The 115343-nt window shown below is 72.4% G+C and carries 98 protein-coding genes and 4 pseudogenes (2 of these 102 only partly in view); 64 read left to right on the top strand and 38 right to left on the bottom strand.

Going from position 1 to position 115343, the window contains the following annotated elements; genetic code table 11:
• Positions 1-198, bottom strand: the 5' end (the start) of a protein-coding gene (locus tag ACQP2F_RS25880; protein WP_433291614.1) for a LacI family DNA-binding transcriptional regulator. 840 nt of this gene lie to the left of the window's left edge; only the first 198 of its 1038 coding nucleotides appear in the window; its start codon is at positions 196-198; its stop codon lies beyond the left edge, outside the window.
• A 183-nt stretch (positions 199-381) separates the two neighbouring features.
• On the opposite strand from ACQP2F_RS25880, the gene ACQP2F_RS25875 reads away from it, so the two are divergent.
• Complete coding sequence (locus ACQP2F_RS25875; RefSeq protein WP_433291612.1) at positions 382-705, top strand: nuclear transport factor 2 family protein; 324 nt, start codon at positions 382-384, stop codon at positions 703-705.
• Between the two features lie 56 nt (positions 706-761).
• Here ACQP2F_RS25875 and ACQP2F_RS25870 read toward each other — a convergent pair whose 3' ends face one another.
• Positions 762-1331, bottom strand: a complete 570-nt coding sequence (locus ACQP2F_RS25870) for a Uma2 family endonuclease (protein WP_433291610.1) — start codon at positions 1329-1331, stop codon at positions 762-764.
• A gap of 142 nt (positions 1332-1473) precedes the next feature.
• Between ACQP2F_RS25870 and ACQP2F_RS25865 the strand changes: the two genes are divergently transcribed.
• A complete protein-coding gene (locus ACQP2F_RS25865) occupies positions 1474-2157 on the top strand; it encodes an SGNH/GDSL hydrolase family protein (RefSeq protein WP_433291608.1) in 684 nt (227 codons plus the stop codon).
• Positions 2158-2174: 17 nt separating this feature from the next.
• On the opposite strand, the gene ACQP2F_RS25860 is transcribed toward ACQP2F_RS25865, so the two are convergent.
• Positions 2175-3503, bottom strand: coding sequence for an aminotransferase class I/II-fold pyridoxal phosphate-dependent enzyme (locus tag ACQP2F_RS25860; protein ID WP_433291606.1), 1329 nt, complete (start codon positions 3501-3503; stop codon positions 2175-2177).
• Between the two features lie 58 nt (positions 3504-3561).
• On the opposite strand from ACQP2F_RS25860, the gene ACQP2F_RS25855 reads away from it, so the two are divergent.
• The 9 genes from ACQP2F_RS25855 to ACQP2F_RS25815 all read left to right on the top strand — a co-directional run bounded on the left by ACQP2F_RS25855 (position 3562) and on the right by ACQP2F_RS25815 (position 14297).
• A complete protein-coding gene (locus ACQP2F_RS25855) occupies positions 3562-5049 on the top strand; it encodes a CoA-acylating methylmalonate-semialdehyde dehydrogenase (protein WP_433291604.1) in 1488 nt (495 codons plus the stop codon).
• Between the two features lie 8 nt (positions 5050-5057).
• Positions 5058-6395: an aspartate aminotransferase family protein gene (locus tag ACQP2F_RS25850; RefSeq protein ID WP_433291602.1), complete on the top strand. Its 1338-nt coding sequence runs from the start codon at positions 5058-5060 to the stop codon at positions 6393-6395.
• A 157-nt stretch (positions 6396-6552) separates the two neighbouring features.
• Positions 6553-7977, top strand: coding sequence for a gamma-aminobutyraldehyde dehydrogenase (locus tag ACQP2F_RS25845; RefSeq protein WP_433291600.1), 1425 nt, complete (start codon positions 6553-6555; stop codon positions 7975-7977).
• 45 nt (positions 7978-8022) lie between these two features.
• Complete coding sequence (locus ACQP2F_RS25840) at positions 8023-9144, top strand: ABC transporter ATP-binding protein (RefSeq protein WP_433291598.1); 1122 nt, start codon at positions 8023-8025, stop codon at positions 9142-9144.
• 41 nt (positions 9145-9185) lie between these two features.
• The gene (locus tag ACQP2F_RS25835) at positions 9186-10385 is read left to right on the top strand and encodes a polyamine ABC transporter substrate-binding protein (RefSeq protein ID WP_433291596.1); all 1200 of its coding nucleotides are present in this window, start codon (positions 9186-9188) and stop codon (positions 10383-10385) included.
• A gap of 1 nt (position 10386) precedes the next feature.
• Complete coding sequence (locus tag ACQP2F_RS25830) at positions 10387-11250, top strand: ABC transporter permease (RefSeq protein WP_433291594.1); 864 nt, start codon at positions 10387-10389, stop codon at positions 11248-11250.
• Complete coding sequence (locus ACQP2F_RS25825; protein ID WP_433291591.1) at positions 11247-12095, top strand: ABC transporter permease; 849 nt, start codon at positions 11247-11249, stop codon at positions 12093-12095. Before ACQP2F_RS25830 ends, ACQP2F_RS25825 begins: the two co-directional genes overlap by 4 nt.
• A 6-nt stretch (positions 12096-12101) precedes the next feature.
• Complete coding sequence (locus tag ACQP2F_RS25820) at positions 12102-13490, top strand: NAD(P)/FAD-dependent oxidoreductase (RefSeq protein WP_433291588.1); 1389 nt, start codon at positions 12102-12104, stop codon at positions 13488-13490.
• A 165-nt stretch (positions 13491-13655) separates the two neighbouring features.
• A complete protein-coding gene (locus tag ACQP2F_RS25815; RefSeq protein WP_433291585.1) occupies positions 13656-14297 on the top strand; it encodes a TetR/AcrR family transcriptional regulator in 642 nt (213 codons plus the stop codon).
• A gap of 34 nt (positions 14298-14331) precedes the next feature.
• On the opposite strand, the gene ACQP2F_RS25810 is transcribed toward ACQP2F_RS25815, so the two are convergent.
• Positions 14332-15756: an aldehyde dehydrogenase family protein gene (locus tag ACQP2F_RS25810; RefSeq protein WP_433291583.1), complete on the bottom strand. Its 1425-nt coding sequence runs from the start codon at positions 15754-15756 to the stop codon at positions 14332-14334.
• 106 nt (positions 15757-15862) lie between these two features.
• On the opposite strand from ACQP2F_RS25810, the gene gabT reads away from it, so the two are divergent.
• Positions 15863-17152, top strand: coding sequence for a 4-aminobutyrate--2-oxoglutarate transaminase (gene gabT / locus ACQP2F_RS25805; protein WP_433291580.1), 1290 nt, complete (start codon positions 15863-15865; stop codon positions 17150-17152).
• A 14-nt stretch (positions 17153-17166) separates the two neighbouring features.
• Positions 17167-18549, top strand: coding sequence for an aspartate aminotransferase family protein (locus ACQP2F_RS25800; RefSeq protein WP_433291577.1), 1383 nt, complete (start codon positions 17167-17169; stop codon positions 18547-18549).
• A 27-nt stretch (positions 18550-18576) separates the two neighbouring features.
• Here the strand turns inward: ACQP2F_RS25800 and ACQP2F_RS25795 are convergent, their stop codons facing one another.
• Positions 18577-18960 (bottom strand): DUF1801 domain-containing protein, encoded by a 384-nt coding sequence (locus ACQP2F_RS25795; RefSeq protein ID WP_433291574.1) that lies wholly within the window; start codon positions 18958-18960, stop codon positions 18577-18579.
• A 149-nt stretch (positions 18961-19109) separates the two neighbouring features.
• Here ACQP2F_RS25795 and ACQP2F_RS25790 point away from each other — a divergent pair, with 149 nt between their 5' ends.
• A complete protein-coding gene (locus ACQP2F_RS25790) occupies positions 19110-21755 on the top strand; it encodes a glycoside hydrolase family 3 protein (RefSeq protein WP_433291572.1) in 2646 nt (881 codons plus the stop codon).
• A gap of 151 nt (positions 21756-21906) precedes the next feature.
• Here the strand turns inward: ACQP2F_RS25790 and ACQP2F_RS25785 are convergent, their stop codons facing one another.
• From ACQP2F_RS25785 to ACQP2F_RS25775, 3 genes are all read right to left on the bottom strand, one after another.
• Positions 21907-22995, bottom strand: coding sequence for a hypothetical protein (locus ACQP2F_RS25785; RefSeq protein ID WP_433291569.1), 1089 nt, complete (start codon positions 22993-22995; stop codon positions 21907-21909).
• A gap of 192 nt (positions 22996-23187) precedes the next feature.
• Positions 23188-24477, bottom strand: coding sequence for an NAD(P)/FAD-dependent oxidoreductase (locus ACQP2F_RS25780; protein ID WP_433291567.1), 1290 nt, complete (start codon positions 24475-24477; stop codon positions 23188-23190).
• The gene (locus ACQP2F_RS25775; RefSeq protein WP_433291565.1) at positions 24474-24932 is read right to left on the bottom strand and encodes an Lrp/AsnC family transcriptional regulator; all 459 of its coding nucleotides are present in this window, start codon (positions 24930-24932) and stop codon (positions 24474-24476) included. The genes ACQP2F_RS25780 and ACQP2F_RS25775 overlap by 4 nt, the downstream gene beginning before the upstream one ends.
• Before the next feature lie 203 nt (positions 24933-25135).
• On the opposite strand from ACQP2F_RS25775, the gene ACQP2F_RS25770 reads away from it, so the two are divergent.
• The gene (locus ACQP2F_RS25770; protein WP_433291563.1) at positions 25136-26341 is read left to right on the top strand and encodes a saccharopine dehydrogenase family protein; all 1206 of its coding nucleotides are present in this window, start codon (positions 25136-25138) and stop codon (positions 26339-26341) included.
• Between the two features lie 6 nt (positions 26342-26347).
• Here ACQP2F_RS25770 and ACQP2F_RS25765 read toward each other — a convergent pair whose 3' ends face one another.
• Positions 26348-26986, bottom strand: coding sequence for a response regulator (locus ACQP2F_RS25765; RefSeq protein WP_433291561.1), 639 nt, complete (start codon positions 26984-26986; stop codon positions 26348-26350).
• Complete coding sequence (locus tag ACQP2F_RS25760) at positions 26983-29001, bottom strand: sensor histidine kinase (protein WP_433291558.1); 2019 nt, start codon at positions 28999-29001, stop codon at positions 26983-26985. The genes ACQP2F_RS25765 and ACQP2F_RS25760 overlap by 4 nt, the downstream gene beginning before the upstream one ends.
• 156 nt (positions 29002-29157) lie before the next feature.
• Between ACQP2F_RS25760 and ACQP2F_RS25755 the strand changes: the two genes are divergently transcribed.
• Positions 29158-29778, top strand: a complete 621-nt coding sequence (locus tag ACQP2F_RS25755; RefSeq protein WP_433291555.1) for a hypothetical protein — start codon at positions 29158-29160, stop codon at positions 29776-29778.
• Positions 29779-29821: 43 nt separating this feature from the next.
• Here ACQP2F_RS25755 and ACQP2F_RS25750 read toward each other — a convergent pair whose 3' ends face one another.
• Complete coding sequence (locus ACQP2F_RS25750) at positions 29822-30847, bottom strand: hypothetical protein (protein ID WP_433291553.1); 1026 nt, start codon at positions 30845-30847, stop codon at positions 29822-29824.
• A 102-nt stretch (positions 30848-30949) separates the two neighbouring features.
• Here ACQP2F_RS25750 and ACQP2F_RS25745 point away from each other — a divergent pair, with 102 nt between their 5' ends.
• Positions 30950-31588, top strand: coding sequence for a TetR/AcrR family transcriptional regulator (locus ACQP2F_RS25745; protein WP_433291550.1), 639 nt, complete (start codon positions 30950-30952; stop codon positions 31586-31588).
• Between the two features lie 222 nt (positions 31589-31810).
• Here ACQP2F_RS25745 and ACQP2F_RS25740 read toward each other — a convergent pair whose 3' ends face one another.
• Entirely contained in the window at positions 31811-32251 is a 441-nt protein-coding gene (locus ACQP2F_RS25740; RefSeq protein WP_433291548.1) for a GNAT family N-acetyltransferase, read from the bottom strand.
• A gap of 589 nt (positions 32252-32840) precedes the next feature.
• On the opposite strand from ACQP2F_RS25740, the gene ACQP2F_RS25735 reads away from it, so the two are divergent.
• The 3 genes from ACQP2F_RS25735 to ACQP2F_RS25725 all read left to right on the top strand — a co-directional run bounded on the left by ACQP2F_RS25735 (position 32841) and on the right by ACQP2F_RS25725 (position 36035).
• Positions 32841-33905, top strand: a complete 1065-nt coding sequence (locus ACQP2F_RS25735; protein ID WP_433291546.1) for a hypothetical protein — start codon at positions 32841-32843, stop codon at positions 33903-33905.
• Positions 33906-33958: 53 nt separating this feature from the next.
• On the top strand, positions 33959-34492 hold the full coding sequence (locus ACQP2F_RS25730; RefSeq protein ID WP_433291544.1) for a GNAT family N-acetyltransferase: 534 nt from the start codon (positions 33959-33961) through the stop codon (positions 34490-34492).
• Between the two features lie 109 nt (positions 34493-34601).
• A complete protein-coding gene (locus ACQP2F_RS25725; RefSeq protein ID WP_433291542.1) occupies positions 34602-36035 on the top strand; it encodes a gamma-aminobutyraldehyde dehydrogenase in 1434 nt (477 codons plus the stop codon).
• Between the two features lie 41 nt (positions 36036-36076).
• Here the strand turns inward: ACQP2F_RS25725 and ACQP2F_RS25720 are convergent, their stop codons facing one another.
• From ACQP2F_RS25720 to ACQP2F_RS25710, 3 genes are read right to left on the bottom strand one after another with little or no spacing between them, the layout of a single operon-like run.
• Entirely contained in the window at positions 36077-36409 is a 333-nt protein-coding gene (locus tag ACQP2F_RS25720) for an ArsR/SmtB family transcription factor (protein ID WP_433291540.1), read from the bottom strand.
• The gene (locus ACQP2F_RS25715) at positions 36409-36831 is read right to left on the bottom strand and encodes an SRPBCC family protein (protein ID WP_433291538.1); all 423 of its coding nucleotides are present in this window, start codon (positions 36829-36831) and stop codon (positions 36409-36411) included. The genes ACQP2F_RS25720 and ACQP2F_RS25715 overlap by 1 nt, the downstream gene beginning before the upstream one ends.
• Positions 36832-36872: 41 nt before the next feature.
• Positions 36873-37484, bottom strand: a complete 612-nt coding sequence (locus ACQP2F_RS25710) for a hypothetical protein (RefSeq protein ID WP_433291536.1) — start codon at positions 37482-37484, stop codon at positions 36873-36875.
• A gap of 112 nt (positions 37485-37596) precedes the next feature.
• Here ACQP2F_RS25710 and ACQP2F_RS25705 point away from each other — a divergent pair, with 112 nt between their 5' ends.
• The 5 genes from ACQP2F_RS25705 (at position 37597) to ACQP2F_RS25685 (ending at position 43736) form a co-directional block, all read left to right on the top strand.
• Entirely contained in the window at positions 37597-38997 is a 1401-nt protein-coding gene (locus ACQP2F_RS25705) for a glutamate decarboxylase (protein WP_433291533.1), read from the top strand.
• A 142-nt stretch (positions 38998-39139) separates the two neighbouring features.
• Complete coding sequence (locus ACQP2F_RS25700; RefSeq protein WP_433291530.1) at positions 39140-39919, top strand: helix-turn-helix domain-containing protein; 780 nt, start codon at positions 39140-39142, stop codon at positions 39917-39919.
• Between the two features lie 38 nt (positions 39920-39957).
• Positions 39958-42564, top strand: a complete 2607-nt coding sequence (locus ACQP2F_RS25695) for a WD40 repeat domain-containing protein (protein ID WP_433291528.1) — start codon at positions 39958-39960, stop codon at positions 42562-42564.
• A gap of 123 nt (positions 42565-42687) precedes the next feature.
• Positions 42688-42927, top strand: a complete 240-nt coding sequence (locus ACQP2F_RS25690; protein ID WP_433291526.1) for a hypothetical protein — start codon at positions 42688-42690, stop codon at positions 42925-42927.
• Between the two features lie 14 nt (positions 42928-42941).
• Positions 42942-43736 carry an endonuclease/exonuclease/phosphatase family protein gene (locus ACQP2F_RS25685; RefSeq protein ID WP_433291524.1) on the top strand — a complete coding sequence of 265 codons (795 nt, stop codon included), beginning with the start codon at positions 42942-42944 and terminating at the stop codon, positions 43734-43736.
• 12 nt (positions 43737-43748) lie between these two features.
• Here ACQP2F_RS25685 and ACQP2F_RS25680 read toward each other — a convergent pair whose 3' ends face one another.
• Entirely contained in the window at positions 43749-44372 is a 624-nt protein-coding gene (locus tag ACQP2F_RS25680) for a PilZ domain-containing protein (RefSeq protein ID WP_433291522.1), read from the bottom strand.
• Between the two features lie 129 nt (positions 44373-44501).
• Between ACQP2F_RS25680 and ACQP2F_RS25675 the strand changes: the two genes are divergently transcribed.
• The 6 genes from ACQP2F_RS25675 (at position 44502) to ACQP2F_RS25650 (ending at position 53428) form a co-directional block, all read left to right on the top strand.
• The gene (locus ACQP2F_RS25675; RefSeq protein ID WP_433291519.1) at positions 44502-48974 is read left to right on the top strand and encodes a PAS domain S-box protein; all 4473 of its coding nucleotides are present in this window, start codon (positions 44502-44504) and stop codon (positions 48972-48974) included.
• A gap of 97 nt (positions 48975-49071) precedes the next feature.
• Entirely contained in the window at positions 49072-49551 is a 480-nt protein-coding gene (locus ACQP2F_RS25670; protein WP_433291516.1) for a sortase domain-containing protein, read from the top strand.
• 69 nt (positions 49552-49620) lie between these two features.
• Positions 49621-50274 carry a glycosyltransferase 87 family protein gene (locus ACQP2F_RS25665; protein WP_433291514.1) on the top strand — a complete coding sequence of 218 codons (654 nt, stop codon included), beginning with the start codon at positions 49621-49623 and terminating at the stop codon, positions 50272-50274.
• A complete protein-coding gene (locus ACQP2F_RS25660) occupies positions 50166-50894 on the top strand; it encodes a hypothetical protein (protein WP_433291512.1) in 729 nt (242 codons plus the stop codon). Before ACQP2F_RS25665 ends, ACQP2F_RS25660 begins: the two co-directional genes overlap by 109 nt.
• Complete coding sequence (locus tag ACQP2F_RS25655) at positions 50891-52249, top strand: hypothetical protein (RefSeq protein ID WP_433291510.1); 1359 nt, start codon at positions 50891-50893, stop codon at positions 52247-52249. The genes ACQP2F_RS25660 and ACQP2F_RS25655 overlap by 4 nt, the downstream gene beginning before the upstream one ends.
• A 162-nt stretch (positions 52250-52411) precedes the next feature.
• Complete coding sequence (locus ACQP2F_RS25650) at positions 52412-53428, top strand: serine hydrolase (RefSeq protein ID WP_433291508.1); 1017 nt, start codon at positions 52412-52414, stop codon at positions 53426-53428.
• Between the two features lie 131 nt (positions 53429-53559).
• On the opposite strand, the gene ACQP2F_RS25645 is transcribed toward ACQP2F_RS25650, so the two are convergent.
• The 6 genes and pseudogenes from ACQP2F_RS25645 to ACQP2F_RS25620 form a co-directional block, all read right to left on the bottom strand.
• On the bottom strand, positions 53560-55332 hold the full coding sequence (locus tag ACQP2F_RS25645) for a diguanylate cyclase domain-containing protein (RefSeq protein WP_433291505.1): 1773 nt from the start codon (positions 55330-55332) through the stop codon (positions 53560-53562).
• A gap of 16 nt (positions 55333-55348) precedes the next feature.
• A pseudogene (locus ACQP2F_RS25640) lies at positions 55349-56877 on the bottom strand (AMP-binding protein).
• Positions 56877-58088, bottom strand: a complete 1212-nt coding sequence (locus ACQP2F_RS25635) for an acyl-CoA dehydrogenase family protein (protein ID WP_433291503.1) — start codon at positions 58086-58088, stop codon at positions 56877-56879. Before ACQP2F_RS25635 ends, ACQP2F_RS25640 begins: the two are co-directional and overlap by 1 nt.
• A 47-nt stretch (positions 58089-58135) precedes the next feature.
• Positions 58136-58963, bottom strand: a complete 828-nt coding sequence (locus ACQP2F_RS25630; RefSeq protein ID WP_433291501.1) for a MaoC/PaaZ C-terminal domain-containing protein — start codon at positions 58961-58963, stop codon at positions 58136-58138.
• 3 nt (positions 58964-58966) lie between these two features.
• Positions 58967-60148: pseudogene (locus ACQP2F_RS25625) on the bottom strand (3-oxoacyl-ACP reductase); the annotation flags it as partial.
• Positions 60149-60295: 147 nt separating this feature from the next.
• Positions 60296-60439 (bottom strand): annotated as a pseudogene (locus ACQP2F_RS25620) (3-oxoacyl-ACP reductase); the annotation flags it as partial.
• A gap of 46 nt (positions 60440-60485) precedes the next feature.
• On the opposite strand from ACQP2F_RS25620, the gene ACQP2F_RS25615 reads away from it, so the two are divergent.
• The 4 genes from ACQP2F_RS25615 to ACQP2F_RS25600 all read left to right on the top strand — a co-directional run bounded on the left by ACQP2F_RS25615 (position 60486) and on the right by ACQP2F_RS25600 (position 65830).
• Positions 60486-61763, top strand: a complete 1278-nt coding sequence (locus ACQP2F_RS25615; RefSeq protein WP_433307611.1) for an acetyl-CoA C-acetyltransferase — start codon at positions 60486-60488, stop codon at positions 61761-61763.
• 150 nt (positions 61764-61913) lie between these two features.
• A complete protein-coding gene (locus ACQP2F_RS25610) occupies positions 61914-63503 on the top strand; it encodes an MFS transporter (RefSeq protein ID WP_433291499.1) in 1590 nt (529 codons plus the stop codon).
• Positions 63504-63516: 13 nt separating this feature from the next.
• On the top strand, positions 63517-64161 hold the full coding sequence (locus tag ACQP2F_RS25605) for a TetR/AcrR family transcriptional regulator (RefSeq protein ID WP_433291496.1): 645 nt from the start codon (positions 63517-63519) through the stop codon (positions 64159-64161).
• A gap of 313 nt (positions 64162-64474) precedes the next feature.
• Complete coding sequence (locus ACQP2F_RS25600) at positions 64475-65830, top strand: cellulose binding domain-containing protein (RefSeq protein WP_433291494.1); 1356 nt, start codon at positions 64475-64477, stop codon at positions 65828-65830.
• 14 nt (positions 65831-65844) lie between these two features.
• On the opposite strand, the gene ACQP2F_RS25595 is transcribed toward ACQP2F_RS25600, so the two are convergent.
• Complete coding sequence (locus tag ACQP2F_RS25595) at positions 65845-68268, bottom strand: glycogen/starch/alpha-glucan phosphorylase (protein ID WP_433291491.1); 2424 nt, start codon at positions 68266-68268, stop codon at positions 65845-65847.
• Between the two features lie 168 nt (positions 68269-68436).
• On the opposite strand from ACQP2F_RS25595, the gene ACQP2F_RS25590 reads away from it, so the two are divergent.
• Both ACQP2F_RS25590 and ACQP2F_RS25585 read left to right on the top strand, forming a co-directional pair.
• Complete coding sequence (locus ACQP2F_RS25590; RefSeq protein ID WP_433291490.1) at positions 68437-68820, top strand: beta-class carbonic anhydrase; 384 nt, start codon at positions 68437-68439, stop codon at positions 68818-68820.
• A 52-nt stretch (positions 68821-68872) separates the two neighbouring features.
• A complete protein-coding gene (locus tag ACQP2F_RS25585; RefSeq protein ID WP_433291488.1) occupies positions 68873-69292 on the top strand; it encodes a GNAT family N-acetyltransferase in 420 nt (139 codons plus the stop codon).
• On the opposite strand, the gene ACQP2F_RS25580 is transcribed toward ACQP2F_RS25585, so the two are convergent.
• Positions 69269-70045: a hypothetical protein gene (locus tag ACQP2F_RS25580; protein WP_433291486.1), complete on the bottom strand. Its 777-nt coding sequence runs from the start codon at positions 70043-70045 to the stop codon at positions 69269-69271. The two genes, ACQP2F_RS25585 and ACQP2F_RS25580, sit on opposite strands and share 24 nt — an antisense overlap.
• Positions 70046-70082: 37 nt before the next feature.
• Positions 70083-71036, bottom strand: a complete 954-nt coding sequence (locus ACQP2F_RS25575) for a LysR family transcriptional regulator (RefSeq protein ID WP_433291484.1) — start codon at positions 71034-71036, stop codon at positions 70083-70085.
• A gap of 95 nt (positions 71037-71131) precedes the next feature.
• Here ACQP2F_RS25575 and ACQP2F_RS25570 point away from each other — a divergent pair, with 95 nt between their 5' ends.
• The 3 genes from ACQP2F_RS25570 to ACQP2F_RS25560 all read left to right on the top strand — a co-directional run bounded on the left by ACQP2F_RS25570 (position 71132) and on the right by ACQP2F_RS25560 (position 78059).
• The gene (locus ACQP2F_RS25570; RefSeq protein ID WP_433291481.1) at positions 71132-74518 is read left to right on the top strand and encodes a bifunctional proline dehydrogenase/L-glutamate gamma-semialdehyde dehydrogenase; all 3387 of its coding nucleotides are present in this window, start codon (positions 71132-71134) and stop codon (positions 74516-74518) included.
• Between the two features lie 110 nt (positions 74519-74628).
• Complete coding sequence (locus ACQP2F_RS25565; RefSeq protein WP_433291479.1) at positions 74629-76671, top strand: ATP-binding protein; 2043 nt, start codon at positions 74629-74631, stop codon at positions 76669-76671.
• 26 nt (positions 76672-76697) lie between these two features.
• Positions 76698-78059 (top strand): FAD-dependent oxidoreductase, encoded by a 1362-nt coding sequence (locus ACQP2F_RS25560; RefSeq protein ID WP_433291476.1) that lies wholly within the window; start codon positions 76698-76700, stop codon positions 78057-78059.
• Positions 78060-78172: 113 nt separating this feature from the next.
• Here the strand turns inward: ACQP2F_RS25560 and ACQP2F_RS25555 are convergent, their stop codons facing one another.
• Positions 78173-78913 (bottom strand): metallophosphoesterase family protein, encoded by a 741-nt coding sequence (locus tag ACQP2F_RS25555; protein WP_433291474.1) that lies wholly within the window; start codon positions 78911-78913, stop codon positions 78173-78175.
• Positions 78910-80214: a diacylglycerol/lipid kinase family protein gene (locus ACQP2F_RS25550; protein WP_433291471.1), complete on the bottom strand. Its 1305-nt coding sequence runs from the start codon at positions 80212-80214 to the stop codon at positions 78910-78912. Before ACQP2F_RS25550 ends, ACQP2F_RS25555 begins: the two co-directional genes overlap by 4 nt.
• A 48-nt stretch (positions 80215-80262) precedes the next feature.
• Between ACQP2F_RS25550 and ACQP2F_RS25545 the strand changes: the two genes are divergently transcribed.
• From ACQP2F_RS25545 to ACQP2F_RS25530, 4 genes are all read left to right on the top strand, one after another.
• Entirely contained in the window at positions 80263-80742 is a 480-nt protein-coding gene (locus ACQP2F_RS25545) for a DUF7144 family membrane protein (protein ID WP_433291469.1), read from the top strand.
• Positions 80743-80764: 22 nt separating this feature from the next.
• Positions 80765-81373 (top strand): RraA family protein, encoded by a 609-nt coding sequence (locus ACQP2F_RS25540; RefSeq protein WP_433291467.1) that lies wholly within the window; start codon positions 80765-80767, stop codon positions 81371-81373.
• On the top strand, positions 81370-82311 hold the full coding sequence (locus tag ACQP2F_RS25535; protein ID WP_433291465.1) for a phosphoglycerate dehydrogenase: 942 nt from the start codon (positions 81370-81372) through the stop codon (positions 82309-82311). Before ACQP2F_RS25540 ends, ACQP2F_RS25535 begins: the two co-directional genes overlap by 4 nt.
• Positions 82312-82817: 506 nt before the next feature.
• Positions 82818-83348, top strand: coding sequence for a GNAT family N-acetyltransferase (locus ACQP2F_RS25530; protein WP_433291463.1), 531 nt, complete (start codon positions 82818-82820; stop codon positions 83346-83348).
• Here ACQP2F_RS25530 and ACQP2F_RS25525 read toward each other — a convergent pair.
• The 3 genes and pseudogenes from ACQP2F_RS25525 to ACQP2F_RS25515 all read right to left on the bottom strand — a co-directional run bounded on the left by ACQP2F_RS25525 (position 83334) and on the right by ACQP2F_RS25515 (position 85594).
• On the bottom strand, positions 83334-83981 hold the full coding sequence (locus ACQP2F_RS25525; protein ID WP_433291461.1) for a TetR/AcrR family transcriptional regulator: 648 nt from the start codon (positions 83979-83981) through the stop codon (positions 83334-83336). The two genes, ACQP2F_RS25530 and ACQP2F_RS25525, sit on opposite strands and share 15 nt — an antisense overlap.
• A 23-nt stretch (positions 83982-84004) precedes the next feature.
• A complete protein-coding gene (locus ACQP2F_RS25520; RefSeq protein WP_433291458.1) occupies positions 84005-84505 on the bottom strand; it encodes a hypothetical protein in 501 nt (166 codons plus the stop codon).
• A 199-nt stretch (positions 84506-84704) separates the two neighbouring features.
• A pseudogene (locus ACQP2F_RS25515) lies at positions 84705-85594 on the bottom strand (IS5 family transposase).
• Positions 85595-85816: 222 nt separating this feature from the next.
• On the opposite strand from ACQP2F_RS25515, the gene ACQP2F_RS25510 reads away from it, so the two are divergent.
• From ACQP2F_RS25510 to ACQP2F_RS25495, 4 genes are all read left to right on the top strand, one after another.
• Positions 85817-87163, top strand: a complete 1347-nt coding sequence (locus ACQP2F_RS25510) for an FAD-binding oxidoreductase (RefSeq protein ID WP_433291456.1) — start codon at positions 85817-85819, stop codon at positions 87161-87163.
• A 171-nt stretch (positions 87164-87334) separates the two neighbouring features.
• Entirely contained in the window at positions 87335-89221 is a 1887-nt protein-coding gene (locus ACQP2F_RS25505) for an adenylyl cyclase (protein WP_433291454.1), read from the top strand.
• A gap of 71 nt (positions 89222-89292) precedes the next feature.
• Positions 89293-89808: a MarR family transcriptional regulator gene (locus ACQP2F_RS25500; RefSeq protein ID WP_433291452.1), complete on the top strand. Its 516-nt coding sequence runs from the start codon at positions 89293-89295 to the stop codon at positions 89806-89808.
• Between the two features lie 73 nt (positions 89809-89881).
• The gene (locus tag ACQP2F_RS25495) at positions 89882-90538 is read left to right on the top strand and encodes a putative glycolipid-binding domain-containing protein (RefSeq protein ID WP_433291450.1); all 657 of its coding nucleotides are present in this window, start codon (positions 89882-89884) and stop codon (positions 90536-90538) included.
• Here ACQP2F_RS25495 and ACQP2F_RS25490 read toward each other — a convergent pair.
• The gene (locus ACQP2F_RS25490; RefSeq protein WP_433291448.1) at positions 90528-91286 is read right to left on the bottom strand and encodes a serine hydrolase; all 759 of its coding nucleotides are present in this window, start codon (positions 91284-91286) and stop codon (positions 90528-90530) included. The genes ACQP2F_RS25495 and ACQP2F_RS25490 overlap by 11 nt on opposite strands.
• 14 nt (positions 91287-91300) lie before the next feature.
• Positions 91301-92443, bottom strand: coding sequence for a transcription termination factor Rho (gene rho, locus ACQP2F_RS25485; RefSeq protein ID WP_433291446.1), 1143 nt, complete (start codon positions 92441-92443; stop codon positions 91301-91303).
• Positions 92444-92622: 179 nt separating this feature from the next.
• Between rho and ACQP2F_RS25480 the strand changes: the two genes are divergently transcribed.
• The 4 genes from ACQP2F_RS25480 (at position 92623) to ACQP2F_RS25465 (ending at position 95688) form a co-directional block, all read left to right on the top strand.
• Positions 92623-92928, top strand: a complete 306-nt coding sequence (locus ACQP2F_RS25480; RefSeq protein WP_433291444.1) for an ArsR/SmtB family transcription factor — start codon at positions 92623-92625, stop codon at positions 92926-92928.
• Positions 92925-93284, top strand: a complete 360-nt coding sequence (locus ACQP2F_RS25475) for a VOC family protein (RefSeq protein WP_433291442.1) — start codon at positions 92925-92927, stop codon at positions 93282-93284. Before ACQP2F_RS25480 ends, ACQP2F_RS25475 begins: the two co-directional genes overlap by 4 nt.
• 65 nt (positions 93285-93349) lie before the next feature.
• A complete protein-coding gene (locus ACQP2F_RS25470) occupies positions 93350-94207 on the top strand; it encodes a hypothetical protein (RefSeq protein WP_433291440.1) in 858 nt (285 codons plus the stop codon).
• Positions 94204-95688 (top strand): hypothetical protein, encoded by a 1485-nt coding sequence (locus ACQP2F_RS25465; RefSeq protein ID WP_433291438.1) that lies wholly within the window; start codon positions 94204-94206, stop codon positions 95686-95688. Before ACQP2F_RS25470 ends, ACQP2F_RS25465 begins: the two co-directional genes overlap by 4 nt.
• A 40-nt stretch (positions 95689-95728) precedes the next feature.
• On the opposite strand, the gene ACQP2F_RS25460 is transcribed toward ACQP2F_RS25465, so the two are convergent.
• Entirely contained in the window at positions 95729-96850 is a 1122-nt protein-coding gene (locus ACQP2F_RS25460; RefSeq protein ID WP_433291437.1) for a glycosyltransferase, read from the bottom strand.
• Positions 96840-97835, bottom strand: a complete 996-nt coding sequence (locus tag ACQP2F_RS25455; protein WP_433291435.1) for a glycosyltransferase family 2 protein — start codon at positions 97833-97835, stop codon at positions 96840-96842. The genes ACQP2F_RS25460 and ACQP2F_RS25455 overlap by 11 nt, the downstream gene beginning before the upstream one ends.
• A gap of 212 nt (positions 97836-98047) precedes the next feature.
• On the opposite strand from ACQP2F_RS25455, the gene ACQP2F_RS25450 reads away from it, so the two are divergent.
• The 7 genes from ACQP2F_RS25450 to mmsB all read left to right on the top strand — a co-directional run bounded on the left by ACQP2F_RS25450 (position 98048) and on the right by mmsB (position 106820).
• On the top strand, positions 98048-99208 hold the full coding sequence (locus ACQP2F_RS25450) for an LCP family protein (RefSeq protein ID WP_433291433.1): 1161 nt from the start codon (positions 98048-98050) through the stop codon (positions 99206-99208).
• A gap of 67 nt (positions 99209-99275) precedes the next feature.
• Complete coding sequence (locus ACQP2F_RS25445) at positions 99276-100718, top strand: diguanylate cyclase (RefSeq protein WP_433291430.1); 1443 nt, start codon at positions 99276-99278, stop codon at positions 100716-100718.
• A 69-nt stretch (positions 100719-100787) separates the two neighbouring features.
• Positions 100788-101642: an MEDS domain-containing protein gene (locus tag ACQP2F_RS25440; RefSeq protein WP_433291428.1), complete on the top strand. Its 855-nt coding sequence runs from the start codon at positions 100788-100790 to the stop codon at positions 101640-101642.
• Positions 101643-101658: 16 nt separating this feature from the next.
• Positions 101659-102600, top strand: coding sequence for an anti-sigma factor RsbA family regulatory protein (locus tag ACQP2F_RS25435; protein ID WP_433291426.1), 942 nt, complete (start codon positions 101659-101661; stop codon positions 102598-102600).
• A 331-nt stretch (positions 102601-102931) separates the two neighbouring features.
• Complete coding sequence (gene chvE, locus ACQP2F_RS25430) at positions 102932-104044, top strand: multiple monosaccharide ABC transporter substrate-binding protein (RefSeq protein ID WP_433291423.1); 1113 nt, start codon at positions 102932-102934, stop codon at positions 104042-104044.
• Positions 104044-105576, top strand: coding sequence for a multiple monosaccharide ABC transporter ATP-binding protein (gene mmsA / locus ACQP2F_RS25425; protein ID WP_433291421.1), 1533 nt, complete (start codon positions 104044-104046; stop codon positions 105574-105576). The genes chvE and mmsA overlap by 1 nt, the downstream gene beginning before the upstream one ends.
• Positions 105573-106820 (top strand): multiple monosaccharide ABC transporter permease, encoded by a 1248-nt coding sequence (gene mmsB, locus ACQP2F_RS25420; RefSeq protein WP_433291417.1) that lies wholly within the window; start codon positions 105573-105575, stop codon positions 106818-106820. Before mmsA ends, mmsB begins: the two co-directional genes overlap by 4 nt.
• Before the next feature lie 104 nt (positions 106821-106924).
• On the opposite strand, the gene ACQP2F_RS25415 is transcribed toward mmsB, so the two are convergent.
• Entirely contained in the window at positions 106925-107491 is a 567-nt protein-coding gene (locus ACQP2F_RS25415; RefSeq protein WP_433291414.1) for a MerR family transcriptional regulator, read from the bottom strand.
• Positions 107492-107525: 34 nt separating this feature from the next.
• Positions 107526-109295, bottom strand: a complete 1770-nt coding sequence (locus tag ACQP2F_RS25410; RefSeq protein WP_433307609.1) for an FAD-dependent oxidoreductase — start codon at positions 109293-109295, stop codon at positions 107526-107528.
• Positions 109296-109346: 51 nt separating this feature from the next.
• On the opposite strand from ACQP2F_RS25410, the gene ACQP2F_RS25405 reads away from it, so the two are divergent.
• Positions 109347-110108 (top strand): alpha/beta fold hydrolase, encoded by a 762-nt coding sequence (locus ACQP2F_RS25405; protein ID WP_433291412.1) that lies wholly within the window; start codon positions 109347-109349, stop codon positions 110106-110108.
• 73 nt (positions 110109-110181) lie between these two features.
• Here the strand turns inward: ACQP2F_RS25405 and ACQP2F_RS25400 are convergent, their stop codons facing one another.
• Entirely contained in the window at positions 110182-111024 is an 843-nt protein-coding gene (locus ACQP2F_RS25400; RefSeq protein ID WP_433291409.1) for an alpha/beta hydrolase, read from the bottom strand.
• A gap of 100 nt (positions 111025-111124) precedes the next feature.
• Between ACQP2F_RS25400 and ACQP2F_RS25395 the strand changes: the two genes are divergently transcribed.
• The 4 genes from ACQP2F_RS25395 (at position 111125) to ACQP2F_RS25380 (ending at position 115180) form a co-directional block, all read left to right on the top strand.
• Positions 111125-111475, top strand: a complete 351-nt coding sequence (locus ACQP2F_RS25395; protein WP_433291407.1) for a winged helix-turn-helix transcriptional regulator — start codon at positions 111125-111127, stop codon at positions 111473-111475.
• A 35-nt stretch (positions 111476-111510) separates the two neighbouring features.
• On the top strand, positions 111511-111702 hold the full coding sequence (locus tag ACQP2F_RS25390; protein ID WP_433291405.1) for a hypothetical protein: 192 nt from the start codon (positions 111511-111513) through the stop codon (positions 111700-111702).
• A 77-nt stretch (positions 111703-111779) separates the two neighbouring features.
• Positions 111780-113747 carry an AMP-binding protein gene (locus tag ACQP2F_RS25385; protein WP_433291403.1) on the top strand — a complete coding sequence of 656 codons (1968 nt, stop codon included), beginning with the start codon at positions 111780-111782 and terminating at the stop codon, positions 113745-113747.
• Positions 113744-115180 (top strand): flavin-containing monooxygenase, encoded by a 1437-nt coding sequence (locus ACQP2F_RS25380; RefSeq protein ID WP_433291400.1) that lies wholly within the window; start codon positions 113744-113746, stop codon positions 115178-115180. Before ACQP2F_RS25385 ends, ACQP2F_RS25380 begins: the two co-directional genes overlap by 4 nt.
• A gap of 56 nt (positions 115181-115236) precedes the next feature.
• On the opposite strand, the gene ACQP2F_RS25375 is transcribed toward ACQP2F_RS25380, so the two are convergent.
• Positions 115237-115343, bottom strand: the 3' portion of a protein-coding gene (locus ACQP2F_RS25375) for a maleylpyruvate isomerase family mycothiol-dependent enzyme (RefSeq protein WP_433291398.1). Its footprint extends 685 nt past the window's final position; the window shows 107 of its 792 coding nt (coding positions 686-792); its start codon lies off the right edge, out of view; its stop codon occupies positions 115237-115239.

Below are 115343 nucleotides of genomic sequence, written 5' to 3'. Positions count from 1 at the left end.
ATCGATCAGCCCGGCGCGAAGCGGTTGCCGAGAGTTACGAGGCCGGTAGTCGTGCTCGCGGAGAAGATGCTCGATGCGGTCCCGCGTCTCGGGCGACACGTCGGTACGTCCGTTGAGCACCCGTGACACCGTGGGCACGGACACACCGGCCGCTTCCGCGATGGTCGCGATCGTCACGCGTCGTCCACCGGCGGCCATGGTCGTCTCCTTCGCGCCGCGGGACTCTACGCTGAAACTTTCGACCGCGGTTCGGGAAGTATTGCACATCCGCGACAATGCCGGGCTCACACAGTGACCGTGGTCGCGACAATGATGTCACCGGGCCCTGCGCGCCGTTCGCTCCCGGCTCGTGCACCACCCGCTTCCAGGGAGGATCCCGCGATGACGATCGACCTGCCGGCCCCGGTCCGCGCGGCGATCGACGCCGCCAACGCGAACGACACCGACGCATTCCTGGCCTGCTTCCCGCCGGACGGCGTCGTCGACGACTGGGGTCGCGAGTTCGCCGGTCATGACGAGATCAGGGGATGGTCCGACCGCGAGTTCATCGGCGTCAAGGTCGAACTGCGGGTCACCCAGGTCGCGATCGACGATGTCGACGTCGTGGTGACCGCTCAGGTCGGCGGCGACGGCTTCAACGGCCCGTCGCACTTCACGTTCCGGGTCGAGGGCGACCACATCACCCGCATGACGATCCGGGCCTGACCCGGCCACCGCGGGTGGGCCTACCGACGACTGAGTGCGTCGCCGTCGGTCGCCACTTATGGCAGCGGCCGGACCAGCCGGTCGGTCCGGATGGCAATCGGGAACGGATCGTCGGAGCGGAGAGTGCGACCCGGCCCGGCGACGGCGTGCTCTACGTAGCGAGCTCCGTCGAGCCGGTGCAGGCGCAGCGTCACCGAGCGCAGCTCCCGCCGCTCCGGCTCGACCAGCAGGTGCCACGGGATCCCCGCCGCGGCGTAGCGTTCCTTCTTCTCCTCGCGATCCCACCTGGCGTTGCTCGGCGACGTGACCTCGGCGACGAGGGTTACGTCGGCCGCTTCCGCGACGCCGCTCGCCCACGAGAGCTTTTCGACGAGCACGTCGGGGCAGACGATGGTTCCCGGGCCGATGCGAACGTCCACTGCCTCGAAGAGGGTGAGTCCCGCGGCGAACGCGGCGGGCTCGAGAAGGTTGGCGAGATGGCGGGAGATGCCTTGATGGGGCCTGCTGGGGGAGGGGCTCACCTGAATCTTTCCGTCCACGAGTTCCGTACGGACGTCGAGTTCGCCCAGCGCCAGGTACTCGGCCTCGGTCCAGCTTCTGGACAGGTCAAGTGACTGCTCGCTCATGGGCAGAGTGTCCCACGTCGTCATGCGTCTCGCCCTCCGACTAGTTGACTCGTGACCACACCGTGGAGCGACTCGGTGAGCAAGCCATTGCGGAACGGTTGCTCCGCTCAGCGACCCCGCACGGCGCACCGAAGTCGCTGGCATGCGCCTCAACTCGCGACGGTCCCTGCTGGCCGGTGTCCTCAGTCTTGTCGCCGCCCTCGGGCCCGCGACCGCGGCCGCGGCGGACGAGCCGGCGCCGGGGACGAACGGCGTGCTGCGGGTCATGCCGCTCGGCGACAGCATCACGTTCGGCAAGGGCGACCCGGCCGAGAACGGCTACCGCGCCGAGCTCTACGACCGGCTGAGCGCGGACGGCGCGCGCGTCGAGTTCGTCGGGTCGCAGCACAACGGGACCGGGGTCGCGACGGCGCACGAGGGTCACCCGGGCTGGCGGATCGCCCAGCTCACCGAGCGCATCGACGGCTGGATGGCGGAGTCGCGGCCGGACGTCGTGCTGCTCGACATCGGCACCAACGACCTGCTGCACCGTGACCACGTGGCCGCGGCGCCCGACCGGCTGATCGAGCTGATCGACCACATCGTGGCCGCCGACCCGGCGGTCCGGATCGTGCTGGCCGACCTGCTGGTCGTCGACCGCGGGCACGAGACCGACTTCCTGAACTACAACACCGCGGTCGGCATGCTGGCCGGCTTCTACCCGGACAACGTCACGCCGGCGTCGATGTCCGGCATTCCGGTCGAGAACACCGTCGACCACGTGCACCCGAACGCGCTGGGCTATCGGCAGATGGCGGAAGTCTGGTACGAGGCCCTGCGAGGCTGAGGACGGACGGAGCCGGGTCAGCGCGGGGCCGACAGGGCCGGCGTACGCGCGGCGGCGGCCAGCTCCGCCGCCACCGAGGCGTGGTCGGCGGCGATCAGGCCGACCGTGATCCGCAGGTGCGGCCGGCCGCCCGGTGGCGTGAACGAGGCGCCGGCGGCCGCGGCGATCCCCGCGCCGGCCAGAGCGATCAGGGCGGCCTGCTCGTCGGCGACCGGGAGCCAGATGTTGAGCCCGTCGCCGGGCGGCAGCGTGATGCCGGCCGTCGCGAGGGCCGAGATGACCAGGTGCCGGCGGCGCGCGTACTCGGACCGGGCGTGCCGCACGGCGGCGACCGACGACGGCTCGGTCAGCAGGGCCACCAGCAGCCGCTGCAGCAACCGGCTCGTCCACCCCTGCCCGAGCAGCCGCCGCTCCAGGATCGGGTCGAGCACGGTCGCCGGGCCGCCCACCGCGGCCAGCCGCAGGTCGGGACCGTGCGACTTGGAGAAGCTCCGCACGTGGATCGTCTGCCGCGGCAGGTGCGCGCCCAGCGACCGCGGGGGAGTGGAGGCCACGTCGCCGGCGGAGTCGTCCTCCACCGCGTACACCTGCGGGTGGGAAGCGAGCACCGCGGCGAGCGACGCCGCCCGTGCGGCCGACCACGACGCGCCGGTGGGGTTGAGCGCCCGCGGCTGGAGGAAGACGGCGGCGGGGCGCGACGCGAGGGCGGCGGTCAGGGCCGACGGCACCATGCCCTCGGCGTCGGTGCCGGCGAACACCGCCTCCACGCCCAGCGCGTCCAGCAGGTCGAGCAGCGGGGGAAAGCACGGGTTCTCGACGATCGCGCGGTCGCCCAGGCGCAACAGGGCCGAGGCGATCTGGTCGACGGCGTCCATCGCGCCGTCGAAGACGGCCAGCCGGTCGGGTGGGAACGGCCAGCTCGCCCGCAGCAGCTCGGACAGCGCGGGCAGGACCGGCTCGTCCAGATAGCTCGACGGTGCGGGGGAGAGGCCGGGGAGCGCGGGAAGGGCCGGCAACAGCGCGGGATCGGGCACGCCGGTGGAGAGGTCGAGCGGGAAGCCGGACCGGCCCCGGAGCGCGGCCCGATAGCGGCCCGGGCCGCCGAGGCGGGACTCGGCGACGACCGTACCGCGACGTCCGCCGGTCTGGATGGTTCCGGCCCGGCGCAGGAGCTGCCAGGCTGCGCTCACCGTGGTCGGCGACATGTGCAGCTCGCGGGCCACCGCGCGGACCGGCGGAAGCTTGGTGCCGGGCGGCAGCGCGCCCTCGCCCACCGCACGCCCCACGGCCTCGGCGAGACCCCGGGCGGACGGCTCGGTGAGCAACTTGCGGACGGCCGGAAGCATTTTGTGACAGTACGTTTCAAGCATTGTTCCGTCTAGGCCTGTTACGTAACCTCGCCCCATGAAGCGAATCGCGCACTGGATCGGCGGCGCCGAGCACGCCGGCACCTCGGGCCGGGTCGGCCCCGTCTTCAACCCCGCGACCGGCGAGCAGACCGGCGAGGTCGACCTGGCGTCGGCGGCCGAGGTCGACGCCGCCGTGGCGAGCGCGACCGAGGCCGCCCGGGCCTGGCGCGAGGCCTCGCTGTCGCGCCGGTCGGCCGTGCTGTTCAAGTTCCGCGAGCTGCTCGCCGACCGGGCCGGCGACCTGGCCGCGGTGATCACCGGCGAGCACGGCAAGGTGCTCGCCGACGCGGCCGGCGAGGTCGCCCGCGGCCTGGAGAACGCGGAGTTCGCCACCGGCATCCCGCACCTGATGAAGGGCGCCTACTCCGAGCAGGCCTCGACCGGCGTCGACGTCTACTCGATCCGCCAGCCGCTGGGCGTGGTCGCCGGCATCACCCCGTTCAACTTCCCGGCCATGGTGCCGCTGTGGATGTGCACGACGGCGATCGCGGCCGGCAACGCGTTCGTGCTCAAGCCCAGTGAGAAGGACCCGTCCGCCGCCCTCTTCCTGGCCCGGCTGTGGCGGGAGGCGGGCCTGCCCGACGGCGTCTTCACGGTGGTGAACGGGGACAAGGAGGCGGTCGACGCGATCCTGACCCACCCCGGCATCGCGGCGGTCAGCTTCGTCGGCTCGACCCCGATCGCCAAGTACATCTACGAGACCGGCACCGCACACGGCAAGCGGGTGCAGGCCCTGGGCGGCGCCAAGAACCACATGGTCGTGCTGCCCGACGCCGACCTGGAGTCGGCGGCCGACGCGGCGGTCAGCGCCGCCTACGGCTCGGCCGGCGAGCGGTGCATGGCGATCTCGATCGTGGTGGCCGTCGGCGACGTGGCCGACCCGCTGGTCGAGGCGATCGCGGCCCGGCTGCCGAAGCTGCGGATCGGCGCCGGCACCGACCCGTCGGCCGAGATGGGGCCGCTGATCACCCGGCAGCACCGGGACAGGGTCGCCAGCTACATCGAGCGCGGCGCGGCCGGCGGGGCCACGGTGGTCACCGACGGCCGGCAGGCCGACCTCCCGGAGGACGGCTACTTCCTCGGCGTGACCCTGCTCGACCACGTGACGCCGGAGATGGACGTCTACACCGACGAGATCTTCGGGCCGGTGCTCGGGGTCGTGCGGACCGCGACCTACGCCGAGGCGGTCCGGCTGATCAACGACAACGAGTACGGCAACGGCACCGCCATCTTCACCCGCGACGGCGGCGCGGCCCGGCAGTTCCAGTTCGACGTGAACGCGGGCATGGTCGGCGTCAACGTGCCGATCCCGGTGCCGGTGGCCTACTACTCGTTCGGCGGCTGGAAGGCCTCGCTGTTCGGCGACACCCACATGTACGGCCCGGACGGCGTCCACTTCTTCACCCGTACCAAGGTCGTCACCTCGCGTTGGCCCGACCCGGGCACGTCCTCGGTCGACCTCGGCTTCCCGACGACACGGTAAAGGCCGACATGTCCGACTCAAGCGTTCGCGCCGACGACCGCGCCCACGTCTTCCATTCCTGGTCCGCCCAGAGCCTGATCGACCCGATGCCGGTCGCCGGCGCGGAGGGCTCCTACTTCTGGGACTACGAAGGGACGAGATATCTGGATTTCTCGTCGCAGCTGGTCAACGTCAACATCGGCCACCAGCATCCGCGGCTGGTGGCGGCGATCCAGGAGCAGGCGGCCAAGCTGTGCACCATCCAGCCGGCCTTCGCCAACGACAAGCGGGGCGAGGCGGCCCGCCTGATCGCCGGGCTCGCACCCGGCGACCTCAACAAGGTGTTCTTCACCAACGGCGGCGCCGAGGCCAACGAGAACGCGATCCGGCTCGCCCGCGGCCACACCGGCCGGCACAAGGTGCTGGCCACCTACCGGAGCTACCACGGCTCGACCTCGACCGCGATCACCGCCACCGGCGACCCGCGGCGCTGGGCCAACGAGCCGGTGGCGGTCGGCGTCGTGCACTTCTGGGGGCCGTACGCGTACCGGTCGCCCTTCTTCTCGGAGAACGAGGCCCAGGAGACCGAGCGCGCCCTGCGGCACCTGCGCGACACGATCGTCTTCGAGGGCGCCGGCACCGTCGCGGCGGTCCTGCTCGAGACGGTGGTGGGCACCAACGGCATCCTGCTGCCGCCGCCCGGCTACCTGGCCGGGGTGCGCGCGATCTGCGACGAGTTCGGCATCGTGCTCATCGCCGACGAGGTCATGGCCGGCTTCGGGCGCTGCGGCGAGTGGTTCGCAATCGACCGCTGGGGCGTCACCCCCGATCTGATCACCTTCGCCAAGGGCGTCAACTCCGGCTACCTGCCGCTGGGCGGCGTGATCATTTCGGACGAGATCGCTGCTTCGTACGACCGGACGCCGTTCCCCGGCGGACTCACCTATTCCGGGCATCCGCTCGCCTGCGCCTCGGCCGTCGCCTCGATCGAGATCTTCAAGGAGGAGGGGATCGTCGAGCATGCCCGCGCCCTCGGCGACGACGTGATCGGCCCGGAGCTGCACCGGCTCGCGGAGCGGCACCCGAGCGTGGGCGAGGTGCGTGGCCTGGGCGTGTTCTGGGCGGTCGAGCTGGTCCGCGACCGGGCGACCCGGGAGCCGCTGGTGCCGTTCAACGCCTCCGGCGCCGCCGCCGGCCCGATGAACGAGCTGGCCGCCGCCTGCAAGGAACGGGGTCTGTGGCCCTTCACCCACTTCAACCGGGTGCACGTGGCGCCGCCCTGCACGGCCGGCGCCGACGAGGTCCGGGAAGGACTGTCGATCCTCGACCGGGCGCTGTCGGTGGCCGACCGGTATTACGCGGGCTGACGCGGGATTGCGTAGCTGTGAAGGCCGGTTGACCCCTGATTCCGTTTCGAGTTTGGAAAATTCCTCGGATTCCCTTGTTTAGAACACCTGCTTGTGACAAGGTCCCTTGCGTCGTCGTGTGGGAGTTGTCACAGGCTGCACCTGGAGGGTCCATTCAGTGAACGAGCTGCGGAACTTCGTCGGTGGCGACTACACCGGCACCGTGGACGGGGTCACCTCGGAGGTCGTCGATCCCAGCACGGCCGAGGCGTACGCGCTGGCGCCCGTCTCCACCGCAGCCGACGTCGACCGGGCCATGACCGCGGCCGAGGCCGGTTTCGAGGTCTGGCGGGACGCGACACCGGCCGAGCGGCAGCGCGCCCTGCTGCGCATCGCCGACGCGGTCGAGGCCCGGGCCGGCGAGCTGATCGAGGCGGAGTGCCGCAACACCGGCAAGCCGGTCGAGGCCACCCGCCGCGAGGAGATCGGGCCGATGCTCGACGAGCTGCGCTTCTTCGCCGGCGCCGCGCGCATCCTCGAGGGCAAGTCGGCGGGGGAGTACCTGCGCGACCACACCTCGTACGTGCGCCGGGAGCCGATCGGGGTGTGCGCCCAGGTCACCCCGTGGAACTACCCGATGGTGATGGCCGTCTGGAAGTTCGCGCCGGCCATCGCGGCCGGCAACGCGGTGGTGCTGAAGCCCTCCGACACGACGCCGGTGAGCACGCTGCTGCTCGCCGAGATCGCCGCCGAGTTCCTGCCGCCCGGCGTGCTCAACGTGGTCTGCGGCGACCGGGACACCGGGCGCGCGGTGGTCGCCCACCGGACGCCGCAGCTCGTCTCGATCACCGGCTCCACCCGGGCCGGCATGGAGGTCGCCGTGGCGGCGGCGGCCGACCTGAAGCGGGCTCACCTGGAGCTCGGTGGCAAGGCGCCGGTGATCGTCTTCGACGACGTCGACCTCGAGTCGGCCGCCGGGGCGATCGCCGGCGCGGGCTACTTCAACGCCGGGCAGGACTGCACGGCCGCCACCCGGGTGCTGGTGCACGGCCGGATCGCCGCCGACTTCACCGCGGCGCTGGCGGCGGCGGCCAAGAACACCAAGGTCGGGCCGCCGGCCGACACCGAGGCCTTCTTCGGGCCGGTCAACAACGCCGGCCAGCTCGCCCGGGTGCAGGGCTTCCTCGACCGTACGCCCGGGCACGCCGAGATCGTCGCCGGCGGCAACCGCATCGGCGACCGTGGCTACTTCCTCGAGCCGACCGTGGTCGCCGGCCTGGAGCAGCAGGACGAGATGGTGCAGGACGAGGTGTTCGGGCCGGTCATCACCGTCCAGCGGTTCGACGACGAGGACAACGCGGTGCGCTGGGCCAACGACGTGCGCTACGGGTTGAGCGCCAGCGTCTGGACCCAGAACCACGGGCGGGCCATGCGCGTCTCCCGCCGGCTCGACTTCGGCGCCGTATGGATCAACACGCATCTGCCGTTCGTCTCGGAGATGCCGCACGGCGGCTACGGCCACTCCGGCTACGGCAAGGACCTTTCGATGTACGGGTTCGAGGAGTACACCCGGATCAAGCACGTGATGAGTTACCTGGGCTGACCGCTCGACCCGGTTCGCCCGTCCCCCCGCGCGAAGAGGAACAACATGACCACCCCCCAGAACGGGCATCCGGCCATCAGGTTCGCCGGCGTGCACAAGAACTACCTGTCGCACGGCGAGTCGGTTCCGGCCGTCAAGCGGACGGACCTGTCGATCGCGCAGGGCGAGTTCTTCTCGCTGCTCGGCCCGTCCGGCTGCGGCAAGACCACGACCATGCGCATGATCGCGGGCTTCGAGGAGCCGACGGCCGGCCAGGTCTACCTCGACGGCAAGGACGTCACCGGGGTGGCGCCCAACAAGCGCGACGTGAACATGGTCTTCCAGTCGTACGCCCTCTTCCCGCACCTGAACGTGCTGCAGAACGTCGCCTTCGGCCTCGAGCGCAAGAAGGTCGCGAAGGACGAGATCAAGCGCCGGGTGGGCGAGATGCTGGAGATCGTCTCGCTGACCGGCATGGAGAAGCGCGTCCCGCGGGAGATGTCCGGCGGCCAGCAGCAGCGGGTGGCGCTGGCCCGGGCCCTGGTCAACAAGCCGCGGGCGCTGCTGCTCGACGAGCCGCTGGGCGCCCTCGACCTCAAGCTGCGCCAGCAGATGCAGGTCGAGCTCAAGCGCATCCAGCGCGAGGTCGGCATCACCTTCGTCTACGTCACCCACGACCAGGGCGAGGCGCTGACGATGTCGGACCGGATCGCGGTGATGAACGCCGGCGTCATCGAGCAGCTCGGCACGCCGCGGGAGATCTACGAGCGGCCGGCGACCCGCTTCGTGGCCGGCTTCATCGGCACCTCGAACATCGTCGAAGGCCACGTCGAGCGCTGCGAGAACGGGCTGGCGCTGCTCGGCTACAGCAGCCAGGACCGGGTCCTGGTGCCGGTCGGCAGCTCGGTGCGGGCGGGCGACAAGATCGAGGTCTCGGTCCGGCCCGAGAAGATCGACCTGCACCGGGGCGTGCCGCCGGTGACGGCCACCGGTGGGAGCGTGCTCTCCGGAATTGTCAACGAGGTTGTTTATCACGGAACCTCGACCAACTACACCGTAGCCACGGCCGCCGGCGCCGACTTTACTGTCTTCGATCAAAATGCTTCGAACGCCGATGATCTTGCGGATCGCGGCGATCGCGTCTTCCTGACCTGGGCCCCCCAGCACTCATACATGATCGGAGTCTGATGTCTGCCTCGAACCTCCCCGATGCGACTGTTCTTCGCGGCATGACCCAGCGCCGGCTCGGCCGGCGGGACGCTCTGCGGATCTCCGGTCTCGGCGCCCTCGGCGCGGCCCTCGCCGCCTGCGGCGTCCAGGGCAAGGCCAAGCCCAACGCGAGCGCGGCGCCGGACGCCGTCGAGAAGTACTGGAGCGGCAAGGCCAAGGCCGGGCACGTCGACTTCGCCAACTGGCCGCTGTACATGGACCCGCAGAAGCCCGAGCTCAAGGCGTTCACCAAGGAGACCGGCATCTCGGTGAACTACCAGGAGGTCATCCAGGAGATGGGTCCCTGGTTCGCCAAGGTGCAGCCGCAGCTGTCGGCGGGCCAGTCGATCGGCTTCGACCTGATGGTCATCACCAACAGCATCCAGTTCGCGCAGTTCCGCGACTCCGGCTTCCTGGCTCCGCTCGACCACTCCAAGCTGCCGAACTACACCAAGAACGCGGCCGCCTCGTACAGCAAGGAGGCGTTCGACCCGGGCAACGTCTACTCGGTGCCGTGGGCCTCGGGCATGACCGGCATCGCGTACGACGAGAAGAAGACCGGCAAGATCACCAAGCTCGCCGACCTCTGGCGCCCGGAGTTCAAGGGCAAGATCGGCATGTTCTCCGACACCCAGGAGCTGGCCAACTTCGGCCTGCTCAAGCTGGGCATCGACCCGGCCAGGTCGACCGCCGACGACTGGCAGAAGGCCGCCGACGACCTGAAGAAGCAGAAGCCGCTGGTCCGCAAGTACTACGACCAGAGCTACGTCGACGCGCTCGGCAAGGGCGAGGTCTGGCTGACCCAGGCGTGGTCCGGCGACATCTACCAGAAGAACATCTCCGACAACACGGACTTCAAGTTCATCGTCCCGGAGGAGGGCGGCACGATCTGGACCGACAACATGACGATCCCGATCACCGCCAAGGCGCCGGTGGACGCCATCCAGCTGATCGACTGGTTCTACCGGGTCGACCAGGCCGCCTCGCTGGCCGAGTACATCAACTACGTGTGCCCGGTGCCCGCCGCCCAGGAGCAGATCAAGAAGGACGCCGCCAAGAAGTCGGGCGACGACAAGCAGGCCCTGCTCGACCTGTCCGCGTCGCCGCTGGTGTTCCCGAGCCAGGAGCTCTACTCGAAGCTGCACTACTACGTGTCGTTCACCGCGGTCGACGAGCAGCAGACGTTCCAGAAGATCTTCGAACCGATCGTGCTGAGCTGATATGAACCGAGTCAAACGACAACTCGCGCCGTACTTCCTCGTGCTGCCGGGCGGCCTCTGGCTGCTGCTGTTCTTCGCCATCCCGATGATCTTCATGCTGTCGCTGTCGCTGCAGGAGGGCGACGTCGTCTACGGCTTCCGGTTCACCGGGCACTGGCAGAACTACACGGACGCGATCACGGATTACCACACGCAGCTGGTGCGGTCGCTCGTCTACGCGGCGGTCGGCACGCTCGTGCTGATCGCACTGGCCTTCCCGGTCGCGTACTGGATCGCCTTCAACGGCGGGCGCCGCAAGCCGACGTACCTCTTCCTGCTGCTGTTGCCGTTCTTCGTGTCGTTCGTGCTGCGCACCATCTCGTGGCGGCAGATCCTCACCGACGACGGCCCGGTGCTCAGCCCGCTCAAGCAGATCGGGGTGCTGCCGGACTCGTACCACCTGCTCGGCACCTCGGTGGCGGTGATCGGCGGCCTGGTCTACAACTTCCTGCCGTTCATGGTCCTGCCGATCTACGTGGCGCTCGAGCGGATCGACCCGCGGGTGGTCGAGGCGTCCCGGGACCTCTACGCGAACCCGGTGCTCACCTTCCGCAAGGTGATCCTGCCGCTCAGCCTCCCCGGCGTCTTCGCCGGCGTGCTGATGTCGTTCGTGCCGATGGCCTCGGACTACGTCAACTCCGAGGTGCTGGGCAGCTCGTCGACCACCATGATCGGCCAGGTCATCCAGAGCAAGTACCTGGTGACCTCCGACTACCCGACCGCCGCGGCGCTCTCGTTCATTCTCATGGCGGTGCTGCTGATCGGCATCTTCTCCTACGCCCGCGCGCTGGGCACCGAGGACGTGATGACGGTGGCGGCCCGATGAGCCAGAGCACCCTGGAACGACCGGTCTCGGCCGAGACTGCGCCCGCCGCCCGGCCCCGGCGCCGGATCACCGGCAACGGCCTGCTGTTCGTCTACACCTGGCTGGTGATCATCTGGCTGATCGTGCCGATCGTCGTGATGATCCTGTTCAGCTTCAACGACACCAAGGGCCGCTACAACCAGACCTGGGAAGGCTGGACCTTCAAGTGGTACGGGAAGATCTTCGAGATCGAGGATCTGACCAAGGCGCTCTGGACGTCGCTGGCCATCGCGGTCATCTCCAGCATCGTCTCGGCCGCGCTGGGGACCGGCATCGGGTACGCGCTGGGCCGCTACCGCTTCCGCGGGTCGGGCACGCTGAACATCGTCATGTTCTCCACGATCTCCTCGCCCGAGCTGATCATGGGTGCCTCGCTGCTCAGCCTGTTCGTGTCGGCCAACCTCGGGCTCGGCTACGCGACGATCACGATCGCGCACATCATGTTCTCGATCTCGTTCGTCGCCGCCATCGTCCGGGCCCGGGTCGTCACGCTCGACCGGTCGATCGAGGAGGCGGCGGCCGACCTCGGCGCGACACCGTGGACGGCCTTCTGGAAGGTCACCTTCCCGATCATCCTGCCGGCCGTGTTCTCCGGCCTGCTGCTGGCGTTCGCCCTGTCCATCGACGACTTCGTGGTCACCAACTTCACCGCGGGCAGCGTCGTGACGTTCCCGCTGTGGATCTGGGGATCGACCCGCGTCGGCCTGCCCCCGCAGGTGAACGTGATGGGCACCCTGATCTTCGCGGCCGGCGTGCTGATCGCGGTCGTCACCAACATCCGCTCGAGGCAAGGTAAGCGGGATTGATAACTCGTGGGCTCGCCCCTCAACGACGCGATTCCTGAACCGTACTGGCTCACCCAGCCGGGGGCTCCCGACCCGGCCGACCCGCTCGACGGCGTCACCACCGCGGATCTCGCGGTGGTGGGCGCCGGGTACAGCGGCCTCTGGGCGGCTCTGATCGCCAAGGAACGCGATCCGGCCCTCGACGTCGTGGTGCTCGAGGCGGGCACGGCCGGGTGGGCGGCGTCGGGGCGCAACGGCGGGTTCTGCGCCGCGAGCCTCACCCACGGCTTCGGCAACGGGCTCGCCCGCTTCCCGGACGAGATGCCGCGGCTGCTGCGCCTCGGCCGGGAGAACCTCGACGCGATCGCGTCCGCGGTGGAGCGCTACGGGATCGACTGCGACTTCCGCCGCACCGGCGAGCTGCACGTGGCCACCGAGGACTGGCAGTGGCGCGACCTGGTGGCGGGGCACGCGGCCGAGGCGGCCGGCGGTCTCGACGTGGAGCTGCTCGACTCCGACGCCGTACGGGCGGAGGTCGACTCGCCTACCTACCTCGGCGCGGTCTGGGACCGTACGGGCTGCGCGATGGTCGATCCGGCCCGGCTGGCCTGGGGGCTCCGGTCGGCCTGCCTCTCGCTCGGCGTCCGGTTCCACGAGAACACCAAGGTCGAGCGGATCGTCTCCGCCGGTGGCGCGCTGGAGCTGCGCACCTTCCGCGGCCGGGTCCGGGCCCGCCGGGTCGTGCTGGCCACCGGCGCGCACGGGCGACTGCTCAAGCGCCTGCAGCAGTTCGTGGTGCCGGTCTACGACTACGCGCTGATGACCGAGCCGCTCAGCGACGCACAGCTGGCGTCGATCGGCTGGCGCAACCGGCAGGGCATCGGCGACTCCGCCAACCAGTTCCACTACTACCGGCTGACCGCCGACAACCGGATCCTGTGGGGCGGTTACGACGCGATCTACTTCAACGGTGGCCGCATCCTGCCCGGCCAGGAGCAGCGGGACGCGACGTTCGAGCTGCTCGCGGCGCACTTCGCGGCCACCTTCCCGCAGCTGGCCGGCCTGCGCTTCACCCACAAGTGGGGCGGCGTGATCGACTGCTGCAGCCGGTTCAGCGCGTTCTTCGGCACTGCCCACGGCGGCCGGCTGGCGTACGCGGCGGGCTACACCGGTCTCGGGGTGGGCGCCACCCGCTTCGGCGCCCAGGTCATGCTCGACCTGCTCGGTGGCACGCCGACCGAGCTGACGTCGCTGAAGATGGTCCGCAGCAAGCCGGTGCCGTTCCCGCCCGAGCCGGTGCGCAGCGGCGTCATCCAGCTGACCCGCTGGTCGATCGCCCGCGCCGACCGCAACGGGGGCCGGCGCAACCTGTGGCTGCGCACGCTCGACTCGCTCGGTCTCGGTTTCGACTCCTGAGGGCGTCGCGCTCGCTCGGCGCAGGCTCCCGTGGCCGTCTCGCTCGGTACCGGGTCCCGTGGCCGTCTCGCTCGGTTTCGGCTGCCGTGGCCGTCCCGCTCGCTTACCGTGGGGGCTCGGGGCTCCGGCCGGCGGCCGGTGGCGGGCTTCAGCGGGGGTGTGTCCATGCCGGCGACGCGGGCCGACGCAGTGCGCAATCGGGAGCGGATCCTGGGCGTGGCCCGGGTGGTCGTGCGCGAGCACGGCACCCAGGCCTCGCTGCGGGACATCGCGCGCCGGGCCGAGGTCGGGCTGGGCACGCTCTACCGTCACTTCCCGACCCGGGACGCGCTGCTCGAGACCCTGATGCGGCGCCGCTTCGACCACCTGACCAGCCGCGCGGCGTCGCTGCTGGCCGAGGACGACGCGGCGGCCGCGCTGACCGCGTGGCTCACCGAGTTCGCGTACGGCGCCGGCACGTACAGCGGCTTGCCCGACTCCATCATGGCGACCCTGCGCGACGATTCTTCCCCGCTCTACGCCTCGTGCGACGCGATGCGCGACGCGGTCGGCGAGCTGCTGGCCGCGGCCCAGGCGGCCGGGGCGATCCGCGCCGACCTGCGGCCGGAGGAGCTGTTCGCGCTGGTCACGGCCGTCGGCTGGATCGCCGAGCAGGCGCCCGAGCTGGAAGCCCGCCGCGAGCGCCTGCTCGACCTGATGCTCGAGGGCTTGCGCCGCCCCGCCGCGCCGGCCGCGCCCGCCGCGCCCGCCGCGCCCGCCGCGCCCGCCGCGCCCGCCGCGCCCGCCGCGCCCGCTCGGATCGACTAGTGGGGCGCCCGCTCGCCTGAGGCCGGACCGGCTCCTAGAGCGCCACGCCGGTGAGGACCAGGACGCGCGGCTCGGTGTAGTCGGCCATGGCGCTGGCGACGCCCTCGCGGCCGGAGCCACTGCCCTTCACCCCGCCGTACGGCATCTGGTCGGCCCGGAAGCTGGGCACGTCGCCGACGATGACCCCGCCGACGTGCAGCCGCCGGTGGGCCTCGAACGCCAGGTCGATCCGCCGGGTGAAGACCCCGGCCTGGAGCCCGAACGCGGAGTCGTCGATCGCCGCCAGCCCGGCCTCGTCGGAGTCGACCGGAGTCAGCACCAGCACCGGCCCGAAGACCTCCTCGGCGCACACCCGGGCGTCGGCCGGCACGCCGGTGAGCACGGTCGGCGCCACGGTGGTGCCCCGGCGGGTGCCGCCGGTGAGGACCCGGCCGCCCTTGGTCACCGCCTCGGCGATCCACTCCTCGATCCGCTCGGCCGCCCGTTCGTCGATCACCGGCCCGACGTCGGTGGCCTCGTCCCGGGGGTCGCCCACGGTCAGCGCCTCGACCGCGGCCACCAGCTTCGGCGTGAACGCGCCGAGGCGGGCGCGGTGCACGAAGACCCGCTGCACCGCGACGCAGCTCTGCCCGGCCTGGTAGTTGGAGAAGGTGGCGATCCGCTGGGCGGCATAGTCGAGATCGTCCCAGTCCCCGGCGATCAGCGCCGCCGCGTTGCCGCCGAGCTCGAGCGTCACGTGCTTGTGCGGGACCGCCGCGCGGATCCGGGCGCCGACCGGGCCCGAGCCGGTGAACGACACCACCGGCAGCCGCGGGTCGGCGACCAGCCCCGCCATCCGCTCGTTCGGCACCGGCAGCACCGAGAACATGCCGGCCGGCAGGTCGAGCCGGGACATGATCTCGCCCAGCAGCAGCGCGGTGAGCGGGGTGGCCGGGGCCGGCTTGACGATGATCGGGGCGCCGACCGCGAGCGCCGGCGCGACCTTGTGGGCGACCAGGTTGAGCGGGAAGTTGAACGGCGCGATGCCCAGCACCGGGCCGCGCGGCATCCGGCGGACCAGCGCGAGCCGGCCGGCGGCGGCCGGGTCGGTGTCGAGCCGCTGGAGCTCGCCGGAGAAGCGGCGGGCCTCCTCGGCGGCCCAGCGGAAGGTGCCGGCCGCCCGGGCGACCTCGGCCCGCGCCCACTTGAGCGGCTTGCCGTTCTCGGCCGTGATCAACGCCGCGAACTCCTCGCCCCGGCGGCGGATGCGGGCGCTGATCTCGTCGAGAGCCCCGGCCCGCTCGGCGGCGGGCAGGGCGGCGGCCGGGCCGGCCGCGGTCGCGGCGGCGGCGACCGCCTCCTCGACCTGCTCCGCGGTGGCCTGGCTCGTCTCGCCGACGAGAGAAGTGTCGAAGGGATGACGCACGGTGAGGAAATCGCTGCTGGTGGCCGGGCGTCCGGCGACGTGGAAGGGGATCACGGCGCGAGCGTACAGTCGTTTCGAGCCGTGGAAATAGTTGTTCCGGCTCTTGCAAACGACGGAATCAGTGAAATGATCGGGTTTCCAGCCCCGAAGGAGTTGAGACATGCCCACCTCCGCCGACCTTCATCGGCGCCGGGAAGCCGCCGTGGCGCGTGGCGTCAGCAGCATGATCCTGTCCTATGTCGGCAGCGCCGGTGGCGGCACCATGACCGATGTGGACGGCCGCGAGTGGATCGACTTCGCGGCCGGCATCGCGGTCACCAACGTCGGCAACGCGGCGCCGCGGGTGGTGGCCGCCGTCCGGGAGCAGGTCGAGCGGTTCACCCACACCTGCTTCATGATCGCGCCCTACGAGCAGTACGTCGCGGTCTGTGAGGAGCTCGCCGTGCTCACGCCCGGTGACTTCGAGAAGCGGTCGGCGCTGTTCAACTCCGGGGCCGAGGCGGTGGAGAATGCCGTCAAGATCGCCCGGCACGCCACCGGACGCCAGGCCATCGTCGTGTTCGACCACGCCTACCACGGCCGGACCAACCTGACGATGGCGCTCACCGCCAAGGTCATGCCCTACAAGCAGGGCTTCGGGCCGTTCGCCGGCGAGATCTACCGGGTGCCGATGTCCTATCCGTTCCGTGACGGGCGCAGCGGGGCGGACGCGGCGGCGTACGCCATCGGGCAGATCGAGAAGCACGTCGGCGCGACGAACGTGGCCGCCGTCCTCATCGAGCCGGTGCAGGGCGAGGGCGGATTCGTCGTACCGGCCGCGGGTTTCCTGCCCGCGCTCGCCGCCTGGAGCAAGCAGGCCGGCGCCGTCTTCATCGCCGACGAGATCCAGACCGGGTTCTGCCGCACCGGCTCGTGGTTCGCCAGCGAGCACGAGGGCGTCGAGCCCGACCTGATCACCACGGCCAAGGGCATCGCGGGCGGGCTGCCGCTGGCCGCCGTCACCGGCCGGGCCGAGATCATGGACGCGGTCCACCCGGGCGGGCTCGGCGGCACGTACGGCGGCAACCCGATCGCCTGCGCGGCCGCGCTCGCCAGCATCGAGACCATGCGTGAGCTCGACCTGGCGGCGGCGGCCCGGCACATCGAGGCGGTGGCCCGTCCCCGGCTCGAGGCCCTCGCGGCCAAGCATCCGCAGATCGGCGAGGTGCGGGGCCGGGGCGCGATGCTCGCCCTCGAGCTGGTCGTCCCGCACGACTCCGGTCCCGGTGGCCCCACGCCCGACCCGATCGCCACCGGCAACGTCGCGCGCGCCGCCCACGAGTCCGGTCTGCTGCTGCTGACCTGCGGAACGTACGGGAACGTGATCCGTCTTCTTCCTCCCCTGGTCATCACGGACGACGAGCTCGACCGCGGCCTGACCCTTCTCGAGCACGCCTTCGCCACCCTCTGATCTTGGAGCCCCCCTTGAGCGACCTTCAGTCACCCGACTTCGAGAAGCTGTCCGGCGCCGCCCGCGACCACCTCTGGCTGCACTTCACCCGGCTGTCGTCGTACCAGCAGGCCGAGGTGCCGCTGATCGTGCGCGGCGACGGCTGCTACGTCTGGGACAGCGCCGGGCGCCGCTACCTCGACGGTCTGTCCGCGCTGTTCGTGGTGCAGACCGGCCACGGGCGGCAGGAGCTGGCCGAGGCGGCCGCCAAGCAGGCCGGCGAGCTGGCCTACTTCCCGATCTGGTCGTACGCCCATCCGAAGGCGGTGGAGCTGGCCGACCGGCTGGCCGACCTCACCCCGGGCGACCTCAACCGGGTCTTCTTCACCACCGGCGGGTCGGAGGCGGTCGAGTCGGCGTGGAAGCTCGCCCGGTCGTACTTCAAGCGGGTCGGCAAGCCGCTCAAGACCAAGGTGCTGTCCCGCTCGATCGCCTACCACGGCACGTCGATGGGCGCCCTGTCGATCACCGGCATCCCCGGCCTCAAGCAGGACTTCGAGCCGCTGGTGCCGTCCACGTTCCGGGTGCCGAACACGAACTACTACCGCCGTCCCGACGAGAACATGTCGCTCGAGGAGTTCGGCGTGTGGGCGGCCGACCGGATCGCCGAGGCCATCGAGTTCGAGGGTCCCGACACGGTGGCCGCGGTCTTCCTCGAGCCGGTGCAGAACGCCGGCGGCTGCTTCCCGCCGCCGCCCGGCTACTTCCAGCGGGTGCGCGAGATCTGCGACCGCTACGACGTGCTGCTGGTCTCCGACGACGTCATCTGCGGCTTCGGCCGGCTCGGCGAGTACTTCGGCGGCCTCAAGTACGGCTACACCCCCGACATCATCACCGTCGCCAAGGGCCTCACCTCCGGGTACGTGCCCCTGGGCGCCATGATCGCGTCGGATCGCCTGGCCGAGCCGTTCCTGCACGGCACCAACTGGTTCGCGCACGGCATCACCTACGGCGGCCACCCGGTCGGCTCGGCGGTGGCGCTGGCCAACCTCGACATCATGGAGCGCGAGGACCTCAACGGGCACGTGCGCCAGAACAGCGACCTCTTCCGTTCGTACCTCCGGCGCCTGGAGGATCTGCCGATCGTCGGCGACGTCCGCGGCGACGGCTACTTCTTCGGCATCGAGCTGGTCAAGGACAAGGCGACCAAGCAGACCTTCAACGAGGACGAGTCGGAGCGCCTGCTGCGCGGGTTCCTGTCGCACGCGCTCTTCGAGGCCGGCCTCTACTGCCGCGCCGACGACCGCGGCGACCCGGTCATCCAGCTCGCGCCGCCGCTGATCGCCGGCGAGGAGCAGTTCGCGGAAATCGAGCAGATCCTGCGCTCGGTGCTCACCGAGGCGTCGAACCACCTCTGAGCATGCTGCAAGTACGCGGCTCCGGCGTCACGCCGGGGCCGCGTTCTCGTGCGAGCGCGCGACGATCGCGCGCAACACGCCGGCGTCCACCTTCGTGACGCTCTTCAGGTAGAGGCAGCCCTTGCCGCGGGTGTGCGGGCCGAGCCGGTCGAGCAGATCCGCGTATCCGTCGAGATATCCGGTCACGTACACCACCGTCTGCGCCTTTCGCGGCGCGAAGCCGACCGCGACGGTGTCGCCCTCCCGGCCCGACTCGTATTTGTAGTGATAGGTCCCGAAGCCGACGATCGACGCCGGCCACAGCGCCGCCGGCTCGCCGGTGACCTCACTCATGAGCGCGACCAGGAGCCGCGCGTCCGACCGCCGTTCCTCGTCGGCGATGCCCTCGATCAGCGCCTCCACGGTCTCCACGCGCGTCACCCTACTCGTCGATTTGTCGCTTGATGCCTACGGGCGGAAACAGGACTGTTACCTGACAGCATTGATCGGGGTGAGTATCGAGCGAGCGAGGTCAGCCCCGGGCCGGTGTCGGCCGGCCCTCCCACCACCAGGAGAACGGCGTGCGACCATCCACATCGCTCAAATCGCTCGCGGCCGGCGCCTTCGCCGTCGTGCTGCTCCCGCTTCCCGCCGCGGCCGCCGCGCCGGCCGGCGCCCAGATCGTGACGCTGACGCCCGCTTCGCCGGTGTCGACCGTGGACGCCGGCGCGCGGGTCACCGTGGCCTTCACCGCCACCACCTCGGACGGCCGGCCGCTGGCCGCCGCGGCCACCGTCTCCGCATCGCCCGCCGCCGCGGCCGGCGTGTCGTCCGCCGCCGGGGGCGTCACCTCCGGGGGCGTCACCTCCGCGGCCGTCAGGTCTCCGGCCGTCACCTCTCCGGCCGTCACCTTCCCGGCCGGCGCTTCCTCCGGCTCGGTCCGCGGGCTCACCGTGGTTGCTCCCGCCGCGACCGCCGCCGCGACCGCCAAGGTGCTGCCGCTCGGTCTCACCGCCCGCGGCGCCACCCTGGCCGCCACGCCCACCGTCATCGTCAACGCGCACGGTCTCCCGTACCTGGACCGCCGCCTCTCGATCGACCGCCGCGTGGCCGACCTCATGCGCCGGATGACGCTCGACGACAAGATCGGCCAGATGACGCAGGCCGAGCGGGGCGCGATCGCCCCCGACCCGAGCCAGATCACCACCCTGCGCCTCGGCTCGATCCTCTCCGGCGGCGGTTCCGTGCCGACGCCCAACGACCCGGCCACCTGGGTCGCCATGATCAACACCTTCCAGTCGTACGCGTTGAGCACGCCCCTGCAGATCCCGATGATCTACGGCATCGACGCCGTGCACGGCCACGGCAACGTCTACGGCGCCACCGTCTTCCCGCACAACGTCGGCCTCGGCGCCACCCGCGACCCGGCCCTGGTCGAGCGGGCCTACCGGGCCACCGCCTCCGAGGTGCGCGCCACCGGCATCCCGTGGGACTTCGCGCCCTGCGTCTGCGTCTCCCGCGACGAGCGGTGGGGCCGCTCGTACGAGAGCTTCTCCGAGGACCCCGGCCTGGTGATCCGCATGGAGACCGCGATCGACGGCCTGCAGAAGGGCGGCGTGCTGGCGACCGTCAAGCACTACGCCGGCGACGGCGACACCGAGTACGGCACCGGCAACGGCGACTTCACCATCGACCAGGGCATCACGATCACCAACCGGCGCGACTTCGCCCGGATCGACTTGGCGCCGTACGTGACCGCCGTCCGACACCACCACGCCGGCACCGTGATGCCGTCGTTCTCCAGCGTCGACTGGACCGAGGACGGCGTCGGCAACCCGATCAAGATGCACGCGAACCGGGAGCTCATCACCGGCACGCTCAAGCACGGCCTGGGCTTCGACGGCTTCGTGATCACCGACTGGGAGGGCATCCACCAGCTGCCGGACACCTCCGGCGAGCCGGCGCCCACCCCGCTGCAGGTGCGCACCGGCGTGAACGCCGGCAGCGACATGTTCATGGAGCCCAACACCGCTCCGCGCTTCGAGCAGGTGCTCCGGGCCGAGGTGCTGGCCGGCCGGGTGAGCATGGCCCGTATCGACGACGCCGTCCGCCGCATCCTGCGCACGAAGTTCGCCATCGGCCTCTTCGACCACCCCTACGCCTCCGACGCGCACACGGCCGACGTGGGCAGCGCCGCCCACCGTGCCGTGGCCCGCCGGGCCGTGGCCGAGTCGCAGGTCCTGCTCAAGAACAAGGGCAACCTCCTTCCGCTCCGCAAGGACGCGAAGATCTACGTGGCCGGCCGCAACGCCGACGACATCGGCAACCAGGCCGGCGGGTGGACCATCGACTGGCAGGGCCGCTCCGGTCCCGCCACCATCCCCGGCACGACGATCCTGCAGGGCCTGCGCCAGGTGGCTCCCCGGGCGCAGATCACCTACAGCCCCGACGCGTCGGCTCCCGTCGGCAACGCCACGGTCGGCGTCGCCGTCGTCGGCGAGACCCCGTACGCCGAGGGCTTCGGCGACGTGGGCGGCCCGGTCTGCAGCTGGTGCACGCCGGCCCAGAACGAGCCCAAGTCCCTCACCCTCCAGCCCGGCGACAAAGCGGTCGTCGACAAGGTCTGTGCCGCCGTCGCCAAGTGCGTCGTCCTGCTCGTCTCCGGCCGCCCCCAGGTGATCACCGATCAACTCGGCGCGATCGACGCCCTGGTCGCCTCCTGGCTGCCCGGCAGCGAAGGAGCCGGGGTGGCCGACGTCCTCTTCGGCAACCGCCCCTTCACCGGCCGGCTGCCGCTGAGCTGGCCGGCCACGGTCGACCAGGTCCCGATCAACGTCGGCGACCGGGACTACCACCCCCTCTACCCGTTCGGCTGGGGCCTGCGCACCAGGACCGGCCACGACTGCATCCGGGACGCCGCCGGCAAGCTGCCGTCCTCGTCGCCGGTCGCCTCCCTCCTCGCCACCCCGAACTGGCAACCCGACGGCACACTCCGACCCACCGCGGCCACGCTGGCCGCGGCCGAGCGCGCCCTGACCAGCGGCCGCCCGGCGGCGGCCACCCGCGACGCCGTCCTCGACGCTCTGCGCGACGCCGCTCAGGCCCGCGTGGTCGCCGGCGGCGGCGGCCGGGACTGGGCCGCGAAGCTCGCCGAGGCCGACCGGGCCCAGTCGGCGGGCGCGACCGCCCGCGCCTTCACCCTGCTGAAGTCCGTCATCATCGCCTGACCCCTTCCCTCACCCCCGCGCCCCAACCGCGGCGCCGCCCCAGCGCCGCGGTGGGGCCTCCCGCTTCCGTCGGGAAGACTCTGGACCCTCCCGTAGGGGGAGAGTCCAGAGTCTTCTTGCGGTCATCGCCGGAAATTTGTGGCGGGCGGCCTCATCGCCGGTCGCGGCCGGCCATCAGGCCCGACCACAAGCGGTCCCGCAGGGCGTTGGCGCGCTCCCGGGGCAGGGCGCCGTGCAGGTCGCGCAGCACGACGCGGAGCAGGACGTTGGCCTCGTCGTCGCGCAGGCGCAGGCGGGCGCGCGAAGCGGCGGGCAGGGCGGCGGACGGCGTCACCGACCGGATGGTGACCTCCTCGACGAGGTGCGCGTCGGGACCGAGCAGGTCGCGGACACGATCGCCCAGGTCCTCGGCGGTCACGCCGGCCGGCGCGGCCACCGAGAGGTCGCGGTGGGCGGCGGGCTGGGCCGAGACCGGCCGGTACGGCGTGAGGTCGCCCATCTGCCCGGCCACCCGCGGGTCGGTCGATCGCAGCAGGCGGATGTCGCCGATCCCCTTGCGCAGCATGAGCAGGCGGTCGAGGCCGAGGCCCAGCGCGAGACCACCACCGGCCGGCACGGGCGCCAGGCGCAGGACGTGGGCGGCGGCCTGACCGCCCTCGCCCACCTCGACCCAGCCGGCGGGGGAGCAGGCCTCGATCTCGAGCCCGTCCGTCGTGTACGGGTGTGCGGCCGGCCGGGTCCGCCACGGCACGCCCGGGAGCGCCGCCCCGAGCACGGCACCGACCAGGCCGAGCAGATCTTCGCGCGAGCAGGGACCGGTGGTGACCCGCCACAGGTCAAGCTGGTGCGGGGTTCCGGTGTGGAGACGGTCGATGGCGTCGCGGCGGTAGACGACACCGGGGCAGACGACGAGGACATCGGCCGAGGCCAGCAGCCGCAAGGCACCGGGTATCAGCGCCGAGGTCTGCGACCGCAACATCCGGTGCGGCGTGACGTAGCGGCTGTGCCGGGAGTCGCGGGCGGCGGCGACCGGGCTGTACCCGAGCCGGTCGTAGTTGTCGGCCACGTCGACGATGCGGTCGCCGCGGTGGACCAGCCGCGGTCCTCCGACGGCGGCGAGGATCTCGGCCACCAGCAGCTGCATGGCGTGCGGGCCGGACGCCGGGTCGGTCAGGTCGCGGACGGCCAGGTCCGCGGCGAGGGCGGCGGGGGTCAGCGCGGGAGCGGTGGGGCGGGACATCGGGCTTCTCCTTCGGATGAGGGCGGACGCCACCCACGCGGAGAAGGCCGGAGACAAGAACGGCCGCCCGGGTGGGCGGCCTGCATGACGCACGGGAAAGGGTCAGGCCACCGTCGGGGGCCGACCGAACCGGATGCCATACGCGTACGTCATGCTCCGAGGGTGCCACGGGACGCCGGTCGATCGCATCCCCTATTCGCCCGGGCGGGTCGCGGAGGCGCGCGGCCGCTCCCAGGCGTCGCGCCAGGTGGTCGCGCGCAGCGCGGCGTTGATGCCGAGCCAGCGGATCGGCTCCGGCTCCCAGCGGCGCGAGCGGTGGCCGACCCAGGGCAGGGCGGTCCGGTCACTCTCGGTGCCGGAGATCAGATCGGCGAGCGTACGCCCGGCCAGGTTCGCAGCCGCAACGCCGTCGCCCACGTAGCCCCCGGCCCAGGCGACCCCGTCCTCGAGACCGACCGAGGGCATCCAGTCGCGGGGGATGCCGAGCGGCCCGCCCCACCGGTACGCGATCGCCGGCTCGATCCCGAACATCTCGGTGAGCGTGTCCCGCAGCATGTCGAAGACGGCCGGCACCCGGTCGTACGAGGGCTCGATCCGCGACCCGAAGTGATAGGGCGCCCCGCGACCGCCGAACGCGAGCCGGTCGTCGGCCGTCCGCTGGCCGTAGATGATCATGTGCCGCTCGTCGCTGAACGTCTCCCGGCGGGCCAGCCCGATCCGGGCCCAGTCCGGCGCGGGCAGCGGCTCCGTCGCGATCATGAGGGAGTAGACCGGCGCCAGGTGGCGCTTGTGGCCGGCGAGCCCGGCGGTGTAGCCCTCCAGCGCCCGGACGACCGTCTTCGCCCGCACGACGCCGCGCGAGGTCGAAACCGCGCCCGGCCCGAGGCGCAGGACCTGCGTGCCCTCGAAGATCCGGACGCCGCGGGCCTCGACCGCCGCGGCGAGACCGCGGACCAGCTTGGCCGGATGGAGCGCGGCGCAGTGCGGACTGTAGACGCCGCCCAGCACGTTCGACGCCCCGCAGATCGCCGACGCCTCGGCCGCGGACCGGAAGCCCGGGGCCGACCGGGCCCGCCGGAGCTGCGCGGGCGTGCGGGCGAGCGTGATCGTCCCGCCCTTGGCGTAGTCGCAGTCGATGCCCTCGGCCGCCGCCGCCCGGCCGACCTCGTCGACGGCGTCCGCCAATGCCGCATGCATCGCCGCGGCACGGTCCGCGCCGTACCGCCGCGTGAGTTTCTCCTCGGAGACCGGGAAGAGCCCGGACGCCCAGCCGCCGTTGCGTCCGGAGGCGCCGAACCCGCAGTACTTCGCCTCGAGCACCGCGATCGACAGCCCGGGCGCCGCCCGTGACAGGTAGTACGCCGTCCAGAGGCCGGTGTAGCCACCCCCGGCGATGGCCACGTCCACGTCCAGGTCGCCGTCGAGCGGCGGGCGCGGGGTGAGCGGGCCGAGGGTGTGCAACCAGTAGGACGGTGCGGTCATCGAACTCCCCAGGCGTACGTCTGTTTCGCGAGCTTGAGGTACATGAAGGTCTCGCAGCTGGTCACGCCCTTGATCGTGCGGACCTTCTCGTTGAGCAGGTCGAGCAGGTGCTCGTCGTCGGTGCAGACCAGCTCGACCAGCAGGTCGTAGCCGCCGGCGCAGATCACCACGTAGTCGACCTCGGGGATCGAGGCGATCTCGTCGGCGATCGCCCGCAGGTCGCCGTTCACCTTGAGCCCGACCATCGCCTGCCGCGCGAAGCCGAGCGTCAGCGGGTCGGTCACCGCCACGATCTGCATCAGGCCGCCGTCGAGCAGGCGCTGCACCCGCTGGCGTACCGCGGCCTCGGAAAGGCCGATCTCCTTGGCGAGCGTCGCGTACGACATCCGCCCGTCCCGCTGCAGGTGCTCGATGATCTGCTTGTTGATCTGATCCAGAGCCAGGTCCGCCGTCACGCCGCGATTCTTCCCCGGGCTCGGGTGGACGGCAATCGTGTCGCTCGTCCGGTTTGCGGTGGTCAAGGAAATCGCGGTCCCTTCCGGACGGCGGTGGCTCCTGCGTTTATCGCAGAGTTGATCGCTCTTGACAAGTCTTTCAGTCGTCAGGAGGCTCTTGGGACACGGTTTCAGTGATCAGAAGACCGAAAGGTGTGTACCTCATGCGCGTCCTGGTTGTCGGCGCGGGCGGAGTAGGGTCCGCCGCGGCCGGCATTGCCGCACGCCGCGATTTCTTCTCCCGGTTCGTGGTCGCCGACTACGACCTCGCCCGCGCCCAGCGTTGCGTCGACGCGCTCGGCGACGAGCGGTTCACCGCCGCCCACGTCGACGCATCCAGCAGTGCCGCCATCGCCGAGCTGTGCCGGCGGGAGAACATCACGCATGTCCTGAACGCGGTCGACCCCCGGTTCGTGATGCCCGTCTTCGAGGGCGCCCTGGAGGCGGGAGCCGACTACCTCGACATGGCGATGTCACTCTCCCACGCGCACGCCACCGACCCGTACACGAAGACCGGGGTGAAACTCGGTGACGAGCAGTTCGCCGTCGCCGACCGGTGGGAGAGCCGAGGCCGGCTGGCCCTGGTCGGGATCGGCGTCGAGCCGGGGCTGTCGGACATCTTCGCCCGCTACGCCGCCGACCACCTCTTCTCCCGGATCGACGAGGTCGGCATCCGCGACGGCGGCAACCTCGAGGTCGAAGGCTACGAGTTCGCGCCGTCGTTCTCGGTGTGGACCACGATCGAGGAGTGCCTGAACCCGCCGGTCATCTGGGAGCGCGGCAGGGGCTGGTTCACCACCGTCCCGCTGAGCGAGCCGGAGATCTTCGACTTCCCGGGCGGGATCGGCCCGGTCGAGTGCGTGCACGTCGAGCACGAGGAGGTGCTGCTCATCCCGCGCTGGGTGGACGCCGGCAAGGTCACCTTCAAGTACGGGCTGGGCGGCGAGTTCATCGAGGTCCTGCGCACGCTGCACAAGCTCGGCCTGGACCGCACCGAGCCGGTCCGGGTGGGCGCGGCCGAGGTGTCGCCGCGGGACGTCGTCGCCGCGGTGCTGCCCGATCCGGCCACCCTGGGCGACAAGATGACGGGCAAGACCTGCGCCGGTACGGTCGTGAAGGGCCTCGGCACCGACGGCGCGCCGCGCGAGGTCTACCTCTACCACCTGGTCGACAACGAATGGTCGATGCGGGAGTACGGTGCCCAGGCCGTCGTCTGGCAGACCGCCGTCAACCCGGTCGTGGCCCTCGAGCTGCTGGCCGCGGGCGAGTGGCGGGGCAGTGGCGTGCTCGGGCCGGAGGCGTTCGACCCGATCCCGTTCCTGGCCAAGCTGGTCGAGTACGGCTCGCCGTGGGAGATGCGGGAGCAGTAGCCGGGGTCAATGACCGAGGCCGGCCTCGCGGGCGCGCACGATGGCTTCCGCGCGGTCGGCCACCTGGAGCTTGGCGAAGACGTTGGAGACGTTGTTGCGCACGGTCTTGGGCGACAGGTAGAGCGCGGCCGCGATCTGCGCGTTCGACCGGCCCGCCGCGAGCAGCTCGAGAATCTCCCGCTCACGGGCCGTGAGCTGAGGGAAGGCGTCGGTCGGCGCGGGCGGCCCGGCGGCGAAGAACTCGGCGATCCGCTGGGCGAGGGTGGCGCCGAAGACCGCGCCGCCGGCCGCCACGGTGCTGATCGCGCGTACGATCTCCTCCTGCTCCGCGCCCTTGACCAGGTAGCCCCGCGCGCCCGCCCGCACCGCCGCGAAGACCGTCCCGTCGTCCTCGCTCATCGTCAGCACCACGATGCCGGCCGAGGGCAGCTCGGCGCTGAGCCGGCGGGTCGCCTCGACGCCGTTGAGCCGGGGCATCTGCACGTCCATCACCACGACGTCGGGCCGCAGCCGGCCGGCCGCCGCCACCGCCTCGACCCCGTCGGCCGCGGTGCCGACCACCTCGATGCCGCCGACCGAGGTCAGCAGCATGGCCAGCCCCTCGCGGAAGATCGGGTGATCGTCGGCCACCAGCACGCGGATCACACCAGCACCCCCATCGGCAGTCGGGCCCGGACCGCGGTGCCGCGGCCGTCCGGGCACTCTATCCGGCAGTCGCCGCCCAGCTCGGCGGCGCGCTCGCGCAGCGAGACCAGGCCGACGCCGGCGGGCGTGCCGGCCGCGATCCCGACGCCGTCGTCGACGACCTCGACCAGCAGGGCGCCGTCGGTGACCGACAGCCGGACCCGGCAGGTGGCGGCGGACGCGTGCCGCGCGACGTTGGTGAGGGCCTCGGAGGCGATCCGGTACGCGGCCACCTCGACCGCCGCCGGCAGGCCGTCGAGGCCGGCGCCGCCGTCGACGGTCACGGCCAGGCCGGGCGCGCGCAGCCGGGCCGCCTGCTGGCGGACCGCGCCGAGCAGGCCGACGTCGTCGAGCGCGGGCGGGCGCAGGTCGTGCACGAGCCGGCGCACGTCGGCGACCGCCGCGGTGATGTCCTCGCGGGCCTGCTTGAGCAGCTTGTCCACGTCACCGGCGCGGTCGCGCGCGCCCAGGTTGCGGGCGGTGTCGATGCGCAGCGCCACCCCGCCCAGCGCCGGGCCGAGCCCGTCGTGCAGGTCACGCCGCAGCCGCCGGCGCTCCTCCTCGCGGGCGGCCACGATCTGCTCGCGGCTGCGCTGCAGCTCTTGGGCCAGGTACGCCGAGCGGGCGGCGATCGCGGCCTGGCGCACCACGTCGCCGAGCAGCCGCTCGTCGCGGGCGGACAGGGCCACCCGGGCGCCGCTCGCGGGCAGGACCACCCGGCCCACGGTCTCCCCGCGATACGTGATCGGCAGCGCCCGGCTCGGCCCGGCCGGCTCGCCGCAGGTCGCCACCAGCCGCTCGCCGCCGGCCCGGTCGACCTCGACCGCCACGTAGGGGGAGCGGAACGCGGCGCCGACGGCCTGGGCCACGGCCAGCAGCTCGTCCTCGGGCGACCGGGACCGTTCCAGCTGCTCGGCCAGGCCGGCCACCACCCGGTACGGGTCGTCGCGCCGGCCCAGCACGAGCCGCCGGATCGCCAGCCACAGCCGGTGCCGCAGCGGACCGTAGACGGCCATGACCAGCAGCAACGCCAGCACCGCCGCGTCCCGCTCGGCCAGCCGCTCGCCGAGCAGCGCGCCGGTGGCGCCGAGCACGCAGGCGTCCACCACCAGCACGGTGACGGCCATCGCCGCGTAGAGCAGGGTCCCGCCGAGCAGCCGGTCGACGTCGACGAGCCGGGGCCGCACCAGGGCCACCGCGATCGCGCCGCCGGTGAGCGCGATCGCCGGGCCGAGCACCACGCCGGCCAGCTCCGGCACCACCAGCTGGGCCACCATGACCAGCACGTCGACGACGGCGGCCCAGGTCAGCCAGCGCAGCGCGAGCCGGTCGTCGCCGGTCGCGGCCCGGTAGCGGCGCACCACCAGGGCGAACGCGCCGATGACGCCGAGCGGCAGCAGGATCCAGGCGGCGGAGAGCAGCGGGGGCCACCAGCCGTCCGGGAGCGGCAGCGAGAACGGGTCGAGGTCGAGCGCTGCGAACGGGGCCGGAAGCGGGTTGCCGTCGCGGGCCTGGGCGACCTCGGAGGGGACGATCAGCGTGAGGAGCGGTGCCAGGGAGGCGGCGGCCAGGGACGCGTACGCGAAGAAGCTCCTCGGAAAGCGGCCGGTCGGGTAGATGAGCAGCAGCAACGGCAGCCAGATCAGCAGGGTCGCGCCGAGGCGCTGGTAGACCCAGAAGGCGGCGTCCGCGCCCGGCCGGCCGGCGTAGGTGGCGTAGGCGAGCCAGGAGCCGGCCGCCCCGTCCAGGCACCAGTGCAGGCCCGAGCCGCAGAGCAGCCACGCCACCGGGTGCCGGGGCAGCCGCCGCAGCAGGATCGCGCCCGGCACGACCAGGCCGAGACCGGGCAGCCCCGCCGTCCAGCCGAGGTCGATGCCGATGAGCTCGCGATGCGCCGCCGGAACCTGCGCGTCCAGCACCGCCGCCACCACGACGAACGCGACGGCGGCGGCGAGAACCGGGATTGCCCTCTTCACGCGCACATCTTGGCAGGTCACGTGTCCCGCGGTCAGCGGGCGGATGTCCCGGCCCGGCCGGGACAACTTCGGGGACCGCTCCGGTGGCGCGCGGCCCTGCCGGCCCGGGACGCCCGCCCCGCAGAGTTCTCCCCGTCACCGACGAAGGAGAACGCAATGTCCGTCACCGTCCAGCCGGCTCCGGCCCTCGACACCCCGATCAACACCACCACCGCGGCCGTACGCCGGACCGGCCGGCTCGTGGCCGGCGGCGCCGCCGTGTGGGCGGCCGCGATGGCCGTCTACAACCCGCAGGACACCGACCCGACCGCGATGCTCGTCAACGACCTCGGCGCGCTGCCCTTCCAGATCAGCCTGTTCGCCCTGGTCACGACCCAGCTGCGGACGGCCGCCACCGGCACCTCGCGGCTGGCCCGGGGCCTGCTCCGGGTCGAGTACGCGCTGCTCACGCTGGCCACGCTGTGGACCGTCCTGCACGCCGCCATGCCCGGCTCCCGGGACGCCGTCTGGATGCACGCGCTCGACATGTTCTGGCCGCTGTCGATGCTCGGCATGTTCGTCATCGGCGTGAAGATCGCCGTGACCGGCCGCTGGCGGGGCCCGGCCCGCTTCTGGCCGGTGGTCGCCGAGAGCTGGGCCGTGGTCACGGTACCGGCGATGGGCGTCTTCGGCGCCACGGTGGGCCAGTTCGTCGGGGTCGCGCACCTGCTGGTGGGCTACACGACGCTCGGCCTGATCCTGGCCTTGCGCCCGCACCTGACCGCGGCCCGCGACTGACCGCCGGTCTTCATGACCCGTGTGGGGCCGGCCCCCGCACGGGTCACCGCCGGTAGCGCCGCGCCACCGCGGCGAAGGCGGCCTTGGGCTCCCACTCCATGTCGGGGTAGGTCCGCCCCCGGCGCCCTTCGAGGATCTTCACGATGCCCAGGCCGGCGCGGTCCAGGTCGTCCCGGGGGTCGCCGTCCGGGCGGTGCGGGTAGCCCGCCAACGCGAACAGGAACACGAACGCGCTGTCGACGCCCTCGGTCTCGAAGATCTCCAGCAGCTCGTCCAGATACGCGGCCTGGCCGGCCTCGTCCCGCTCGTACACGCCGTCGAGCCGTACCGGGACGTTGGTCTCCGGGTCGTGCTCGACCACTTCCAGCACCCGCCCACCGCGGTCCCCGGCGCCGCGGTAGGCCGCGGTGCCGAACCCGGTGATGGCGAGCGGTTTCGGGCCCTGGGCCAGGGTCCGCACCGCGGCGCGGAACCGGTCGGCGACCTCGGCGGAGCGGATCAGCTCGATCGTCACCACGTCGAACGGAGTCCAGTCGACCTGCTCGAACTGGATGGACGCGTACGTGATCCGGCCCTCGAAGCGCTCGCGGACGGCGGCCACGGCGTCGCGGAGGAAGGCGTTGATGCGTACGCCGAGCGCGCGGATCGCCTCGGCCCGGCGCTCGGGTCGGCTCATCAGCCGCGCGACCCGCTCCTCGGGGCTCTGCCCGAGCAGGAACCCGCGGTTCATCACGCTCAGTTCGACGCCGGCGACGAACACGACGGTGGCTCCCCGCCGCTGGAGCCGTTCCGCACGCTCGGCGCAGTCGCGGAAAAGCGTGAGAATCCGCTCCGGGTCCAGCTCCAGCGGATAGGGCGAGAACCAGACCTCCAGGCCGAGGTCCGCGGCGGCGCCGGCGGCCAGCTCCAGCCGGTCCGGATCGCCGCCGATGATCTGGACCGCGTTGCAGTGCAGGTCGTCGCGGATGATCGCAAGCTCGCGCCGGACCTCGGCGGGGTCGAGGCGGGCGCGGGATATCCGGCCGTCCACCACGAATCCGGTGTCGTAGGTCATCCCCCTGGCTCGCATGGTGCGTCCTCTCCGCCGGCGTCGGTCGTGCGGCCGAGGCTGGCAGAAAAGTGCGTAAACGCAACTTTGCGCGTACGCAGATATTTGTGGAATGCTGACGCCGTGACGACGCCGGATCCCGGGCTGCGGGAGCGCAAGAAGCTGGCCACGCGGGAGGCATTGCGCGCGGCGGCCCTCCGTCTGGCGGTGGAACGCGGACCCGACCAGGTGCGGGTCGAGGACATCGCCGAGGCGGCCGGGGTGTCGCCGCGCACCTACAACAACTACTTCGCCAGTCGCGAGCAGGCGATCGTCTCCGCCGTCACCGCGGACCGGGAGGCACGGATCGCGGCTGCGGTCGCGGCCCGGTCTCCGAAGATGCGTCTGGCCGACGCCGTCACCGAGGCGGTGGTCGAGCAGTACACCGACACCGGCGACCGGCAACGCGAGGCGCTGCTGCTGATCACCACCCGGCCCGCGTTGCGCGACGCGTTCCTCGACACCACTGCCGGCATGGCGCCCTCGCTCGCGGCGGTGATAGGCGAGCGCCTCGGTGACGCCGGAGGGCAGACGGCCCGCGTTCTCGCCGCGAGCGTGGCGGTGGCGGTTCGCATCGGCTTGGAGAGCTGGCTGCGGCCCGGAAGCCTTGGCGCGGCCGGGCTGGTCATACCCAGCGGGTCACTGCCAGATCAGCTTCGTGCGGTGCTGGATCCGCTCGCGCCCGCCTTCGACGCCGCGGAACGATGCTCCGGTCGCGGGTGAGTCATGACCGGGTCCGGCGTGAGCGAGCACCGAAGACCACCGATCCGCGCCGCGTGCCGAGCCCGCGGGTAGCCGGGGCCGCCGGCCTCCTCGACGGCACCCGGGCGCGGCGGGCGGCTTCGTGGCAGCCGGCGCGAAAGATACGGTCGTCGATCAGCGGCAGCTCGAGTTCGTCGCGGCCGCGGAAGCCGGTCGGGCCTCGCTTCAGGCGGAACGCCGGGGTCACGGGGTGAGCGCCAGGACGAGCTCGTCGTCCTCCAGCTCGCCGGTCGGGGTCAAGCCCATCGAACGGTACAGGGCCATCGCCGCGGTGTTGTCGGGGTGGCAGGAGAGGCGGATCTCGCCGGCCCGCTGCTCGGTTCGCAGGTGGTCGACGATGGCCTCGACCGTCGCGCGGCCGAGGCCGGCGCCCTGGGCGGGAGCGTCGATCAGCATGCCGCCGATCCAGTGGACGTCGCCGTCGCGGGCCCACATCACGTGGCCCGCCACGGTGTCGCCGGTCATGACGGCCAGCGAGTGCCAGACGCCGTCGCGCATCGAGAGCAGCAGGTAGCGGGCGCCGAGCGCGGCGACGAAACGCCGCTGGTCGTCGCGCGGGGCGACGTCGGCCACCGCCCGCCAGTTGTCGTCGTCGATCTCGGCCAGTCGCACCGCGGGTCCCATCCACAAGATCCTTCCAGGTGGGGACAAGTCGCCGGAAGTGTCCTACCCCGGCCGCATTCTCGCCCCCGGATCCACTTCGCCGACCGGCGCCGGGAACACTCCAAGGTCCGGCAGATCGCCGCCGAACTCGGCCGGGGTCCGTCGGCGGTCAGCCGGGAACTACGCCGCAACGCTCACCCGCACCTTGGCTACCGTGCGCACGCCGCACAGCGGCCGGCCGAGGTCCCCCGGTCCCGCCCGGAATCCGCACGATCACCGCCAGCCTCGAACGACGGCGCTCGTGCAGCCTGGCCCGGATCGGCGGTGGAGCCCCGCAGCAGATCGAGTCACCCTGACGCCGCGACCATCCCGACCGGCCGCAGCCGCACATAGCCTGCCAGGTCTGTCCGGTGAGGTTGGGCGCGGTCGTGACCGTTGTGGATGAGTCGCCGGAAGTGTCACACCCCGGCCATATTCTCACCCCACCCAGTGCACGGGGTGGGGTAGAGGCAGCCTGGGCTAGAGGCAGCGGACGCACGTTAGGGCCGGGGCGGAGCGCGGGCCGGTCAACGAACGGAGCCACGAGCGATCTCCCCTATGCTTGCCCGCCGTGGATATCGCGTCCCTCTACGACCTGGCCCGCGCCGGGGATCTCGTCTCCTTTCAGCTCGCGATGCCCGATCTCGGCGTCGCCGCGGCCGAGGGTGGCCCGGAGACCCTGGGCGAGCTGGCCGGCCTCTTCGACCTGGTCCCGGCCGCGATGGCCGGTCACCTCGCGATCATCGCCGGCGCCCTGGTCGAGAACGGCGCGCCGCCCGGACCGGTGGTGGCGCCGATCGCGCGAGGGCTGCTCGAGGTGCTCACCGCGGCGTCCGGGTTCGCCGGCACGTGGCGGGCCATGGTCGGCGGCAAGGAGCGGCCGCCGAACCCGGGCGGGGCGCAGGACGCGTACGACGGGTCGATCGCCCGGCTGACCCGGGGGCGGCGCCTGCCCCGGCGGGCCGGGCTCCCGCACGACAGGGCCGTCGAATACGCCAACGGCTGGTTCCCCCTCGAGGAGTGGGCGACGGCCGCCACCTCGGTGCTGACCGACCGCGCGGCCCGGGCCGCGTTTCCCCGGCGCGACGAGGCGCTGCGGCTGGTCCGCGAGCTGAGCCAGGTCCGCGGCGACCTGGGCCGCCTCGAGGACGTGCTGGCCGTGCTCGACGACGAGCAACTGCTGGTGGTCGACCGGGCCGAAGGACGGGCCTGGACCGTCCGGATCGGTGGCATCGCCGAGAACTTCCAGCTGTACACGATGCTCGCGGACGCCTTCGGCCGCGACGTCGACCCGGCCTGGCTGGCGGCCAGCACCACCGGGCCGGCCGGCAAGGCGGGCCGCATCGAGGCGCGCGTCCAGCTCAGCGACGCCCACGGCCGGTACATCGCGGTCGAGGGCAGGCCGGCCGACATCCCCGTCGTCGAGGACCGCCGCGTGGTGGTGCTCGACCCCCCGCCGTACGGCCGCAGTTGGGATCTCGGTCGCGCCCACGACCGCATGGTCCCGTGGCTGGAGGTCGCCGAGGCCCACGACGGCGTCCCGGTGACCGTCGCGCCGGCCGAGCGCATCCCCGGCCACCGCCCGGCGAACATCCACTTCGGACGGCTGGCCGGGACGGTCGAGGTCACCGGCTGAGCCAAAGAGGTAAATCGGTTGGCCGCCACCACCGGGCCCACTACCTTCCGGTCATGGCCGTTCGCATGGAGGAGCTTCGCGACCACGAGGCGGTCCGTGCCGTGAACCGGGCCGCGTTCGGCGGCGGCCACGGCGAGACGGTGGCCGAGCTGGTGGCGGCCCTGCGCCGCGACGACCCGGGCGCGCTGTCGCTGGTGGCCGAGGAGGACGGCGAGGTCGTCGGGCACATCATGTTCAGCCGTACGCTGCTGGACGCGCCGCGCGAGCTGGTGCCGGTGCAGACGCTCAGCCCGCTCGGCATCCTGCCGCAGTGGCAGGGCCGCGGCCTCGGGACGGCGCTGATCCGGGCGGGACTCGACGAGATGGGCGAGCGCGGCGTCCCGCTGGTGTTCCTCGAGGGCGATCCCCGCTACTACTCCCGGAGCGGCTTCGAGCCCGCGGCCGGGCTCGGCTTCCGCAAGCCGTCGCTGCGCATCCCCGACGCGGCTTTCCAGGTGTTCCGGCTCCCCGCCTACGAGACGTGGATGACCGGCACCTTGGTGTATTCGGACACCTTCTGGCGCTACGACTGCGTGGGTCTGCGCTGACGGCGACTGCCGCGCCGTCTGACGGAAGTCGTCGCTTCAACCTCTTGTCAGCTACGGAATCGGTGGAAAGATGGGCCGGGATGTGTCCTTTCCTGCGTCTGGAGATCGAGTGACCGCCAAGACCGTGCTGCACAACTTCATCGGCGGCGCCTCGTCGGCGCCGGCCGAGGGCCGCTACGAGGACCTGATCGACCCGGCCACCGGCGAGGTCTTCGCCTCGGCGCCGGTGTCCGGCAAGCCGGACGTCGACAAGGCGATGGAGGCGGCGTCGGCCGCGTTCGAGACGTGGCGGAACACCACGCCCAGCGAGCGGCAGCAGGCGCTGCTGAAGTTCGCCGACGCGATCGAGGCGCGGACCGACGAGCTGGTGGCGGCCGAGTCGCAGAACACGGGCAAGCCGCTCGGCCTGACCAAGAGCGAGGAGCTGCCGCCGGCGATCGACCAGATCCGGTTCTTCGCGGGCGCGGCCCGGCTGCTCGAGGGCCGGTCGGCCGGGCAGTACCTGAACGGTTTCGAGTCGTACGTCCGGCGCGAGCCGGTCGGCGTCTGCGCGCAGGTCACGCCGTGGAACTACCCGCTGATGATGGCGGTCTGGAAGCTGGCGCCGGCCATCGCCGCCGGCAACACGGTCGTGCTGAAGCCGTCCGACACCACCCCGGTCACCACCGTCATGCTCGCCGAGATCGCGGCCGAGTTCCTGCCGCCGGGCGTGCTCAACGTGGTGGTCGGCGACCGCGAGACCGGCCGTCAGCTGGTCAGCCACCCCACGCCGCAGATGGTCTCGATCACCGGCTCGGTGCGGGCCGGCATGGAGGTGGCGAGCGCCGCCGCGGCCGATCTCAAGCGCACCCACCTCGAGCTCGGCGGCAAGGCGCCGGTCGTGGTCTTCGACGACGCCGACATCGCCGCCGCGGCCGAGGCGATCGCGGTCGGCGGCTACTTCAACGCCGGCCAGGACTGCACCGCCGCGACCCGGGTGCTCGCCTCGCCGCGTGTCTACGGCGACTTCGTGGCCGCGCTGGCCGAGCAGGCCAAGTCGACCAAGACCGGCGCCGCCGACGACGAGGACGTGCTGTTCGGCCCGCTGAACAGCGCGCGCCAGCTCGACCGGGTCGTGGGCTTCGTCGACCGGCTGCCCGACCACGCGGTGCTCAACGCGGGCGGCGCCCGGGTCGGCGAGCGGGGCTACTTCTACTCGCCGACCGTCGTCTCCGGCCTGCGCCAGACCGACGAGGTGATCCAGGACGAGATCTTCGGCCCGGTCATCACCGTCCAGCAGTTCAGCGACGAGGACGAGGCGGTCCGCTGGGCCAACGGCGTCGAGTACGGCCTGGCCTCCAGCGTCTGGACCAAGGACCACGGCCGCGCGATGCGGATGACCCAGCGGCTCGACTTCGGCTGCGTCTGGGTGAACTGCCACATCCCGCTGGTGGCCGAGATGCCGCACGGCGGGTTCAAGCACTCCGGCCACGGCAAGGACCTCTCGGTCTACGGCCTCGAGGACTACACCCGGATCAAGCACGTCATGCACTCGCTCGACTGAGCGCTCCGGCGAGGTGAGCCCGGGCCGAGGGGGACCCGGGCCTACCGTTCCTCCTGCTCCCGGGTGGCCAGGTCACGCAGGCGGAGAAGAGCGCTCTGCCAGTACGCCTCATACTTGGCCAGCCACGGGGCGAGCGCGCCGGCGAGGGAGTCGGCGTCGATCGCGTAGATCTGATGGCGCCCCCTCTTGGTCGCGGTGACCAGGCCCGCCGCGCGCAGCGCCATCAGATGCTTGGAGATGCCCGACGCCACCAGGCCGGGGAACTGGTCGGCCAGCTCGCCGACGGTCAGGCTGCCGCGCTCGGCCAGCAGGTCGAGGACGCGCCGGCGGGTCGGGTCGGCCAGCGCCCGGAACAGGTCGTCCTGGCTCGCCATCAGATCGCGACGGCCCCGGCCAGGCGCCGCAGCACCTGATGCTTGTCGGCGCCCCGCTCGTACGCCTCCATGGTGTCGGTCCACCCGGTCTTGCCGATGCCGGCGAAACCGTCGTGCACCAGGCCGACCCGCGTGCCGCCGGCGATCGGCTCGAGCGTGACGACCAGGCGGCCGGGATGGATCCAGCCGGCGTCCTCCTCGAGCCAGGAGAGCACCAGCCGGCCCTCGGGCACCATCTCGAGCACGACGCCGCTGATCCAGGTCTCGCCGTCGCCGCCGGGCATCCGGTAGGCGCCGCCGAGCGTCAGGTCGATCTCGAGCTCGGGCGACAGCCAGTGGCGCAGCCCCTCCGGCGTGGACAGCCACCGCCAGACCTGGCTGGGCGGCGCGGGAATGTCGATGGACCGGGCGACCTCGGGCATGGGGCTCTCCTCTTCCTCACGTCTTACCGCTTGGTAATGTATTACCGTACGGTAAGACGTCGCGCCTCGCAACGGCCGAGCAGCACGGCGCCGATCAGGAAGCACAGCGCCCCGAGTGCGGTGAACGTGTTGACCACGGCCAGATTTCGCTCGTTCCCGGTGGTGGGAACGACGTACGAGGCCACCGCCGAAATGCCGAACGCCACGCACCCCAGCAGGTTCACCGTCGCGATCGCCGATTCCATCGTCCGGCGCGGCAGGCCCAGCAGGTGCCTGCTGACCGCGACGTAGGCGAGGTATCCGGAGACGAGGAAGCAGATCGAGCCGAACGCGTCCGGCCGCCACACCAGGCGGTCGTAGCTGGAGGAGTCGAGCGACACCCGCAGCGCGCGGAACGTGGTCACATTGAAGAACAAAGTGCCCAGCAGTTGTACGCCGCTGCTCCACCAGTCGAGCCGGTGCGTCTTGCGGTCGAGCTCGGCCGTCTGGAGGCACTGCAGGGCCGCGGCCGAGGTGAACAGCAGCGATCCGGCGAAGAAGACGGCACCGTCCGCGGCCGGGCCGACCAGGCGCAGGAACGCCGGGATCGGGGCGACCAGGAAACAGGCCGAGCCGGCCGCGAACAGCACGGCTATCCACAGCGCGCGGCGCATCGGAGCCTCCTCTCGCCGGCGGTGCTTCCGCAAGTTCATCCGCCCGTACGCAGGGGCGCGTCACCCGGGCCGGATGAGGCGCGGACGCGCGGGGGCGGGAGAGGTTGGACCGATGACGTCTGACGAGCACCTCATCCCGGTCTTGGACGGCCTCGACGCCCTCGCCCGCGAGTACGGCAACCGGTTCCTCCTCGAGCCCGCGCCCGACCACCAGCTGCCCCAGCACGGCATGCGCTCGGCCGACGCTATGCGCCTGCTCGGCGAGGAGCTGGTGCTCGACGGGATCCCGATGCGCAACCTGGCGACCTTCGTGACCACCTGGATGGAGCCCGAGGCCCAGCGCATCATCGCCGAGAACCTGCACCGCAACTACATCGACCACGCCGAGTACCCGCAGACCGCGGTGATCGAGCAGCGCTGCATCCGGATGCTGGCCAACCTTTACCACGCGCCCGGCGAGACGACCGGGACGCGTACCCAGGGCTCGTCCGAGGCCATCATGCTGGGCGCGCTGTCGCTGAAGTGGAAGTGGCGGGCCCGGCGGGAGGCGGCCGGCAAGGACACCGCGCGCCCCAACCTGGTGTTCGGCGGCGACGTGCACGTGGTGTGGGAGAAGTTCTGCCGTTACTTCGACGTCGAGCCGCGCATCATCCCGCTGCAGCCGGACAAGTACACGATCGGCCCCGAGGACGTGGAGCCGTACGTCGACGAGAACACGATCGGCGTCGGAGCGGTGCTGGGCACGACGTTCACCGGCCACGCGGACGACATCGTCGGGATCAACGACCTGCTCGTACGCCTGAAGGAGGAGCGCGGGCTGGACGTGCCGATCCACGTCGACGCGGCCAGCGGCGGCTTCGTCTGGCCGTTCCTGTACCCGCACACCGAGTGGGACTTCCGGCTGCCCCAGGTGCGCTCGATCAACGTCTCCGGCCACAAGTTCGGCCTGGTCTATCCCGGGATCGGCTGGCTGCTGTTCCGGTCGCCCGAGGACCTGCCCGACGACCTGGTGTTCTACGAGAACTACCTGGGCAAGCGGGACGCCACGTTCACGCTGAACTTCTCCACCGGCTCGTCGATGGTGCTGGCCCAGTACTACAACTTCGTCCGCTTCGGCCACGACGGCTACCGCTACATCATGCAGACGATGCAGGCCAACGCCCGCCAGCTGGCCCAGCGCATCGGCGCGATCGGCGACTTCCGCATCATCGGCTCGGAGAAGGACGAGCAGCTGCCGCTGGTCGCCTTCCAGCTCGACGGCGACCACAACTTCGACGAGTTCGACGTGGCGTCCCAGCTGGCCGCCGAGCGCGGCTGGATGGTGCCGGCCTACACCCTGCCGCCGAACGCCGACCACATCAAAATCATGCGGGCGCTGGTGAAGCTGACCCTCGGCCACACCATGGTCGAGACCTTGGCCGACGACATAGCCGCGGCATGCAAGGTGCTGGCCGAAAAGGGCGGCCTGCACCCGCACGACCGCCAGCGGGTCAAAACCGGAACCGGCTACTGAGCCATGTCACCGACCCGGTCGCCCCCGCCGGGTAGTTAGGCTTTGCACACGGCGGCACGGAACGTCCGGGCGGCAAGGTGCGAAGAGGTGATGCGGCGGTGGCCACCACGCCTGACCCGCCGCCGATCCGTGGCAGTCGCGATTGTCGCGGGTCCGTACGGCCGAGGAACTGCGTACTTCGCTGGGCCAGCTGCGTCGGCAGTGTGGCCGCTCGGTCCGGGACGTCGCGAGAAAGGGTGGCATCGGCCAGGGAACGACGACAAATCTGGTGTCCGGCAGTACCACCCCGACCCGGAAGTCGGTGGCCGGTTTCCTGACCGGCTGCGGATTGAGCCCGGCGCACCAGCGGCCGTGGCTGGAGGCGTACGACCGCATCTACCCTGATCGGCACCGAGCCGGGTCGTCGCCGGCGCCGGTCATGGGCCGGTGGCTGATGCGGAAAGGCGGCGGTGCGGACGCCCGCGGTTACTTCAGCTCCCGCGGCCGCGGGCACCGCGGTGACGTCGGCCAGGCGGATATGTTCCGCGGCCGTGCCGAGGCGATTGCCGCGGTCCGCGCATGGCTGAGTGCGGACGAGCAGCCGCAGCGTCCGCTGGTCATCACGGGGCAACCGGGCGCCGGCAAATCGGCGGTGCTGGCGCGTGTCGTGATCGAGCTCGAGAACGAGCAGTGCGGGCCCGGAGCGGCAATCAACGCCCAAGGCGCCACCTTCGCCGACATCCTGGACGCGGTCACCGCCGGTGTCGGCCTGCCGGCCCGGTCGACCGCGGACACCCTGTTCGAATACCTGAGGGCCGATCAGGACATCCGGCTGCTGCTCTTCGTGGACGGCCTGGACGAGGTGGCCACCGCCGATCTTCAGGGCGGGAAGGGGCTCGACTCCACACCCTGGGCGTTCGCGGGCCGGACAGCCCCAACCTGATAGATCTCGACACCGACGCCTTCTTCGATCGTGCCGGGTTGGAAGCCTTCGCCGCGGTCGTTCTCACGCAGGGACCGGACAACGTCGCCGCACGCGCCTACCGCGATGATCCCGGACTTGCCCGGCGACTGGCCGCGGTCGTCGCCCGTAAAGCCGATCGCAACTATCTCGTCGCCGCACTGGCCGCGAACGACCTGGCCGGACAGGTGCGGAGCGTCGACCCCGCGTCGTCCGACTTCGACGACACCAAGGTGCCGGCCACCGTCCACGAGGCGATAGGCCGGTACCTCGAGGCCCTGCCTGATGACCGGCGTCTGCGGGCCCGGGGCATGCTGACCGCGCTCGCCTACGCACGAGGGGAGGGCATCGGCGACAGCCGGTGGCGCGACTTCGCCGCCGCCCTCGGTTATCGCGTCACCAGCGAGGATCTCGACCAGCTGCGTGACACGGGCGCCGCCGACTACCTGCTCCAGACGACGGTCGCCGAAAACACGGTGGTCACTCGCCTGTTCCACCAGGCGCTCGTCGACGACATGCTGAGCTGGCGGCACGACCGGCCGCACGACGAAACCGTCATCCTGGCGACGCTGTTGCCGCCCATCCCCGAAGGGTGGGCGCAGGCCGATGCCTACACGAGGAGCCACGCCGCCGAGCATGCCGCCGGCGCTTGCCGTCTGTCACTGCTGCTCTCCCAGGAGCATTTCCTCCTCGTCGCCGACTGGGATCGCCTCCTGCCGCTGTTGCCGGCCGGCTCGGCCGGGGACGACGCTGCGATCATCGCGGTACTTCGCCTGGCCAACCATCGCGTTCGCGAGTCCGCACCCGAGATGCGGGCCGACCTGCTGGCGACCGCATCCGCTCACCTCGGCGTCGGTTCGCTGCAGCGCCGCTTCGGCAGGCTTGCCACCACGTCGCTGACGTTGCAGTGGGCGCACAGCCTCGGTACCCCGCATCAAGTCGTCACCACCGAGATGCCCGGATGTATCGCCGCCGGTCGTCTGAGTGACCGCAAGGTCATCGTCGCCGGACTGGACAACGGCACCATACGACTGTGGGACGCCTCCGGCGCCGCGGTCGGCGAGCCGTTGACCGGGCACATCGGCACCGTCAGCGCGGTAACGGTCGGTCGCGTGGGTCAGAACGACATCATCGTCTCGGGCGGCGCCGACGGCACGGTACGACTCTGGGACGCGGCCGGCACCTCGATCGGCGACCCGCTCACCGGACATGGCGGCACGGTCAGCGCGGTGGCGATCGGCCGCCTCGGCAACGACGACGTCATCGTCTCCGCAAGTCACGACAGCACCGTTCGCATGTGGAGTGCGGCCGGCGCGCCCGTCGGCGATCCCTTCACCGGCCATGGTGAGCAGGTGAACGCGGTGGCGGTCGGGCGCCTCGGCGATCAGGACCTGATCGTCTCCGCCGGTGACGACGGCACCGTGCGGCGGTGGGACGCGCAGGGCAGGCCGGTCGGCGACCCGATCACCGATCACCCGGAATGGGTGAGCGCCGTCGCGATCGGCCGGCTCGGCGGTCACGATGTCATCGTTTCCGCCGGTGGCGACGGCAGCGTTCGGGTGTGGGACGCCTCGGGCGATCCCCTGGGCGATCCCCTCATCGGTCACACCAAAGCGGTGAACACCGTGGCGATCGGCCGGCTCGGCAACCAGGACGTCATCGTCTCGGCCGGCGACGACCGAACGGTACGGATCTGGAATGCCGCCGGCTCGCCGATCGGGGAACCGCTCACCGGTCACACCAGCCCCGTACACGCGGTGCTCATCGGCCGCTTCGACGACCGCGACATCATCGTCTCCGGGGGCTATGACAGCACGGTGCGCCTGTGGGATGCCCACGAGTTCCCGATCGGGGAACCGCTCACCGGCCACACCGACACCGTGATCGACGTGGCTGTTCATCGGGGCGCTGCCGCGGAAACCGTAGTCTCCGGCAGTTACGACGCCACCGTGCGATGGTGGGACTCGGCCGGGCATCCGGTCGGCAATGCGCTGACCACCACCACCGAATGGGTGGGTGCCGTAGCCGTCGGCCGACTTGGCGAACAGGACGTCATCGCCGCCGCCGACTCCAACAGCAATGTGCAGTTGTGGTCCGCCGCCGGCCGGTCCGCCGTCGGCTTGTCGACCGGCCATACCAACTGGATAAATGCGGTGGCAATAGGCCGGCTCGCCGATCACGACGTCATCGTCTCCGGCAGCTACGACAAGACCGTACGGCTGTGGGACCGTACCGGCCGCCGAATCGGTGACCCGTTGACCGGCCACACGAGCCCGGTGAGCGCGGTGGCGATCGGCCGCCTCGGCGACCGGGACGTCATCGTCTCCGGCAGCTACGACAAGACGCTACGACTGTGGGACCACACCGGCCGGCCGATCGGCGACCCGTTGATCGACCACACCGATTGGGTGAATGCGGTGACTCTCGGCCGGCTCGGCGGTCACGACATCATCGTCTCCGGCAGCAGCGACAAGACGCTTGGTCTCTGGACGGAGAACCGGCGAACAGCCGTGGTGCCCTGCCTCAACGCGGTGACGAGTGTGGCGATCAGCGAAAAGGCTGTGTACGCCGCTCTGGGCCGGGCGATCTGCCGGTGGACTCCCGCCGGCTCGACGATTCTCGTGTAGCAATTTGTGCCAATGCGTTCACTCGATGGCGGATGAACGAATGAACGGATGAGGTGGATTTCAGCAGCGGGCGGAAGGCATACCGCTGCGATCCCTGATCCATTCAGCGAAAGGCACCGAATCATGACTCCCGGTAAGCTGCGGATGTTCAGTTTCGCCGCGGCGGTTCTGTTCAGCCTGATCCCCGGCGTCGTCACATGCATGGTCGATGTCGGGGCCGGTGGTGGGGTTGCGTCGGTCATCGCCGGCGGGGCGGCGTTCGCCTCGGCTCTCACCCTGGCGTTGCGCGCGCTCTCCTTCCTACTGCCGGCGTGGGAAGGGCGCCGCACGCGGAAAACCCGGCGACGAGGCGCCCGAAGCTGATCTAGCGTGACCCGGTGCGGATCGTGAGTCTGAATGCCTGGGGTGGCGCCCTCTACGAAGAGCTCGTCGCGTGGCTTCCCGGCAGCGGGGCGGACATCCTCTGCCTGCAGGAGGTGACGCGCACGCCCGGACTGAGCGGCTGGACCCGCTTCGAGGACGCGCACCGCACTCTGCCCCAGCGGGCCGATCTACTCCAGGACGTCCGGACCGCGCTGCCACAACACCAGGCGATCTTCGTGACCAGTGACTCCGGGCCCGTGTGGGACGGTGACGGCGCCCGCCACCGGCAGGACTTCGGGCTGGCGACCCTCGTCGCCGGGCACCTGCCGGTCGTCGGGGTCGACTCGGCGTACGTGCACGGGGAGTTCGCCGACCACGCCGAGTGGGCCGTCGCCGACCGTCCGCGGATCGCGCTCGCCGTGCGGACCGCCGACCGCGCGACCGGGCGCTCGGTCTGGGCCGTCCAGATGCACGGGCTGCGCGACCCGGCGGGCAAGGCCGACACCCCCGCCCGCCGGGAGCAGGCCGAGCGGCTGGCCGCGCTGGTGCGCCGGATCCGCGGCCCGCACGATCTGGTGGTCGTCGCCGGCGACCTCAACCTGCTGCCGGGCAGCGAGACCTTCGGCATTCTGGCCGAGGCTGGCCTCACCGACCTGGTCGGGACGGCCGACACCCGGACCTCGTACTACCGCAAACCGGTACGCCACGCGAGCTACCTGCTGATCTCGGACATCGCCGCCGTCAAGAGCTTCGAGATCATGGCCGAGCCCGAGGTCTCGGACCATCGCGCCCTGGTCCTCGACGTCTGAGAGCGGTGGAGGCTAGTCCTCCTCCCGGCGGCGCTCGGCGATCTCCCAGCTGAAGACGTGCTGACGGATGAGCCGCGCGGTCGACTCGTCCGGGCGGAAGATGAGGATGATCTCGTAGCCGGGCTCGCCGTACGCCTCGCGCACGGTGTGCACGGTGCCGGTCACCTCGACGTCGCCGGTCTCCAGGCGCAGGGCGGCCGACATCGGGTCGCCGACCTTGAGCGCCGGCTTGTGCAGCAGCAGGCAGCGCAGGCCGCCCTCGCTGATGTCGAGCAGCCGCCCGTGCAGCGGCGCCTCCTCGGGCTCGGCCCCGAGCTGGACGGCCGGGCCGCCGCCACCGCGGACGAACTCGCGCCGGTTGCTCGGCTGCGGCAGCCCGATCGGCTTCAGAGTCCACCGGTACGGCGCGCTGTCGGTGATCTCGACCAGCTTGCAGGGCAGGATGACCCGGGCCCGCGGCTGGGCCCAGAAGATCTCGACCGTCTGCCCCGGCCGCGGCGCCTCCGGGCCCTCGGTCTCCAGCGGCGCGGCGACGCTGAGCATGTCGCCCTCGACGGCCTCGAGCCGGGAACGGTAGTTGGTCTCCTCGGTGTGCACCAGGAACATGGGCGTACCGAGGCGGGGAAGCTCTGCCACGACGATCTCCTGAACGCGGAAAGAACGCAGAAACGGAAACTGCTGCCAGCTCTGAGTCGGTTCCCGGGCGTGCGACTTGAGGAAAGCGCCGACGCTTAGATCCGGCGCGAAGGGGCCGAACGGAACGGTGTGAGTGTCGGCTTCCTGGATCGGCCGGCCGACAGCGAGGCCTGGCTACCCTCGCTGTTCGACGCTTCGCCGATCGGCATGGCCGTGTTCGACCCGGACGGGGGCAACCTGCGGGTCAACGCGGCCATGGCGTCGTTGCTGGGCCGCGGCGAGGCCGAGCTCGAAGGCCTGGACCTCGCGTCGCTCATCCATCCGGACGAGGTCGGCGAGGATCGGGCCCGCATGCGGGAGCTGGCCGAGGGCCGGGCCCGCAGCTACCGGCGCGACACCCGTTTCCTGCGGCGGGACGGGCAGGTGGTGCCCTGCCTGGTCGCGGTGACCCGCGTGGGCGAGCCGCGGCAGCTGTTCATGCAGGTGGTCGACCGCGCCGGAGCCGATTCCGGCCGGGAGGCCCTGCTGCGCAGCGAGGCGCAGTTCCGGGCGGCCTTCGACGCGAGCGGGCTGGCCTCGGCCATCGCCGGTCAGGACGGCCTGCTGCGCCGGGTCAACCATGCGTTCGAGGAGCTGGTCGGGCGGCGGGCGGGCGAGCTGATCGGCCGGCCCTACCTCTCGCTCACCCACCCCGACGACCGCTCGGCGAGCGAGCGGGAGGACCGGCGGGTGGGCGCGGACCCGGAGGCGGCGGCGGGCTTCGACAAGCGCTACGTACGCCCGGACGGGTCGGTGGTGTGGGCGCGCGTGGGCCTGACGACGATCCCCGGAGCCGACGGCACCCGTGACCGCCTGGTCCAGTGCGAGGACATCACGCAGCGCAAGCTGGCGGAGGAGTCGGCCGGCCGCGAGACGCAGCGGCTGCGCACCACCATCGCGGTCCAGCGTGAGGTCACCGCCGCGGCCACCGAGCGGGATGCGGTCGTACGCCTGATGGCCGACCGCGCGCTGCAGGTGCTCCCGGCCGGCGACTCGGCCGCCGTGCAGCTCATCGAGCCCGACGGCGCGACGATGCGCACCCTGGCCGGGATCGGGGCGATGTCCGAGCGGGCCATGCCGGCCATCCCGCTGAACCACTCGCTGGCCGGCGTCGCGGTGGCCACCGGCACGACGGTGCGCTGCGCCGACGCGGCCGCCGACCCGCGCGCCGACCAGCCCTTCGTCCGGTCGACGGGCGTCCGGTCGCTGCTCATCGCCCCGCTGCGCACGCCGGACGGCCCGATCGGCGTCCTCGCGGTCGCGGCCCGCCGGCCGGACGCGTTCGATGAGGCCGACGAGCAGCAGCTCACCCTGCTCGCGGACGCGCTCTCCGGCGCGCTCCGGCACGCCGCCGACACCACCGGAAAGCAGGAGCTGCTGAGCCAGGCGACGGCCGCGGTGCAGGCGCTCGAGGAGGAGCGCACCGCCGCCCTGGCCGCGCTCGACCGGCTGGCCCGCAGCGAGCGCCGGTTCTCCGAGGTGTTCGAGCACAGCCCGGTGCCGAAGATCGTCATCGGGCTGCGCGGCGCCGACCGGGGCCGCATCCTGCTCGCCAACCCCGCGTTCCGCCGCCTGCTCGGCTACTCGGCCGAGGAGATCACCGGCGTCGACGTGCCCGCCCTCGCGCTGGCCGCGGGCCGCGGCGGCGGCGCGCCGAGCGAGGCCGAGCTGCGCCGGGCCGACGGCAGCCTGGTCACGGTCGCCGTGCACCTGCTCGCCATCACCGACGACCAGGGCCCGCAGCAGGCCGTCGTCCAGCTGCTCGACGTCACCGCCGAGCGCCAGGCCCGCGCCGACCTGGCCCGCAGCGAGGAGCAGTTCCGCACGGCGTTCGACGGCTGCCCGATCGGCCTGCTGATCGCCGACGAGCAGGGCCGCTTCCAGCGGGTCAACCCGGCCGCCGCGCAGCTCATCGGCCGCTCCCGCGAGGAGCTGGTCGGGCTGAGCCACCGGGAGATCACCGACCCGGCCGACTTCGAGGAGGCGGCCCAGGCCCGGCTCGCGCTGCTGCGCGGCGCCGGCGACGTCTGCTACGACACCCGGCTGCGGCACCCCGGCGGCAGCGTCTCGTGGTGCCGGGTCACGGTCGCGATGATCCCCGGGCCGGCCGGGCGGCGCTGGCGGCTGGTGCAGATCCAGGACATCACGGGCGAGCGCGCGGCGGCGGCGGCGCGGGAGCGGGCGGTGCGCCGGCTGCGGGCGACACTCGCCGTCCAGCGTGAGGTCACGGCGGCGGCGGCGGTACGCGATGACGCCCTGCGCGTGGTCGCCGAACGTGCCGTGGAGCTGTTCGACGCGGCCGACGGCTCGGCGGTCGAGCTGGTCGACGGCGACGATCTCTACTACCAGGCGACCGCCGGCACGCTCGCGCCCGCGGGCGGCACCCGCCTGCCGATCGCCGGGTCGCTCAGCGGCCAGGTGCTGGTCACCGACGCCCCGGCGCACTGCCCCGACACCGGGCAGGATCCGCGGGTCAACGCGGCCGCCTGCGAACGGCTGGGCATCGGCTCGATGCTGATCGCCCCGCTGCACGCCGAGAACCGGGTGATCGGCTGCCTCAAGATCTCGGCCGCCCGCTCGAACGTCTTCGACGACACCGACGAACAGCAGCTCGCCCTGCTCGCCGACAGCCTCAGCTCGGCGCTGCGGCACGCCGACGACGCCGAGCGCAAGGCCGACCTGCTGGCCGAGCGCACCCGGGCGCTGGCCGCGCTGGAGGCGAGCGAGGCCCGGTTCCGGCTGGCCTTCGAGAACTCGCCGCTGGGCCTGAGCCTGATCAGCATGGACGAGGACGACCTCGGCCGCTATCTGCAGGTCAACCCGGCGCTGTGCGCGATCACCGGCTACTCGGCCGGCGAGCTGACCGGGATGACGTACAAGGACCTGATCCACCCCGACGACCTGCCGTCCGACGAGCAGGTCCGCGACGCGGTCCGGGCCGGCATGGCGCCGTACCGCACCGAGCTGCGCTACCGGCACCGGGACGGGCACGTGGTCTGGGTGGCGCTGGTCGGCGCGCCGGTCCGCGACGAGCGCGGCCGGCCGCTCTACCTGGTCAACCAGGTGCAGGACATCACGGCCAAGCGGGCCGTCGACGCCGAGCTGCGGCGCCAGGCCCGGCTGCTCGAGCTGATCCCGGCCGCGGTCATCGTGCGCGACCTGGACGGGACGATCCGCGGGTGGAACGCCGGGGCCGAGGCGCTCTACGGCTGGCCGGCGCGGGCCGCGATCGGCAAGAACATCCACCGGCTGCTGGCCACCGGCTTCCCGGCGGGCGGGGAGCAGGGCGTGGTCGACGGGCTGCACCGCGACGGGCACTGGGCCGGCCAGCTCGAGCACCTGACGGCCGCCGGGCGTACCGTCACCGTGCTCAGCCGGATGGTCCCGCACCGGCCCCGCGCCGACGCCGACATCCAGGTCCTGGAGATCAACACCGACGTCACCGCCGCCCGCGCCGCCGAGAAGGCGCTGGCCGAGAACGAGCAGCGGTTCCGCGCCCAGTTCGCGAACTCGGCGGCCGGCCAGATGATCCGCACCCTCGACGGCTCGCACCTGCAGGTCAACCCGGCGTACGCGGCCATGCTCGGCTACACCCCGGAGCAGATGGCCCGGATGCCGGACGCCGAGCTGTGGCACCCGGACGACCAGGTGGCCATCCAGCACGAGATCGCCGGTCTCTACGTGGGCGATGCCACCTCGTACACCCATGAAGGTCGGATGCGGCACCGCGACGGGCACTGGGTCGATGTGGCGTCGACGGTCTCGCTCGTGCGCGACGATGCCGGCCGGCCGAAGAACATGATCGCGGTGGTCACCGACATCTCGGCCCGGCGCGCCGCCGAGCACGCCCGTGACCAGGCGGCCGCGTCGCTGGCCGAGCGCAACCAGGAGCTCGAGGCGGCCAACCAGCTCAAGCTCGACATCATCGGCATGCTGGGCCACGAGATCGGCAACCCGCTGTCGTCCATCCGCGGGTACGCCGAGCTGCTGACCGACGATCCGCCGGAGCTCGGCGAGGCGCGCCGGGCCCAGGCCGTGGACGCGATCGCCCGCCAGGCGCAGCGGCTCGACGAGATCGTCCGCGAGGTGCTGGCGATGGTCAGCATCGACGCCGGGACGATCAGCGCGGCCCGGCAGAGGCTGTCGCTGCGGACCGAGGTCGAGCGGGCGCTGGCGGCGATGGATCTCGAGCTGCCGGTCGCCGGCGCGGACATCCCCGTGCTCTTCCACCCGGGGCACCTCCAGCAGATCCTGGTGAACCTGCTGTCCAACGCGGCGAAGTACGGCGGCGGGGCAACCAAGATCAAAATCGGCGCTCACGGTACGGCCGGGGCCGCCGTCGCGGTCGAGGACAGCGGGCCGGGCGTGCCCGAGGAGTTCCGGCCGCGCCTGTTCGAGCGCCTGGCCCGCGCCGACCGGGACGCCGCGTCGGTGAAGGGGACCGGTCTCGGCCTCTACATCGTGCGTGGCCTCGCCCACGCCAACCACGGCGACGTCCACCACGAGCCCAACCCGTCCGGCGGTTCCCGGTTCGTGCTGACCATGGAGACCGTCCCGAAGTGACCGATCACGGATAGAACGGTTCCGCCGCTCCGGCGCCCGGACATAGCCTGCACCAGGGGCGGTGTCGCCCCGTCAGGAGCGCAGGGGAGACGCCGCCATGGCCGAGAGCAACGTGCTGGCCGGGGCCGGCGGGCGGCCGGTCGCCGAGCCATCCGTGCCCACCGGCCTGGAGATCCCGGCGATCGGGGTGCGCACCGCCGTGGTGCCGATCGGCCCGCGTCCCGACCGCATCTTCGACGCGCCCGGCATCGACGTGCCCGCCGGCTGGATGCACTCGACGCCCACCCCCGGCGAGCCCGGCGCAGCCGTGATCGTCGGCCCGGCCGACTCCGCCGAGAACGGGCCGGCCGTCTTCCACCGGCTGCGCCTGCTCATGCCCGGCGACCGCATCGTGGTCCGCCGCGCCGACGGCAGCGAGCTGCGGTTCGCGGTCACCGCGGTCGGCATCTACCCGCACGACGCGTTCCCCGGCGACCTGCTCGCCGGCCCGGGGGAGGAGCCGGAGCTGACCCTGGTCACCGACGCCGCGACCTGGAACCGGGGCCGGCACGTGGTGTTCAGCCGGTTGGTGTCCTGACAACGGCCGTTCTGCCCTCAATGCGGCCGGCCGGCGGCCGATCGGGTAGTTGTGGAATGGTTGCGCCGGATGCCGCCGCCCGTGAGCGGCGTCCTGCTGGTGGTCGTCGCCCTAATCTTCGCCGGCCTCGCGCTCGACGGCGTCCTCGGCGGCTGGATCATTCCCGGGCTCGACTACCTGCCGCTGCGGCACGCGGCCGAGGCGCTGCTCGCCGGGGACCCGGTCTTCGGCGATCCCGCCTTCGTCTACCCGCCGGCAGCGGCCGTGGTCCTGCTGCCGGCCGCCCTCGGCTCGCCCGCGGCCGGCTTCGCCGCCTGGGTCGTGGCCGGCGCCGCCGCCCTGCTGCTGGCCGCGCTCCTGATCGCCCGCGAGGCCCCGCGCCCGTACCGCCCGCACGTCTTCGCCGCCGCCACTCTCGGCCTGCTCGGCGGCGTCCTGGCCAGCCGGTCGCTGTTCCTCGGCAACCTCAGCGAGCTGCTGGTGCCGGTCGCGGTCGGCGTCCTGCTCTGCTTCCACCGCGGCCGCTGGCTGCTCGGCTGCGCGCTGCTGGCCGCGTCGCTGCTGGTCAAGCCGTTGCTGGCGCCGCTGGTGCTGATCCCGCTGCTGCACCGCCGATGGGCGGCCCTGCTGCCGACCATGCTCCCCGGCGCCGCCCTGCTCCTGCTCTCCATGCTGCTGGTGCCCGGCGGCCGCGACTTCCGCGCGTCCTGCGCTACTGCCTGACCGGCACCAACCTGCACGGTGACAACGCGGTCAACAACCTCTCCCTGCGCGGCCTGGCCGAGGGCCGGCACGCGCCGCACCTGCTGGGCGTGGCCGCCGCCGTCCTGACCCTGGTCGCGGTGGCCGCCGTGGTTCTGCGCCGGCTGCGCGCCGGCCGCCCGTCGCCCGTGTGGCTCGGCGCCGTCCTGCTCTTCGGCACGTTCCTGGCCGGCGGCATCTCCGAGGTCCACTTCCTGATGACCGGGTACGCGGTGGTCCTCCTCCTGCCGGCGGTCGAGCGCATGCCGTTCCGCACCTGGGCGCGTTTCCTCCCCGGCCTGGCCCTGCTGGCGTCGCCCGCCGGCTACCTGGACCTGATCCTCGGCCCACGCACCGACGCACAGTGGTGGCTGGTCCTGGCCGAGCTCTTCCTGCTCGGCGCCCTCCTGACCACCCCAGACCCGAGCCGGGCCGAGGTCTCCGCGACCGTCCCCGCTCCCGCGTCCGCCGCCCCCGCGTCCGCCGCCCCCGCGTCCGCCGCCCCCGCGTCCGCCGCCCCCGCGTCCGCCGCCCCCGCGTCCGCCGCCCCCGCGGCCGAGGCGCCGGCCGGCCCTCCCGAGCCGGACCTGGCCCCCGCATGACCGTCGGCGCCGGTGTCCGCGTTCTCGTCGTTCTGTTGGTCCGGCATCGCCGGCTGATCGCGGCGGTGCCGGCCGCCCTGGCCGGCCTGCTCACACTGACCGTCCCACCCGACCTGACCGCCTTCTCGGCGGCCGGCGACCTGTTGCTGCACGGTCACCTCGCCGAGGTCTACGCCGGCGTCTGGAACCAGGCCGGCCCCGCCCAACTCCTGATCAGCCGCCTGCTCACGATCGGCGGCGCACCGTCGCCGATCACCGTGGCCGTCGTCGACGCCTTCCTCGTCGTAGCCGCGATGTGGTCGTGCGCGCGCTTCGCGCCGGCCGACGCCACCGATGCCGCCGGCATCGTTCGCCGGGAGGTGGTCGCGGGCCTGCTCGCGCTCCTCTGGGTGACCGCGCCCCTGCCCTGGAACGGTCACCCGGCCGAGCTCACGATCCCCGCCCTGTGGGCGCTCGCCATCGCGCTCGCCCGCCGGAGCCGCCACATCCTGGCCGCGGCCGCACTGGCGCTCGGCGTGTCCATCGCACCCTGGGCGATTCTCGGCATTCCCGGCCTGCTCGCCGCCCCGCCGCCGCCGACCGCCCCGCCGCCGACGGCCGCGCCGCCGCCGACCGCCCCGCCGCCGACGGCCGCGCCGCCGCTGACTGCCGCGCCGCCGCTGACTGCCGCGCCGCCGCTGACTGCCGCGCCGCCGCTGACTGCCGCGCCGCCGCTGACTGCCGCGCCGCCGCCGACGGCCGCGCCGCCGCTGACTGCCGCGCCGCCGCCGACCGGCGCGCCGCCGCCGACCGGCGCGCCGCCACCGACCGGCGCGCGCTCGGCATTTCCGGTTCGCGCCCTGTTCACCGGCGTGCTCGCCGCGATTCTCGGCGCCGGTGTCTATCTGCCGTTCGCGCTGAGCGGCCACTTCGCGCTGTTCGATCTGCGCTGGGAGGTCGGCCCGGGAACGATGCCGGCCCTGCTCGGCCTGCACGAGGCATCCTGGTGGCTGCGGGCCGTCCAGGCCGTCGTGGCCGGGACCGGCGTCGCCCTCGTCGCGTGGCGAATGCGCGCCGACCGGCTCGCGATCGCCGCGGTGCCGCTCGTGGCCGGACTCCTCCGGGTGATGACCGACCCGGTGGCCTATCCGTACTACTGGTACCCGGTGGCCGTCGCCTCGCTCCTGCTGCTCGCCCGGCCGGCCGGCCGGTGGCCCTGGGCCGCCGCCGTCGCTCTGACCGCCTTCGCCGGCGCGGCCGCCGGCCTGACCGTCGCCGCGCCCGTCGCCTGTCTGGCGCTGATGGTCATCGCGCACCGTCGCCGCCACCCGGCCGCGGCCTCCTCCTCGAACCCGGTCACGATCTGCGCTGCCTGACTTCTCGTTGAGAAATCTTCCTCGCTTGCCTGCGGCCGGCCATGCTGCGCACCGGCCTGGACCTGCCGGAGCCGGACGCGTCCGGGCCCGCGGCGGGACGGCGGATCTTGGCGACCGTCTAGTACGTTGACGGCGACCGATGCCTGCCGACGGGGGAGCCCGATGTCCGTTCCTTTCTCGCGCCGTTCCGCCCTGGGCCTGGGCGCGACCGCCGCCACCGCCGCCACCGCGGCGCTCATGTTGGGCTCGCCGGCCGAGGCGGCGCGGCCCGGGCCGGCCCGCATCCGGGCCACCTACGAGCGGGAGAAGGCCAAGGCCGGCGGCACCTGGCACACCCACATCGCGGGCGTGGACGCGACCGGCGTCCCGGCCCCGATCGTCGAGGACGACGCCGACCACGTGACCCAGGGCTACAGCGTGCAGAAGCTGGCCGTCGCCACCGCGGTGATGGACAAGATCGACCGCGGTGAGCTGACCCTGGGCCAGAAGCTCGACCTGCCCGCCGACATCATCCTCGGCGGCAGCGGCATCTACTTCCTGCACACGGTCTGGGGCGACGAGATCACGATCGCCAACTTCCTGACCGCGATGCTGCTCGTCTCTGACAACACGGCGGTGCGCATGTGCGGGCGCGTGGTCCCGGCGGCCGAGATCAACGAGATCCTGGCGGCCAAGGGCTTCGTGCACACGCGGGTCGAGCCCGTCGCCAACCCGAACCGGTTCTTCCTCGGCACGACCACGCCGCGGGAGATGCACGACCTGCTCTGGCGGCTGGCCACCAAGACCCTGCTGTCGCCGCAGTCGTGCACCTTCCTGCTCGGCATCACGCGGTGGATCAACGGCTACATGGACGGCGTACGGCGGGTGATGTCTTCCGACGAGCGAAGCCGCGTGGCCACGAAGTACGGCGCCGACTTCAACACGCTCGGCGCGTCCCGGCACGAGGCCGGCATCATGTTCGGGCCGGATGGGCTGCCCAAGCTGACCTACGCCATGTTCGCCGAGGGCCTGGGCGACCTCGACAACTACGGTTCGACGCACCCGGCCGTGCAGGCGCACGCGGTCATCGGCCGCACGATGATGGACCACCTGCCGGCCGGCGCCCCGGCGGCGTCGACCCTGGCCCGCACCGGCACGGCGGAGCGGATCGAGCCCTTCCGGCCGGTCAACGGAGGCTGACCGCGGCGCGCGCGGAACGGATCGAGCCCTTCCGGCCGGTCAACGGAGGCTGACCGCGGCGCGCGCAGAGCGGATCGAGGTTGCGCGCGGCTCGCGGAGGCTGACCGGCGCGCCGGCGGTGGGCGAAAGGTCTACGGGGTGAGGAACGCGTGCTCCCGTACCGCGTCGCCGCCGGCCCGCTTCGCCTCGTACATGGCCTGGTCGGCCCGGCGCAACGCGTCGTCGAGCGCGATCGCGGGCGCCGAGGCGACGCCGATGCTGATCGTGGTCGGGCAATCGGGAAGGTGGCGCACGGCCTCGACCATCCGCTCGGCCACCACGGCGGCGGCGGCCGGGGCGACGTCGGGCAGCAGGGCGGCGAACTCGTCGCCCCCGAGGCGGGCGATCAAGTCCTGGTCGCGCAGCTCGGCGGCGAGCACGCGGGCCATCTCGCGCAGCGCGGTGTCGCCGGCCGAGTGGCCCATCGTGTCGTTGATCTGCTTGAAGCGGTCGCCGTCGATGATCATGACGGTCACCGGCGCGTCGGCGGCGCCCGGGAGCGACTGGGCGCGGCGGACCGCACTGTCGAAGGCGCGGCGGTTGGCGATGCCGGTGAGCGGGTCGAGGTCGGCGGCGCGGGTGGCCTGCTCGTGCTTGGTGCGCAGGGCTTCCAGCGACTTGAGCGTGGCGGCCGTGTGCAGCGTGTGCTGGCGCTGACGCCACAGGGCGCCCGCGAGCGCGTCGCCATACGCGAGCTCGGCCTCGGCGTTCGCGATCCGGCGGGCCGACCGTCCGCCATCAGAGGCGTCGGAGGCGGACGAGGGCACCGAGGAAGTGGGCGCGGCGGAGGAGGGGGCGGCGGCGGAAGGAGCGGGCGCGGAGGAAGGGGAGGCGGCGGCGGAAGGAGCGGGCGCGGAGGACCGGGGCGCGGAGGAAGGGGCGGCGGCGGAGGGAGCGGGCGCGGGGGAAGCGGGCGCACCGGCCGCGATCAGGAGCGCTCGGGTGCGGTGCGTGGCCGCGGCGATCAGCCACCCTGCGTCGGGCGGCAGGGAGGCCACCGCGTCGTCCATCACGCGCAGCGCCTCGTCGAGGCGGCCCGAGCGCTTGAGCGCGACCGCGCGGAACGGCTGGCTGTACGCCAGCATCGACGGCACCACGCCGCGCGCCTGCAGGGCCGCGGTGTAGTGCTCGATGTCGACCGACGCGCCGGCCGGGTCGGCCCGGTCGGCGCGGGCACAGGCCGCCATCAGCAGCGCCATGTCGCGCCAGGCCTCGGCCTCCTCGCCGGACGCCTCGGCGGCGGCCTGCACGGCGAACCACTCGGCCCGCGCGGTGTGCTGCTCGGCCTCGGCGACCCGGCCGACCTGGTAGAGCTCCAGCGCCCAGTGCAGGTGCATCTCGCCCAGGTTGGTGAGCCACATCGAGCGGTTGCCGTTCTGGGCCGGGTCGGCCGCGCTGATCTCGTAGGCCGCCTCGTACTGCGGGCCGGCCAGCTCGTACAGGCGCAGCTGCAGGTAGCCGACCGCGATGCCGACCCGCGCGTTGACCGCCGCGATGGGGTCGTCGGTCTCGGCCGACACCAGGCGCTCGGCCAGCGTCAGATCGCGCAGCGCGGCGTCCACGTCGTACTCGGCGATGTCCTCCTCGCCCAGCCGCAGCCGCTCGGAGGCCCGCGTCGACAGCGCCGCGGCGCGCCAGCCGTTGCTGCCCTCGCGGTCGGCCGCGCGCAGCATGTGCTCGACGGCGCGCAGCACCGAGCGCAGGTCACCCTGGACGATCAGGGCCACGACGCGGCAGAAGTGGAAGCAGGCGAGGTCGCCGCCGGGCAGGCGGAGGAGCGACTCGGCCTCGATGAGCACCGCGTCGGCCTCGCCGGCCTGCGCCCGTTCCAGCATGCGTGCGGCCCGCCGCGAGGGGTCCTGCATGGGCGATGCTCCAGGATCAGTGGGGAAGCTCGCGTTTCAGCACCTTACCGGTGGCGTTCCGGGGGAGCGAGGGAAGAAAGATGATATCGCGCGGCACACAGAAGCGGGCGCGGTGGCGGCGCACGTGATCGCGGATGGCGTCGGCGTCGAGCGAGCCGGCCGCGCGGAGCACGACGTACGCGGCGAGCCGCTGCCCGTACTCGTCGTCCGGCACCCCGATCACGGCGCACTCGAGCACCTCGGGCAGGTCCGCGAGCAGGCCCTCCACTTCGGACGGGAAGACGTTCTCGCCGCCGGAGACGATCATGTCGTCCTCGCGGCCGTCGACGAAGACCCGGCCCGTGGCGTCGACGTGCCCGAGGTCGCCGGTCGCGAGCAGGCCGTCCCGCAGCTCCCGCGCGCTGCCGTTGGTGTAGCCCTCGAAGAGCATCTCGTTGCCGACGAACAGTCGCCCGGTCTCGCCCGGCGGCACGGGGGCGCCGGACGGATCGAGCACGGCGACCGCGGTCCCGTGCGGCGGCCGCCCGGCGGTGTCCGGCGCGGCCCGCAGGTCGGCCGGGGTCGCGATCGACGCCCACGAGGCCTCGGTCGAGCCGTACAGGTTGTAGAGAATGTCGCCGTAGCGGTCCATGAAGCGGGTCGCGAGCCCGCCGGGCAACGCCGAGCCGCTCACCGCGGCGATCGACAGCGGCGGGAGCGGAAGGTCCGGCGGGAGCTCCATCAGGCTCTGCAGCATCACCGGTACGGCGATCAGCGCCGTGCAGCCTTCCGAGCGCATCGCGGCGAGCGCGGCCGGCGGATCGAACCGCTCCCGCAGCACGACCGTCGCCCGCAGCGCGAGCGCGATCTGGAGCCCCGCGTAACCCCAGGTGTGGAACAGCGGCGCCGCGATCATCATCCGGGTCCCGGCCCGCAGCGGGATCCGGTCGATGATCGAGCACAGTGGCGAGAACCCGTTCGGTGTCGGCCGCTGCGCGCCCTTCGGCGTCCCGGTCGTCCCCGAGGTGAGCACGATCGTCCGGCCGGGGCGGGGCGGCGGCGACAGCGTCACCGGCGGCACCGACGCGATCAGATCGGCGAGCCGATCCGTACCAATCGCCCCACTAAATCCGGATAAAAGGTGGGCGAAGCGCGGATCGTGGATGACGACTTTGAGCCCCTGGGCGGCGATCACGTCGGAGAGCTGGGAAAAGACAGCCCAGTGTTGATCAAGACGGGATCGGCGCCGATCGACGCTGTTCCGACCAGCGCGACGATCATGTCGGCCGAGTTGCGGCACAGGACCCCGACCCGGTCACCGGCGGCGACCGGCAGCGCGCCCGCCAGCCGCGACGAGCGATCGAGCAGATCACCGTACGTGTAGGAACCGGAAGAATCGATCACCGCGACCTGCGACGAGGACCGCGCCGCCGCCTGCCGCAGCTCCCCGGCCAGCCCGTAGCCCCACGCCCCGAGCGCCCGGAACTGCCGCACGACCCGGTGCGGCGGTCCCGGCTGCAGCAGGCCCCGCCGCGCCATGGTGGCGAGCACGAACGGCCCGGACATCACCTGATCTGCATTCCGGAGATGGCGCGGGAGATCACCAGCCGCTGGATCTCGCTGGTGCCCTCGAAGATCGTGTAGATCTTGGCGTCCCGGAACATCCGCTCGACCGGGTGCTCGCGCAGGTAGCCGGCCCCGCCCAGGATCTGCACCGCCTTCTCGGTGACGGCCACCGCGACCTCGCCCGCCTTGAGCTTGGACATCGAGCCCTCGCCGGCGTCGAACGGCCGGTCGTTGCGGCCCATCCAGGCCGCCCGCCAGACCAGCAGCCGGGCCGCGTCGATCTCCATCTTCATGTCGGCCAGGGCGAAGGCGATGGCCTGGTTCTCGATGATCGGGCGGCCGAACTGCACCCGGTTCTTGGCGTACTCCAGCGCGTACTCGTAGGCCGCCCGCGCGATGCCGATCGCCTGCGCGCCGACCGCCGGGCGGGACAGCTCGAACGTGCGCATGGCCGCCTGCCGCGACGCCCGCTGCCCGGACCGGGCCCGGGCCAGCCGCTCGTCGAGCGCCTCCTTGCCGCCGAGCAGGCACGACCCCGGCACGCGTACGTCGTCGAGGAAGACGTCCGCGGTGTGCGAGGCCCGCAGGCCGAGCTTCTTGAGCTTGCGGGTGCCGGCCAGGCCCGCGGTGCCCGGCGGCACGATGAAGGCGGCCTGCCCGCGCGAGCCGAGCGACGGGTCGACCGACGCCGTCACGACGTGCACGTTCGCGATGCCCCCGTTGGTGGCGTACGCCTTCTGCCCGTTGAGCACCCACTCGTCGGTCGCCTCGTAGTAGACGGCCCGGGACCGCATCGCGCCCACGTCGGAGCCGGCCTCGGGCTCGGTCGTGCAGAACGCCGCCACCGCCGGCTCGGCCGCATCGCCGAAGCACTGCGGCACCCACTCGACCAGCTGTTCCGGGGTGCCCGAGCCGTAGATCGCGGCGACCGCGAGCGAGGTGCCGGAGAGTGCCATCGCGATGCCGCCGTCGCCCCAGAAGAGCTCCTCGTTGACCAGCGGCAGGCTCAGGCCGGTCATGTCCGACCACGTGTTGACCAGGAACTCGAACCCGTACAGCCCGATCTTCGCGGCCTCCTGGATGATCGGCCACGGTGCTTCCTCGCGCTCGTCCCACTCGGCCGCGGCGGGCCGGATCACGCCCTCGGCGAACCCGTGGACCCAGTCCCGCAGGTCGGTTTGCTCCTCGTTGAGGTCGAGCCAGAACTCCATGCGCGCGGTCACCCTTCGGACGAACCGGAACGTACTAGCGGGTAACGTTACGGTGGCGTAACTTGGCCCGCAAGATGCGGCCGCCTGCCGTCCAGCCGGAAGCTGCCCGCCGTCCCGGCGAAGCTGAAGCCGACCGTCGCCGGCAGCAGGATCGGCTGCTTGAACGCCACGTCCACGGTGTACCGCGCGGGCAGCCGGCCCTCGAGCGCCGCCAGGCAGCGCGCCTTGCTCCACATGCCGTGCGCGATCGGCCGGGGGAAGCCGAACAGCCGCGCGCCGATCCGCGAGGTGTGGATCGGGTTGTGGTCCCCGGAGACGGCGGCGTAGTCGGTGCCCACCCGCGGCGTGACGCGCCAGCGGGCGGTCGGGGCGGGGGCGGCCGGCTGGTCGCGCTTGCCGCTCCCGTCACTCTTGGCGCCGGTCTTGGAGAGGTACGTCGAGAAGCCCGTCCACACCTGCTCACCGGACGCGAAGGCGGTCGCCACCACGTCGAAGACCCGGCCCCGGTCATGGGGCCGGAGCCGTTCGGCGCGGACCATGAGGTCGAGCGGCTCGCCGGCGTCGATCGGCCTCTCGACCGTGATCCGGTTGGCCACGTGCACGAGGCCGACGACCGGGAACGGGAAGTCCGGCGCCGCCATCAGGCTCATCGCCAGCGGGAACGCCAGCACGTGCGGATAGGTGGCCGGCAGCGTGTCGGTCAGCCGGAACCCGCACACCCGGTCGTAGCGGGCGAGGTGGTCGCGGTCGACGGTCACGCCGCGGCGGACGACCTCCCGGTCGGGCAGGTCGTCGCCGCGGCGGCCGGGCAGCAGGCCGAGCGCGGCCCTGAGGTAGAGGCCGCGCGGGTTCCGGTCGAGCTCGACGACGGCCACGGCTCAGGCCCCCAGCAGGCTCTGGCCGCAGACCCGCACCACGTTGCCGGTCACGGTGGCCGAGCCGGGTGACGCGTACCAGGCGATGGTCTCGGCGACGTCGACCGGGAGGCCGCCCTGCGACATGCTGTTCATCCGCCGTCCCGCCTCGCGCAGGAAGAGCGGCATCTTCGCGGTCATGGCCGTCTCGATGAAGCCCGGCGCCACTGCGTTGATGGTGATGCCCCGGCCGGCCAGCACCGGCGCCATCGACTGCACCAGCCCGATCACGCCGGCCTTGCTGGTCGCGTAGTTGGTCTGCCCCCGGTTGCCCGCGATGCCGGCGATCGAGGCGACGCCGACCAGCCGGCCGCCGTCGTTGATCACCCCGCGCTCGAGCAGCAGGTCGTTGATCCGCTCCTGACTGGACAGGTTCACGTCGATCACCGAGTCCCAGCGGCTCTCGTCCATCCGGGCGATCGTCTTGTCGCGGGTGATGCCGGCGTTGTGCACCAGGATGTCGAGCCCGGTCAGGTGGCCGGCCAGCCGCTCGGGCGCGTCCGGCGCGGTGAGGTCGAGCTGGATCGCCCGGCCGCGCACGTCGTTGGCCACCCCGGCGAGCGCGTCGCCGGCGGCCGGCACGTCGAGCGCGATCACCTCGGCGCCGTCGCGGGCCAGCACCCGGGCGATGGCCGCGCCGATGCCCCGGGCGGCGCCGGTGACCAGCGCGGTCCGGCCGGCGAGCGGGTGGTCCCAGTCGGCGGGGGCGGGCGCGCTGCCGGCGCCGATCCGGATGACCTGGCCGGAGACGTACGCCGACCGGCCGCTCACCAGGAAGCGCAGGGTGGACTCGATCGCCCCTTCGCCGCCGGGCGCCACGTAGACGAGCTGGCTCGTGATGCCCCGGCCGAACTCCTTGCCGATGCTGCGGGTCAGGCCCTCGAGGGCGCGCTGGGCGGTGGCCTCGCGCGGGGTCGCCGCGGCCTCGGGCGGGGTGCCGAGCACGATCACCCGCCCACTCGCCTTTGCGCTGCGGGCGACCGGGTGGAAGAAGTCGTAGAGCGAGCGCAGCCCGGCCGAGTCGGTGATCCCGCTGGCGTCGAAGATCAGCGCGCCGTAGCGGGTTCCGTCGCCGGCGGTCTCCGTGACCTCGGCCCCGGCCGCCTCGAGCAGCTTCGCGACCGGCCCGGCCAGGCGCCCGGCCGCACCGAGGCCGCCGGTTCCGCCGGCCGTGCCGGTCGCGCCGGTTCCGCCGGCCGTGCCGGTCGCGCCGGTTCCGCCGGCCGCGCCGGTTCCGCCGGCCGCGCCGGCCCCGCCGGCCCCGCTTGTTCCGCCGGCCGGCGCGAAGAGTGGGGCGGCGCCGAGCAGGACCGGGCCGTCGGCGAGCGGGTCGCCCGGGCGGTAGCGACGCAGCCGGGGCGGGTCGGGCAGCCCGAGCCGCTTCACCACGCCACGCCCGACACCGGAGTTCGCGAAGTTCGCGTACCTGTCACCCATGGGCGTAGCCTACTCGTCAGTAGCGTCCGGGTCAGTGGAGGTTGTCGTGCAGAGCGTCCGTCGCGTCGCGGTCCTGGGTGGGAACCGGATCCCGTTCGCCCGATCCAACTCGAAGTACGCCGAGGCCTCGAACCAGGACATGCTGACCGCCGCCCTCGACGGCCTGGTCGCCCGGTTCGGGCTGGCCGGGGAGCGGCTCGGCGAGGTGGTGGCGGGGGCCGTGCTCAAGCACTCGCGCGACTTCAACCTGACCCGCGAGACCGTGCTCGGGTCCCGGCTCGACCCGCGGACCCCGGCGTACGACATCCAGCAGGCCTGCGGCACCGGGCTCGAGGCCGCCGTCCTGGTCGCCAACAAGATCGCCCTCGGGCAGATCGACGCCGGCGTGGCCGGTGGCGTGGACACCACATCGGACGCGCCGTTGCAGCTCAACGAGGACATGCGACGGGCGCTGCTGGCGCTCAACCGGGCCCGCACGCTCGGCGACCGGCTCCGGGCCGCGTCCCGGCTGCGGCCGCAGCAGGCGTTCCTGCCCGCCGTCCCGCGCAATGCCGAGCCACGCACCGGCCTGTCGATGGGCGACCACGCCGCGATCACCGCGCTCAAGTGGGGCATCGGCCGCGAGGACCAGGACGAGCTGGCGCTCGCCTCGCACCGGCGGCTGGCCGCGGCGTACGACCGCGGATTTTTTGATGATCTTGTGACGCCCTATCTGGGACTGACCCGGGACCAGAACCTGCGCGCCGACACCACGCTGGAGAAGCTCGGGAAGCTCAAGCCGGTGTTCGGCAAGGATGACGCGACCATGACCGCGGGCAACTCGTCGCCGCTGACCGACGGGGCCTCGACCGTGCTGCTGTCCTCGGAGGAGTGGGCGAGGGCGCACAACGTGCCGGTGCAGGCCTGGTTCGTCGACGCCGAGGACGCGGCGGTCGACTTCGTGCACGGCGAGGAGGGGCTGCTGATGGCCCCGGCCTACGCGGTGCCGCGGCTACTCGCCCGCAACGGGCTGACCCTGCAGGACTTCGACTTCTACGAGATTCACGAGGCGTTCGCGTCGCAGGTGCTGGCCACGCTGGCCGCCTGGGAGTCGCCGGTCTTCTGCAAGGAGAAGCTGGGTCTGGACGCGCCGCTCGGCTCGATCGACCGCGGCAAGCTCAACGTCAACGGCTCGTCGCTGGCGGCCGGGCACCCGTTCGCCGCGACCGGCGGCCGCATCGTGGCGACGCTGGCCAAGCTGCTCGCCGAGAAGGGCTCCGGCCGCGGCCTGATCTCCATCTGCGCCGCCGGCGGCCAGGGCGTCGTGGCGATCCTCGAACGCTGAGCACTGTCGCGAAGGCCGGTCCCGTCCGCGGGGCCGGCCTTTTTCGTGATCGTCGGCACATTCCGATACGGATACGTTCCGTTTCGAGTGACGGCGTACTACGGTTCCCCTTAAATACGGAACAGTCTCGTATCAAAACGTGGGGACCTCATGGACACTCCTGCAGCTACCCAGACCGGGCACCCCCGGCGCTGGGCGATCCTCGGCGTGCTGGTCATCAGCCTGCTCGTGGTCGTGCTCGACAACACGGTGCTCAACGTCGCGCTGCGCACCATCGCCGACCCGCAGCACGGGCTCGGCGCCACCCAGAGTCAGCTCGAGTGGGCCATCAACTCGTACACCCTGGTCTTCGCCGGCCTGCTCTTCACCGCCGGCATCCTGGCCGACCGCCTCGGCCGCCGCATCACGCTGATGACCGGCCTCGCCATCTTCGGCATCGCGTCCCTGATCTCGGCGTACGCGGACTCACCCGGCCAGCTCATCGGCGCCCGTGCCCTGATGGGTCTCGGCGCCGCGGCCGTCATGCCGGCCACCCTCTCGATCATCGCCAACGTCTTCGAGCCGCGGGAGCGCGGCCGGGCCATCGGCGTCTGGGCCGGCGCGGTCGGCCTCGGCGTGGCGATCGGCCCGATCGTCGGCGGCCTGTTGCTCGAGCACTTCTGGTGGGGCTCGGTCTTCCTGATCAACGTGCCGATCGTGGTGATCGGCGTGGCGCTGGTGGCGATCCTGGTTCCGGAGTCGCGTGACCCGCGGCCGGGACGGATCGACGTCCTGGGCGTGGTTCTGTCGATCATCGGGCTCAGCCTGGTCACGTACGGCGTGATCAAGGGTGGCGAGGACGGCTTCGGCGACACCCTGGCCTGGGGCACGCTGGCCGCCGGCGTGCTGGTGATGGTCGGGTTCGTGCTCTGGGAGCGGCGGGTCGCGTTCCCGTCCCTGGACGTGCGCCTCTTCGCCAACAAGCAGTTCTCGGCCTCGACCGGCATCATCGGCCTGATCTTCTTCGCGGCCATGGGCGCCATGTTCTTCGGGGCCTTCTACCTTCAGCTCGTACGGGGTTACGGGCCGCTCGCGTCCGGCGCGCTGTTCCTGCCGTTCGCGGCCGCCCAGATGGTGTTCGCCCCGCGCAGCGCGGCCATGGTCAAGCGGTTCGGCCCGAAGATCGTCGCCACCACCGGCCTCGTCCTGGTCGCGATCGGCCTGAGCGTCTGGGTCTTCGTCGGCGCCACCACCCCGATCTGGGTCGTCGCCGCCGCGTACTTCGTGATGGGCGTCGGCATGGCCAACGTGATGCCGCCCGCCACCGAGGCGATCATGGCGTCGCTGCCCCGCGAGAAGGCGGGCGTCGGCTCCGCGGTGAGCAACACGATCCGTCAGCTCGGCGGCGCGCTCGGCGTCGCGGTGCTCGGCGCGGTGCTCTCCTCGGTCTACCGCGACCACCTCGGCTCGGCCACCGACGGCCTCCCCGCCGGCGCGGCCGACGCGGCCCGGGAGTCGATCTCCGGCGCCTACGGCGTCGCTTCGCGGGCCGGCGCCGCCGGCCAGGCCCTGATCCAGAGCGCGAACGACTCGTTCATCACCGCCATGCACTACGCGTCGGTCGGCAGCGCGATCTTCGCGGTGCTGGGCGCGCTGGTCGCGGTCGTCTGGGTTCCCGGCAAGCGCCCGGCCGCGGCTCCCGCCCCCACCTCGGCCGAGGGTCTGGCCGAGGAGCAGGGCGTGGAACTGGTCGAGGCGTGACGCGTCGGTAACAATGAACGCCATGACCACGGCAGTGAACGCGACCGGCGCCGCCGGCGCTGTCAATGAGGCCGGCCAGGAGCGCAAGTCTCCCGGCCGGCCCCGCAGCGCGCAGGCCGACGAGGCCATCCTCGACGCCGTGCTCGAGCTGCTCAGCGCCGGCCAAAGTGTCGCCGCCATCTCGATCGAGGCGGTGGCGGCCAAGGCCGGCGTGGGCAAGGCCACCATCTATCGCCGGTGGCCGAACAAGGAGGCGCTGCTCATCGACGCGGTCGCCTCGATGAAGAACCCGCTGCCGCCCCCGCGCGGCGAGTCGGTCCGCGACGACCTGGTGATGCTGGTCAAGGCCAACCGCTCGGGCCGGGCGCTGCGCTACGGCCAGGCCACGGTGTGCCTGCTGCCCGAGTTCCTCAAGGACGAGCAGCTGCACGACATGTACCAGGCCGTCATCGAGCCCCGCCGCGACGTGATGCGCCAGGTGATCCGCCGCGGCGTCGAGACCGGCGAGCTGCGCGCCGACCTCGACGTCGAGCTCACCCTGCTGATGATCTCGGGCCCGTCGATGATGCAGAACATGCTGCGCTGGAACCCCGCGATCAAGGAGGAGGGCTTCGCCGAGGCCCTGGTCGACAGCATCCTCCGCGGCGCCGCCGCCTGACCCTCCCGGTGGGCGGCCACCCGCCGCCCACCTCGGCCCGCGCCGCGCCTCGCGCCAGCGCTTCCCGGCCCGCGCCGCGCCTCGCGCCAGCGCTTCCCGGCCCGCGCCGCGCCTCGCGCCAGCGCTTCCCGGCCCGCGCCGCGCCTCGCGCCAGCGCTTCCCGGCCCGCCTCGCGCTTCCGCCATCGCTTCTGCTTTCGCTTCTCCGGCCGCTCTCCTATCATCGACACTCAGCGATGGGAGCGCTCCCAATCGCCGCGCCGCCGGCCGTCATCCACCCGCGGCCGGGGCGGACTTGCCGAAGGAGAACCGTCATGGCCGGGAGCCGCCGCAGATCTCGATGGGTTCGTCTCCGCACCGGGCTGGCCGCGGCGGTCGCCGCCGGACTGGTGATGCTGGGCTTCCAGCTGCCGGCCGCCGGAGCCGACCCGGTCGTCGGCAACGCCACGTACTTCGATGCGCTGGGAGCGCCGTACGGTGGCTGCGGTCTTCCTCAATCTCAGCTCGACTCGCCGGATTTCGTCGCGCTGAACGTCTACAACACGCCCGGCGACTACAGCTTCTACCCGCGACCGGTCGCCGACGCGTCCCGGGTCGGCGCCTGGAACAACGGCCTGAACTGCGGGCGCTTCGTTCAGGTGTCGATCGGCGACTATTGCACCGGCGTCAACGACGGCGCGCCGAACCAGGCGTTCTGCCGCAACGGCGCGTGGACCGCCGACGCCTACAACGGCGCCACCCTCACCATGATCGTCGCCGACAGCTGCGGCGACTCCAACGCCTGGTGCCGCGACGACCCGAACCACCTCGACCTGGCCAAGGACTCGCTGAACCGCTTCGCCAAGAACGGCGCCGCGGTCGGCGACATGTACCCGAACCACTGGAACAACCGGCACATCTCCTGGTCGTACGTGCCGGCCCCGAACTACACCGGCGACATCAAGATCGGCTTCCTCCAGGGTGCCCAGGCGTGGTGGCCCGCGATCGCCGTCTCCCACCTGGCCAACGGCATCCACGGCGTCGAGTACCTTTCCGGCGGCACCTGGCAGAAGGCCGCGATGAACGGCGACATGGGCCAGTCCTACATCATCGGCGGCCTCACCTCGGGCGCGACCAACTTCCAGATTCGCGTACGGGACGTGAACGACCAACTGATCAACAATGGTCGCGTCTACAGCTTCGCGCTCCCCGCCGCCTGCGGAACCCAGTGCTCGCAGCCCTACACCGCCACGACGTACACGACAAGCGCCGGTGGCACGACATCCCCGTCGACGCCGGCCACCCCGCCGACCACGGCCCCGACCGTCCCGCCGACCAGCCCCAACACCTCGTACCCGACCACCCCGCCCATGACCATGCCCACGACGCTTCCCGCCGGCACCTGCGTGGCCAGGAACGCCGTGGTCAGCTCCTGGAACGGCGGCTTCCAGGCAACCGTGACGATCAAGGCCGGCGGCACGCCCCTCAACGGCTGGACGGCCAGGTGGACCTTCACCAACGGTGAGCAGATAACGCAGCTGTGGAGCGCCGGCTACACCCAGACCGGCAACGCGGTGACCGTGAAGAACGCCTCCTGGAACGGCGCGGTCCCGGCCAACGCCACAACGACGTTCGGCTACACGGCGACCGGCACGCCCGCCGCCGTGACCGTCACCTGCACCAGCCCCTAACCGCCGCGGCCCTTCTATCCGACTGTCACGGGGGAGACCTGCCAGATGCCGGACACGTAGTCGCTGACGGTGCGGTCGGCGGAGAAGAAGCCGCTCCGGGCGGTGTTCAGCACCGACGACCGGGTCCAGGCGTCCGCGTCCCGCCAGGCGCGCTCGACCTGGTCCTGACAATCGGCGTAGGCGCGGAAGTCGGCAAGGGTCAGGTATTCGTCGTGGTTGAGCAGTGATGCCGCGACCTCCTGGCCCACGCCGCCGAACACGCCGGCGGCGATGGCGTCGAGCGCCCGCTTCAGCTCCGGGTCGGCCTCGTAGTAGTCGCGGGGCCGGTAGCCGGACGACCGCAGCGCCACCGCGGCCGGGGTGTCGAGGCCGAAGAGGAAGAAGTTGTCCGCGCCGACCCGGTCGCGGATCTCGATGTTGGCGCCGTCCAGGGTGCCGATGGTTATCGCGCCGTTCAGGGCCAGCTTCATGTTGCCGGTGCCGGAGGCCTCCTTGCCGGCCAGCGAGATCTGCTCGCTCAGGTCGGCGGCGGGGATGATCAGCTCGGCCAGCGTGACGTTGTAGTTCGGCGGGAAGACGACCTTCAGGTGCGGCGAGACCTCGGGGTCGGCGTCGATCACGGCGGCGACCGCGTTGATCAGGTGAATGATCGACTTGGCGGCGTGGTAGGCCGGGGCCGCCTTGCCCGCGAAGAGCACGGTCCGGGGGACGTACGCGCCGGCGGGGTTGTCCTTGATCTTGAAGTACTCGCTGATCACGTGCAGGAGCTTGAGCTGCTGGCGCTTGTATTCGTGGAACCGCTTGACCATCACGTCGGTCAGCGAGTCGGGATCGCCCAGGCCGAGGCGCACCTTGTTGGCCCGCTTGATCTCGCGCCAGCGCTCGAGGAAGCCGGCGTCGCCGGCGAACTGCTCCAGCTCGGCCAGCCGGTCGAGGTCCTTGATCCACCCGGTGTCGCCGAGCGCCGAGGAGATCAGGTCGGAGAGCTTGGGGTTGGCCAGGCGCACGAAGCGGCGCGGCGAGACCCCGTTGGTGACGTTGCGGAACTTGCCCGGCCACAGCGTCGCGAAATCGGCGAACGTGGTCGACACGAGCAGGTCCGAGTGCAGCTGGGCGACGCCGTTGACCGCCGTGGTGCCGACGACGGCCAGATTGGCCATGCGGACCCGGCGCTCCGGCGTCTCCTGGATGAGCGACATCCGGCGTACCCGCTCGATGTCCCCGGGAAAGCGCGACCGGACCTGGCCGAGGAGCCACTCGTTGATGTCGTAGACGATCTCCAGATGGCGGGGGAGCAGGCGCTCGAACATCCCGACCGGCCACGTCTCCAGGGCCTCCGGCAAGAGCGTGTGGCACGTGTACGCGAAGGTCCGCTGCGTGATCGCCCAAGCCGTGTCCCAGTCGAGGCCCTCCTCGTCGACGAGCAGCCGCATGAGCTCGGGGATCGCCAGGGACGGATGGGTGTCGTTGAGCTGAATGACCGCTTTGTCGGAAAGGTCGGTCAGCGGCGCGCCCCACAGGCGGAAGCGGCGCAGGATGTCCCGCAGCGAGCAGGAGACCAGGAAGTACTGCTGCTTGAGCCGCAGCTCCCGGCCGAGCTCGGTCGAGTCGTCGGGGTAGAGGACCTTGCTGATGTTCTCGGCCCGGACCGCCTCCTGGACCGCCTCGGCGTACTGCCCGGCGGAGAAGCGGGACAGGTCGAAGGACGACTCGCTGCCCCGGGCCTTCCACAGGCGCACGATGTTGACGGTGTCCGTCCCGTACCCGGGAACGAGCATGTGGCTGGGCTCGCCGAGCACGACCTCGCCCGGGACCCACTTCCGCCGCCCGTCCTCGCCCTTCTCGACGTGGCCGTAGAAGAAGACGGGCTCGCGGTCGTCCGGAGCCGGGAACTCCCACGGGTTGCCCTGGAACGTCCAGTCGTCCGGCTTCTCCACCTGCGCGCCGTCGGCGAAGTCCTGCTTGAAGATGCCGAAGTCGTAGCGGATGCCGTAGCCGACCGCCGGGATGTCGAGCGTCGCCAGGCCGTCGACCAGGCACGCCGCGAGCCGGCCGAGGCCGCCGTTGCCCAGGCCCGGCTCGATGTCGAGCGCCTCGACCTCGTCGTAGGAGACGCCGAGCGCCTTGAGCGCGGCGGTCGCGATCGTGCCCGTACCGGAGTAGAGCAGGTTCTGCTCGAGCTGGCGGCCGAGCAGGTACTCGGCCGAGAGGTAGTAGACCCACCGCGGGTTCGCCGCGTAATGCGCCGCGGTGGTACGGGCGCGGCGTTCGGCGAGGCGGTCGCGCACGGTCAAGGCGAGCGTCTCGTACGCGTCCTGCATGCTGGCCGACTCGACGGTCGTTCCCCGCCGGTAGTAGAGGTTGCTCAGCAGGTCCTGCTCGAACTCGGCCGCCGAGCTTCCGAGCGGTCGCAGCCCGATACCGTTCCGAAGGTCCATGGGACGCACCCTGCCGCAGTCAGGTTGCAGAAAGTTGTCGGATACATGACTTGGGCCCCGGAATCCCGATCGAGGTTAACGCTCAAGTTGACGTTGAGACTTCAGGCTAGAGCTGAGGTTGAGGTCGAGGCGCTGCCGCCGGCCAAGCATGTGGCGGTGGTGGCCTGCATGGATGCGCGGCTCAACCCGTACGGGCTGCTCGGTCTCGCCGAGGGTGACGCGCACGTGATCCGCAACGCGGGTGGGGTGATCACCGCCGACGAGCTGCGCAGCCTGGCCATCAGTCAGCGGCTGCTCGGCACCACCGAGATCATCCTGATCCACCACACCGGATGCGGGATGCTCACGTTCACCGACGACGGGTTCAAGGACTCGATCGAGCGCGAGGTCGGCATCCGGCCGTCCTGGGCGGCGGAGGCCTTCGCCGACCTCGAGGAGGACGTGCGGCAGTCGGTCCGCCGGATCCAGGCCGACCCGTTCATCCCGGTCAAGGACTCGATCCGCGGCTTCGTGTACGAGGTGGAGACCGGCAGGCTGCGCGAGGTGAAGTAGCCGGCGGTGACCTGCCGCGGGCGGCCGGCGTGGCAGCCCTTACGGTCGGACCGTGACCGAGATCCGAGAGTTCGGCTGGGACGACTACGACGCGGTGGTGCGGGTGTGGGCGACGGCCGGCCGTGAGGTCGTGCCGCGGGCCGAGCTGGAAGCCAAGCTGACCCGCGACCCGGAGCTGTTCCTGGTGGCCGAGCGCGACGGGCGGATCGCCGGCGTCGTCATGGGCACCTACGACGGCCGTCGCGGCTGGATCCTGCGGCTGGCCGTCGACCCCGCCCACCGCCGCGGCGGCATCGCCACCCGGCTGGTGGGCGAGCTCGAGGCCCGCTTCCGGGCGATCGGCTGCCCGCGCGTCAACCTGCTGGTCATGCCGGACAACGAGGCCGGCCTGCGGTTCTGGCAGCGCCTGGGCTACCTGCCGATGCCGGACGTGCTGTGCACCAAGCCGCTACCCCTGCTCCTTGAGAGCTGACGACAGCGCGTCCACCTTGGCGGTCAGGATCGCCAGGTCCTCCAGGATCTGCGAGAACACGCTCGCGGCCGGCAGCGGCTGCTCGGTCATCGTGGTGCCCTTCATCGTCGCGGCCCAGGAATCGGTGACCACCATCCCGAGGGTGCGCTTCCACTCCGAGGGCGGCAGGGTCGCACCGTCGATCGGCGTCGCGACCACCGCGCGGCCGATGTCGTCCTTCCAGGACGAGATGGTGGCCGCGCACTGCTTCGCGATCTCGGCCGAGATCCAGGCCTTGTCGGCGGCGGTAAGAGCCACGGGGATGTCCTCCAGGTGCCAGGAAGCCGTCGAGGCTTCGAGCTTCGAGTCGTACGAGGCGGAGAAGTGCGCGTGCTCGGTGTGCGGGGAGGCGCCGTGGTAGGCCTTCTGCTTCCAGCCCGAGGACGCCTCCCAGATGCGCCGGTTGTAGATCATGTAGCGCAGCCGCTTCTCGGCGCCGGACCGGCAGCGCCCGAGCAGGAACTGCACGACCTTCTCCATCGTCAGGTCGCTCTCGCGCAGGTTGTTGTCCACATCGATCGCGTGCACCTCGTTGGTGCGGTCCGCGTCGTGGATCGGCACCGAGCCGGTCTCGTCGGGGTTGTGATCGGAGACCTCGTGCTGGTGTGCGGTGTCGCCGATGCTGCCGTCGCTCGCCTTGTCGCGGTTCGGCGCGATCGTGTTGAACTCCGCGAACAGCTTCTTGAGGCAGGGTATGAGCACCCAGTCGGCCATCAACGGCCCCTTCTCGCATCGAACAGGTCAGTCGCCACTAACTACGTTCGTCGTACCGTTCCCGGATCGGCAATAGGTCATCCGTCGTTCCGGGTATGTGATTTGACGCGGCCGCTTCCAATGTGTCCCGGAATGCCCGGGCGGCCGGTGACGCGGCGCCGGCCAGACGCTGCGCGGTGAAGATCGTGCGCCGCGGCAGTCCGGGCAGGTCGAGCAGGCGGCACGACGTCTCCCGGCCGGCCCAGACCAGGTCCGGGATCAGCGCCACGGCGTTGCCGGACTCGACCAGGCGGATGTGCGCCTGCAGGTCGGCGGTCTCATACCGTACGTCCGGCTCGAAGCCCGCCGTCCGGCACATCTGCTCGGCGTAGTGCCGCGAGGCCGCGCCGCGGGGCTCCATCACCCACGGCATGGCCCGGGCCTCGGCCAGCGACCCGACCGGATGCAGCGCCACCTCGGCGGCGGGCAGCGCGAGCCGGATCGCGTCCTCGGTGAGCGGCCGCCGGTCGAGGCCCGGATGGTGGGGCGCCGCGTGAGCCGGGTACTGCTCGGCGATGACCATGTCGAAGTCGCGGGCCCAGGTCTCCCGCAGGGCCTCCTCCGGCTCCCGCTGGACCATCTCCACCCGTACGTCCGGATAGCGCGCGGCCATGGCCCGCAGCGTGGCCGGCATCAGCGCCAGTGCCGCCGACTGGAAGACCGCGACCCGCACCCGGCCGGTGACCCGGGTCAGCGAGGCCTGCAGCGCCGCCTCCGCCCGTTCCAGCGTGTCGAGCACCTCGGCCACCGACGCGACCAGCACCTCGGCCTGCGCGGTGAGTTGCACGCGGCGCCCGGCCTTGCGCAGCAGCGGCATGCCGGCTTCCTTCTCCAGCTGGGTGAGCTGCTGCGACACTGCGGAGGGGGAGAAGTTGAGCGCCTCGGCGACGGCCGCCAGCGTCCCCCTGATGGCCAGCTCCCGCAGCAGCACCAGACGCCTGATCTCGAGCATGTTCTCGCCTCGTGGGAGATGGGTAAGAGGAACTGAACGGTACTCGTCACGAACCATCGCTTTTCCTTAACCCCGCACGGACGGACACTGGCGCCATGACCGACATCGCGATGCCCGCCGACACCGACCTCGCCCAGGAGGCGGTCGCCCTCGTCCGACGCTGGCTGCACGAGGCGTCCGCGGTGAAGGTCAGCGGCTCGGCGGCCCAGCTGGCCGGGCTGCTGCGCGACCCCAAGGGCCTCCAGTTCGCGGTCGGCTTCGTCGACGGGGTGGTGCGGCCCGAGGACCTCAAGGTCAGCGCCCGCGCGCTGGCCACCCTCGCCCCCGACGTGCCGCGCTTCCTGCCGGTGCCGCTGCGCGCGACCGTCCGGGCCGGCGGCGTGCTGGCGCCGGTCATGCCGGGCGTGGTCGTGCCGATCGCCCGCCGGGTGCTGCGCCGCATGGTCGGCCACCTGATCGTCGACGCCTCCGACGCCCGCCTCGGCAAGGCCATCGCCCGCATCCGCCGCCGCGACGTCCGGCTCAACGTCAACATGCTCGGCGAGGCCGTCCTGGGCCGGGGCGAGGCCACCCGGCGGCTGCGCGAGACCGAGCGGCTGCTGGCCCGGGACGACGTCGACTACGTCTCGATCAAGGTGTCGGCCGCCGTCGAGCCGCACAGCCCGTGGGCGTTCGACGAGGCGGTCGACGACATCGTCGAGCGCCTCACGCCGCTGTTCCGGCTGGCGAGCGCCCAGGGCGGCAAGTTCGTCAACCTCGACATGGAGGAGTACAAGGACCTCGACCTCACGATCGCGGTCTTCACCCGGCTGCTCGACCAGCCGGAGCTGACGGGCCTCGAGGCCGGCATCGTCCTGCAGGCCTACCTGCCGGACGCCCTGAGCGCGATGATCCGCCTCCAGGAGTGGGCGGCCCGGCGCCGGGAGTCCGGTGGCGCCGGCATCAAGGTGCGCCTGGTCAAGGGCGCGAACCTGCCGATGGAGCGGGTCGAGTCGACGGTGCACGGCTGGCCGCTGGCCACCTGGGAGAGCAAGCAGGCCACCGACACCAACTACAAGCGGGTCCTCGACTACGCGCTCGAGCCGTCCCGCATCCGCAACGTGCGCGTCGGCGTCGCCGGCCACAACCTGTTCGACATCGCCTACGCGTGGCTGCTGGCCGGTCGCCGCGGCGTCCGCGACGGCATCGAGTTCGAGATGCTGCTCGGCATGGCCGAGGGCCAGGCCGAAGTGGTCCGGCGCGAGGTGGGCGGTCTGTTGCTCTACACGCCGGTGGTACGCCCGGAGCAGTTCGACGTCGCGATCGCGTACCTGATCCGGCGCCTCGAGGAGGGGGCGAGCCAGGACAACTTCATGTCCGCCGTCTTCGAGCTCGACTCCGACGCCGGCCTGTTCGCCCGCGAGCAGGAGCGGTTCCTCGCCTCCCTCGCCGACCTGGACGACCACGTCCCGGCCGCCCGCCGCGTCGCCGAGCGCTACGCCGCCGTGCCGCACCCGGGCCCGGGCCGGTTCGAGAACACCCCCGACACCGACCCGGCCGTCGCCGCGAACCGGGCCTGGGTCCGGGACGTGCTGGCCCGCGCGCCGCGATCCACCCTCGGCGTCGCGACGCTCGAGCGGGCCCGGATCACCGACCGGTCCCGGCTCGACGAGGCCATGGCCGGCGCGGCCGAGGCCGCCGCCGCGTGGGGCAAGCTCTCCGGCGCCGAGCGCGGCGCGATCCTGCACCGGGCCGGCGAGGCGATCGAGGCCCGCCGGGCCGAGCTGATCGAGGTGATGGCGTCCGAGGCCGGCAAGACCGCCGACCAGGCCGACCCCGAGGTGTCCGAGGCCGCCGACTTCGCCCACTTCTACGGCGAGCTCGCCGACGGCCTCGACCGGATCGACGGCGCTACACCGGTGCCGGTCCGGCTCACCCTGGTCACCCCGCCCTGGAACTTCCCGGTCGCCATCCCGGCCGGCTCGCTGCTCGCGGCCCTGGCCGCCGGCTCGGCCGTGGTGATCAAGCCGGCCGGCCCGGCCGAGCGCTGCGGCGCCGTGCTCGCCGACGTCATCCGCCCGGTGCTGCCCGACCCCCGCCTGCTGACCCTCGTGCAGGTCGACGAGCGGCAGCTGGGCCGCGAGCTGATCACGCACGAGCTGGTCGACCGGGTCATCCTCACCGGCGCGTACGAGACGGCCGAGCTGTTCCGCTCGTTCCGCCCCGACCTGCCGCTGCTGGCCGAGACCAGCGGCAAGAACGCCATCATCGTCACCCCCAGCGCCGACCTCGACCTCGCGGTCAAGGACGTGGTCGCCTCCGCGTTCGGCCACGCCGGCCAGAAGTGCTCGGCCGCCTCGCTGGTCGTGCTGGTCGGCTCGGTCGCCCGGTCGGAGCGCTTCCGCACCCAGCTGCTCGACGCCGCCTCGTCGCTGACCGTCGGTTACCCGGCCGACCCGCGCACCCAGATGGGGCCGGTCATCGAGCCGGCCGCGGGCAAGCTGCTCACCGGGCTCACCGAGCTCGGCCCCGGCGAGAAGTGGCTGCTCGAGCCGCGCAAGCTCGACGACGAGGGCCGGCTGTGGACGCCCGGGATCCGCGACGGCGTGCGGCGTGGCTCGGCGTACCACAAGACCGAGTACTTCGGCCCGATCCTGGGCGTCATGACCGCGGCCACCCTGGACGAGGCGATCGACCTGGTCAACGAGGTCGACTACGGCCTCACCTCGGGCCTGCACTCGCTGGACGCGGCCGAGGTGCGCACCTGGCTCGACCGCATCCAGGCCGGCAACCTCTACGTCAACCGCGGCATCACCGGCGCGATCGTCCGGCGGCAGCCGTTCGGCGGCTGGAAGCGCTCGGCGGTCGGCCCCGGCACCAAGGCCGGCGGCCCCAACTACCTGGTCGGGCTGACCGGCTGGGAGCCGGCGGCCGCCTCCGGCGGCGCGCCCCTCGCATCGGAGCCGGTGCGGGCGCTGCTGGCCGCGGCCAAGTCGGTTCTGTCCGACCAGGACATCGCGTTCGTCGAGCGTTCGGCCGCGAGCGACGCGGCCGCCATGTCCGGGCACTTCCGGCCGAGCGACGTCTCGGGTCTGTGGGCCGAGCGGAACGTGCTGCGCTACCTGCCGCAACCGGTCGAGGTGCGGCTCGCGTCCGGCGCTCCGGTCCGGGAGCTGGTGCGGGTGCTGGCGGCCGGCCTCATCGCCGGCTCGCCGATGCGGGTGTCGGTGGCCGCCGCACTGCCGGCCCCGCTCGCCGCCGCGATTCCCGCCGACGTCCGGACCGAGAGCGACGCCGACTGGTCCGCCGGGCTGACCGGCGGCCGGGTCCGCCTGATCGGCGCCGTCCCGGAGCTGCCGTCCACCCCGGACCTGGCCGTGTGGTCGCACCCGGTCACCGAAGCCGGCCGGGTGGAGCTGCTGCCGTTCCTGCACGAGCAGGCGGTCAGCATCACCGCCCACCGTTTCGGCAACCCGGACCGCCTGGCCGCCGAGGTGCTCTGACGCCGCCCCCGCCTGGCGGCCGCCCCGCCTGGCGGCCGCTGGCCGCAGTGCCCTGACGCCGACAGACTCGCCCGCGGTTCGGTCCTACACTGCGGGCGGGGGAATGCCGCATGCCGAAGGTTGCCGACCTGCTGGAGCAAGCCCGCGCCCGGTCGTTCGTCGGGCGCGACGCCGAGCTGGCCGCGTTCGACCGGGTGCTGGCCCGCGGCGGGGTCCTCTTCCTGCACGGGCCGGGCGGCATCGGCAAGTCCAGCACCCTGCAGCAGTTCGGGCGGCGGGCGCGGGCGGCCGGGCGTACCGTCGCCGTGGTCGACGGCCGCGAGGCCGACGCCGCGCCGGACACGTTCCGCGGCCTCGACGCCGGGGTCCTGCTGGTCGACGGCTACGAGCGGCTCGCCGCGCTCGACGGCTGGCTGCGCCGCGAGTTCCTGCCGGCCCGGGCCGGGACCGACGTGGTCGTGCTGGCCGGCCGCGAGCCGCCGGGACCGGCCTGGCGTACCGACCCCGGCTGGCGCAGCATCGCCACCTTCCGTCGCCTCGATCCGCTCGGCTCGGCCGAGAGCATGGCCCTTCTGGCCCGGGCCGGGGTACCACCCGAGGCCCGCGACGGCCTGGCCGCCCTCGGCCGCGGCCACCCCCTCGCGCTGGCCCTGCTCGCCGACGCCACCGTGACCGGCGTCGTGCCGCGCGCGCTCGCCGACGTCCCCGACCTGATCACCGCGCTGCTCGAGTGCCTGGTCCGCGAGCCGCCCACCGACGCCCACGCCACCGGCCTGGCCACCTGCGCCAAGGCCTGGCTGACCACCGAGGACCTGCTGCGGGCCACGGTCGGCGCGGACGCGGGCGCGGTCTGGGAGTGGCTGTGCCGGCGGCCGTTCATCACCTGGGGACCGCGCGGGCTGCGGCCGCACGAGCTGGCCCGGGACGTGCTCGACGCCGAGTTCGAGCGCCGCTCGCCGGACCGCTACCGCGCCCTGCACCGGATCGTCCACGACCACACCGTGGCCGGGGTGCGCGCGGCGGCCGGGGCCGACCGGCAGCTGAACGCCCAGCACCTGCTCTACCTGCATCGCAGCAGCCCGCTCTCGGCCGTCTTCCAGACTCTGCGGGATCGTGGCCCGGTCGCGCTCGTCCCCGGCGCCGGGTCCGACCACGACCAGGTGGTCGACTCGGTGCGGCAGTTCCAGGGCCCGGAGAGCGCCGCCCTCGCCCGGGAGTGGCTCGCCCGGCAGCCCGAAGGTCTCAGCGTCGTGCGCGGCGAGTGCGGGCTCCTCGCGTACGTGCTCAGTGTGGTCCTGCCCGTCGACGGTGATCTGGAGTCGCGCGATCCGGTGGCCCGCGCCGCGCTCGCGAGCGCCGACCTGCGCCCGGGGGAGCAGGCCGGGCTCGCGCGCTTCCTCGCCGGCGCCGAGAACAACCAGCGTGACCTGTACGCGGTGCTGGCCGGCGCGGTGTCGTCCATCCTCGAGTGGATCGGCCGCCCCACCGCCTGCTCGTTCGTCGCCATCGCCGACCCCGGCTTCTGGGGCCCGATGTTCGACTACCTGGCGTTCACGCCCGCCTTCGAGGCCGAGGTGGGCGGGCAGCGGCACGTGGTCTACGGGATGGACTGGCGGCGGTTGCCGGTCGACACCTGGCTCGACCTGATGAACGAGCGCGAGCAGGCCGGCGGCACCGGGCCGCCGCCGCCCGGGCTCCTGCGCCCGCCGCCACCCAGCCGGGAGGCCTTCGCCGCCGCCGTCCGGCAGGCCCTGCGCGACCCCACCGGCGCGGCCGGCTCCCGCGCCGGTCTCGCCGATGCCGCCGGCTCCCGCGCCGGTCTCGCCGGTGCTCCCGGCTCCCGCGCCGGTCTCGCCGATGCCGCCGGCTTCCGCGCCGCCCACGCCGCCCCGGACGGTGCCGTCGTCTCGCGCGCCGCGCTGGAGAAGGCCGTCGCCGTCCTCGCCGCCGAGCCCAAGGGTGCGCCGCTGGCCGCCGTCCTCCAGCGCACCTATCTGCGGCCGGCGCCCAGCCAGGAGGCCGCGGCCGAGGTGCTCGGGCTGCCGTTCAGCACCTACCGTCGGCACCTCGCCAAGGCCGTCGACCGGCTGACCGAGATTCTCTGGCGGGCCGAGACCGGGCAGGAAGTGAGCACCGAACGGTCTGGAGAGTGAGCACCTTCCGGGGCCACGCTCCGGGCATGACCGACATCATCGTCCTCGGCGCCGGGCTCACCGGCCTCGCCACCGCCATGCTCCTCGCCCGCGACGGGCACCACGTGACCGTCCTCGACCGCGACCCGGCCCCGCCCGCCGCCGGCCGTGAGTGGGACGAATGGGACCGCCCCGGCGTCGCCCAGTTCCGTGACCCGCACATCATGCTGCCGCACTGGCACGCCCAGATGCTCGCCGACCTGCCCGGCGTGCTCGACCGGCTGCGCGCGGCCGGCGCCCTGCGGCTCAACTTCGCCACCGTCCTGGCGCCCGCGGCCTACGACGGCGGCCGCCCGGGCGACGAGCGGTTCGACACGCTCACGGCCCGGCGCCCGGTGCTGGAGGCCGCCTTCGCCGCCGAGGCGGGTTCCGTCACCGGCCTCACGATCCGGCGCGGGGTCACCGTCGCCGGTCTGCTCACCCTCGGCGGCCGGGTCACCGGCGTACGCCTGACCGACGGCACCGGCGTGCAAGCCCGCCTGGTGGTCGACTGCGGCGGCCGCCGCTCCGCGCTCTCGTCCTGGCTGACCGCCGCCGGCCTGCCCAAGCCGCCCGGGGAGCGCTCCGACGCCGGCTTCGTCTACTACGCCCGCCACTTCCAGGGCGACCCGCCCGACGTGCTCGGCCCGTTGCTCCAGCACCACGACTCGGTCTCGCTGATCACCCTGCCCGCCGACAACGACACCTGGTCGGTCGGCTTCGTGACCAGCGGCCGCGACCACGCCATGCGCGCCCTGCGCGATCCGGCCGTCTGGGAGGCCGCGCTGGCCCGCTACCCACTGGCCGCGCACTGGGCCGCCGGCAAGCCGCTGACCGGCGTCGACGTGATGGGCGGCCTGGCCGACCGCTGGCGGCCGGTGTCGATGCCCGGCCTGGTCGCCGTGGGCGACGCGGCCTGCTGCACGAACCCGTCGCTCGGCCGCGGCGCCGGTGTCGGCCTGCTGCACGCCCGCACGCTGCGCGACCACCTCCGGGCGACCGGCGGCGAGACGGACGGCTTCGCCGCCCGCACGGCCGAGGTGATCGAGCCGCTCTACCGGGCCACGGTCTGGTTCGACCGGCACCGGATCGCCGAGATCGACGGGGACGTGCAGGGACTCCCGTATCGCCCGAACGACCCGGCCTGGACGGCGGCCCGGATGTTGCACGGGTCGGCTCTGCACGACCCGGTGCTCGCGCGGGCCGGCCTGGACGTGGGGGTCCTGCTCCGGCCCCCGCCGGCGCCGCCGGCCGGCCCGGGGTTGCCGCCCGGCCCGGGGTCGCCGCCCGGCGAACGGTATCCGGTGGCCGGCGAACGCTATCCGCTGCCCGGCCCGGACCGCGCGGAGCTGCTCGCCGCGCTGAGATGAGCCGTGGGTGCATGGGGCCGGCCGCTCACTCGCGGCGCTGAGGTGCGCCGCGGCGGGTGGGCCGGCCGCTCACTCGCGGCGCTGAGGTGCGCCGCGGCGGGTGGGCCGGTCCCTCAGCCGAAGTGGAGCACCCGCCCGGTCTCCCACACCCCGGGCGCCACCTCGAACCGTTCGTGCACCTCGGTGGCATGAGGGCGCAGGCGCAGCAGCGTCCAGGAGCGCGGCACGTCGCGTACCCGATGGCTGGTGGTCGTCCCGGCGTTGACCATGAGGAGGCCGTCGTGCCGGACGGCCGACGGCACGTGGGTGTGTCCGAAGAGCACGACATCGACCGCGGCGGCCGACAACGCCTGGAGGAACCGCGAGCGGCCGGCGATCCGGGCGAGCCCACCGGCCAGCGGCGGATGGTGCAGGGCCACCAGGCGGATGCCCTCGGCCGGGCCCAGGACGGTCCGCACCGCCGCCGACTGCGCGGCCGAGATCCGGCCGCTCTTCCACCGCCAGCGCGGCATGCTGTTGAGGCCGAGGGCGGTGAGCCCGGGCAGCCGCACGACCGGCTCGAGCGGCCCGATCCAGCGGCGGTAGCGACTCCACGGCGCGACCGCCCGCAGCGGACTGACCAGGGGCGTGTCGTGGTTGCCCGGCACCACCAGGCGGGGCGGCGGCAGCTTCTCGATCAGCTCCGCGGCCCGCTGGAACTGCCCGGACCGGGCCCGCATCGTGTGGTCGCCGGTGACCACGGTCAGGTCGGGACGGAACGCGGCCACCTCGTCGGCGATCGAGGCGACCGCGAACGGGTCGTGCGCGCCCAGGTGCAGATCCGAGAGATGGGCGACGAGCAGGGTTGCCGTCATCGGCCGAAGGCGAGGTGCCGCAGCCGTTTCCAGTCCAGCTCGGGCGGCGGCGCGGGCACGCCGGGACGCTGCCGCGGCACCCGTACGCGCAGCGCGCCGGGCGAGATCGAGCAGCGCACCGGGGTCGGCAGCACCAGCGCCTCGCCGTCCACGCCGACCGGGATCGCGGTGGCCGCGGCGTCGACCACCACCGAGCGGGCCGAGGTGCGGGTCAGCATGCCGGGCCGGCCCCCGAAGACCAGGCTCGCCGCGTCGGCCGCGCCCCGCACGTGCACCGCGAGCACGCCGAGCACCCCACCGTCGAGGCGGTACCGGCGGCCGAGCCCGGCCACGTCGTCGGCGCCGTACGGGTTGTTGCTGACCAGCACCGCCTGCGGCCCGGAGAGCGCCACCTCGCCCGCCAGCACCTCGAGCACCGGACCGGTCTGGCCGGTCAGCAGGTCGGGCAGCAGCTCGAGGGTGGTGCGCGTCTTGTCGTCGCGGTACTCGGGGCTCTGCACCACCGCGGCGTACGCCCCGAACGAGGCGTTGTTGACGAACACCCGGTCGCCGACCCGGCCGAGGTCGACCCGCAGCTCGACGCCGTCGGTGAGCGCGTCCAGGCAGGTCGACGGGTCCTCCCGGTCGAGGCCGAGGTCGAGCGCGAAGTGGTTGCGGGTGCCGGCCGAGATGACCAGGAACGGCACCCCGCACTCGGCCGCCACGCCCGCGACCAGCGCCTGGGTCCCGTCGCCGCCGGCCACCCCGAGCAGGTCGGCCCCGTCGCGTACCGCCTGCCGGGCCACCTCGGCGACGTCGACCGCGGTCGGGCCGGACAGCAGGAACACCTCGGCGCCCAGCTTGCGGGCCCGGGTCTCGAGGTCGAATCGGACGACCTTCCCGCCGCCCGAGCGTGGATTCATGATGAAGAACGGGCGCCGGGGCGGCGGCGTGTCGAACTCGGCCGCGTCCCGGTCGTGGACCAGGGCGGCCCGGCCGGACGCGACCATCCCCGCCCACAGCAGACCGAAGACCACCACGACCCAGATCATCGAGGCCCGCGCGAACAGCACGCCGACCACGATCGGCGCGCCGACCACGAGCACGGCGCCCAGCCACCGCACCGCCCCGCGATGGGTGAGGAACCACCAGGCGCCCACCGCCATCACCACCAGCCCGGCAACGGCGGTGATCAGCAGCGCGAGGCTCGCCCGGAAGCCGGCGGTGACCAGCAGAAGAACGGCGACGCCGGCCGCGGCCAGGAACGCTAGTCGCGCGAGCCAGCGCCGGCCGGCCGGAATCGGCGCGGAGAGTTCAGCCATCTCGAGAGCCTGCTCGGGCCGGTGGCATCCGGGCATCATCCGCCGCGGATGGCGCGCACGCACCCGGTCCGCGCCGACGATGACGGCATGTCCGCACCGAGCAGCTACGCCACCGAGCGGCCGGGCACGCCCGGCTCGGCGCCGCCGATGACCGCCTGGATCGGCATGGTCGCGTTCGGCGGGTTCATGATCGTCCTGACCGGCATCTTCCATCTGATCGAAGGCATCGTGGCCCTGGCCGACGACGACTTCTACGTCGCCCGGCCGGCCGGGCTGGCGCTGTCCTGGAGCTACACCCAGTGGGGCTGGCTGCACGTGGTGGTCGGCGTGCTCGCTCTCGCCGCCGGCACCGGGATCTTCCTGGGCCAGCTCTGGGCGCGGGTGGCCGGTGTGGCGATCGCCCTCGTGAGCGCCTTCGCCAGCATGCTCTACCTCCCGGCGTACCCCCTCTGGTCGGTGATTTTGATCGTGATCGACGTCTTGATCATCTATGCGCTGTTGGCACACGGGGGCGACGTGCGGGACTGATCGAGGCCGGTAGGTTGGCGGCATGGCCGATCTACCCACCACGACGCTCGCCGACGTGCTCGACCGGCGGCAGGTGATGGACGCCGGGCTGAAGTCGCTGTGGTCGCCCGCGCCGCGCATCGCCGGACCCGCCTTCACCGTGCGCTGCCCACCCGGCGACAACCTGATGCTGCACGCGGCGATCTACCGGGCCGAGCCGGGCTCGATCATCGTGGTCGAGTCGGGCGACCCCGACTACGCGCTGGCCGGCGGCAACGTGTGCGCGGTGGCCCAGCGCAACGGCATCGCCGGCTTCGTGCTGGACGGGCTGATCCGCGACATCGGCGAGGTGCGCGAGATGGGCTTCCCGGTCTTCGGGCGTGGCGTGATCCCGATCCCCGGCGGCAAGGCGGCGGCCCTCGCGCTGAACGTGCCGATCCGCTGCGCGGGCGTGGCGGTCACGCCGGGCGACCTGGTGGTGGCCGACGAGGACGGCGTCGTGGTGGTCCCGGCCGCGCAGGTCGGCGACACCCTGGCGGCGGCCGGGGCCAAGCTCGCCTCGGACGCGGCGACCTCCCTCGACGACTGGGAACGGGCGCATCGGGCCAAGATCGACGGTCTGCTCGCCGCGTGGCAGGCTGAGCAGTCATGAAGGTTCTGCTGCCCGGCAACGTCGACCTGTCGGATCTCGCCCTTCCCTCCACCGCGGCCGGTTTCACGTACGCGGTGGACCAGCCCGTCCCCGACGAGCACGCCGACGCCGAGGTCCTCGTCGTCTGGGGCAACCCCGAGTGGCAGCTGCGCGACGCCGCCGCCCGCCTGAAGGGCCTGCGCTGGGTGCAGACGCTCGCCGCCGGTCCGGACGTGGTGCTGGCGGCCGGCTTCCCCGCGCAGGTGGTGGTCACGTCGGGCCGCGGCCTGCACGACGTGACGGTCACCGAGCACACCCTGGCGCTGGTGCTGGCCGCGGCGCGCCGGCTCAACCTGCTGATCCGGGCCCAGATCGGCCATCGGTGGGCGGGCGAGCTGGGCGGCAACCAACCGGTCCGCGACCAGAGCTTCCGTACGCTGCGCGACGCGCACGTGGTCATCTGGGGCTTCGGGAGCATCGCCGCCACGCTCGCGCCCATCCTGACCGCGCTCGGCGCCCGGGTCACCGGCGTGGCCCGCACCGCCGGCACCCGGCACGGCGTCACCGTGGTGACCGAGGCCGACTTCCCCACGGTGCTGCCCACCACCGACGTGCTGATCTCGATCCTGCCCGCCGCGCCGTCGACCCGGCACGCGTTCGACGCCGAGGTGGCCGCCCTGCTGCCCGCGCACGCCTGGTTCGTCAACGTGGGCCGCGGCGCCACCGTGGACGAGGCCGCCCTGCTGGCCGCGATCCGCGCGGGCCGCTTGGCGGGGGCCGCGCTCGACGTCACCGAGACCGAGCCGCTGCCGCCGGGGTCGCCGCTGTGGGACGAGCCCAACGTCATCCTGTCGCCGCACGCCGCGGGCGGCCGGCCGATCGGGGCGCCGGCCCTGATCCTGGAAAACCTGGCGGCCCTGGAGGAAGGCCGCCCGTTGCGCAACGTCGTCGAACGCTGAGGCCGATCGCGGGTCCTTTGCTCTGCTCACCGATACGCGCCACGGGCGCGGGGACCGACGGGCGCGGGGACCGACGGGCGCGGGGACCGACGGGCGCAGGGACCGACGGGCGCAGGGACCGACGGGCGCAAGGGCCACGGGTGCAAGGGCCACTCGCCACGCGTTCGACTCGCCCGGTGCCGACGTCGTTCCGCGGGCCGAAGGCGCCGGGCGCTCGGCGTCGCTCCGCGCAGCGTGACGCACCCGCCCTCGGCGTCGCTCGCGGCACGTGACCCATCGGCCCTCCGCGTCGCTCCGCGGCGCGTGACGCCTCTGCCCTCGATTTCGCTCCGCGGCGGGTAACCCACCCCACCCACGTCACTGGGTGGGGCGAGATTACGGCCCGGGTACGACACTTTTCGCCGGTTGTCCCCAGCCCGCGACCGCCTCGAGCGAGCCGCGCCGGCGCAAGGCGACAAGCTCCCACGCGCCGGGCCCGGGCATCTCGATATGGGAAGCTGCTTCGCATGCGTGGTGAGCTGATCAGGTTGCGGACGCTCGAGCCCGGCGATGCCGAGGCGATGTGGCGCTGGGCCAACGACCCCGAGGTGGTCCGGTGGATGGACGAGGGCTACACCCGCTCCCTCGACCAGGCGCGCCGGCGGCTGGCGGAACTGCCGCAGAACGCGTACGGGAACGTGCTCTTCGGGGTTGAGGTTCTGCGGGACGGCGCGCTGATCGGGGCCGTGCGGCTGCGCGACGCCGAGCCCGAGCTGGGGATCGCCGAGCTGGACATCTATCTCGGAGAGAAGGACTACTGGGGCCGCGGCTTCGGCACCGACACGATGCGGACGATCTGCCGGTACGGCTTCGACCGCATGCGCCTTCACAAGATCACGCTGACCGTGGTCACCGAGAACGAGGCCGCCCACCACATCTACAAGAAGGTCGGCTTCGTCGACGAGGGCCGCCTGCGTCAGGTCTTCCGCCGCGACGGCCGGTGGTACGACATGTACACGATGGGCCTGCTGGAGGGCGAGCTCCTACTCGGGGAGTAGCCCGGCCACGAAAGAGCGCAGGCCCTCCTCGTAGATGCCGCGGGTGGCCAGCTGCCGCCACCGGCCGCCGACGTCCGCGAGGTGGGGGAGGCGCTCGGGGTCGAAGCGCCCGAAGTCGATCTCGCGGCGCGGCTTGCCGGTGGCGTGCGAGCGGACCAGGATCTCGCCGACCGTGAAGTACCAGATGCTGCGGAAGACGTCGACCGAGCGGGCGGGCGTGCAGCCGGCGTCGCGGGCGCCGGCCAGGATGGCCTCGACCAGGTGCAGCGACGGCTCGTCGAGCAGGCCGACGAAGCCGTCCGAGGTGAGGATCTGAGCCGCCCACGGCCAGGCGGCGAGCGCGTCGTGCATGGCGGTCGCGGCGGCGATCACGCGTTCCCTCGGGTCGGCCGGCAGCCGCGGCCGGGGCAGCTGCTCGGCGTACGCGTTGAGCAGCAGTATCAGAAGATCCTGCTTGTCCCGCACGTGGTGGTAGAGGGTGGTGGCGCCGATGCCGAGCTCGGCGGCGAGGCGGCGGACGGTCAGCTTCTCCCAGCCGTCCTGGTCGATGAGCTTGCGGGCGGCCGCGAGGATCTCGGCGCGGGAGGTGACCGGTGGTCGGCCGGTCTTCTGGGCACGGGGCACGTACCCCATCTTGCTGCCTTCCCGCATCCGGCTCAGCCGGCGTCGGTCACCCGGTAGTTGCCCTTGACGATGAAGAAGTCGGGACTGGCGGCCCCGTAGGGTCCGCAGCCGGGGTCGGCGGCGGTGCCGGGCGAGAAGTTCAGCTTGTCGGCCACGACGGTGCCGTCGCCGTCGTCGCGGACGCCGATGACCACGTAGTTGCCGCGCTGCCAGCTGTTGGTGTCGCGGCGCGGGCCGCCGGAAAGGACGATCCGGCCGGTCAGGTACGCGGTCTTGCCGTCGACGACGAGGCAGCTCGACGCGCCGGTCGCGTAGGTGCCGTCCGGGTACGTGATGGTGAACGCGCCGAGCTGACCTCGCTGGTTGCCGGCCGCCGCCAGATAGGCGGTCGGGGTGCCGAACTGGCCGAGGGTGCCGGTGCCGATCACCGACTCGACGGTGGTGGCGGCCTGGGCGCCCGCCGCCGGCATCGCGGCGAACGCGGTCACGGCAGCGGCGGCGGTCAGCAGAACTTTGCGCATCGTCGTCCTCACGGGGTTGATCGTCGGTCCGGACGACTTTCTATCCGGGGGTGGTAACGCCGCGTAATGGCCCGTACGGACGGGAAGCGCACCGGGTCGGCCGAAGCCAAAACCCCTGGGGCGCAAGGGGTTCCCGGCGTTCATCGGGGCGCACGGGAAACGACGCGGAGCTGCACCTGCTCGCCCGGCAGCGCCGCGCCGCGGCCTGGAGCTAGGTTCTGTCTCTTAGATCAAGTCTGTCGGGTACGGCTCGGAGCCAGTCGAGCATTTCGACGAGGTCGAGGGTGGCTTGAAAGTGGGCGCCGAGCTTGTCGTAGCGGGTGGCCAGTCCGCGCCAGTGTTTGCGCCGGTTGAAGCCGCGTTCGACCTGGTTGCGCCGCTTGTAGGCGTGCGGGTCGAACGCGGGTGGCCGGCCGCCGTTGCGGCCCTTGCGCAGCCGGTTGGCGACCTGGTCACGCGGCTGCGGGATCGTGGTGGCGATGTGTTTGTCCCGCAAGGCCTTGCGGTTGGCCCGTGACGAGTACGCCCGGTCGCCGGTTAACGAGTTCGGACGCACACGCGGGCGCCCAGGTCCGGGTGTGGCCACCCGAACCTGGTTGAGCAGCGGGATCAGCTGCTGGGTGTCGGCGGCTTGCCCGGGCGTGATCAGCGATGCCAGCGACCGGCCCCGGCCGTCGGCCAGGGTGTGGATTTTCGTGGTCAGCCCGCCGCGGGAGCGTCCGATGCCTTCGCGTGCCTGCGTCGCGGCGACGTCGAGCCCCTTTTTGCGGCCCCGGCAGCATGCTGATGGGTGCGCACGATCGTGGCGTCGACCTGGGCGTCCCAGTCGATGTCGTCGTCGAGTTCGGCAAGCGTGACGACCTGGGCTTTCAACCGCGCCCAGGTGCCATCGGCCGCCCACCGGCGGAAACGTTGGTACGGCGTCTTCCACGGCCCGTACCGTTCGGGCAGATCCCGCCAGGGTGAACCGGTGCGCTTGACCCAGCAGATCGCGTTGATCACCTGCCGGTGATCACGCCACCGCCGGCCCTGAACCGGCTGCGCCGGCAGCAACGGCGCCAGCACAGCCCATTCCTGGTTCGTCAAATCACCACGCGCCACACCCGATCCAACGATCGACGCCCATGATCGCCACGATGATCTAAGAGACAGAACCTAGCCGCCCCGCACCGGCGAGGTGGTCGCCGAGGCGAACCGGCCGCCGCCGCGCGGCACCGAGCGGCGGCGCAAGAACCGTTCAAGTGATCCGCAAGCCGGGCTCAAGCGCGGCTCAAGCGGTTCCCGGCACTGTCGTCCCTGACGAAACGACAGTGGAGGAACACCATGGAGCTCGAAACGCTGCGCCGCCGTCTGAGCGGCACGATCGCGACCCCCGGCGAGGACGGTTACGCCCGCCTGGCCGCCGCCTACAACATGGCCGTCACCGCGACCCCGGCCCTGATCGTCGAGGCCCGCGACGCGCAGGACGTGGTCGAGGCGGTGCGGTTCGCCGGCGAGCACGGCCTGCCGGTCGCCGTTCAGGCCACCGGGCACGGACTGGCCGGCGCCCTCGACGGCGCCCTGCTCGTCCACACCGGGCGCCTCGACGAGTGCGTGGTGCACCCGGGCGAGCGCTGGGCCCGGGTCGGCGCCGGCGTGCGCTGGCAGCAGGTGCTCGACGCGGCCGCACCGCACGGGCTGGCCGCCCTCGCCGGGTCGGCGCCCGGTGTCGGCGTGGTCGGCTACACCACCGGCGGCGGCCTCGGGCCGGTCGGCCGCACCTACGGCTGGGCCTCCGACCGGGTCCGCGCGGTGGAGCTGGTCACCGGCGACGGCGTGCTGCGCCGGACGACCGCGACCGACGAGCCCGACCTGTTCTGGGCCGTCCGCGGCGGCAAGGGTGCGGTGGGCATCGTGACCGCGCTCGAGTTCGACCTGATCGTGCAGCCGGAGCTGTACGCCGGCGCCCTGTTCTACGCCGGCGACGACGCGGCCGCGGTGCTGCACGGCTGGCGCGAGTGGAGCGCGAAGCTTCCGGCCGAGGCCACCACCTCGATCGCGTTCCTGCAGCTGCCGCCCCTGCCCGGGGTCCCCGAACCGCTGGCCGGGACGTTCTCGGTGACGGTGCGCTTCGCCTGGACCGGCGACGAGGCCGAGGGCGAGCGGGTGATCGCGCCGATGCGTGATCTGAAGCCGGTCATCGACGCGGTGCAGACCATGCCGTACGCGGCGCTCGGCATGATTCACAACGACCCGGCCGACCCGATGCCGGTGCACGAGGGTGGCGAGCTGCTGCACGGCCTGCCGGCCGGGGCGGCCGACGCGCTGCTGGCGGTGGCCGGGCCGGGGTCGGGCAGCGAGCAGGTGATCGTGGAGGTGCGGCAGCTCGGCGGGGCACTGGCCGGGGAGCCCGCGCATCCGAGCGCACTCTGCCACCGCGACGCCGCGTACACGCTGATCACGATCGGCATCGCCGCGCCGGCGGTCGCCGCGCACGCCGCTCGGGTCAGGGACGCCATGAGCCCGTGGACCACCGGCGGCATTCTGCCCAACCTGGCCGCCGGCGTCGGCGCCGAGCGGATCGCCCGCTCCTACGACCCGGCGACCCTGGAGCGGCTGGTCGAGGTCGCCGGCCGGTACGACCCGGCGAATGTGCTGCGCGCCGGGCAGGTCCCGGTCCGGCGCAGCTGACGCCCGCCGGTACCGGTTCCGGCGGGCATTCGGGCAGACCCTGTACCGGAACCGGGCCGAGATGTCCGAAGCCTGCGGTATTGCCGAGCTTCCCGTGCTTGACATGGGCGTCCGTCTGTAGCCATCTGTGTCGAGTCTGTTGCACGCACATGACGGAAGGACCCCTTGAGCATGACGACAAGCGCCGGGCGGCACGTACGCCGGCAGTTCGGGCGGATCTTCGCCATTGGGCTCGCAGTGATCACCGTGGGCTCGCTGACCGGTACCGCCGCGCAGGCCTCACCCGCCGGAAAGCCGGCTTCCACGCCGAACTTCGGCAGCAATGTGACCATCTTCGACCCGAGCATGCCGGTGGAGGAGATCCAGGCCAAGCTCGACGCCGCTGCGACCAAGCAGACCGACGCCGAGATGAGCACGGACCGCTACGCCTTCTTCTTCAAGCCCGGCACGTACGGCACGGACGCCAAGCCGCTGCAGTTCAAGGTCGGGTACTACACCGAGGTCGCCGGTCTGGGTGCCAACCCGGACGACGTGGTGATCAACGGGAAGATCGAGGTCTACAACCGCTGCCTGGAGAACAACGGCACCAGCAACTGCCTCGCGCTGGTCAACTTCTGGCGCACGCTCTCCAACCTGTCGTTGCACATCAACGGCACCGGCCAGCCGGCCTGCCGGAACGGCAACACGAACTTCTGGGCGGTGTCCCAGGCGGTCTCGTTGCGCCGTCTCGACGTCACCGGCGGCACGTTCTCGCTGATGGACTACTGCACCGCTGGACCGCAGTACGCCAGCGGCGGGTTCATCGCCGACTCCAAGTTCCCCACGGTGCTCAACGGCTCGCAGCAGCAGTGGATCACCCGTAACAGCAAGCTGGACAGCTGGACCAACGGCGTGTGGAACCAGGTCTTCAGCGGCGTCCAGGGCGCGCCCACCGAGGCCAAGTGGCCCACGGAGCCGTACACGGTCCTGGACACCACCCCGGTCAGCCGGGAGAAGCCGTACCTCTTCGTCGACGACAAGGGCAAGTGGAACGTCCGCGTCCCGTCGGCGCAGAAGAACACCAGCGGCGTCTCCTGGGCGAACGGGCTCACCCCCGGTCGCACCGTGCCGCTGCGCGACTTCTACGTCGCCAAGCCGTCCGACCCGGAGTGGCTGATCAACGCGCAGCTGCTTCTGGGCAAGAACCTGCTGCTCTCGCCGGGTATCTACAACATCAGCAAGAGCCTGCAGGTGCGCTGGCCCAACCAGGTGGTGCTCGGCATCGGGCACGCCACGCTCACCGCGGTCAACGGCGCCACGCCGCTGAAGGTGGCCGACGTCCCCGGCGCGATCGTCGCGGGCGTCACCATCGACGCCGGCACCAAGGAGTCGAAGACCCTGCTGCAGGTCGGTGACCGTCACGGGCTGAACTTCAGCTCCGCGGCCAACCCGACCACGCTGTCCGACGTGTACTTCCGCGTCGGCGGCCCGCACGTCGGCAAGACCGACACCGCGCTCGAGGTCAACAGCGACAACGTCCTCATCGACCACACCTGGGTGTGGCGTGCGGACCACGGCGTCGAGGGCTTCACCGGTGGCGACACCGAGCGGTGGAACACCAACACCGGTCGCCAGGGCGTCGTGATCAACGGCGACAACGTGACCGCGACGGGCCTGTTCGTCGAGCACTTCCAGAAGTACAACACCACCTGGAACGGCGACCGGGGCACGACCGTGCTCTACCAGAACGAGCTTCCGTACGACCCGCCGACCCAGGCGGACTGGATGAACGGGACGGTCGAGGGCTACGCGGGTTACAAGGTCGGGGCGAAGGTCAAGACCCACAACCTGTACGGCGGGGGCGTGTACGTGTTCAACCAGAACAACCCGTCGATCCACACCGAGAACGGCTTCGAGGTTCCGGAGCGTCCCGGCGTGAAGCTGCACCACATCATGACCGTCAACCTGTCGGCCGGCATCATCGACCACGTCGTCAACGGCGTGGGCGACGCGGCCGTCTTCGATCCGCCGGATCACATCGGCAAGCCGGTCTACGTGACCGACTACCCCACCCCGTAAGAAAGCCGTAGAACCGGACAGGAGGGCCGGGACCGTGACACGGTCCCGGCCCTTCCTGCAAAGATGGCCGTGTGCAACCTTTGCCGCCGGCCGATCTCGCGCCCGCCGTCAACGCCCTGATGCTGGCGAGCCGGGCCTTCGTCGGCCTGACCGTCCGGGCGCTCGGGGCGGTCGGGGCCGACGTGACCCTCCCGCAGTTCCGCGCGCTGGTCGTGCTCGCCGTCAAGGGCTCGCTGCGTGGTGCCGACATCGCCGAGGAGCTGCAGGTCAACCCCTCCACCGGCACCCGCATGACCGACCGGCTGGTGGCCAAGGGCCTGGTGCGCCGGGTGCGGTCGACCGACGACCGGCGGGTGGTGACGCTGCGGCTGACCCGCTCCGGTCACGACATCGTCGAGCGGGTCATCGAGGCACGGCGGGCCGATCTGGAGCGCATCGTGGCCGAGACCGCCGGCGTCTGGCAGCCGGCGGTGACCGAGGCGCTCACCGCGTTCGCGGCCGCGGCCGGCGAGATGCCCGAGCAGGAGTGGTGGCTGGGCTGGCACCGGCACGCCCACGATCCCGAAATTCCGGGAAACGCGGCCTGAAACTCCGACTCCGAGCCGGAGTTTGACGCGCGGCAACCTGGCGGCAAAGGTTGCATGGTGCAATCGTAGGGGCATGCAACCCAACTCCGAGGCGGCCGATCAGATGACCCTGGGAATGCCCGCCACCCAGCGCCGGGTGGCGGAAACGCGCACGCACGGGCCGCTCGTCTGGCAGCGGACCGGCACGGTCGGCACCGAGCTCGTCCTGCGGGACGGGGAGGCGCCCGGCGTGGTGACCGGGACGGCGGTGGTCGGCGGCCACCGGCCGTGGACCTCGCGCTGGCACGCCGATCTCGACGGCTCGTGGCGGGTACGCGCGCTGACCGTCACCACCGAGGGCAGCGGCTGGCGGCGCAACCTGGCCCTGTCCCGTACGGAGCAGGGCTGGAGCTGCGGCACCGAGGCGTCGGGCACGGTCGACGGGCCGCCCGCCGGATGCGCCGACCCGGCCGCGCTCGACGGCGACGCGGTCGTGCTGCTGTCCGACTCGCCGCTGTTCCTGACCTGGGCGATGCGCGCGCTGCGGCTGGCGGAGGGCGCGAGCGCGCAGGCGGCGCCGGTGATCCGGATCCGCATGCCGTGGCTGACCGTGGTGGCCGGCGATGCGACCTTCCACCGGGTGAGCGCCGGCAGGCTGCGGGTCACCGGGGACGGGCCGGCCACCAGCTTCGACCTGGACGCCGAGGGGATCGTCACCTATCAGCCCGGCCGGTTGCGGATCAGCCACTGATCGCGGCGCCGATCGCACGCATCGCGGTCATGACGGCGGCGGTCGCGTCGGCGGCCGCCGGGTCCCAGTTGGCCAGCACGGCGTAGGCGAGACCGTCGCGGTAGCCGGTGTCGGCCCGGACGCCGTCGTCGGTGCCGGTCTTGTTGCGCACGCCGGTGACGTGCGCGAGAGGGTCGTCGTGGAAGGCGGCGGCGACCATCGACAGGTCGGTGCCGGTGGCGAGCCAGCGGTCGACGAGGTCGTCGGCGGGGCTTCCGAGCAACTCACGGTCACGCAGGCGGATCATGAGGGCGAGCAGCTCGGCGGCGGTGCCGGTGGAGAGCGTCGGCGCATGCCCGGGACCACGGTCATTCCGTACGCGATCGTGCAGTGCCGTCTTTCGCAGGCCGAGCGAACGGGTCAGGGCCGTCACCGCGGGGAGCCCGACGCGTTCGAGCAGCACGTTGGTGGCCCAGTTGTCGCTCGCGGCGGCGATCAGCACCGCGACGTCGGCGACCGGCAGCTCGGGGGTCGAGAGATGCTGCCAGAGGCCGGAGTCGGCGACGGCCACCCGGGGGTCGCGGGGGAGGAGCTCGGCCGGATCGAGCTCGCCCGCGGTGATCCGGCGCGCGGTCTCGGCCAGGAGCAGCAGCTTGCCGACGCTGGCCGTCCGCAGTTGCCGGTCTTCGTCGTGGCGCGTGCCGTCGGAAAGGGCTATCGACCAGCGGACCTGCGGGGTGGCGGCGACGATCTCCGGGATGCGCGACATCCCGCCATCATCGGCTACGCGTTGAGGGTGAGCGCGACCCGGCGCAGGAACTCGGCGTTGCCGGTGGTGGCGCGCAGCTGGTCGAGCAGCTGGCGCATGGCGTCCCGGCGGTCCTGGCCGCCGAGCGCGCGCCGCAGCTGAGCGAGCGCGGCGAGCTCGAGGCGGCCGGCGATGCCCTCGTCGTGCCGGGTGCCGGTGGCCGCGATGTCGATGGCCGGGAAGACGCGGGCCTCGGCCAGTGCGCGGTCGAGCTTGAGGTCGGCGTTGCCGGTGCTCTTGAACTCCTCGTAGATCAGGGTGTCCATGGCCGATCCGTTCTCGACGAGCGCGGTCGCGATGATGGTCAGCGAACCGCCGCCCTCGATGTTGCGGGCGGCGCCGAGGAACCGCTTGGGCGGGTACAGGGCGCTCGCGTCGAGACCGCCGGAGAGCGTACGGCCGCGCCCCGGGCTCTGCAGGTTGTAGGCGCGGGCGAGCCGGGTGATCGAGTCGAGCAGGACGACCACGTCCTCGCCGTGCTCGACCAGGCGCTTGGCCCGCTCGATGGCCAGCTCGGCGACGGCGGTGTGCTCGTGCGGCGGCCGGTCGAAGGTCGCGGCGACGACCTCGCCCTTCACGTGCCGCTGCATGTCGGTGACCTCCTCCGGCCGCTCGTCGACCAGCACGATCATGAGGTGGCACTCGGGGTGGTTGCGGGCGATCCCGTTGGCGACCTGCTGCAGGACCGTGGTCTTGCCCGCCATCGGCGGCGCCACGACCAGGGCGCGCTGGCCCTTGCCGATCGGCATGAGCAGGTCGATGACCCGGGTGGTGAGCAGCGGGGGGTCGGTCTCCAGCCGCAGGCGCTCGTCCGGGTGCAGCGCGGTCAGCTCGTAGAAGCCGGGCCGCCGGCCGGGCGGGCGGCCGTTGATCGCCTCGATCTGCAGGCTCGCGGGCTTGCCGTGGGCGGGGACCCGGGCGACGCCGGTGATCCGGTCGCCGCGGCGCAGATTATGGCGGCGGACCTGGTCGCGGTGGACCGGGATGTCGCCGGGGCCGGGCCGGTAGCCGTCGGCCCGCAGCCAGGCGCGGTCGTCGACGATGTCGAGGAGCGCGTCGACAGCCGTCAACGTCTCGGTTGGCTTCTGGGTAGGTTTTTGGGTAGCGAGAACTGTCATTGAGGGACTCCTCGGATACGCGACGGCAGCACACGCCGTGGCGTTGATGAAAGAAACGTGGCCGGTCACTGACTCTCGGCCGAAGGACGGCGGGCGGCGTGATCGCCGGCATCCGCGGTCCTGCTGTGGCGAACTGTAGCACACTGGAAAACGCGTAAGCTCTAGCTTACGCTTTTGCGGTGACCGACCTCAGCTCGACGCTCGCCGCGCTGGCCGACCCGTCCCGGCGGGCGCTGCTCCAGCGCCTCGCGCACGGCCCGGCCACCAGCGGGCAGCTGGCCGAGCTGCTGCCGATCAGCCGGCCCGCCACCTCACAGCATCTGCGGGTGCTGGCCGAGGCCGGCCTGATGAACACGACCGTGCTCGGCCGGCAGCACTGGCACACGCTGAGCACGTCGCGCCTGGCCGAGATCGAGCACTGGATCCGCACGCTGGTCACCACGTTTTCCACTGCACCCGCGCTTTCCGAGGGGAGGCCAGCGTGAGCCGGCCCGTCAGTTATCTGGAGATCCAGTCGCCCGATCTCGCCGCCAGCACCGGGTTCTTCACCGAGGTGTTCGGGTGGGCGCCGCAGCCGTTCGCGGCGCCGGACTATCTGGTGGCGCCGCACGGCGAGGCGCCCGGCGTCGACACCGGGCTCATGCCGTCGCGCGACGGGCAGCCGCGGTCGGTGCCGGTGATCCGCGTGCCCGACCTCGACGCCGTGCTGGAGGCCACCGCGGCGAACGGTGGCGCCGTCGTGGTGCCGCCGTTCGCCATCGGCGGCGTCGGGCGCGGCGCGTACGTCACCGATCCGGCCGGGGTGCTGATCGGTGTGCACATGTACGACCCCGGGGCCTGATCCGTCACCCGGGTGACATGTTCCGTTGGCTCGGTCGTCGCTTCCCCCGTGTGGGATGACCGGTCGTGCATCACGCCAACCACTACTACGGGCACTCGCACGTGCTGGCGCGCTACTGCGGTCTCGACAACACCGACCCGCCGCGCCTGCACGGCTACCTCCAGCACGGGTGGAACATCGGCGACGGCCTCGCCCCCGACCACGAGTTTGTGCCCGGGGTGCCGAGCTTCCTGTGGTCCGAGCGCACGCGGCGGCGCGCCTGGTCCCTGGCGCGGCGGCAGGTGTACGTCGTGGGCGCCCCCTTCGCGTACCTGCTCAGCATGGAGGTGGTGACCGAGGAGCCCGCGCGCGAAGGCACCATCTGGTACCCGTTCCACGGCTGGGAGGGGCAGCAGGTGCTCGGCGACCACGACCGGTTGATGGCCGAGATCCGCGAGGTCGAGACCGGACCGGTGACGGTCTGCCTGTACTGGCAGGAGTACCGGGACCCGCGGCTGCGGGCGCGGTACGAGCGGGCCGGCTTCCGGGTGATCTGCCACGGCTTCCGTGGTGGCTGGTGGAAGGACCTCGATCCCGGCTTCCTTTACCGCCAGCTCGCCGAGCAGCGCCGCCACCGGCGGGTGGCCTCCAACCGGCTGTGCAGCGCGGTCCTCTACGGCACGCTGGCCGGGTGCGAGCCGGCCGTCTACGGCGACCCGATGCAGCTGGAGGGTGAGTCCGAGGGCGTCGGCCCGGCCCGCATCCGGCGCGAGTGGTCCGCCCTGCACGGCACCCACGTCGACGTCGCGCTCGCCCGCTCGATCGCCGTCGACGAGCTGGGCGCCGATCGCCTGCTGCCGCCGGCCGAGCTGCGCCGCCTGCTGGGCTGGCCGATGCCCGCGAGCGTCGCCGGCGCCGAGCTGACCGGGGTGCTGATCCGATGACCGTCCAGCCGATCGGCGGCGAGATGCCGCACTGGTCCGACCTGGACGGCACGCACGGTCCGGCGGCGGCCGGCGGCGCGGCGTCGCGTGCGCTGCTGGGTGCGGCGGCGGGCCGCGTCCTGGTCGCGGGGCCGCACGATCCCGAGCTGATTGCCGCGCTCACGGTTCCCGGGCCGACCATTCTCGTACGCGGGACCGCGGACGCCTCGCTCCTGTCGGCCCGCTTCCCCGGGGCCACGATCTGCTGCGGAAGCCTCGCGAAGCTCGCCGCCGCGCCGGCCTACGACACCGTGATCGCCCTCGACGGCCTCGACCGGCTCGGCTCGCCGGAGACCGCCGACCTCACCCGGGAGGAGACGCTGGATCGCCTGCTCGGCCTGCTCCGCCCCGGCGGCCGCCTGATGCTGGCGGTCGAGAACCCGTTCGGCCTGCACCGGCTGCTCGCCCTGCCGCCCGCGCCGGCCGACACCGAGTGGGTGGGCCCCGACGACTCGTGGCCGGTCTCGCCCGGCCGCCTGCGAGGCCGCCTGGCTGAGGCCGGCGTCCCGGTGGTCCGGGAGTACGCCGCCTACCCCGGTTTCCGAACCCCCACCGCCCTGCTGGCCGCCGAGGTCCTCACCGACCCCGCTCTGCGGGGTTTCCTCGAGGCAACGCTGACGGCCGTCGCACGCCCGTCCCCGGAGCTGCTGGCCGACCCGGCCCGCCTGGTCACCGGCGCCGTGCGCCACGAGCTGGCGGCCGCCCTGGCCCCGGCGTGGATCCTGCTCGCCGGCGACCTCCCGGCCGGCCCCGCCGCCCTGATCGCCCCGCCCGGGGTCGAGTCCGGCCGGCCCGGCGCACGGGCGGAGCCCGTGGTTCGCGATGCCGGCGGCCGATGGACCCTCGGTGACCGGCCCCTCCCGCTCGGGCGCACGCTCGAGGACCTCGTCGTCGCCGCCGGTCAGCGCCGTGACCTGCCGGCCGTGCGCGATCTGCTCACCGCCTGGCAATCCGGCCCGGCGGCCGGTGTCCCCGCCGGGCAAGTCGTGGTCGATGCCGGCGGCGGCCACCACGGCCTCGTCCCCGCGGGCGAACCGGTCGAGGCCCTTCGCCGCCTGGCCGCCACCCTGATCGGCGCCGGCCTCACCCACCTGTGGCCGTCCCCGGCCGGCGAGGCGGCCCTGACCGCGCTGCTGGCCGGCATGACCGGCCGGGAGCTCGACCCGCGCGACGTGCCCGCCGCCGGCCCCGGTGTTCCCCGTCCCGACGTCGGCACGGTCCGCGAGCTGACCATGGCCCGCGACCGCCTCGAGCGGGAACTGGCCGACGCCCGCGCCCGGCATGAGTTCTACGAACGTCAGATCGCCTACCGCGACGAGGAGCTCAAGCGGGTTCGGAAGATCAACGCGGTGCTCTCCGCGACGACGCCCGGGAAGGCCGTTCTCGGCGGCCTCAAAGCGGGCCGGCGGGCGTTCCGGGCGGTCACCCGCCGCGGCCGGTGAACGCCGGCCGGTGAAGGGCGGCGCGGGTGTCCGGTAAGGATCAGCGGACCGGGTGGGCCGCGGCCACCTCGTCGTAGATCTGCTCGAGGCGGGCGGACTGCGCGACCACGTCGAACCGGGCCTGCATCGCGGCGCGGCCCTGGCGGCCCAGGCGGACCCGCAGGTCCTCGTCGGTCAGCAGGCGGGCCAGGTTGGCGGCCAGCGCCGGGCGGTCACGCTCGGGCGAGAGCAGGCCGGTCTCGCCGTCGGTGACGGCCTCGGGGATGCCGCTGTGCCGGGTGGCGACCACCGGCAGGCCGAGGGCGGCGGCCTCCATGACGGTGGTGGGCAGGCCCTCGGTCTCGCCGTCCCCGGCGGTACGCGACGGCGCGGCCAGGAGGCGGCTGGCCAGCAGCATCTCGCGCACTTCCGCGGGCGTTCGATGGCCGGGGAAGGTCGCGTCCACGCCGAGCTGCCGCGCGTACGCCCGCATGCCGGGAAGCAACGGCCCGGAACCGATGAGGACGGCGCGCGGGCGGCCGGGGAGCGTGGCGAGGGCGGCCAGGAGGTCGTCGGCGCCCTTCTTCTCGACGAAGCGGCCGACGAAGGCGACGTCCCACTCCTGGTGCGGGCGGGCCGGCACGTCGGCGGGGATCGGGACGCCCATGTGGTGCACGCGGACCTTGGCGGGGTCGGCGCCCCAGGCGATCGCCCTCGCGCGGATGACCTCGGAGACGGCCAGGACGACGGCGGCGCGCTCGAAGACCGTGCGCAGGTTGCGGCGGTAGCGGACGCCGTGCGCGCCGGGGCGGGCCGGCTGGCGGGTCACGTCGTGGCCGTGTGCGGTGACGATCAGCGGGATGCCCAGGCGTCGCGCCTCGCCGCTGACCAGCCAGCCGTCGCCGCCGAAATGGGCGTGCACCAGCCGGGGCGCGACGTCGGACAGCAGTCGCCGCAGGCGCGGCGAGCGGCCGGTCAGGCGCAGGCGAAGGAAGGCGTTGCGGTCGGCCGGATCGGGGTACGCGATGAGATCGTCGTCGCGGGAGACGGCCGACTCGACCTTGGTCGCCCCGAGGTAGACCGGCCGCCACCGGGTGAGGGCGTCGCCCTGGTTCCGCACGAAGGTCTCCGACCCGCCGAGCATGGCGCTGCGCCAGACGGCGACGCGCGGGTCAGCGGACATCGGTGCCGACCGGCTCGGCGGGCTGGGTCGCGGACGGGTCGCCGTCGGCGGTGGCGCGGCGCCCGACGACCCGGTCGCGCAGGCGGGCCCGAATGGCCGGCGGCAGCGTCCAGATCTGCAGGAACGTGACGTAGTCGAGGACGCCGGGCCGGCCGTGGACGCGGGCCTCGGACAGCAGCTCCCGGGCGATCCGGCCGCTGCGCGTGGGCGCGGCCATCGAGCTCAGCACGCTCATCGTGAACGCGGCGTACGCCCGCCGGGTGAAGAGCTCGCGGTTACCCCGCAGCCAGTCGAGCTGTTCCCGCCACGGGTTCTCCAGGCTGATGCGCTCCCGATCCTCGTCCTGGTGCCACAGCACGAGCGGGTCCCCGGCGTACAGCAGCTCGACGTCATCCTCGCGCACCGCCCGCAGCGTCCAGTCGAGCTCCTGCTGGCGGCGCAGGCCGACGGTGAACGGGACGCGGCGCAGCAGCCCGGTCGGCGCCATGATCGTCGAGGTCTGGATGAAGCCGTCGCCGTAGAACAGGCCGCGCCGGAGGGTGAAGTACTCGCTCAGCGGCTCGCCGGGGGCGGGCAGGCGGCGCGGCATCACGGTGTCGGCGCGCGGGGTGCGGCTGATCATGCGGGAGGCGATCACCGGCGACGGCTTCGACGCGGTGGCGGCCAGCCGCAGCTGGGTCGCGATCTTCTCCGGCAGCCACTCGTCGTCGTCGTCGAGCAGCGCCGTCCAGCGGCCGCGGGCCGCGCGGGCGCCGGTGTTCCGGGCGTTCGGCGCACCGCCCCGCTCGGGCAGCTCTACCACCCGCAGCCGCTCGTCGCCGATGGCGGCGAGGGCGTCCGCCGACACCCCGTCGTTCCCGTCGACGACCACCACGACCTCCAGGGCGGCGTGCGTTTGGGCGAGGGCGCTGCGGACGGCGCGGGCGGCCAGCCCCGGGCGGTTGCGGGTCGGGATCACGACGCTGACGTCCGGCGTGGTGGGCATGGTGACCTGCTAACACGAGGGGATCTCCGGCGTGCCGGACGATAGGGACGGCAGACGGACGGGGGATGAACGCGGCGCTGCGAACGGACGAAGGTCGCCGGTCTCAGCGTGCTGACAGGAAAATCACACCGATTTCCCACCCCCGCGAGGTGACCCGGAAGGCCGCGCCATCCGTCTTCAAGGGAGACGACGCCGTGCCGAAGGAGCCGATCTTGAAGAGAACCGCCGCAGCCCGGCGCCGCCGGCGCAGCCCGATGTGGGCCCGCTGGTGCATCACCCTCGGCGCGCTGCTGACCGTGGTCGGCGGCGGGTCGGTGGTGGCCATCCAGGCGACGGTCGGGGCGGCGACCAGGTCGGTCGCCCAGCAGAGCCTGATCGGCTCGGCCGGTGACCGCGGCCGGCACGTGACGATCACCGGCGCCAAGAACATCCTGCTGGTCGGCATCGACGCACGGAAGGACGCGCTGCCCACGGCGGGCACCCGCTCCGACTCGATCATCCTGCTGCACATCGGCGCCGACCATCAGACCGGCTACATGATCTCGCTGCCCCGCGACAGCTACGTGCCGATCCCGGCGTACGACAACGGGAAGCAGAAGTGGGAGGGCGGGAAGAGCAAGATCAACGCCGCCTTCTTCTTCGGCAGCCGCGGCCTGACCGGTCCCGACGCGCTGTCGCACGGGTTCGAGCTGCTCTCGCTGACGATCAAGGAGCTGACCGGCATCACCCCCGACGCCGGGGCGATCATCGACTTCGAGGGCTTCAAGAACGTGGTGAACGTGCTGGGCAAGGTCTGCATGTACGTGGACGAGGACACCACCTCCATCCACGTCGGCACCGACAACCAGACCGGCAAGTTCGCCAAGCCGTACGTGATCAACAAGGACGGCACGCTCAAGCGCAAGATCGCCGGGGTGACGCCGAAGTTCTACGCCAAGGGCGACCACTGCTTCACACCGGCCGAGGCGCTCGACTTCGTCCGCCAGCGCGACCTGCTGGCCAACAACGACTTCGACTACGGCCGCCAGCGTCACCAGCAGCAGTTCTTCAAGGCGATCGTCAACCAGGCGGTGAAGGACGGCCTGTCGTCGCCGACCAAGCTGCCCGGCCTGGTCAAGGCGATCGGCGCGACCATGACCGTCGACAACGGCGGCATCCCGCTCGAGGACTGGGTCTTCTCGATGAAGAGCATCCGGCCCGACGACCTGATCACCATCAAGACCAACGAGGGCAAGTTCAACCCGAAGTCGATCGCGGGCATCGGCGAGGTCGAGATCCTGAGCAGCGAGAGCATGCAGCTGCTCGAGGCGGCGAAGGACGACACGGTCGCGCAGTTCGCCGCGAGCCACCCGACGTGGGTCGCCGGCACGTGAGCCGGGCGGGAAAGGTCAGGCGTAGCGGAAGCCGAAACTGCCGGGCCGGGGAGCCGATCGTCCGGGCATGTCGCGGCGTGCATGGCTCTGGTGGCTCGGGCTGACCGTCCCCGCGGCGGCCGGCTATCCGTTGCTGCCCGGCGGCTCGCTGGTCGCGGGGCTCTGCTTCGAGGGCGTCGGCGCGGTCGCCTGCCTGGTCATGGCCGTGGCGATCGTGAAGGTGCGGCCGCCGAGCCGGGCCATGTGGTGGCTGCTGCTGGCCGGCAACGCGCTGTCGGTGGCCGGCGACACGATCTACGACTACCTGCTCAACGTCGAGCACGTCGACGCGTACCCGAGCATGGCCGATGTCGTCTATCTCGCCTCCTACCCGCTCACCTTGGCCGGCCTCGCGATCCTGATCCGCGAGCGCACCCGGGGACGCGACCGGATCGGGCTGCTGGACGCCGCGATCCTCGCCACGGCGCTCGCCCTGCCGGTGTGGGTCTTCGTGATCCGGCCGCTGGCCGCCGCCGACCACGCGGGACTCGGCGACCAGCTGGTCTCGCTCGCGTATCCGGTGCTCGACGTGCTGCTGATCGCCACCACGGCCCGGCTGGTGATGTCCTCCGGAGCACGGCGGCTCTCCCCGGCGTACGTGCTGATGGTCGTGGCCCAGGCGACCCGGCTGCCGGCCGACGTGTTGTTCAGCGCCGCCGACCTCGGCGGCATCGACTTCTCCTGGCTCGACGGCGGCTGGATCCTCACCTACCTGCTGACGACGGCCGCCATCCTGCACCCCTCGGCGTTGCGGCCGGACGAGCCGGGACCGCGGCGCGACGACGGCACCCTGTCCACGCCGCGGCTCACCGTGCTCGCCGGCGCCTCGTTGCTCGCCCCGGCCGTGCTCGCGATCCAAGGGCTGCGCAACCCGGCGGCGATCGACTGGCGGGCGGTCGCGGTCGGCAGCGCGATGCTGTTCCTGCTGGTGGTGGCTCGGATGAAGCTGCTGCTCGACCGGGTGCACCGGCAGGCCCGGCAGCTGGCCTCGCTCGCGCATCTCGACGGGCTCACCGGCGTGCCGAACCGGCGGTCCTGGGACGAGGCCCTCGCGCGCGAGCTGACCCGGGCGCGGCGTTCCGGCGTACCCCTGGTGGTCGGTCTTCTCGATCTTGATTTTTTCAAGGCCTTCAATGACACGTACGGGCATCAGGCCGGCGATCTGCTGTTGAAGGAGGCCGCCGCGGCGTGGCGTGGGCAGCTCCGGGAGCCCGACGTGCTGGCGCGTTACGGCGGCGAGGAGTTCGGCGTCGTGATCAGTGGCCGGCCCGCCGAGGAAGCGCTCGCCGTCGTGTCGCGGTTGCGGACGCGAACCCCGCGCGGGCAGACCTTCTCGGCCGGGCTCGCCCAGTGGGACGGGCAGGAGACCGCGGATGAGCTGGTGCGGCGGGCCGACGAGGCGCTCTATCGGGCCAAGGCGGCGGGCCGGGACCGCGTGTTGCTGAGCAAGGATGTCACTCTCGCGGGGTAGCGCCGTCGCACAGGGTCATGGGTACCGTGTATCCGCACCCCCGCCACCCCGGCCATGAAGGGACCTGACGTGGGCGGGTTACCGCTCCTGGACCAGGTCGCCCTGGGCGACCATGTCTGCTGGACCGTTGACGACGACTCCGCCCGGATGGCGGCGATCGCGAGCTTCACACGCGCCGGACTCCGCTCCCGGCATCGCGTCATCTACTGCGGCGACGACCCCGAGCTGCTGCTCGCGGGTCTGGAACGGCACGGTGTCGGCACCCGCGCGGCGATCGGCGAGGGGCTGTTGCAGGCCTACACGGCCGAGGCGAGCTATCTGTCCGGCGGCGTCTTCGACCCGGTCGCGACCCTGGCGCTCTGGCGCGCGGCGATCGGGCAGGCGCGCGCCGAGGGCTGCCCGGGCATCCGGGTGGTCGGCGACATGACGTGGGCCAGCCGCCGGGTGCCCGGGGCCGACCGGCTTCCCTGGTACGAGGCGCAGGTCAACACCGTCTTCACCGAGGGCTACGTGGCGGGCGTCTGCGCGTACGACCGGCGCCGTTTCGATCCTCTGCACCTGCGCCGCCTCGGCTGGGCGCACCTCGGGTCCGCGACGACCTCGATCCCCTTCGAGCCGGACACGTCGCTGAGGGCGAGAAAGACCCGGCAGCCGTACGGGTTGAGGCTGTCCGGCGAGGTCGACCTCGCCAACCGGGACGCGTTGCGGGCCGTGGTCGCGCACCTGTTCGACGAGGGCGACGACGCCACGGTCGACGTGGCCGGACTCCGGTTCGCCGACATCGCCGCCGCCCGGATCCTGGTCGACGCGGCCGCCGGCGGCCGGGGCCGGGTCCGCCTGGTCGGCTGCAGCGCGCGCCTGCGCCGGCTGCTCGACCTGCACGGCGCCGAGCGGGTCAGCGGGCTGACGGTGACCGGGCGATGAGCGCGGCGGGGGGCCAGTGACCGTTTTCGACCACCCGGCCCTGCTCTACCACGACACCGGCGAGCTGCTGGCGACGGCGGTGCCGTTCGTCCGCACCGCGGTGGCCGCCGGCGACCCGGTGCTGGTCGCCCTGCCCACCGGCAACCTGGGCCTGGTCCGCGACGCCCTCGACGACGACGACCGCGTCCGGTTCGCCGACATCACCGCCACCGGCCGCAATCCCGCGCGGCTGCTGCCCCAGGTGCTGCTGCCGTTCGCCGACGCGCACCCGGGCACCCGCGTGACGGTGGTCGGCGAGCCGGTCTGGCCGGGCCGGACCCCGGTCGAGCGCTGGGCCTGCGCCGAGCACGAGGCGCTGCTCAACGCCGCCTTCGAGGGCCGGCGCGCGGCATTCCTGTGCCCGTACGACGCGGCCCGCCTCGACGACGAGGCGATCGCCGACGCCTGGCGCACCCACCCCGTGATGATCGACGCCGGCGAGCGCATCCCCAGCGACGAGTACGACGACCCGGTGCGCACGGCGGAATCGGTGAATCGCCCGCTTCCGCCGCCACCGGCCGGCGCCGCGGTCCTCCGCTATGCGCGCCTGCCCGACCTGCCCGGCGTGCGGGCCTTCGTGCGCCGGTACGCCACCGGGCGGCTGCCGGGCGAGCGGGCGGGGGAGCTGGTGCTGGCCGTCCACGAGCTGGCCGCCAACACGATCAAGCACGCGGGCGGCCCCGGGACCGTCACCGTGTGGATCGAGGAGGGCATGCTCGCCTGCCAGGTCGACGACGGCGGGCACATCGCCGATCCGCTCGCCGGCCGGGTGCCGCCGCCCCCGAGCAGCCCGAGCGGCCGGGGCCTGCTGATGGTCAACGAGCTGTGCGACCTGGTGCGCATGCGGACCGGCCCGGGCGGCACCACGATCCGCATGCACATGGCGCTGCCGCCGGCCGGTTCCGCCCCGGCGCAGTGAGGTCGCTTTCCGCCCGGAGCGGTGAGGTCGCCTTCCACCTGGCGCAGTGAGGTCGCGTTGCGCCCGGGGCAGTGAGGTCCCCTTCTGCCCGGGGGCAGTGAGGTCGCCCGATGGATGGGCGGTGCGGTCGCGCCCGGTGACCGGCCGATGACCACCGTCTGTTATCGATAACAATTCGGCCTCTGCCGCCCTCGGCAACGATTCGAAACCAAGTTTCCCCAACATGTCGCCGAGGTTGCGAGAACCGTTGACACGGTCGTTGTTAGCGTTCACACTCGACGCCACGCCGCTGCCCCCGACAAAGGAGTTACGCGCAATGAGATTTTCCCGGATGGGGGCCGTGGCCTCCGCCGTCGTCCTTACCGCCGCCCTCGCGGCCTGTGGCTCGAGCGAGAAGACCGCCGACAAGGCTGCCTCGGGCGGTGACACCAAGGGCGCCCTGATCGGCGTCACCATGCCGACGAAGTCCTCCGAGCGGTGGATCTCGGACGGTGACAACGTGAAGAAGCAGCTCGAGGCCCTCGGCTACCAGGTCGACCTCCAGTACGCCGAGAACGACATCCCGACCCAGACCCAGCAGCTGGACAACCAGATCACCAAGGGCGCCAAGCTGCTGATCATCGCCTCGATCGACGGCACCGCGATCACCACCCAGCTGGAGAACGCGAAGGCCAACAACATCCCGGTCATCGCGTACGACCGGCTGATCCGCAACAGCCCGAACGTCGACTACTACGCCACCTTCGACAACGCCAAGGTCGGCGTCCAGCAGGCGACCTCGCTGCTGACCGGTCTCAAGATCCTCAACCCGGACGGCTCGAAGGGCTCGGCGAAGGGCCCGTTCAACATCGAGCTGTTCGCCGGCTCGCCCGACGACAACAACGCCACGTTCTTCTTCAACGGCGCGATGAGCGTGCTCAAGCCGTACATCGACAACAAGACGCTGGTGGTCAAGAGCGGTCAGACCGACTTCAAGACCGTGGCGATCCTGCGGTGGGACCCGGCGACCGCGCAGAAGCGCATGGAGGACCTGCTGACGTCCACCTACAAGGGCGGGGCCAAGGTGGACGGCGTGCTCTCGCCGTACGACGGCCTCTCGATCGGCATTTTGTCGGCGCTCAAGAGCAACGGCTATGGCACGGCCGCCCAGAAGTACCCGGTCGTCACGGGACAGGACGCCGAGCTCGCGAGCGTCAAGTCGATCATCGCCGGTGAGCAGTACTCCACCATCTACAAGGACACCCGCCAGCTGGCCAAGACCACGGTGGAGATGGCCGACGCGGTGCTCAAGGGCCAGAAGCCGCAGGTCAACAACACCACCGACTACGACAACGGCAACAAGGTCGTCCCGTCGATGCTGCTGCAGTCGGTGATCGTCGACAAGACCAACTACAAGAAGGAGCTCGTCGACACCGGTTACTACACCGAGGCTCAGCTCGGCTGATGACCGACACGATCCTCTCGATGCGGGGCATCACCAAGACGTTCCCCGGGGTCAGGGCCCTGGAGGACGTGAACCTGGAGGTGCTCCGCGGCGAGATCCACGCGATCTGCGGGGAGAACGGCGCCGGGAAGTCCACCTTGATGAAGGTGCTTTCCGGCGTCTACCCGTACGGCGACTACGAGGGTGAGATCACCTTCGACGGCGAGCCCTGCCGGTTCGGCGGCATTCGCGACAGCGAGCACCGCGGCATCGTGATCATCCACCAGGAGCTCGCGCTCGCGTCCAACCTGTCCATCGCCGAGAACATCTTCCTCGGCAACGAGCAGGCGACGCGGGGCTTCATCGACTGGAACAAGACCAACGCCGCGGCCGCCGAGCTGCTGCGCCGGGTCGGGCTCGACGAGAACCCGGTCACCCAGGTGCTCGACCTCGGCGTCGGCAAGCAGCAGCTGGTGGAGATCGCGAAGGCGCTCTCCAAGGAGGTGCGGCTGCTGATCCTCGACGAGCCGACCGCGGCGCTCAACGACGAGGACTCGGCGCACCTGCTGGATCTGCTGCGGGGGCTGCGCGACTCGGGCATCACCTGCGTGATCATCTCGCACAAGCTGAACGAGGTCCTCTCGATCGCCGATCGCGTGACCATCCTGCGCGACGGCCGGACGGTCTCGTCCGCGCCGGTCGCCGACCTCACCGAGAACAAGATCATCTCGGGCATGGTCGGCCGGGACCTCGATCATCGGTTCCCGCCGCACACGTCCACGGTGGGCGAGGAGATCCTGCGGATCGAGGACTGGACCGTCCACAGCCCCACCCAGCACGGGCGGCTTCTGGTCGACAAGGCGTCGCTCACACTGCGCCGGGGCGAGATCGTCGGGCTGGCCGGGCTCATGGGCGCGGGGCGGACCGAGCTCGCGATGAGCGTCTTCGGCCGCGCCTACGGCGCCAACATCAGCGGGCGCCTGTTCAAGGACGGCAAGGAGATTCGCCTGCGGTCGGTGCGGGACGCGATCAAACACGGCATCGCGTACGCCACCGAGGACCGCAAGCGCTACGGCCTGAACCTGATCGAGGACATCAAGCGCAACATCTCCGCCGCCGGCCTCGGGCGGCTGTCCCGTCAGGGCTGGGTCGACGACAACGAGGAGTACAAGGTCGCCGACGAGTACCGCAAGTCGATGAACATCAAGGCGCCCAGCGTCCTGAGCGTCACCGGCAAGCTCTCCGGCGGCAACCAGCAGAAGGTCGTGCTGTCCAAATGGATCTTCACCGATCCGGACGTGCTGATCCTCGACGAGCCGACCCGGGGCATCGACGTCGGCGCCAAGTACGAGATCTACACGATCATCAACCGCCTCGCCGACCAGGGGAAGGCCGTGCTGGTCATCTCCAGCGAGCTGCCCGAGCTGCTCGGCCTGTGCGACCGCATCTACACCCTCTCGGCCGGCCGGATCACCGGTGAGGTGCCCCGGGCCGAGGCCACCCAGGAGGGTCTGATGACCCTCATGACCGCCGGACAGGAGGCAGGCAGTTGAGCCTCGCACCCACCAATGCCGACCTCGCGGTGGACACCGCGCCGGACACGCCACCGCCGTCGTCCGGCCGGCGTTTCTCGATCAATCTCCGGCAGAGCGGCATCTACATCGCGTTCGCGCTGATCGTGCTGCTGTTCACGGTGCTGACCGGCGGCGACATGCTGGCGCCGCAGAACATCAGCAACATCATCGTGCAGAACTCGTACATCCTGATCCTCGCGATCGGCATGATCCTGGTGATCATCGCGGGCCACATCGACCTGTCGGTGGGCTCGATCGTGGCCGCGTGCGGCGCCGTCTCCGGTGTGCTGATGGTCGAGCACCACGTGGCGTGGCCGCTCGCCCTGGCGCTGACCCTGGCGTTCGGGGCGCTGATCGGCGCGTGGCAGGGCTACTGGGTCGCGTACTTCGGCATCCCGGCCTTCATCGTGACCCTCGCCGGCATGCTGCTGTTCCGCGCGATCACGCTGTCGATCCTCGGCAACCGGGGCATCGGCCCGTTCCCGGACGCGGTGCGGACGCTGTCCAACGGGTTCACCCACGGCTACCTCGGCAACGTCGGGCTCGGCGTGCTCGGCGGCGCCGACCTGTTCAGCCTGCTGATCGGTGTGATCGCGGTGGCCGGCCTGATCACGAGCCAGTGGCGCACGCGCGCCGGCCGGCTCCGCTACGGTCAAGCCGTCGACCCCGTCTGGTTGTTCATCGCCAAGATCGTGGTCGCCGCGGTGCTCATCATGTTCGTGCTGGTGCAGCTGGCCCGGTTCCGCAACCTGCCGTGGGTGCTCGTGCTGCTGGCCGGCCTGGTGCTCGGTTACTCGCTGCTGGCCAACCGCTCGGTCTTCGGCCGGCAGATCTACGCGGTCGGCGGCAACCTGCAGGCGGCCACGCTCTCCGGCGTGAAGGTCAAGTCGATCATCTTCTGGATCTTCGTGAACATGGGCGTGCTGTCCGCGCTGGCCGGCATCATCTTCGCCGGCCGGCTCAACCAGGCGAACCCGACGGCCGGCAACCAGTTCGAGCTGGACGCGATCGCCGCGGCGTTCATCGGCGGCGCCGCGGTGCAGGGCGGCGTCGGCAAGGTGGTCGGCGCCATCACCGGCGGCCTGATCATGGGCGTCATCAACAACGGCATGAGCCTGATCGGCGCCCCGTCCGAGCGGGTCATGCTGGTCAAGGGCGCCGTCCTGCTGGCGGCGGTGGCTTTCGACGTCTGGACGAAGCGCCGCGCGGGCGCGTCGCGCTGAGCACGCCGCTCTTCGTTGTGGACAGTCGCGGGGAATTGTCGTAGCCCGGTGCTTTACTCTCCCCCACCCAGTGAACGGGTGGGGGAGTGTAACGGCGCGGACGGTCAGTCGCCGGCGACCAGGCGGGCTCGGGCGCTGACCATCCCGGCCCGCTGGTCCTCCGTCATGGCCGCCCACGCCTCGGACCGTTCGCGGCTCATCTCGGCCCACTCCGCCGGGGTCAGCGACGCGGTGTGCTCGCGGCGGTGGCGGTTCATCTCCTCGATCTGCTCCGGTGTCAACGGGCGGCTCATGGTGACCATCTCCTCGATCAATGTGACGAACTGACCCGTGTCCTGCATCCCGTCGAGCAGGCGGCGCAGGCTGGTGCGTACCTGCTCGGCCTGCCGGATGCGCTCCTCGGTGGCGGCCAGCTGGCGCGCGAGGATCTCGCGCTGGTCCTCCGCGCCCGCCGCCAGCGTCGCCGCGATGTCGCGCAGCGACAGGCCGAACCCGCGCAACGCCAGGATCATGTGCAGCCGGCGCACGTCGCCGCCGGTGTAGCAGCGGTGCCCGCCCGCCGTGCGCGCCGACGGCACCAGCAGACCCAGCCGGTCGTAGTGGTGCAGCGTCCGCACGGTCACCCGGGTCGCCCGGGCGAGCTCGCCGATCCGCCATTGCTGTTCGGTCATGTCCCGAACGCTAGGTCCTGACGCGGGGTCAGGTTCAAGACCGAGTTTCGTCCTGTTCGGGGCCGGCGTGCCGTCGCCATCGGAGCGCGCCGGGCGCGGTCGCCGGGACGACGGGCTCGCGCGGCAGGACGGGGTCGATGCGGCGATAGGGGGAACCGGGCTCCGGCCGCGGGTCCGGGTCGCCGGCGTTCGGCCACATGCCGATCGCCCGCTCGGCGAGCGCGGTGATGGTCAGGGACGGGTTGACCCCGAGGTTGGCCGCCACGGCCGAACCGTCGACCACGTGCAGGCCCGGGTGACCGTACAGGCGGTGGTAGGGATCGATGACGCCGCGGGTGGCGTCGGCGCCGATCGCGCAGCCGCCGATGAAGTGCCCGGTGACCGGCCGCCCGATCAGCTCGGTCACCGCACCCAGCGGCACCCCGTCGATCTTGCCGGCCACCCGCCGGGCGACGTCGTGCGCGGCCGGCACCCACACCGGGTTGGGCGTGCCGATGCCGGGCCGGCTGCGCAGCCGCCCAGGCAGCCCCTCGCGCAGCCGCCCGGGCAGCCGCCCGCGCAGCCATCCACGCGAGCGGAACAGCGTGATGGAGTTGTCCAGCGGTTGCATCCCGAGCAGCACGATCGTCTGCTGCGACCACTTGCGCGGCGACGTGAGCAGACGCAAGTTCTTCCGGTCGCGGACCAGCTCTTTCAGCGCGGCGAGCAGCCGCGAGCGGCCCCCGGTGTCGTCGATCAGCACGGTCGCCAGCAGCGCGAGCAGGTTGCTGCCCGGTCCGTACCGCACCGGCTCGATGTGGGTGGCGGGGTCGGGGTGGATCGATGACGTGATGGCGACGCCCTTGCTGAAATCCGCGTCGCGCGCGCGGGCCCGGGCGCCGAGAATCGACTCCGAGTTGGTGCGGCTCAGCTCGCCGAGGCGCGGCGAGATGCCGGGCAGGCGGCCGCGGTCCCGCAAGCGATGCAGCAAGCGTTGCGTGCCGAGCGCGCCGGCCGCGAAGATCACTTGCTGCGCGGTGACCTCACTCCGGGCGATTCCTCCGGATTTGCGGGTACGCACGGAGAAGCCCCCGCCTCGCAACGGCCGCACATCGGTGACCGTCGTGAGTGGCCGCACCTCCGCGCCCGCCCGCTCGGCCAGGTAGAGATAGTTCTTGACCAGCGTGTTCTTGGCGCCGACCCGGCATCCGGTCATGCAGGCGCCGCAGAGCGTGCAGGGGCGGCGCTCGGGCCCGGCGCCCCCGAAGAACGGATCGGCCACGCTCCCGCCGCCGCTCGCGCCGCTCGCGCCTGGTGCGGGCGGCTCGTTGCGGAAGAGCACGCCGACCGGGGTGCGGCGGTAAGTGTGTTCGACGCCCAGGTCTGCCGCCACCGCCTTGAGCGCCCGGTCGGCGGCGGTCTCGACCGGGTTGGCCGTCACGCCGAGCATGCGCTTGGCCTGGTCGTAGGCGGGCGCCAGCTCGTCCTTCCAGTCGGTGATCGCGGACCACTGTGGATCGTCGAAGAAGGAGTCCGGCGGCTCGTACAGGGTGTTCGCGTAGCCGAGCGAGCCGCCGCCCACCCCGGCGCCCGACATGATCAACGCGTGGCGCAGCAGGGTCAGTCGCAGGATGCCGTAGCAGCCCAGCGCCGGGGCGTACAGGTAGCGGCGCAGCCGCCAGGACGTCGCGGCGAACTCGTCGTCGGCGAAGCGGCGGCCCGCTTCGAGGACCGCGACCCGGTAGCCCTTCTCGGCCAGGCGCAGCGCGCTGACGCTGCCGCCGAAGCCCGAGCCGATGATGACCACGTCGAAGTCATGCGCCATGGCGTACGGTGGCACCGTTGTTGACGGCATGTCAATAAGTGGAGGCGCGCGGTGCACCATCATCGGCAGGGCAGCGGCAGCGCGATCGTCCTCGTGCACGGCATCGGCAGCCGTTTGCAGGTGTGGCGGCCGGTGCTCGACCGGCTGGCCCGGCACCATGACGTGATTGCCCTCGACCTGCCGGGCTTCGGCGCCAGCGCGGACGACGGCGGGCCGGGCTCGGTGCCGCACCTGGCCGACCGGGTCGCGGCGTTCCTGACCGGCCTCGGCGTCGAGCGGCCGGCGATCGGCGGCAGCTCCCTCGGCGGCGGCGTCGCCCTCGAGCTGGCTCGCCGGGGAGTGGCGGGCTCGGTGGTGGCGTTCTCCCCGGTCGGCTTCTTCTCCGATCGGGGCGCGGCCTGGTGCCGTACGGTCGTGACCGCCGCCCGCTCCACCGGCGCGGCGCTGGCACCGGCCCTCCCCAAGCTGTTCGCCACCCGGGCCGGCCGGGTCGCGTTGTGCGGCGTCTTCTACGGCCGTCCCGGGTCGCTGCCGCCCGCCGACTGCCTGGCCGACGCCCGCGCGCTGGTCGCCGCGCCGGGATTCGCGGCCGCCCGCCGTTCGCTCGGGTCCTGGCGGCTGACCGGGCCGATCCCGGACGTGCCGATCACCATCGCCTGGGGCGACCGCGACCTCGTGCTGCCCTACCGCCAGGCGGCCCGGGCTCGCGAAGTGCTGCCGCACGCCCGGCACGTGCGCCTGGCCGGCTGCGGGCACCTGCCGTTCGCCGACGACCCGGCCACCTGCGCCCGGTTGCTGCTGGAAGCGGCCTAGCCGCCGCTCGGGGTGGGCGGCCGCTCCGAGCGGGCGGCTGGGCGCTGATCGGCGTGCGGTCAGCCCGGTGGCGTCACAGGTGTTTGTGGAGGAACGACGCGGCGGCGTCGGCGGCCTGCGAGACGTACGGCTCGACGTCGTAGAGGTCGATGTGTTGGCGGGCGTCCAGCCAGAGCATCTCCTTCGGGCCGGTCGCCTCCTCGTGCAGCGCCTCGGCCAGTGCGGGGGAGCAGTAGGCGTCCACGCGCCCGTGGACGACCAGCAGCGGGGTCTGTGACAGCAGCGGGGCGGCGCCGAGCGCGTCGAAGGTCATCAGGGCGTGCAGGGAGCCGTAGGTCACCCGGTTCTCCCAGTGCTCGGCCTTCGAGCGGGACGTGCCGTAGTACGCGTACGGCTCGTCGCCGGCCATCGCCGCGGGGGCGCCGCCGGGGGCGACGGCCGGCAGCTCCTCGTCGTAGCGCGCGAGGAACGTCGCCAGCGCCTCGCGGTAGCCGGACGGGTTGCCGGCGCTGAACCGGGCCGGGCTGTTGTAGGCGCCGGCGATTCCGGCCACCGCCCGGATGCGCGGATCGGCGGCGGCCGCCCGCACCGCGTAGCCGCCGCCGAGACACACGCCGACGACGCCGATCCGGTAGGTGTGCGCCGACAGCAGGCCGACCGCGGCGCGCAGGTCGGCGAGCTTGCCCTGACTGTCCTCGTGCGCGCGCCGGCCGCCGCTCTCGCCGAACCCCCGGTGGTCGAAGGCCAGTGTGGTGATTCCGCGGCGGTGCAGCTTCTCCGCGTACGTGCCGATGACCTGCTCTTTGACCCCGGTGAACGGGCCGGTCAGCACGACCGCGGGCGCGCCGGGGGAAGCGACCGTGAGATGGCCGGCCAGCTCGATGCCGTCGGCGCTGAACGTGACCCTGGTGGACATGTGGCTGGTCCCTTCGCGCTCTATGGTGGGCTCGACGGTAGGTCGCGCGGCGGCGGCCGGGAAGAAGGCACTTCGCGGTGCCCATAACGGGGGTGCGGAGATGGCGCTGGTCGTTCCGGACGTGCTCGAGGAGGGCTGTACGACGCGGCAGGCCCTGGAGCGGCTGGCCTCGAAGTGGCGGGTGCTGCTGATCTACGCGCTGCTCGCCGGGCCGCAGCGGCACGCCGAGCTGCGCCGCCGGGTCGCGGGCATCAGCCAGAAGGTGCTGACCGGGACGCTGCGCGAGATGGAGAGCGACGGGCTGGTGGAGCGGCGGGTGCTGAAGGAGACGGCGCCGCAGCACGTCGAGTACGCGCTGACCGCGCTCGGGAAGACGCTGCAGGAGCCGCTGGCCGCGATCTGCGCCTGGGCGGCCGCGAATCCGCCGGCCGGGAATCCGCCGGTCGAGTGACGGTCGGCAACATCAAAACCCAGCACCATGGACGCGTGGACTGGCTGGCGCTGATCGGCGCGATCATGGGGACCGTCTCGGGCGTGGCCGCGCTCTACACCGGCCGGCGCGCGCGGGCTCTGCTCGTGGTCGCGGGCGTGCTGCTGGCCTTGGCCGTCGTGCTCGGCGCCTACAGCACGGTGCAGAAAGGCGAGGCCGCGACCGGGGTGGCGATCGTGTCGCGATAGCCGCCGGACGCTATTGGCAGGGTGTCAACAGGCTGCTACGTTCGGCCCCAGGAATCGGCGCGCCGAGAGGGTAAGCCATGAGCCACCCCCGCTACACCGTTCTGGAATCTATCACCTTCGATGAAGACGCGCCGCCGACGATGGTCGCGGCGTTCCGGCGGACCGTGGCTGCCCGCGGCGACGAGGTCGCCCTGCGCACGGCCGGCGGTGGTCCGTCCTATACCTGGTCCGAGTACGCCGCCCGGGTCGCGGAGATCGCCGGCGGGCTGGCCGCCCACGGGGTGAAGCGGGGCGACACCGTGGCGCTGCTGCTGACCAACCGGCCCGAGTTCCACTTCGCCGACACCGCCGTCCAGCATCTCGGCGCGGTGCCGTTCTCCTGCTACAACACGTCGTCGCCGGAGCAGCTCGGCTATCTGCTGAGGGCGTCCGGCGCCCGGGTCGCGATCACCGAGAGCGCGCTGGCGCCGGCGATGACGGGTCACCTCGGCGACCCGTCGAGCCCGCTGGACCTGCTGGTGCTGGTCGACACCGACCGCCAGGACCGCGACGGCGAGGACGGTGGCGGGAGCAGCGCGCCCCCGCCCGACGGCGACGAGGTCGGGACCGGCGAGGACGGTGGCGGGAGCAGCGCGCCCCCGGCCGACGGCGAGGGCACCGGCGATCACCCGGACGGCGAGGACGGCGGCGGCAGCACGGCGGCGCCGGCCGGGAAGGTCGTGGCGCTCGCCGACATCGTGGCGCCCGGCTTCGACCTCGAGGCGGCGGCGTCGGCGGTGACCGGGGACGACCTGCTCACGCTGGTCTACACCTCGGGCACCACCGGCCGGCCCAAGGGCGTCGAGATCACCCACGCCGCCATGGTGGCCATGGTCTCGGCCACGGCGCCGCTGGTGGGCGTACGGCCGGGGGATCGTTTGATCTCTTTTCTGCCGGCCGCGCACATCGCCGACCGGTGGGCCTCGCACTACCTGCATCTGTGGAGCGGCACCGAGGTCACCTGCCTCGCCGACCACCGGCAGATCGCCGCCGCCCTGGTCGAGGTGCGGCCGACGCTGTTCGGCGGCGTCCCGCAGGTGTGGCTGCGGCTGGTCGCCGGCATCAAGCGGCTGCCCGACCCGGTGATGGCCGGCGCGGTCGAGCAGGCGGTCGAGATCGGCCGGCAGTACCTGCGGGCCCGGGCCGCCGGCGAGGTCCCGGCCGACCTCGAGGCGCTGCACGCCGCCGCCGACGTCGAGGTGCTGGCGCCGCTGCGGGCCAAGCTCGGCCTCGACCAGGTGCGGGTGGCGGTCACGGCGGCGGCGCCGACACCGCCCGAGGTGATCGAGTTCGTCAACGCCGCCGGGGTGCCGCTGATCGAGGCCTGGGGCATGTCCGAGCTGTCGGGGATGGCGACCATGGTGCCGCTCGGCGAGGTGCGGCCGGGCTCGATCGGGCTGCCGGTCCCGGGGCTCGAGGTGCGGCTGCTCGACGACGGCGAGCTGCTCGTGCGCGGGCCGATGGTCATGCGCGGCTACCGCGGCCAGCCGGAGGAGACCGCGGCCGCGATCGACGACGACGGCTGGCTGCACACCGGCGACGTGGCGACCCGGGACGCCGACGGCTACCTGCGCATCGTCGACCGCAAGAAGGAGCTGCTGATCACCCAGGGCGGCAAGAACATCGCCCCGGCCGCCGTCGAGCTCGCCCTGCGCTCGGCCTGCCCGCTGCTCGCGCAGGCGGTGGTCATCGGGGACGGCCGGCCTCATCTGACCGCGCTGCTCGTCCTCGATCCGGAGGCGGCGGCCGCGTTCACCGGGCTCGTGTCGGATCCGGTCGCGCTCGTGCGGCATCCCGGGGTGCAGGCGGCGGTGGCGGCGGGCGTCTCGGCGGCCAACGCCACCCTCTCGCGGGCCGAGCACGTGCGCGCCTACGAGCTGCTGCCCGAGGTGTGGGCGCCGGGCGGCGACCTGGTCACCCCGACCATGAAGGTCCGGCGAGGCGCGGTGCTGCGGCGGTACGCGGAGAGCGTCGAAGCCCTCTACGGCAAAGCGACCGCGGGGTGAGACCGCCGCGCGTGGTCGTGATCGGGGCCGGCTTCGGTGGCGTCGCCGCGGCCGCCGCGCTGCTCGAGGCCGGCCACACCGACATCGTGCTGCTGGAGAAGGGACCACGGATCGGGGGAGTGTGGCGGGACAACTCGTATCCGGGGTGCGCCTGCGACGTGCCGGCGCCGCTGTACTCGTACTCGTTCGCGCTCAATCCGGAATGGTCGCGCCGCTTTCCGCCGCACCGCGAGATCCTCGACTATCTGGAGCGCACCGCCGCCGAGCTCGGCATTCTGCCCCTGGTGCGGTTCGGCACCGAGGTGACCGGCGCCGAATGGGACGCGGACGCGGAATGCTGGCGGGTCCATACCTCGGCCGGCGACCTCGAGGCCGACGTTCTGGTGCCCTCGGTCGGGCAGTTGAGCCGGCCGGTCACGCCCGTTCTGCCCGGTGCTTCGCGCTTCTCCGGCACGGCCGTGCACACTGCCGCCTGGCATGACGGAATTGACGTCGAGGACAAGCGGGTGGCGGTCATCGGAACCGGGGCGAGCGCCATTCAGCTCGTGCCCGCGATCGCCGGCCGGGCCGCGCACGTCACCGTTTTCCAGCGCAGCGCGCCCTGGACCCTGCCCAAGCCCGACCGTCGATACGGCGCCGGCCGCCGGGCCGCGTACCGGATGATGCCGTCGCTGATGCGCCTGCCGCGGGCCGGCACCTGGGCGATGACGTGGGTGACCGGAAAGGCGGTGACCGGCAATCCGGTGGCGGGCGCGTTTCTGCGCGGGGTCTCCACGGCGCAGCGGCGCATTCAGGTGCGGTCGGAAGAACTGCGGGCGAAGGTGACGCCGGCCGAGCCGATGGGCTGCAAGCGGGTGCTCTTCACCAGTGCCTGGCTGCCCACGCTCGCCCGCGCTGACGTCTCGCTGGTGACCTCGCCGATCGTCGACATCGTCCCGGACGGGATTCGCACGGCCGACGGGACGCGGCACCGGAGCGACCTGATCGTGTACGCGACCGGGTTCGCCGCCACCGAGTTCCTGGTGCCGATGTCGATCACCGGGCGCGCGGGCGTCAAGCTCGAACAGGAATGGTGCGATGGGGCGTACGCCTATCTGGGTGTCGCCGTTCCCGGTTTTCCCAACCTGTTCTTGATGTACGGGCCGAACACCAATACGGGGAACACGTCGGTCATCTATTTCCACGAGGCGCAGGCGCGTTATCTCGCGCAGGCGGTCACCCGCTATGCCGCATCCCGGCGGCCGCTGGAGGTGCGGCCCGCCCGGGCGCTCGAATACGACGCCGAGATGCAGCGGCGGCTGGCCCGGAGCGTCTGGACCGGATGCCGGAGCTGGTATCGCACCGCGGCCGGCCGGATCGTGACGAACTGGCCGGGAATGGCGTCCGAATATCGCCGCCGGATGAGGGTTTTCGACATCGCCGACTACGGCTGACCGGCGCCGTTCGCCGGCCAGGAGCGTCGCCTCCGGGGCGCGGTGAACCCCCGCGGTCAGCCGCTGACGTGGGCGGTGTTGTCGATCCAGTGCTGGGCGAGCTTGCCGTCGCCGGCGACGGTGATGCCGGGGGCCTCGGCGAGCGGGAGACGGCGGGTCAGGG

Origin of the sequence: Actinoplanes sp. CA-030573 (assembly GCF_050951115.1) — a bacterium.
Taxonomy (GTDB): domain Bacteria; phylum Actinomycetota; class Actinomycetes; order Mycobacteriales; family Micromonosporaceae; genus Actinoplanes.
The sequence above is the reverse complement of the archived record's forward strand: the minus strand, read 5'-3'. Positions and strand labels throughout refer to the sequence as shown.

Coding starts and splice junctions, on each gene's coding strand:
- ACQP2F_RS25730 (WP_433291544.1), top strand. CDS start 33,959: ATGGCCGTTCGCATGGAGGAGCTTCGCGACCACGAGGCGGTCCGTGCC.
- ACQP2F_RS25830 (WP_433291594.1), top strand. CDS start 10,387: ATGAACCGAGTCAAACGACAACTCGCGCCGTACTTCCTCGTGCTGCCG.
- ACQP2F_RS25385 (WP_433291403.1), top strand. CDS start 111,780: ATGAGCCACCCCCGCTACACCGTTCTGGAATCTATCACCTTCGATGAA.
- ACQP2F_RS25445 (WP_433291430.1), top strand. CDS start 99,276: ATGTCGCGGCGTGCATGGCTCTGGTGGCTCGGGCTGACCGTCCCCGCG.
- ACQP2F_RS25575 (WP_433291484.1), bottom strand. CDS start 71,036: ATGCTCGAGATCAGGCGTCTGGTGCTGCTGCGGGAGCTGGCCATCAGG.
- ACQP2F_RS25655 (WP_433291510.1), top strand. CDS start 50,891: ATGACCGTCGGCGCCGGTGTCCGCGTTCTCGTCGTTCTGTTGGTCCGG.
- ACQP2F_RS25410 (WP_433307609.1), bottom strand. CDS start 109,295: ATGGCGCATGACTTCGACGTGGTCATCATCGGCTCGGGCTTCGGCGGC.
- ACQP2F_RS25455 (WP_433291435.1), bottom strand. CDS start 97,835: ATGCCCACCACGCCGGACGTCAGCGTCGTGATCCCGACCCGCAACCGC.
- ACQP2F_RS25590 (WP_433291490.1), top strand. CDS start 68,437: ATGGATGCGCGGCTCAACCCGTACGGGCTGCTCGGTCTCGCCGAGGGT.
- ACQP2F_RS25465 (WP_433291438.1), top strand. CDS start 94,204: ATGACCGTCCAGCCGATCGGCGGCGAGATGCCGCACTGGTCCGACCTG.
- ACQP2F_RS25525 (WP_433291461.1), bottom strand. CDS start 83,981: ATGGGGTACGTGCCCCGTGCCCAGAAGACCGGCCGACCACCGGTCACC.
- ACQP2F_RS25610 (WP_433291499.1), top strand. CDS start 61,914: ATGGACACTCCTGCAGCTACCCAGACCGGGCACCCCCGGCGCTGGGCG.
- ACQP2F_RS25540 (WP_433291467.1), top strand. CDS start 80,765: ATGGCCGATCTACCCACCACGACGCTCGCCGACGTGCTCGACCGGCGG.
- ACQP2F_RS25815 (WP_433291585.1), top strand. CDS start 13,656: ATGCCGGCGACGCGGGCCGACGCAGTGCGCAATCGGGAGCGGATCCTG.
- ACQP2F_RS25715 (WP_433291538.1), bottom strand. CDS start 36,831: ATGCCCGAGGTCGCCCGGTCCATCGACATTCCCGCGCCGCCCAGCCAG.
- ACQP2F_RS25460 (WP_433291437.1), bottom strand. CDS start 96,850: ATGTCCGCTGACCCGCGCGTCGCCGTCTGGCGCAGCGCCATGCTCGGC.
- ACQP2F_RS25840 (WP_433291598.1), top strand. CDS start 8,023: ATGACCACCCCCCAGAACGGGCATCCGGCCATCAGGTTCGCCGGCGTG.
- ACQP2F_RS25710 (WP_433291536.1), bottom strand. CDS start 37,484: ATGCGCCGCGCGCTGTGGATAGCCGTGCTGTTCGCGGCCGGCTCGGCC.
- ACQP2F_RS25650 (WP_433291508.1), top strand. CDS start 52,412: ATGTCCGTTCCTTTCTCGCGCCGTTCCGCCCTGGGCCTGGGCGCGACC.
- ACQP2F_RS25875 (WP_433291612.1), top strand. CDS start 382: ATGACGATCGACCTGCCGGCCCCGGTCCGCGCGGCGATCGACGCCGCC.
- ACQP2F_RS25835 (WP_433291596.1), top strand. CDS start 9,186: ATGACCCAGCGCCGGCTCGGCCGGCGGGACGCTCTGCGGATCTCCGGT.
- ACQP2F_RS25580 (WP_433291486.1), bottom strand. CDS start 70,045: ATGGCCGACTGGGTGCTCATACCCTGCCTCAAGAAGCTGTTCGCGGAG.
- ACQP2F_RS25545 (WP_433291469.1), top strand. CDS start 80,263: ATGGCGCGCACGCACCCGGTCCGCGCCGACGATGACGGCATGTCCGCA.
- ACQP2F_RS25860 (WP_433291606.1), bottom strand. CDS start 3,503: ATGCTTCCGGCCGTCCGCAAGTTGCTCACCGAGCCGTCCGCCCGGGGT.
- ACQP2F_RS25495 (WP_433291450.1), top strand. CDS start 89,882: ATGCAACCCAACTCCGAGGCGGCCGATCAGATGACCCTGGGAATGCCC.
- ACQP2F_RS25850 (WP_433291602.1), top strand. CDS start 5,058: ATGTCCGACTCAAGCGTTCGCGCCGACGACCGCGCCCACGTCTTCCAT.
- ACQP2F_RS25600 (WP_433291494.1), top strand. CDS start 64,475: ATGGCCGGGAGCCGCCGCAGATCTCGATGGGTTCGTCTCCGCACCGGG.
- ACQP2F_RS25690 (WP_433291526.1), top strand. CDS start 42,688: ATGACTCCCGGTAAGCTGCGGATGTTCAGTTTCGCCGCGGCGGTTCTG.
- ACQP2F_RS25605 (WP_433291496.1), top strand. CDS start 63,517: ATGAACGCCATGACCACGGCAGTGAACGCGACCGGCGCCGCCGGCGCT.
- ACQP2F_RS25705 (WP_433291533.1), top strand. CDS start 37,597: ATGACGTCTGACGAGCACCTCATCCCGGTCTTGGACGGCCTCGACGCC.
- ACQP2F_RS25855 (WP_433291604.1), top strand. CDS start 3,562: ATGAAGCGAATCGCGCACTGGATCGGCGGCGCCGAGCACGCCGGCACC.
- ACQP2F_RS25560 (WP_433291476.1), top strand. CDS start 76,698: ATGACCGACATCATCGTCCTCGGCGCCGGGCTCACCGGCCTCGCCACC.
- ACQP2F_RS25865 (WP_433291608.1), top strand. CDS start 1,474: ATGCGCCTCAACTCGCGACGGTCCCTGCTGGCCGGTGTCCTCAGTCTT.
- ACQP2F_RS25490 (WP_433291448.1), bottom strand. CDS start 91,286: ATGTCGCGCATCCCGGAGATCGTCGCCGCCACCCCGCAGGTCCGCTGG.
- ACQP2F_RS25510 (WP_433291456.1), top strand. CDS start 85,817: ATGGAGCTCGAAACGCTGCGCCGCCGTCTGAGCGGCACGATCGCGACC.
- ACQP2F_RS25400 (WP_433291409.1), bottom strand. CDS start 111,024: ATGTCCACCAGGGTCACGTTCAGCGCCGACGGCATCGAGCTGGCCGGC.
- ACQP2F_RS25550 (WP_433291471.1), bottom strand. CDS start 80,214: ATGGCTGAACTCTCCGCGCCGATTCCGGCCGGCCGGCGCTGGCTCGCG.
- gabT (WP_433291580.1), top strand. CDS start 15,863: ATGCCCACCTCCGCCGACCTTCATCGGCGCCGGGAAGCCGCCGTGGCG.
- ACQP2F_RS25870 (WP_433291610.1), bottom strand. CDS start 1,331: ATGAGCGAGCAGTCACTTGACCTGTCCAGAAGCTGGACCGAGGCCGAG.
- ACQP2F_RS25395 (WP_433291407.1), top strand. CDS start 111,125: ATGGCGCTGGTCGTTCCGGACGTGCTCGAGGAGGGCTGTACGACGCGG.
- ACQP2F_RS25785 (WP_433291569.1), bottom strand. CDS start 22,995: ATGTCCCGCCCCACCGCTCCCGCGCTGACCCCCGCCGCCCTCGCCGCG.
- ACQP2F_RS25570 (WP_433291481.1), top strand. CDS start 71,132: ATGACCGACATCGCGATGCCCGCCGACACCGACCTCGCCCAGGAGGCG.
- rho (WP_433291446.1), bottom strand. CDS start 92,443: ATGACAGTTCTCGCTACCCAAAAACCTACCCAGAAGCCAACCGAGACG.
- ACQP2F_RS25670 (WP_433291516.1), top strand. CDS start 49,072: ATGGCCGAGAGCAACGTGCTGGCCGGGGCCGGCGGGCGGCCGGTCGCC.
- ACQP2F_RS25635 (WP_433291503.1), bottom strand. CDS start 58,088: ATGGAGTTCTGGCTCGACCTCAACGAGGAGCAAACCGACCTGCGGGAC.
- ACQP2F_RS25595 (WP_433291491.1), bottom strand. CDS start 68,268: ATGGACCTTCGGAACGGTATCGGGCTGCGACCGCTCGGAAGCTCGGCG.
- ACQP2F_RS25770 (WP_433291563.1), top strand. CDS start 25,136: ATGCGCGTCCTGGTTGTCGGCGCGGGCGGAGTAGGGTCCGCCGCGGCC.
- ACQP2F_RS25755 (WP_433291555.1), top strand. CDS start 29,158: ATGTCCGTCACCGTCCAGCCGGCTCCGGCCCTCGACACCCCGATCAAC.
- mmsA (WP_433291421.1), top strand. CDS start 104,044: ATGACCGACACGATCCTCTCGATGCGGGGCATCACCAAGACGTTCCCC.
- ACQP2F_RS25565 (WP_433291479.1), top strand. CDS start 74,629: ATGCCGAAGGTTGCCGACCTGCTGGAGCAAGCCCGCGCCCGGTCGTTC.
- ACQP2F_RS25645 (WP_433291505.1), bottom strand. CDS start 55,332: ATGCAGGACCCCTCGCGGCGGGCCGCACGCATGCTGGAACGGGCGCAG.
- ACQP2F_RS25415 (WP_433291414.1), bottom strand. CDS start 107,491: ATGACCGAACAGCAATGGCGGATCGGCGAGCTCGCCCGGGCGACCCGG.
- ACQP2F_RS25660 (WP_433291512.1), top strand. CDS start 50,166: ATGGGCGGCCCTGCTGCCGACCATGCTCCCCGGCGCCGCCCTGCTCCT.
- ACQP2F_RS25530 (WP_433291463.1), top strand. CDS start 82,818: ATGCGTGGTGAGCTGATCAGGTTGCGGACGCTCGAGCCCGGCGATGCC.
- ACQP2F_RS25750 (WP_433291553.1), bottom strand. CDS start 30,847: ATGCGAGCCAGGGGGATGACCTACGACACCGGATTCGTGGTGGACGGC.
- ACQP2F_RS25665 (WP_433291514.1), top strand. CDS start 49,621: ATGCCGCCGCCCGTGAGCGGCGTCCTGCTGGTGGTCGTCGCCCTAATC.
- ACQP2F_RS25825 (WP_433291591.1), top strand. CDS start 11,247: ATGAGCCAGAGCACCCTGGAACGACCGGTCTCGGCCGAGACTGCGCCC.
- ACQP2F_RS25535 (WP_433291465.1), top strand. CDS start 81,370: ATGAAGGTTCTGCTGCCCGGCAACGTCGACCTGTCGGATCTCGCCCTT.
- ACQP2F_RS25720 (WP_433291540.1), bottom strand. CDS start 36,409: ATGGCGAGCCAGGACGACCTGTTCCGGGCGCTGGCCGACCCGACCCGC.
- ACQP2F_RS25780 (WP_433291567.1), bottom strand. CDS start 24,477: ATGACCGCACCGTCCTACTGGTTGCACACCCTCGGCCCGCTCACCCCG.
- ACQP2F_RS25505 (WP_433291454.1), top strand. CDS start 87,335: ATGACGACAAGCGCCGGGCGGCACGTACGCCGGCAGTTCGGGCGGATC.
- chvE (WP_433291423.1), top strand. CDS start 102,932: ATGGGGGCCGTGGCCTCCGCCGTCGTCCTTACCGCCGCCCTCGCGGCC.
- ACQP2F_RS25555 (WP_433291474.1), bottom strand. CDS start 78,913: ATGACGGCAACCCTGCTCGTCGCCCATCTCTCGGATCTGCACCTGGGC.
- ACQP2F_RS25740 (WP_433291548.1), bottom strand. CDS start 32,251: ATGGGACCCGCGGTGCGACTGGCCGAGATCGACGACGACAACTGGCGG.